General features: G+C 66.0%; 99 protein-coding genes, 3 tRNA genes and 2 pseudogenes (2 of these 104 running past the window's edge). 58 read left to right on the top strand and 46 right to left on the bottom strand.

What is annotated here, in order from left to right; translation table 11 throughout:
* From mprF to IB261_RS21900, 4 genes are all read right to left on the bottom strand, one after another.
* Positions 1-910, bottom strand: partial view of a bifunctional lysylphosphatidylglycerol flippase/synthetase MprF gene (gene mprF, locus IB261_RS21915; RefSeq protein WP_192381157.1) — the start only. Its footprint begins 1,724 nt before the window's first position; only the first 910 of its 2,634 coding nucleotides appear in the window; the start codon lies at positions 908-910; its stop codon lies beyond the left edge, outside the window.
* A 163-nt stretch (positions 911-1,073) separates the two neighbouring features.
* Positions 1,074-1,150 (bottom strand) — tRNA-Met (locus IB261_RS21910).
* Positions 1,151-1,267: 117 nt separating this feature from the next.
* Positions 1,268-1,344: transfer RNA gene (locus IB261_RS21905), tRNA-Met, on the bottom strand.
* A 117-nt stretch (positions 1,345-1,461) separates the two neighbouring features.
* Positions 1,462-1,538 (bottom strand) — tRNA-Met (locus IB261_RS21900).
* 279 nt (positions 1,539-1,817) lie between these two features.
* On the opposite strand from IB261_RS21900, the gene dinB reads away from it, so the two are divergent.
* Positions 1,818-2,816 (top strand): DNA polymerase IV, encoded by a 999-nt coding sequence (dinB, locus tag IB261_RS21895; RefSeq protein WP_225605952.1) that lies wholly within the window; start codon positions 1,818-1,820, stop codon positions 2,814-2,816.
* A 17-nt stretch (positions 2,817-2,833) separates the two neighbouring features.
* On the opposite strand, the gene IB261_RS21890 is transcribed toward dinB, so the two are convergent.
* The 4 genes from IB261_RS21890 to IB261_RS21875 form a co-directional block, all read right to left on the bottom strand.
* A complete protein-coding gene (locus IB261_RS21890) occupies positions 2,834-3,232 on the bottom strand; it encodes an META domain-containing protein (RefSeq protein ID WP_081520285.1) in 399 nt (132 codons plus the stop codon).
* Positions 3,229-3,669 (bottom strand): hypothetical protein, encoded by a 441-nt coding sequence (locus IB261_RS21885; protein ID WP_192381159.1) that lies wholly within the window; start codon positions 3,667-3,669, stop codon positions 3,229-3,231. The genes IB261_RS21890 and IB261_RS21885 overlap by 4 nt, the downstream gene beginning before the upstream one ends.
* Before the next feature lie 62 nt (positions 3,670-3,731).
* Positions 3,732-4,721, bottom strand: a complete 990-nt coding sequence (locus IB261_RS21880) for a 2-hydroxyacid dehydrogenase (RefSeq protein WP_081520287.1) — start codon at positions 4,719-4,721, stop codon at positions 3,732-3,734.
* 16 nt (positions 4,722-4,737) lie between these two features.
* Positions 4,738-7,509, bottom strand: a complete 2,772-nt coding sequence (locus IB261_RS21875; protein ID WP_081520288.1) for an ATP-binding protein — start codon at positions 7,507-7,509, stop codon at positions 4,738-4,740.
* A 127-nt stretch (positions 7,510-7,636) separates the two neighbouring features.
* On the opposite strand from IB261_RS21875, the gene IB261_RS21870 reads away from it, so the two are divergent.
* The 6 genes from IB261_RS21870 (at position 7,637) to mazG (ending at position 15,252) form a co-directional block, all read left to right on the top strand.
* Positions 7,637-8,353 (top strand): response regulator transcription factor, encoded by a 717-nt coding sequence (locus IB261_RS21870; protein WP_081520289.1) that lies wholly within the window; start codon positions 7,637-7,639, stop codon positions 8,351-8,353.
* 1 nt (position 8,354) lies between these two features.
* Positions 8,355-9,701, top strand: coding sequence for a HAMP domain-containing sensor histidine kinase (locus IB261_RS21865; protein WP_192381160.1), 1,347 nt, complete (start codon positions 8,355-8,357; stop codon positions 9,699-9,701).
* 102 nt (positions 9,702-9,803) lie between these two features.
* Entirely contained in the window at positions 9,804-10,703 is a 900-nt protein-coding gene (gene cysM / locus IB261_RS21860) for a cysteine synthase CysM (protein WP_192381161.1), read from the top strand.
* A gap of 1 nt (position 10,704) precedes the next feature.
* On the top strand, positions 10,705-12,075 hold the full coding sequence (rlmD, locus tag IB261_RS21855) for a 23S rRNA (uracil(1939)-C(5))-methyltransferase RlmD (protein ID WP_081520292.1): 1,371 nt from the start codon (positions 10,705-10,707) through the stop codon (positions 12,073-12,075).
* A gap of 89 nt (positions 12,076-12,164) precedes the next feature.
* On the top strand, positions 12,165-14,426 hold the full coding sequence (relA, locus tag IB261_RS21850; protein ID WP_081520293.1) for a GTP diphosphokinase: 2,262 nt from the start codon (positions 12,165-12,167) through the stop codon (positions 14,424-14,426).
* Entirely contained in the window at positions 14,419-15,252 is an 834-nt protein-coding gene (gene mazG, locus IB261_RS21845) for a nucleoside triphosphate pyrophosphohydrolase (protein ID WP_192381162.1), read from the top strand. The genes relA and mazG overlap by 8 nt, the downstream gene beginning before the upstream one ends.
* Before the next feature lie 82 nt (positions 15,253-15,334).
* Here the strand turns inward: mazG and IB261_RS21840 are convergent, their stop codons facing one another.
* The gene (locus IB261_RS21840; protein WP_192381163.1) at positions 15,335-16,267 is read right to left on the bottom strand and encodes an aspartyl/asparaginyl beta-hydroxylase domain-containing protein; all 933 of its coding nucleotides are present in this window, start codon (positions 16,265-16,267) and stop codon (positions 15,335-15,337) included.
* A 162-nt stretch (positions 16,268-16,429) separates the two neighbouring features.
* Between IB261_RS21840 and IB261_RS21835 the strand changes: the two genes are divergently transcribed.
* The gene (locus IB261_RS21835; RefSeq protein ID WP_151187915.1) at positions 16,430-16,969 is read left to right on the top strand and encodes a DUF2058 domain-containing protein; all 540 of its coding nucleotides are present in this window, start codon (positions 16,430-16,432) and stop codon (positions 16,967-16,969) included.
* A 15-nt stretch (positions 16,970-16,984) separates the two neighbouring features.
* On the opposite strand, the gene IB261_RS21830 is transcribed toward IB261_RS21835, so the two are convergent.
* Both IB261_RS21830 and IB261_RS21825 read right to left on the bottom strand, forming a co-directional pair.
* On the bottom strand, positions 16,985-17,266 hold the full coding sequence (locus tag IB261_RS21830; RefSeq protein WP_081520297.1) for a Rho-binding antiterminator: 282 nt from the start codon (positions 17,264-17,266) through the stop codon (positions 16,985-16,987).
* A gap of 11 nt (positions 17,267-17,277) precedes the next feature.
* Positions 17,278-17,502 carry a thioredoxin domain-containing protein gene (locus tag IB261_RS21825; RefSeq protein WP_081520298.1) on the bottom strand — a complete coding sequence of 75 codons (225 nt, stop codon included), beginning with the start codon at positions 17,500-17,502 and terminating at the stop codon, positions 17,278-17,280.
* Between the two features lie 114 nt (positions 17,503-17,616).
* Between IB261_RS21825 and IB261_RS21820 the strand changes: the two genes are divergently transcribed.
* Complete coding sequence (locus IB261_RS21820) at positions 17,617-18,186, top strand: MarR family winged helix-turn-helix transcriptional regulator (RefSeq protein ID WP_081520299.1); 570 nt, start codon at positions 17,617-17,619, stop codon at positions 18,184-18,186.
* Between the two features lie 74 nt (positions 18,187-18,260).
* On the opposite strand, the gene IB261_RS21815 is transcribed toward IB261_RS21820, so the two are convergent.
* The 4 genes from IB261_RS21815 to IB261_RS21800 all read right to left on the bottom strand — a co-directional run bounded on the left by IB261_RS21815 (position 18,261) and on the right by IB261_RS21800 (position 22,021).
* Complete coding sequence (locus tag IB261_RS21815) at positions 18,261-19,550, bottom strand: outer membrane protein transport protein (protein WP_081520300.1); 1,290 nt, start codon at positions 19,548-19,550, stop codon at positions 18,261-18,263.
* A gap of 185 nt (positions 19,551-19,735) precedes the next feature.
* The gene (locus tag IB261_RS21810) at positions 19,736-20,215 is read right to left on the bottom strand and encodes a hypothetical protein (protein ID WP_045212402.1); all 480 of its coding nucleotides are present in this window, start codon (positions 20,213-20,215) and stop codon (positions 19,736-19,738) included.
* A gap of 182 nt (positions 20,216-20,397) precedes the next feature.
* On the bottom strand, positions 20,398-21,051 hold the full coding sequence (locus tag IB261_RS21805) for a tetratricopeptide repeat protein (protein ID WP_081520301.1): 654 nt from the start codon (positions 21,049-21,051) through the stop codon (positions 20,398-20,400).
* A gap of 115 nt (positions 21,052-21,166) precedes the next feature.
* Complete coding sequence (locus tag IB261_RS21800; protein ID WP_151187914.1) at positions 21,167-22,021, bottom strand: sulfurtransferase; 855 nt, start codon at positions 22,019-22,021, stop codon at positions 21,167-21,169.
* Between the two features lie 79 nt (positions 22,022-22,100).
* Between IB261_RS21800 and IB261_RS21795 the strand changes: the two genes are divergently transcribed.
* On the top strand, positions 22,101-22,895 hold the full coding sequence (locus tag IB261_RS21795; protein WP_151187913.1) for a lysophospholipid acyltransferase family protein: 795 nt from the start codon (positions 22,101-22,103) through the stop codon (positions 22,893-22,895).
* Positions 22,896-22,899: 4 nt separating this feature from the next.
* Here the strand turns inward: IB261_RS21795 and IB261_RS21790 are convergent, their stop codons facing one another.
* Positions 22,900-23,961, bottom strand: a complete 1,062-nt coding sequence (locus IB261_RS21790) for an SMP-30/gluconolactonase/LRE family protein (RefSeq protein WP_151187912.1) — start codon at positions 23,959-23,961, stop codon at positions 22,900-22,902.
* A 134-nt stretch (positions 23,962-24,095) separates the two neighbouring features.
* Here IB261_RS21790 and rnd point away from each other — a divergent pair, with 134 nt between their 5' ends.
* From rnd to IB261_RS21775, 3 genes are all read left to right on the top strand, one after another.
* Positions 24,096-25,235 carry a ribonuclease D gene (gene rnd / locus IB261_RS21785; RefSeq protein WP_081520305.1) on the top strand — a complete coding sequence of 380 codons (1,140 nt, stop codon included), beginning with the start codon at positions 24,096-24,098 and terminating at the stop codon, positions 25,233-25,235.
* Between the two features lie 16 nt (positions 25,236-25,251).
* Positions 25,252-25,545, top strand: a complete 294-nt coding sequence (locus IB261_RS21780) for a YcgL domain-containing protein (protein WP_045212389.1) — start codon at positions 25,252-25,254, stop codon at positions 25,543-25,545.
* 249 nt (positions 25,546-25,794) lie between these two features.
* On the top strand, positions 25,795-26,727 hold the full coding sequence (locus IB261_RS21775) for a D-2-hydroxyacid dehydrogenase (RefSeq protein ID WP_151187911.1): 933 nt from the start codon (positions 25,795-25,797) through the stop codon (positions 26,725-26,727).
* Between the two features lie 175 nt (positions 26,728-26,902).
* Here the strand turns inward: IB261_RS21775 and IB261_RS21770 are convergent, their stop codons facing one another.
* Positions 26,903-27,496, bottom strand: a complete 594-nt coding sequence (locus IB261_RS21770) for a nitroreductase family protein (RefSeq protein ID WP_081520307.1) — start codon at positions 27,494-27,496, stop codon at positions 26,903-26,905.
* Positions 27,497-27,743: 247 nt separating this feature from the next.
* Here IB261_RS21770 and IB261_RS21765 point away from each other — a divergent pair, with 247 nt between their 5' ends.
* Entirely contained in the window at positions 27,744-28,193 is a 450-nt protein-coding gene (locus IB261_RS21765; protein ID WP_081520308.1) for a YcgN family cysteine cluster protein, read from the top strand.
* Positions 28,194-28,253: 60 nt separating this feature from the next.
* Positions 28,254-28,883: a LysE family translocator gene (locus tag IB261_RS21760; RefSeq protein ID WP_081520309.1), complete on the top strand. Its 630-nt coding sequence runs from the start codon at positions 28,254-28,256 to the stop codon at positions 28,881-28,883.
* A 7-nt stretch (positions 28,884-28,890) separates the two neighbouring features.
* Here IB261_RS21760 and IB261_RS21755 read toward each other — a convergent pair whose 3' ends face one another.
* Together IB261_RS21755 and IB261_RS21750 are read right to left on the bottom strand one after the other, a co-directional pair.
* Positions 28,891-29,232: a CPCC family cysteine-rich protein gene (locus IB261_RS21755; protein ID WP_081520310.1), complete on the bottom strand. Its 342-nt coding sequence runs from the start codon at positions 29,230-29,232 to the stop codon at positions 28,891-28,893.
* A complete protein-coding gene (locus IB261_RS21750; RefSeq protein WP_192381164.1) occupies positions 29,232-31,292 on the bottom strand; it encodes a S9 family peptidase in 2,061 nt (686 codons plus the stop codon). The genes IB261_RS21755 and IB261_RS21750 overlap by 1 nt, the downstream gene beginning before the upstream one ends.
* A gap of 103 nt (positions 31,293-31,395) precedes the next feature.
* Here IB261_RS21750 and IB261_RS21745 point away from each other — a divergent pair, with 103 nt between their 5' ends.
* The 4 genes from IB261_RS21745 (at position 31,396) to IB261_RS21730 (ending at position 33,769) form a co-directional block, all read left to right on the top strand.
* Positions 31,396-31,866, top strand: a complete 471-nt coding sequence (locus tag IB261_RS21745) for an MFS transporter (RefSeq protein ID WP_081520312.1) — start codon at positions 31,396-31,398, stop codon at positions 31,864-31,866.
* A 64-nt stretch (positions 31,867-31,930) separates the two neighbouring features.
* Positions 31,931-32,377 carry an HIT family protein gene (locus IB261_RS21740; RefSeq protein WP_081520313.1) on the top strand — a complete coding sequence of 149 codons (447 nt, stop codon included), beginning with the start codon at positions 31,931-31,933 and terminating at the stop codon, positions 32,375-32,377.
* Positions 32,378-32,380: 3 nt separating this feature from the next.
* Positions 32,381-33,154 carry a class II glutamine amidotransferase gene (locus tag IB261_RS21735; RefSeq protein ID WP_151187906.1) on the top strand — a complete coding sequence of 258 codons (774 nt, stop codon included), beginning with the start codon at positions 32,381-32,383 and terminating at the stop codon, positions 33,152-33,154.
* 90 nt (positions 33,155-33,244) lie between these two features.
* Positions 33,245-33,769, top strand: a complete 525-nt coding sequence (locus IB261_RS21730) for a DUF2937 family protein (protein WP_192381165.1) — start codon at positions 33,245-33,247, stop codon at positions 33,767-33,769.
* Positions 33,770-33,816: 47 nt separating this feature from the next.
* Here IB261_RS21730 and aceK read toward each other — a convergent pair whose 3' ends face one another.
* Positions 33,817-35,553: a bifunctional isocitrate dehydrogenase kinase/phosphatase gene (aceK, locus tag IB261_RS21725; protein ID WP_151187905.1), complete on the bottom strand. Its 1,737-nt coding sequence runs from the start codon at positions 35,551-35,553 to the stop codon at positions 33,817-33,819.
* Positions 35,554-35,717: 164 nt separating this feature from the next.
* Here aceK and IB261_RS21720 point away from each other — a divergent pair, with 164 nt between their 5' ends.
* Both IB261_RS21720 and IB261_RS21715 read left to right on the top strand, forming a co-directional pair.
* Positions 35,718-36,215: a GNAT family N-acetyltransferase gene (locus tag IB261_RS21720; protein ID WP_081520316.1), complete on the top strand. Its 498-nt coding sequence runs from the start codon at positions 35,718-35,720 to the stop codon at positions 36,213-36,215.
* Positions 36,216-36,300: 85 nt separating this feature from the next.
* Positions 36,301-37,207 (top strand): annotated as a pseudogene (locus tag IB261_RS21715) (DMT family transporter).
* A gap of 48 nt (positions 37,208-37,255) precedes the next feature.
* Here IB261_RS21715 and IB261_RS21710 read toward each other — a convergent pair.
* From IB261_RS21710 to IB261_RS21690, 5 genes are all read right to left on the bottom strand, one after another.
* Positions 37,256-38,161, bottom strand: a complete 906-nt coding sequence (locus IB261_RS21710; RefSeq protein WP_192381166.1) for a DMT family transporter — start codon at positions 38,159-38,161, stop codon at positions 37,256-37,258.
* 441 nt (positions 38,162-38,602) lie between these two features.
* Entirely contained in the window at positions 38,603-39,697 is a 1,095-nt protein-coding gene (locus IB261_RS21705; RefSeq protein WP_081520319.1) for a polyamine ABC transporter substrate-binding protein, read from the bottom strand.
* A gap of 211 nt (positions 39,698-39,908) precedes the next feature.
* The gene (gene cysK, locus IB261_RS21700; RefSeq protein WP_081520320.1) at positions 39,909-40,883 is read right to left on the bottom strand and encodes a cysteine synthase A; all 975 of its coding nucleotides are present in this window, start codon (positions 40,881-40,883) and stop codon (positions 39,909-39,911) included.
* Positions 40,884-40,964: 81 nt separating this feature from the next.
* Positions 40,965-41,165 carry a helix-turn-helix transcriptional regulator gene (locus tag IB261_RS21695; protein ID WP_192381167.1) on the bottom strand — a complete coding sequence of 67 codons (201 nt, stop codon included), beginning with the start codon at positions 41,163-41,165 and terminating at the stop codon, positions 40,965-40,967.
* A 22-nt stretch (positions 41,166-41,187) separates the two neighbouring features.
* Entirely contained in the window at positions 41,188-41,577 is a 390-nt protein-coding gene (locus IB261_RS21690) for a hypothetical protein (protein ID WP_081520322.1), read from the bottom strand.
* Positions 41,578-41,807: 230 nt separating this feature from the next.
* On the opposite strand from IB261_RS21690, the gene IB261_RS21685 reads away from it, so the two are divergent.
* From IB261_RS21685 to IB261_RS21670, 4 genes are all read left to right on the top strand, one after another.
* A complete protein-coding gene (locus IB261_RS21685; RefSeq protein WP_151187902.1) occupies positions 41,808-42,653 on the top strand; it encodes an AAA family ATPase in 846 nt (281 codons plus the stop codon).
* 134 nt (positions 42,654-42,787) lie between these two features.
* Positions 42,788-43,969, top strand: coding sequence for a vWA domain-containing protein (locus IB261_RS21680; RefSeq protein WP_192381168.1), 1,182 nt, complete (start codon positions 42,788-42,790; stop codon positions 43,967-43,969).
* A gap of 224 nt (positions 43,970-44,193) precedes the next feature.
* On the top strand, positions 44,194-45,213 hold the full coding sequence (locus tag IB261_RS21675; protein WP_151187901.1) for an AraC family transcriptional regulator: 1,020 nt from the start codon (positions 44,194-44,196) through the stop codon (positions 45,211-45,213).
* Positions 45,214-45,318: 105 nt separating this feature from the next.
* A complete protein-coding gene (locus IB261_RS21670) occupies positions 45,319-45,534 on the top strand; it encodes a DUF3079 domain-containing protein (RefSeq protein WP_081520326.1) in 216 nt (71 codons plus the stop codon).
* Between the two features lie 75 nt (positions 45,535-45,609).
* Here the strand turns inward: IB261_RS21670 and IB261_RS21665 are convergent, their stop codons facing one another.
* The 3 genes from IB261_RS21665 to IB261_RS21655 form a co-directional block, all read right to left on the bottom strand.
* Positions 45,610-46,179, bottom strand: coding sequence for a hypothetical protein (locus IB261_RS21665; RefSeq protein WP_192381169.1), 570 nt, complete (start codon positions 46,177-46,179; stop codon positions 45,610-45,612).
* 132 nt (positions 46,180-46,311) lie between these two features.
* On the bottom strand, positions 46,312-47,358 hold the full coding sequence (locus tag IB261_RS21660; RefSeq protein WP_192381170.1) for a class I SAM-dependent methyltransferase: 1,047 nt from the start codon (positions 47,356-47,358) through the stop codon (positions 46,312-46,314).
* A 199-nt stretch (positions 47,359-47,557) separates the two neighbouring features.
* Positions 47,558-50,017, bottom strand: a complete 2,460-nt coding sequence (locus tag IB261_RS21655; protein ID WP_192381171.1) for a DUF3772 domain-containing protein — start codon at positions 50,015-50,017, stop codon at positions 47,558-47,560.
* Positions 50,018-50,268: 251 nt separating this feature from the next.
* Here IB261_RS21655 and IB261_RS21650 point away from each other — a divergent pair, with 251 nt between their 5' ends.
* From IB261_RS21650 to IB261_RS21635, 4 genes are all read left to right on the top strand, one after another.
* Entirely contained in the window at positions 50,269-51,309 is a 1,041-nt protein-coding gene (locus IB261_RS21650) for a histone deacetylase family protein (RefSeq protein WP_081520330.1), read from the top strand.
* 87 nt (positions 51,310-51,396) lie between these two features.
* Positions 51,397-52,494, top strand: coding sequence for an extracellular solute-binding protein (locus tag IB261_RS21645; protein ID WP_081520354.1), 1,098 nt, complete (start codon positions 51,397-51,399; stop codon positions 52,492-52,494).
* A gap of 155 nt (positions 52,495-52,649) precedes the next feature.
* Positions 52,650-53,588: a DMT family transporter gene (locus IB261_RS21640; protein ID WP_192381172.1), complete on the top strand. Its 939-nt coding sequence runs from the start codon at positions 52,650-52,652 to the stop codon at positions 53,586-53,588.
* A gap of 175 nt (positions 53,589-53,763) precedes the next feature.
* A complete protein-coding gene (locus IB261_RS21635; RefSeq protein ID WP_263866012.1) occupies positions 53,764-53,898 on the top strand; it encodes a PA1414 family protein in 135 nt (44 codons plus the stop codon).
* Between the two features lie 75 nt (positions 53,899-53,973).
* On the opposite strand, the gene IB261_RS21630 is transcribed toward IB261_RS21635, so the two are convergent.
* The 6 genes from IB261_RS21630 to speB all read right to left on the bottom strand — a co-directional run bounded on the left by IB261_RS21630 (position 53,974) and on the right by speB (position 61,064).
* On the bottom strand, positions 53,974-54,699 hold the full coding sequence (locus tag IB261_RS21630; protein WP_192381173.1) for an MBL fold metallo-hydrolase: 726 nt from the start codon (positions 54,697-54,699) through the stop codon (positions 53,974-53,976).
* A 234-nt stretch (positions 54,700-54,933) separates the two neighbouring features.
* A complete protein-coding gene (locus IB261_RS21625; RefSeq protein ID WP_081520333.1) occupies positions 54,934-56,535 on the bottom strand; it encodes a 5-guanidino-2-oxopentanoate decarboxylase in 1,602 nt (533 codons plus the stop codon).
* Positions 56,536-56,625: 90 nt separating this feature from the next.
* Positions 56,626-58,005 (bottom strand): sodium:solute symporter family protein, encoded by a 1,380-nt coding sequence (locus IB261_RS21620; protein ID WP_081520334.1) that lies wholly within the window; start codon positions 58,003-58,005, stop codon positions 56,626-56,628.
* Between the two features lie 132 nt (positions 58,006-58,137).
* Positions 58,138-59,652, bottom strand: a complete 1,515-nt coding sequence (locus tag IB261_RS21615; protein WP_192381174.1) for a purine-cytosine permease family protein — start codon at positions 59,650-59,652, stop codon at positions 58,138-58,140.
* A 25-nt stretch (positions 59,653-59,677) separates the two neighbouring features.
* Positions 59,678-60,088 (bottom strand): YybH family protein, encoded by a 411-nt coding sequence (locus tag IB261_RS21610; protein WP_192224155.1) that lies wholly within the window; start codon positions 60,086-60,088, stop codon positions 59,678-59,680.
* A 16-nt stretch (positions 60,089-60,104) separates the two neighbouring features.
* Entirely contained in the window at positions 60,105-61,064 is a 960-nt protein-coding gene (speB, locus tag IB261_RS21605; RefSeq protein WP_192381175.1) for an agmatinase, read from the bottom strand.
* Between the two features lie 289 nt (positions 61,065-61,353).
* Between speB and IB261_RS21600 the strand changes: the two genes are divergently transcribed.
* Positions 61,354-62,250, top strand: coding sequence for a LysR family transcriptional regulator (locus IB261_RS21600; protein WP_024765259.1), 897 nt, complete (start codon positions 61,354-61,356; stop codon positions 62,248-62,250).
* A complete protein-coding gene (locus IB261_RS21595) occupies positions 62,247-62,843 on the top strand; it encodes a tRNA-uridine aminocarboxypropyltransferase (protein WP_192381176.1) in 597 nt (198 codons plus the stop codon). Before IB261_RS21600 ends, IB261_RS21595 begins: the two co-directional genes overlap by 4 nt.
* A 182-nt stretch (positions 62,844-63,025) precedes the next feature.
* Here the strand turns inward: IB261_RS21595 and IB261_RS21590 are convergent, their stop codons facing one another.
* Positions 63,026-63,349 (bottom strand): hypothetical protein, encoded by a 324-nt coding sequence (locus IB261_RS21590; protein WP_081520339.1) that lies wholly within the window; start codon positions 63,347-63,349, stop codon positions 63,026-63,028.
* Between the two features lie 264 nt (positions 63,350-63,613).
* On the opposite strand from IB261_RS21590, the gene IB261_RS21585 reads away from it, so the two are divergent.
* Positions 63,614-65,224 carry an ATP-binding cassette domain-containing protein gene (locus IB261_RS21585; RefSeq protein WP_151187891.1) on the top strand — a complete coding sequence of 537 codons (1,611 nt, stop codon included), beginning with the start codon at positions 63,614-63,616 and terminating at the stop codon, positions 65,222-65,224.
* A gap of 178 nt (positions 65,225-65,402) precedes the next feature.
* Positions 65,403-65,846, top strand: coding sequence for an acetyltransferase (locus tag IB261_RS21580; protein WP_081520341.1), 444 nt, complete (start codon positions 65,403-65,405; stop codon positions 65,844-65,846).
* A gap of 164 nt (positions 65,847-66,010) precedes the next feature.
* On the opposite strand, the gene IB261_RS21575 is transcribed toward IB261_RS21580, so the two are convergent.
* Positions 66,011-66,358: an antibiotic biosynthesis monooxygenase gene (locus IB261_RS21575; RefSeq protein ID WP_151187890.1), complete on the bottom strand. Its 348-nt coding sequence runs from the start codon at positions 66,356-66,358 to the stop codon at positions 66,011-66,013.
* A gap of 74 nt (positions 66,359-66,432) precedes the next feature.
* On the opposite strand from IB261_RS21575, the gene soxR reads away from it, so the two are divergent.
* The gene (gene soxR / locus IB261_RS21570) at positions 66,433-66,897 is read left to right on the top strand and encodes a redox-sensitive transcriptional activator SoxR (protein ID WP_081520343.1); all 465 of its coding nucleotides are present in this window, start codon (positions 66,433-66,435) and stop codon (positions 66,895-66,897) included.
* Positions 66,898-66,961: 64 nt separating this feature from the next.
* Here the strand turns inward: soxR and IB261_RS21565 are convergent, their stop codons facing one another.
* The 3 genes from IB261_RS21565 to IB261_RS21555 form a co-directional block, all read right to left on the bottom strand.
* Positions 66,962-68,314 (bottom strand): HlyD family type I secretion periplasmic adaptor subunit, encoded by a 1,353-nt coding sequence (locus tag IB261_RS21565; protein ID WP_192381177.1) that lies wholly within the window; start codon positions 68,312-68,314, stop codon positions 66,962-66,964.
* A 5-nt stretch (positions 68,315-68,319) separates the two neighbouring features.
* Positions 68,320-70,482, bottom strand: coding sequence for a type I secretion system permease/ATPase (locus IB261_RS21560; protein WP_192381443.1), 2,163 nt, complete (start codon positions 70,480-70,482; stop codon positions 68,320-68,322).
* Between the two features lie 178 nt (positions 70,483-70,660).
* A complete protein-coding gene (locus tag IB261_RS21555; protein WP_412548105.1) occupies positions 70,661-71,950 on the bottom strand; it encodes a TolC family outer membrane protein in 1,290 nt (429 codons plus the stop codon).
* 67 nt (positions 71,951-72,017) lie between these two features.
* On the opposite strand from IB261_RS21555, the gene IB261_RS21550 reads away from it, so the two are divergent.
* From IB261_RS21550 to IB261_RS21540, 3 genes are all read left to right on the top strand, one after another.
* Complete coding sequence (locus IB261_RS21550) at positions 72,018-72,338, top strand: hypothetical protein (protein WP_139791612.1); 321 nt, start codon at positions 72,018-72,020, stop codon at positions 72,336-72,338.
* 162 nt (positions 72,339-72,500) lie between these two features.
* A complete protein-coding gene (locus IB261_RS21545) occupies positions 72,501-81,644 on the top strand; it encodes a retention module-containing protein (protein ID WP_192381178.1) in 9,144 nt (3,047 codons plus the stop codon).
* Between the two features lie 179 nt (positions 81,645-81,823).
* Complete coding sequence (locus IB261_RS21540) at positions 81,824-83,008, top strand: thiolase family protein (protein WP_081519196.1); 1,185 nt, start codon at positions 81,824-81,826, stop codon at positions 83,006-83,008.
* Between the two features lie 159 nt (positions 83,009-83,167).
* Here IB261_RS21540 and IB261_RS21535 read toward each other — a convergent pair whose 3' ends face one another.
* Positions 83,168-83,377 carry a DUF6316 family protein gene (locus IB261_RS21535; RefSeq protein ID WP_081519197.1) on the bottom strand — a complete coding sequence of 70 codons (210 nt, stop codon included), beginning with the start codon at positions 83,375-83,377 and terminating at the stop codon, positions 83,168-83,170.
* Between the two features lie 292 nt (positions 83,378-83,669).
* Here IB261_RS21535 and IB261_RS21530 point away from each other — a divergent pair, with 292 nt between their 5' ends.
* The 15 genes from IB261_RS21530 to IB261_RS21460 all read left to right on the top strand — a co-directional run bounded on the left by IB261_RS21530 (position 83,670) and on the right by IB261_RS21460 (position 98,955).
* The gene (locus tag IB261_RS21530) at positions 83,670-84,308 is read left to right on the top strand and encodes a peroxiredoxin (RefSeq protein WP_045212297.1); all 639 of its coding nucleotides are present in this window, start codon (positions 83,670-83,672) and stop codon (positions 84,306-84,308) included.
* A 296-nt stretch (positions 84,309-84,604) separates the two neighbouring features.
* A complete protein-coding gene (locus IB261_RS21525; RefSeq protein ID WP_192381179.1) occupies positions 84,605-85,618 on the top strand; it encodes an aliphatic sulfonate ABC transporter substrate-binding protein in 1,014 nt (337 codons plus the stop codon).
* Between the two features lie 3 nt (positions 85,619-85,621).
* Entirely contained in the window at positions 85,622-86,446 is an 825-nt protein-coding gene (locus IB261_RS21520) for an ABC transporter permease (protein ID WP_192381180.1), read from the top strand.
* Positions 86,443-87,195, top strand: a complete 753-nt coding sequence (locus IB261_RS21515) for an ABC transporter ATP-binding protein (protein ID WP_192381181.1) — start codon at positions 86,443-86,445, stop codon at positions 87,193-87,195. The genes IB261_RS21520 and IB261_RS21515 overlap by 4 nt, the downstream gene beginning before the upstream one ends.
* A 332-nt stretch (positions 87,196-87,527) precedes the next feature.
* Positions 87,528-88,121 (top strand): NADPH-dependent FMN reductase, encoded by a 594-nt coding sequence (gene ssuE, locus IB261_RS21510; protein ID WP_081519200.1) that lies wholly within the window; start codon positions 87,528-87,530, stop codon positions 88,119-88,121.
* 133 nt (positions 88,122-88,254) lie between these two features.
* Positions 88,255-89,220 (top strand): sulfonate ABC transporter substrate-binding protein, encoded by a 966-nt coding sequence (locus IB261_RS21505; protein ID WP_081519201.1) that lies wholly within the window; start codon positions 88,255-88,257, stop codon positions 89,218-89,220.
* 157 nt (positions 89,221-89,377) lie between these two features.
* Positions 89,378-90,541, top strand: coding sequence for an FMNH2-dependent alkanesulfonate monooxygenase (gene ssuD / locus IB261_RS21500; protein WP_081519202.1), 1,164 nt, complete (start codon positions 89,378-89,380; stop codon positions 90,539-90,541).
* A gap of 107 nt (positions 90,542-90,648) precedes the next feature.
* A complete protein-coding gene (gene ssuC / locus IB261_RS21495; RefSeq protein ID WP_081519203.1) occupies positions 90,649-91,437 on the top strand; it encodes an aliphatic sulfonate ABC transporter permease SsuC in 789 nt (262 codons plus the stop codon).
* Positions 91,434-92,261 carry an aliphatic sulfonates ABC transporter ATP-binding protein gene (gene ssuB, locus IB261_RS21490; protein WP_081519204.1) on the top strand — a complete coding sequence of 276 codons (828 nt, stop codon included), beginning with the start codon at positions 91,434-91,436 and terminating at the stop codon, positions 92,259-92,261. Before ssuC ends, ssuB begins: the two co-directional genes overlap by 4 nt.
* Positions 92,262-92,300: 39 nt before the next feature.
* Positions 92,301-92,516, top strand: coding sequence for a TOBE domain-containing protein (locus tag IB261_RS21485; RefSeq protein WP_017517652.1), 216 nt, complete (start codon positions 92,301-92,303; stop codon positions 92,514-92,516).
* A 395-nt stretch (positions 92,517-92,911) separates the two neighbouring features.
* Entirely contained in the window at positions 92,912-93,331 is a 420-nt protein-coding gene (locus IB261_RS21480; protein WP_081519205.1) for an MAPEG family protein, read from the top strand.
* Between the two features lie 93 nt (positions 93,332-93,424).
* Positions 93,425-94,384: a DMT family transporter gene (locus IB261_RS21475; protein WP_081519206.1), complete on the top strand. Its 960-nt coding sequence runs from the start codon at positions 93,425-93,427 to the stop codon at positions 94,382-94,384.
* Between the two features lie 203 nt (positions 94,385-94,587).
* Positions 94,588-95,109, top strand: a complete 522-nt coding sequence (locus IB261_RS21470) for a sigma-70 family RNA polymerase sigma factor (protein WP_192224165.1) — start codon at positions 94,588-94,590, stop codon at positions 95,107-95,109.
* Entirely contained in the window at positions 95,106-96,056 is a 951-nt protein-coding gene (locus IB261_RS21465) for a FecR family protein (RefSeq protein WP_192381182.1), read from the top strand. Before IB261_RS21470 ends, IB261_RS21465 begins: the two co-directional genes overlap by 4 nt.
* Before the next feature lie 340 nt (positions 96,057-96,396).
* Positions 96,397-98,955, top strand: a complete 2,559-nt coding sequence (locus tag IB261_RS21460; RefSeq protein ID WP_192381183.1) for a TonB-dependent receptor — start codon at positions 96,397-96,399, stop codon at positions 98,953-98,955.
* A 162-nt stretch (positions 98,956-99,117) separates the two neighbouring features.
* Here IB261_RS21460 and aqpZ read toward each other — a convergent pair whose 3' ends face one another.
* The 4 genes from aqpZ to IB261_RS21440 form a co-directional block, all read right to left on the bottom strand.
* On the bottom strand, positions 99,118-99,801 hold the full coding sequence (aqpZ, locus tag IB261_RS21455; RefSeq protein ID WP_081519210.1) for an aquaporin Z: 684 nt from the start codon (positions 99,799-99,801) through the stop codon (positions 99,118-99,120).
* Positions 99,802-99,960: 159 nt separating this feature from the next.
* Positions 99,961-100,584 (bottom strand): NAD(P)H-dependent oxidoreductase, encoded by a 624-nt coding sequence (locus tag IB261_RS21450; protein WP_192224168.1) that lies wholly within the window; start codon positions 100,582-100,584, stop codon positions 99,961-99,963.
* On the bottom strand, positions 100,577-101,971 hold the full coding sequence (locus IB261_RS21445) for a class II fumarate hydratase (RefSeq protein ID WP_192381184.1): 1,395 nt from the start codon (positions 101,969-101,971) through the stop codon (positions 100,577-100,579). Before IB261_RS21445 ends, IB261_RS21450 begins: the two co-directional genes overlap by 8 nt.
* 135 nt (positions 101,972-102,106) lie before the next feature.
* Complete coding sequence (locus tag IB261_RS21440) at positions 102,107-103,120, bottom strand: DUF2804 domain-containing protein (protein ID WP_081519213.1); 1,014 nt, start codon at positions 103,118-103,120, stop codon at positions 102,107-102,109.
* A gap of 121 nt (positions 103,121-103,241) precedes the next feature.
* Here IB261_RS21440 and IB261_RS21435 point away from each other — a divergent pair.
* The 5 genes and pseudogenes from IB261_RS21435 (at position 103,242) to IB261_RS21415 (ending at position 107,692) form a co-directional block, all read left to right on the top strand.
* Positions 103,242-103,800, top strand: a pseudogene (locus IB261_RS21435) (DUF2059 domain-containing protein).
* Between the two features lie 60 nt (positions 103,801-103,860).
* A complete protein-coding gene (locus IB261_RS21430; protein WP_081519214.1) occupies positions 103,861-104,169 on the top strand; it encodes a BolA family protein in 309 nt (102 codons plus the stop codon).
* Between the two features lie 162 nt (positions 104,170-104,331).
* Positions 104,332-105,267, top strand: a complete 936-nt coding sequence (gene trhO, locus IB261_RS21425; protein ID WP_192381185.1) for an oxygen-dependent tRNA uridine(34) hydroxylase TrhO — start codon at positions 104,332-104,334, stop codon at positions 105,265-105,267.
* A 36-nt stretch (positions 105,268-105,303) separates the two neighbouring features.
* Positions 105,304-105,906: a DsbA family protein gene (locus IB261_RS21420; protein WP_174824625.1), complete on the top strand. Its 603-nt coding sequence runs from the start codon at positions 105,304-105,306 to the stop codon at positions 105,904-105,906.
* On the top strand, positions 105,899-107,692 hold the full coding sequence (locus IB261_RS21415; protein ID WP_192381186.1) for an ABC transporter ATP-binding protein: 1,794 nt from the start codon (positions 105,899-105,901) through the stop codon (positions 107,690-107,692). Before IB261_RS21420 ends, IB261_RS21415 begins: the two co-directional genes overlap by 8 nt.
* Here the strand turns inward: IB261_RS21415 and IB261_RS21410 are convergent, their stop codons facing one another.
* Positions 107,693-108,580: a methyltransferase domain-containing protein gene (locus IB261_RS21410; RefSeq protein ID WP_192381187.1), complete on the bottom strand. Its 888-nt coding sequence runs from the start codon at positions 108,578-108,580 to the stop codon at positions 107,693-107,695.
* 124 nt (positions 108,581-108,704) lie between these two features.
* A complete protein-coding gene (locus tag IB261_RS21405; protein ID WP_427871407.1) occupies positions 108,705-109,775 on the bottom strand; it encodes a helix-turn-helix transcriptional regulator in 1,071 nt (356 codons plus the stop codon).
* 420 nt (positions 109,776-110,195) lie between these two features.
* On the opposite strand from IB261_RS21405, the gene IB261_RS21400 reads away from it, so the two are divergent.
* A protein-coding gene (locus IB261_RS21400; protein ID WP_192381445.1) for an EAL domain-containing protein crosses the window boundary here: on the top strand, positions 110,196-112,223 show its 5' portion. The gene runs 423 nt beyond the window's last position; only the first 2,028 of its 2,451 coding nucleotides appear in the window; its start codon is at positions 110,196-110,198; the stop codon falls past the right edge of the window.

Raw genomic sequence — 112,223 nt, 5'->3', positions numbered from 1 at the left:
CGCCCAGCTGGTTGGCGAAGGCCGCCAGCAGCACGGCTTCGAACACGCCGACGCCGCCCGGCACGTGGCTGAGCACGCCAGCGGCCAGGGCAATCAGGTAGACCAGCAGGAAAGCGCCGAAGGGCGGGGCTTCGGGCAGCAGCAGATAGAGCACGGTGGCGGCAGCGGCCACGTCCAGCGCGGTGATCAGCAGTTGCAGCAGCGACAGGCGCAGGCCCGGCAGGCGCAGGGTGCGGCGGCCGAAGCGGACCAGGTGGCTGTCGGGCGAAGGCTGTTCCGGCAGGCGACGGCGTTCGACGGCAACCACCAGCAACAGGCAGAGGGCGATGATGCCCAGCGCCAGCACTGCCACCAGCCATTCCGGCAGGTGCAGGGCCAGGGATGCGTCGGAAAGGTCGCTCAGCGCGGCGAGCGCGGCCAGCACCGGCAGCGCGCAGCCCAGCGACAGGCTGGCGAACAGCGTCATCAATGCGACGTCGCCAGCCCCCAGCCCCTGGCGGGCATAAAGGCGATAGCGCACCGAGCCGCCGGAGAGCATCGACAGGCCCACGGCGTTGCCGATGGCGAAGGCGGAGAAACCGCCGGTCAGCAGCGCCGGGACGGGCAGCTTCACGCCGGCGAAGCGGCTGGCCGACCATTCATAGCCGAGCAGGAAGATGAAACCGACCACGGTGGCGGCGAAGGCGCCGAGCAGCGAGGTAGTGGGTACGTCGAGCAGGGCGTCGTGCAGGGAGTAGGCGTCGATGTCGCGCAGCAGGTGATAGCAGGCGATCAGTGCGAGGCTGAACAGCACCAGGGTCACGCCCAGGCCGAGTGCCTGGCGGTTGGCGTTCACCCAGTTGAGCCAGGTCGCTCGGGCAGGAGCTTCCTCGGCGGCAGGGGTATCGGGTGTGGTGGGGTTGGCGCTCATCGGGCACCTCAATCGATTTAGCGCGACAGAGTAGGGGCACTGACGCGAATTCCCAAGTCCCCGGAAGAGTATTTTCCTGATCCGTGAGACGCCACCCGTGGGCGATCCTTTTTTGCGCACAACGAAAAAAGCCACTCCTAAGAGTGGCTTTCTTCTTGATGTCTGGTTGCGGGAGCAGGATTTGAACCTACGACCTTCGGGTTATGAGCCCGACGAGCTACCAGACTGCTCCATCCCGCGGCGGCCATTCTACGGATGTGAAAGGTCTTGTCAATCGATATTTCGCTTTCGATCAATAATTTAAATCGCGCGCAAACGAAAAAGGGCCACTCCGAAGAGTGACCCTTTTTCTGTGTCTGGTTGCGGGAGCAGGATTTGAACCTACGACCTTCGGGTTATGAGCCCGACGAGCTACCAGACTGCTCCATCCCGCGGCGGCCATTCTACGGATGTGAAAGGTCTTGTCAATCGATATTTCGCTTTCGATCAATAATTTAAATCGCGCGCAAACGAAAAAGGGCCACTCCGAAGAGTGACCCTTTTTCTGTGTCTGGTTGCGGGAGCAGGATTTGAACCTACGACCTTCGGGTTATGAGCCCGACGAGCTACCAGACTGCTCCATCCCGCGGCAGCCATTCTACGCCGATGGGCCTGTGTGTCAACGAAAAATAGGGAAAAGTGATTTTCTATCAGATATTTAGCTGCGGCGAACGGCAGCGGGGCAGTTGTCCGCCGGCGGAGTTTTCCTGGCTGTGGATAACCGAAGCGGCGACGTTTTGCATTACCATGGCCGGGTTTTCCGCCGCCTTTTGGGGCGGCTTCCGATGGTGATGCAGGCGTCTTCTTCGTGACTCGGCAACGAAAGATCATCCACATCGATTGCGACTGCTTCTATGCCGCCATCGAGATGCGCGACGACCCCAGCCTGGCGGGCAAGCCGCTGGCGGTGGGTGGGTCGCCGGACAAGCGTGGCGTGGTCGCGACCTGCAACTACGAGGCGCGCGCCTATGGGCTGCATTCGGCCATGGCCATGCGCACGGCGGTGAAGCTGTGCCCGGACCTCACCATCGTGCGGCCGCGCATGGATGTCTATCGCGAGACTTCGCGGGAAATCCACGCGATCTTTCGCGACTACACCGACCAGATCGAACCGCTCTCCCTGGACGAGGCCTATCTCGACGTCAGCGACAGCGAGCGCTGCGGCGGCAGCGCCACGCGCATTGCCCGGGAGATTCGCCAGCGGGTCTGGGAAACCCTGCACATCACGGTGTCCGCCGGGGTGGCGCCGAACAAGTTCATCGCCAAGATCGCCAGTGACTGGCGCAAGCCCAACGGGCTGTTCGTGGTCACGCCCGACGAGGTGGACGGTTTCGTCGCCGAACTGCCGGTAAAAAAGCTGCATGGCGTAGGCAAGGTTACCGCCGAGAAGCTGGCGCGCCTGGGGATTCGCACCTGCGCGGACCTGCGCGACTGGTCGCGTATCCAACTGGCCAAGGAATTCGGCAGTTTCGGTGAACGGCTCTGGGGCTTGTCGCGGGGCGTCGATGACCGTCCGGTGCAGGTGGACAGCCGCCGCCAGTCGATCAGCGTGGAGAACACCTTCGACCAGGACCTGCCGGACCTGGCGGCTTGCCAGGAGGAATTGCCGTCGTTGCTGGGTGAGCTGGAGCGGCGCATGACGCGCCTGGACACCAGCTACCGGCCGGGCAAGCCGTTCATCAAGCTGAAGTTCCACGACTTCACTCAGACCACCCTGGAACAGGCAGGCGCCGCGCGGGACCTGGAAAGCTATCGGCTATTGCTGGGGCAGGCGTTCCAACGCGGCAACAAGGCGGTGCGGCTGATCGGCGTGGGCGTGCGCCTGATCGATCTGCGCGGCGCCCACGAGCAGCTCACGCTCTTCTAGCTCGGGCGAAAAACGCCTCAGCCTTCGGGCCACATGCGCATGGCGCGGCCGGAGACCGGCCACAGGCGCAGCTCGCCTTCTTCGGTGATATCCCAGCGCTGCACTTCGCCAAGCATCTTGAGGAACTGCTGTTCCTGCTCCATCACCAGGTCGGCGCAGAGCTTGCGGGTGGCGCCGGGCTGGCCGAAGGTCAGCTGGTCGCCCTCGAGCTTGTAGCTGGCGAACCAGTGGTTGCAGCCGGCGCTGCCGTAGGCGCGGCCATTGCCGTCCAGGGTCAGGCTGATGTGCGTGTAGTCGATCAGCGGGTGCTCACCGACCCACTCCACGCGGTAGGTCTGCTCTGCTTCGGGAACCGGCTTGCTGGCGCAACCGGCCAGGGCCAGCGCGGTGCAGGCGCTGGCGATCAGGGCTTTCATGCAGTCTCCTTGCTCTGGCAATCCGGGCAGAGGTGGCGGTTGCCGACCTTGGCCCATCCCAGTTCGGCGATGCGCTGCTCGGCGGCGGGCTGCTGGGCAGTCTTGCCGAGGGTGGCATCGACGGCGAATTCGAAGTCCAGTGTAGCCTCGCAGCCGTCGCAGTTGACCTTCCACTCGTGGATACCCAGTTCACGGAACACCGGCCCCTTGGCCACGGCCATCCACTGCCCCGGCGGGTTGATCAGGTGGCGGACCTTTTCCACTTCCAGCGTCATGCTCAGGCTTTTGCTGCCCTTGAGGCTGACCAGCAGGGTGTCGCCGGCCTTGATCGAGCCACCGATGCCGGTGACCTGGTAGCGGCCCGGAGTCAGCGCGCGGCACTCGTTGAGGGTGAATTGCGGGTTGAGCAGGGTGTAGCGGAAATCGTGCTGGGCCATGGGTCCTCCGGGAAAGCGCGGCATTCTAGGGCGCGTGGCGTGCGGATGCGAGCGCCTTCTGCTCAGTTTTTCACCAGGTTGACCGGATTGCCGGCCCGCCAGGCGGCGATGTTGGCCAGCGTGGTCTGGGCGATCCCGGCCAGCGCCTCGCGGGTCAGGAAGGCCTGGTGCGCGGTGATGATCACGTTGGGGAAGGTCAGCAGGCGCGCCAGTACGTCGTCCTGCAGCGGCTGGTCGGAGCGGTCGGCGAAGAAGATGTCGGCTTCCTCTTCATAGACGTCCAGGCCCAGGTAGCCGAGCTGGCCGCTTTTCAGCGCCTCGATCAGCGCCGGTGTATCGACCAGCGCGCCGCGGCCGGTGTTGATCAGCATGGCGCCGCGCTTCATGCGTTCCAGGCTGTCGGCGTTGATCAGGTGCCGGGTGGCCTCGTTGAGCGGGCAGTGCAGGCTGATGATGTCGGACTGCGCGAGCAGCTCGTCCAGCTCGACGAAGCGGCCGCCCAGGGCCTCGATGGCGCGATTGGGATAAGGGTCGTAGGCCAGGATGTGGCAGCCGAAACCGCTCATGATGCGGGCGAAGACTTCGCCGATCTGCCCGCTGCCGATGATCCCGACAGTGCGCCCGTACAGGTCGAAGCCGGTCAGGCCGTGCAGGGAAAAATCACCTTCGCGGGTGCGGTTGTAGGCGCGGTGCAGGTGCCGGCACAGCGCCAGGACCAGCCCTGCGCCATGTTCGGCCACCGCGTGGGGCGAATAGGCCGGTACGCGGACCACGGCCAGCCCCAGCGCCTGGGCGGCAGCCAGGTCGACGTGGTTGTAGCCGGCCGAGCGCAGGGCGATCAGTTTCGTGCCGCCAGCTGCCAGGTGCTCCAGCACCGGGCGCGACAGGTCGTCGTTGACGAAGGGGCAGACCACTTCGAAGCCCATGGCCAGGGCGACCGTGTCCTCGCGCAGCTGCGCCTGCTGGAAATGCAGCTCGAAGCCGAGGCCGTGGTTGGCGGCGAGGAAGCTGTCGCGGTCGTAGGTCTGGTTGCTGAACAGGATGATGCGCATCGATTGAATTCCGTCTTCAGTGCGTCTGGCCGGCTTCGATTTCCAGGCGGCCCTCGGTCGCCTGTGCCAGCTCGGCCATGGCCTTGTCCAGCTCGTCCAGCGCGGCGGGACCGTCCGGATCGTTCTGCTTGAGCAGCGTCTCGGCGCGCTGGCAGGCCGCGCGCAGCATCGGTACGCCGCAGTAGCGGGTGGCACCGTGCAGGCGGTGGATGCGTTCGAGCAGGGTGTTGCGATCGTTGCGCTCGCGGGCCTGGCGGATCACCTGGCGGTCGGCGGACAGCGAGGCGAGCAGCATGCCGAGCATGTCGGCAGCCAGCTCCGGTTTGCCGGCGGCCAGCCGCAAGCCTTCCTCCGGGTCCAGCACGCTGAGGCCTTCCAGGGATGATTGGGCCTGGCGCGGACGCTCGTCGCGCGGCTCGCCCAGCGCCAGGCCGGTCCACTTGAGGATCACCTGGACCAGTTGGCGCTCGTCGATCGGCTTGGTCAGGTAGTCGTCCATGCCGCCCTGCAGCAGGGCGCGCTTCTCGTTGGCCAGGGCATGGGCGGTGAGGGCAATGATCGGCACCGGGCTTACCTCGCGGTCGCCTTCCCAGAGGCGGATCGCCTCGGTGGCCTGGCGGCCGTCCATGATCGGCATCTGCACGTCCATGAAGACCAGGTCGAAGCGCTCGCGCTGCACCGCTTCGACGGCGGCGAGGCCGCTGTCGACGGCTGTCACCTCGGCGCCCATGTCGGTCAGCAGGGTCTTCACCAGCAACAGGTTGGCCGGGTTGTCGTCGACGCAGAGCAGGCGTGGAATGCGCTCGAGCTTGCCGTTGACGTTCTTGTCCTTGCGGGTCGGCCGCAGGTGCAGCAGTTCATTCAGTGCCTGCTGCAGCTTGCGCGTGCAGGCGGGTTTGCTCTGCACCTGGGCGTCTGGCAGCACGTCGTTGTAGTGCGCCTGTTCGATGGTCGGGCACAGCACCAGGCTCTTGCAGCCGTGCTGTTCGAGTTCACGGATGGACTGGCGCAGCGCCTCGGGCGGGTGGTCGGCGGCGGTCACGCCGAGCAGCGCCAGGGTTATCGGCGCCTTGTCCGACGGCCCGGCCAGCAGGGTCTTCTCCAGCGTGACGAGGTCAGGGAACTCGGTGACTTCCAGGCCGCAGTCCTCCAGCTGGTGGTGCAGCGCGGTGCGCGTCAGTTCGTGGGGCTCGTACAGCGCCACGCGCAGGCCACCGGCCAGGGCGTGCGGCAGGTCGTCGCCGTCGTCGCGGGCCTTGGGCAGGTTGAGGCTGATCCAGAACTCCGAGCCATCGCCGGCGCTGCTTTCCACGCCGATCTCGCCGCCCATCTGCTCGATCAGGCGCTTGGAAATGACCAGCCCCAGGCCGGTGCCGCCGGCCTGGCGCGAGAGGGAATTGTCTGCCTGGCTGAAGGCCTGGAACAGCGCGCGCAGGTCGGCGTCGGTCAGACCCACGCCGGTGTCCTGCACGCTGATGCGCAGCTGCGCGCGGTCGTCGCTCTCGTCTTCGAGCATGGCGCGTACGGCGATGCTGCCGTCGTGGGTGAACTTGATGGCGTTGCTCACCAGGTTGGTCAGCACCTGCTTCAGCCGCTGCGGGTCGCCCACCAGTTGCAGCGGAGTGTCGCGGTAGATCAGGCTGACCAGCTCCAGGTGCTTTTCGTGGGCGGCAGGGGCGAGGATGGTCAGGGTGTCCTGGATCAGCTCGCGCAGGTTGAAGGGGATGTTCTCCAGCACCAGCTTGCCGGCTTCGATCTTCGAGAAGTCGAGGATCTCGTTGATGATCCCTAGCAGGCTTTCGGCGGACTTGTGGATGGTGCCCAGGTAGTCCTGCTGGCGGCTGGTCATCTCGCTCTTCTGCAGCAGGTTGGTGAAGCCGAGGATGCCGTTGAGCGGGGTGCGGATCTCGTGGCTCATGTTGGCGAGGAACTCGGACTTGATCCGGCTCGCCTCCAGGGCCTCCTTGCGTGCAAGGTCCAGTTCGATGTTCTGGATCTCGATGGTCTCCAGGTTCTGCCGCACGTCCTCGGTGGCCTGGTCGATGTTGTGCTGCATCTCTTCCTGGGCGCTCTGCAACGCCTCGGCCATGCGGTTGATGCCGCCGGCCAGCTCGTCCAGCTCGTGGCTGCCCAGCGCCGGCAGTCGGGTTTCCAGGCGGCCTTCCTTGAGCTGGGCGACGCCCTGGGCGATCTGCCCCAGCGGCGCGTTGATCGCGCGGCTCATGCGCAGGGCGAGGAGGGCGGTGACAGCGAGGCCCGCGCCGATCAGCAGCAGGCTGGTGAACAGGCTGCGGTAGCCGCGCAGCAGGGTGCCGTGGTGCGACAGTTCCAGTTCGACCCAGCCCAGCAGCTTCTCGGCGTCGTCGTCGGGGTCGCCGGACAGGCTGCGGTGCTTGCCCAGCACCGGCAGGAGGAAGTGGGTGGTGTCCAGGTTGCTCGCCATGCTCAGGTGCGAGCCGTCTCCACTGGGCATTGGCGTCAGTATGCTGGGGCCGGCATGGACGAGTTTTTCCCGGTCCGGGTCGAGGAAGGTCACGGCGCGCACGTCGGGTTGGTCCAGCGCTTCGTTGGCGATGCGCTCGAGCAGCTCGTTGTTGTGGTTGGCCATGGCCGGGGCGGACAGCGGCGCCAGTTGCTCGGCGATCAGTTGCCCGCGCTCGATCAACTGGGCGTGCATGTCCGACAGCTGCACCCAGGTGAAATAGCCGCCCAGCACCAGCGCCAGCAGGCTGGTGGGCAGCAGGGTGAGCAGCAGTACCCGTCCCTTGATGCCGAGATCCTTGAACACGCGCTTCCTCCGATGCGTTTATCCCCGGCAGTGTAGCGGTTCAGACCTTCGTCGGAAGCCCTTTGCCTTGCCGGGAGCGCGTGGAATCGTGAATACTTCACGCAATTGCTAATCACTCTTATTTGATATGAATGCCATAGCTTCGTCCGGCCTGCGCCTGCTGACCATCGAGGACGACCCGACCCTAGGCGCCCACCTGTCTTCCCATTTGAGCGAACGCGGCTTCGCGGTCACCTGGTGCCAGGACGGCGACGAAGGCCTGGCCCAGGCGCGTGGCGGCGACTACGACCTGGTGCTGATGGATATCATGCTGCCCGGCACCGGTGGCCTGGACATCCTCCGCACCCTGCGCCGTGAGCGCGCGGTGCCGGTCATCCTGATGTCCGCCCTGGGCGCCGAGCAGGACCGTATAGCCGGCTTCTCCCAGGGCGCCGACGATTACCTGCCCAAGCCTTTCAGCCTTGCCGAACTCAGCGTGCGCGTGGACGCCGTGCTGCGCCGCGTGGCGCTGGAGCGCGGCAGCCAGTCGCTGAACAGCACGCCTGCGCCGACCGGGCTGCAGATGGACCCGCAGAAGGACGACGTCGGCCTTGATGGCCAATGGGCCGGCCTGACCGGCACCGAGTACCGCCTGCTGGAAACCTTCCTCGGCAGCCAGGGCGAGACCCTGAGCAAGCCCTTCCTTTACCAGCACGTGCTGCATCGCGCCTTCACCGCCCACGACCGCAGCCTGGACATGCACGTCAGCCACCTGCGCCGCAAGCTACAGGCCATCGGCTATATCCGCCACACGCTGCATACCGTGTGGGGCAAGGGCTACGTCTTCGCCGAGGCCGAGGACTGACATGCCCGGCCGCCACTCGCTGTTCTGGAAGCTCGCCGTCGCCCTCGTGGTGCTGTGCCTGTCGGTGATCTGGCTGTCCTGGAACTGGGGCAAGCAGATGGAGCGCGACAGCTACTTCCTGTCCGAGGCGGCTCGGCAGGTGCTCGCCGGCTACGCCGACGAGGCCCAGCAAGCCTGGCGTACCGGCGGGGCGGCGGGCGTCGATGCGTGGCTGGCGCAGATGAAACAGCGCGAGCCGGTATGGATGGTCGTGGTCGATGCTCGTCTGCAGTCGCTGGGCACGCAGCCGCTGCCCATGGAGGACGTGGCGCACCTGACATTCCAGCGCGGGCTGGACTGGCCGGTAAGCTCGCGCTCGGTGAACCTGCCGTATATCGGTATTCCCTTCCCGGACGAACCGGGCGCTGGCCGGCTGGTGGTGCAACTGCCGCAGCGCTACCTGCCGGGCGGCCTGAGCTTCCTGCGCCAATCCATCAGTCATGCGCTGGTGCCGACGATCCTTGCCCTGATGCTCTGCGGGCTGATCTATCGCCGGCTGGTACGCCCGCTCGGGCGGCTGCGCGAACACGCCAACGCCTTGCAGGCGGATGACCTCGGTTCGGTCGCCGGCCCGGAACTGATCGCCCGCCGCGACGAACTCGGCGAACTCGGCCGCGCGCTGGATCACATGGCCGAGCGCCTGCGCGGCCACGTCGGCCTGCAGCGCCAGTTATTGCGCGACCTGTCCCACGAACTGCGCACGCCGCTCAGCCGCCTGCGGGTGGCCGGCGACAGCCCGATCAGCGAAGCTGCGCTGCGCCAGCGGGTCGAGCGGGAAGTGGAGGTGATGCAGCGCCTGGTCGCCGACACCCTGGAACTGGCCTGGCTGGACACCGAGCGCCCGCGCGTGGAACTGGAAGAAATCGACCTGCGCTCGCTGTGGGACCTGCTGGTGGACGACGCGCGCTTCGAGGCAGGCTGGAGTACCGAGCGCTTCCTTTATCAGGTACCGGCGGACTGCCGCGTGCGCGGCCATCTCAACGGCCTGGCCCAGGCGCTGGAAAACCTGCTGCGCAACGCCATCCGTCATTCGCCGGAACACGGTCGCATCCGCCTGAGCGGCCGGCGCGAGTCCGGTGGCTGGCACCTGTGGCTGGAAGACGATGGTCCCGGCGTGGCGGAAAGTGACCTGGAGCGCATCTTCCTGCCTTTCACCCGGCTCTCCGATGCGCGTACCGGCGAAGGCTTCGGCCTGGGCCTGAGTATCGCCCGCAGCTCGCTGCGCATGCAGGGCGGCGAACTCTGGGCGGACTGCGCCGAGGCGGGGCTGCGCGTGCACCTGCGCCTGCCCGACGCGGCGGCAGCCTGAGGCCGACGCCGGCCCCTGTACACGGCTTGTTAGGAAGTTTCGTATGGCGGGGCGGCTTTTGCCGGTATCATAGAGCGCCCTGTTCCAGATCCGAGTGCTTCCATGACCGTGCAGTACCCGACTATCGCCGATTGCGTCGGCCATACCCCGCTGGTGCGCCTGCAGCGCCTGGCCGGGGAAACTTCCAACACCCTGCTGGTGAAACTCGAGGGTAACAACCCCGCGGGTTCGGTGAAGGATCGCCCGGCGCTGTCGATGATCACCCGTGCCGAACTGCGCGGCGACATCAAGCCCGGCGACACGCTGATCGAAGCCACTTCCGGCAACACTGGCATCGCCCTGGCGATGGCGGCGGCGATCAAGGGTTACCGCATGATCCTGATCATGCCCGACAACTCCACCGCCGAGCGCAAGGCCGCCATGACCGCCTACGGCGCCGAGCTGATCCTGGTGACCAAGGAGCAGGGCATGGAAGGTGCCCGTGACCTCGCCGACCAGATGGCGCGCGAAGGCCTGGGCAAGGTGCTCGACCAGTTCGCCAATGGCGACAACCCGATCGCCCACTACCATTCCACCGGCCCGGAAATCTGGCAGCAGACCGGCGGTGAGATCACCCATTTCGTCAGCTCCATGGGCACCACCGGCACCATCATGGGCGTGTCGCGCTACCTCAAGGAGCAGAATCCCAACGTACAGATCGTCGGCCTGCAGCCGATGGAAGGCTCGGCCATCCCCGGCATCCGCCGCTGGCCGCAGGAATACCTGCCGAAGATCTTCGATGCCACCCGCGTCGACCGCGTCGTCGACATGCAGCAGAACGAAGCCGAGGACGTGATGCGCCGCCTGGCCCGCGAAGAGGGCATCTTCTGCGGCGTGTCTTCCGGTGGTGCGGTGGCGGCCATGCTGCGTCTGTCGCGCGAACTGGAAAACGCGACCCTGGTGGCGATCATCTGCGACCGTGGCGACCGTTACCTGTCCTCGGGCGTGTTCGACTCCAACTGACATGGCCAAGCAGAGATCCGGCCTGCGCTTCCAGCCCAGCGGCGGAGCGCGCAGCCCTGCGGTACCGGTGGGCAAGAAACAGCGCCTGAACATCGAGCGCCTGGCCCACGACGGTCGCGGCATCGCCCACATCGACGGGCGCACCTGGTTCGTCGACAACGCCCTGCCGGGCGAGTCGGTGGAAGCCCGTGTGCTGTCCGCCCGCGCTCAAATCGTCGACGCCCGTAGCGAACGTATCTTCACCGCTGCCGCCAACCGCCGCGCCGAGCCTTGCCCGGTGGCCGGCACCTGTGGCGGCTGCAGCCTGCAGCACCTGTCCCATGCCGATCAGCTGGCGCTCAAGCAGCGCACCTTGGCGGAGCAGCTGGAGCGCTTCTCCGGTCTGGTGCCGCAAGAGTGGGCCGCACCGCTGATCGGGCCGGAGTTCGGCTACCGCCGCCGCGCACGCCTCGCCGTGCGCTGGGACGTCAAGGCCAAGCGCCTGGAGGTCGGCTTCCGCGCTGCTGCCAGCCAGGCCATCGTCGCCTTCGACGACTGCCTGGTGCTGGTGCCCGAACTGCAAGGTCTCGCCCGCGAGCTGCCGGAGCTGCTGCGCGGCTTCGCCAAGCCACAGTCTCTTGGCCATGTCGAACTGTTCCACGGTACTTCCAGCGCGCTGCTGCTGCGGCATATCGAACCTTTGTCCGATAGCGACCGCGCGCGACTGCTGGAATTCTGTTCGGCACGGGATGTGCAGCTGTGGTTGCAGGGTGACGGCGAACCGACGCTTTGCTCCGATGCTGCAGAAAACAGTGGGAACCGCGACCTCGGCTTCCGGCTCGAAGCCTGGAATCTGACCCTGGCCTACCGCCCCGGCGACTTCGTTCAGGTGAACGAGCCGGTGAACGAGGCGATGGTCGCCCAGGCGCTGGACTGGCTGAAGCCGGGCAGCGACGAGCGTGTTCTGGACTTGTTCTGTGGCCTGGGAAACTTCGCCCTGCCGCTGGCGCGCCAGGTGCGCGAGGTGGTGGGCGTGGAAGGTGTGCAGACCATGGTCGAGCGCGCCGCCGCCAACGCCCGGGCCAACGGCCTGGTCAATACCCGGTTCCATCAGGCGGACCTGACGAAACCGCTTGCCGACGCCCCCTGGGCGGCGGAGGATTTCACCGCCGTGCTGCTCGACCCTCCGCGTGACGGAGCCTTCGAGCCGGCACGGCAGATGCGTTCACTGGGCGCGGAGCGGGTACTCTATGTGTCCTGCAACCCGGCGACCCTGGCGCGTGACGCTGGCGAGCTGGCCCGACAGGGCTATCGTCTGAAGCGCGCCGGCATTCTCGACATGTTCCCGCAGACGGCCCATGTCGAGGCCATGGCTTTGTTCGAGGCGAGCTAGGAAGGCTCGCGCAATCCGACCGGCTCAAGCAAGAAAGGCCGGCGCAGTGAGCGGTGTGTTGTGGCGCACCGTGGGGAAGGGTAGACACGATGGTACAGGTGAGAGCGCACCAGCCGGTCAACACCGACGGCAGCATCAATCTCGAGGCTTGGCTGGACCATGTCCAGACCCTGGTCCCGGGCCTGGATCGCAAGGTCCTGCTGGAAGCCTGCGAGTTCGCTCGCGAGGTGGAAGACAGGGCTGTCAGCACGGCTGACAACTCCTGGGCGGACGGCACCTCCAGCTTCCAGACGGGCCTGGAGATCGCCGAGATCCTGGCGGACCTCAAGCTCGACCAGGAATCGCTGGTCGCCGCGGTGATCTACCGTGGCGTGCGCGAGGGCAAGGTCAAGCTCGAGGACGTGGCGCAGCGCTTCGGCCCTGTCGTCGCCAAGCTGATCGAAGGCGTGCTGCGCATGGCGGCGATCAGCACCAGCCTCAGCCCGCGGCAGTCCCTGGTGCTCGGCACCCAGGCGCAGATCGAGAACCTGCGCAAGATGCTGGTGGCCATGGTCGACGACGTGCGCGTCGCGCTGATCAAGCTGGCCGAGCGCACCTGCGCGATCCGCGCGGTGAAGAACGCCGACGAAGAAAAGCGCATGCGTGTCGCCCGCGAGGTGTTCGACATCTACGCACCGCTCGCCCACCGTCTGGGGATCGGCCACATCAAGTGGGAGCTGGAGGACCTGTCCTTCCGCTACCTCGAACCCGACCAGTACAAGCAGATCGCCAAGCTGCTGCACGAGCGCCGGCTGGACCGCGAGCAGTACATCGCCACCGTGATGCAGCAGCTCAAGGACGCCCTGGCCGCCACCGGCATCAAGGCCGACCTCTCCGGCCGCGCGAAACACATCTATTCCATCTGGCGGAAGATGCAGCGCAAGGGCCTGGACTTCAGCCAGATCTACGACGTGCGCGCCGTGCGCGTGCTGGTGCCGGAAATGCGCGACTGCTACACCGCGCTGGGCATCGTGCACACGCTGTGGCGGCACATCCCCAAGGAATTCGACGACTACATCGCCAACCCCAAGGAAAACGGCTACCGCTCGCTGCACACCGCAGTGATCGGCCCCGAGGGCAAGGTGCTGGAAGTGCAGATCCGCACCCACGCCATGCACGAGGAAGCCGAGCTGGGCGTCTGCGCGCACTGGCGCTACAAGGGCACCGACGTCAAGGCCAGCTCCAATCACTACGAAGAGAAGATTTCCTGGCTGCGCCAGGTGCTCGAGTGGCACGAGGAGCTGGGCGACATCGGCGGCCTGGCCGAACAATTGCGGGTGGATATCGAGCCCGACCGGGTCTACGTCTTCACCCCCGACGGCCATGCCATCGACCTGCCCAAGGGCTCCACGCCGCTGGACTTCGCCTATCGCGTGCATACCGAGGTCGGGCACAACTGCCGGGGCGCCAAGATCAACGGCCGCATCGTGCCGCTGAACTACAGCCTGCAGACCGGCGAGCAGGTGGAAATCATCACCGGCAAGCAAAGCGGGCCGAGCCGTGACTGGCTGAACCAGAACCTGGGCTACGTCTCCACCTCGCGAGCGCGGGCGAAGATCGTCCACTGGTTCAAGCTGCAGGCGCGCGACCAGAACGTCGCCGCCGGCAAGGCCATGCTCGAACGCGAGCTGGGCCGCCTGGCGCTGCCGCCTGTGGACTTCGAGAAGCTCGCCGAGAAGGCCAACTACAAGACCGGCGAAGACCTGTTCGCCGCCCTGGGCGCCGGCGACCTGCGCCTGGCCCATGTGGTCAATTACGCGCAGCAGCTGGTCGAGCCCGAGCGCGGCACCGAGCAGCTTGAACTCATCCCGCGCAAGCCGAGCAAGATCGGCCACGGCAAGCGCGGCGACATCCAGATCCAGGGCGTCGGCAACCTGCTCACGCAGATGGCCGGCTGCTGCCAGCCGCTGCCGGGCGATCCGATCGTCGGCTACATCACCCTCGGCCGCGGCGTCACCATCCACCGTCAGGACTGCGCCACCGCGCTGCAACTGGCCGGGCGCGAGCCGGAGCGGATCATCCAGGTCAGCTGGGGGCCGGTGCCGGTCAGCACCTACCCGGTGGATATCGTCATCCGTGCCTACGACCGCTCCGGCCTGCTGCGCGACGTCTCGCAGATGCTGCTCAACGAGCGCATCAACGTGCTGGCGGTGAACACCCGTTCGGACAAGGAAGACAACACCGCGATCATGCGTCTGACCATCGAGATCCCCGGTCTCGATTCGCTGGGACGCCTGCTGGCGCGCATCTCGCAGCTGCCCAACATCATCGAGGCGCGGCGCGACCGCGGCGCGGGTGCCAAGGATGCATAAGCTCGACGACCTGCTGCACCTGATGGCCCGGCTGCGCGACCCGCAGCACGGCTGCCCCTGGGACCTGAAGCAGAGCTACGCGACGATCGTTCCGTACACCCTCGAGGAAGCCTACGAGGTGGCCGATGCCATCGAGCGCGGCGACTTCGACCACCTGCGCGAGGAGCTGGGCGACCTGCTCTTCCAGGTCGTCTACTACGCACAGCTGGCGCGGGAAGAGGGGCGCTTCGAGTTCGACGCGGTGGTGGATGGCATCACCACCAAGCTGATCCGCCGCCACCCCCATGTGTTCCCCGACGGCGACCTGTATGGCGAGTCCGACCCGGCGAAGCTGGCGGAAGCGGCGGTCAAGCAGCGTTGGGAGGAGCTCAAGGCCGAGGAGCGCGCCGCCAAGGCCGCCGAGCCGGTGCAACTGTCCCTGCTGGACGACGTACCCAACGCCCTGCCGGCGCTGAGTCGCGCCGCCAAGCTGCAGAAGCGCGCTTCCCAGGTCGGCTTCGACTGGGCCGACGCCTTGCCGGTGGTGGATAAGGTCCGCGAGGAACTGGACGAGGTGCTCGAGGCCATGGCTGGCGGCGATACCGAGGCCCAGGCCGAGGAAGTGGGCGACCTGCTGTTCGTGGTGGTCAACCTGGCGCGCAAGCTCAAGGTCGACCCGGAAACCGCGCTGCGCGCCGCCAACGCCAAGTTCGAACGCCGCTTCCGCTACATCGAAACCGCTCTGCGCGACCAGGGCCGCACCCTGGAAGACAGCAACCTGGAAGAGATGGACGAGCTGTGGGGCGCTGCCAAACGTGACGAGAAGAACCCGCTCAGCTGTGGGTAAGTGCTACCACCGTTGAATTGGCGCCCATGAAAAAGCCCCGCGATTGCGGGGCTTTTTGCTTTGGGTCGGAGCGAGCCGGGAATCAGCCAAACAGCCAGCGCAGCACCAGTACCAGCACCAGCACCGCCAGCACCGGGCGGCCGATGCGGTAGGCCTTGGGATAGGCACGTTTGAACACCTTCACCTTGCTGCCCACGGCATCGCCCAGGCGAATCAGCACCGAGTAGGCCTGGTTGATCCCGCCGACGCGCTCGCCCTCGACGTTCTGCGGCGCGGTGGCGCGCCCGAGGAAGGCGCTGACGCGGCGGTTGATGCGGGTCAGCAGCGGCGACTTGAGCGGCCGTTCGATATCGCAGAAGAGGATCAGGCGCGATTCATCGGTTTCGTTCTTCACCCAGTGGACGAAGGTCTCGTCGAACATCACGTCCTGGCCGTCGCGCCAGGCGTAGGGCTGGCCATCGACGAAGATGCGGCACTCGTCGGAGTTCGGCGTGGCCAGGCCGAGGTGATAGCGCAGCGAGCCGCCGTAGGGGTCGCGGTGCTTGTTCAGGTGGCTGCGCGGCGGCAGGCGGGTGAACATCGCGCCCTTGACGTTGGGGATGCTGCTCACCAGTTCCACGGTCTTGGGGCACAACTGCTGCGCCGAGGGCAGGGGGCCGTCGTACCAGGTCAGGTAGAAGCGGGTCCAGCCCTTCTTGAAGAAGGAGCCGAAGCCGGCCTCGTTGTTGTTCAGGGCGTCGCGGATGTAGCCCTCGTCGAACAGCTGCTCGGCTTCCTCGCGGATCATCTGCCAGTTGTCGCGCAGCTTGTCGAGTTCGGGGAAGCGCTCGCGGTCCAGGTAGGGCTTGGACGGCACGCTGGAGTTCAGGTACATCAGCGAGTTGTAGGGCGCGAACCAGGCGGAGTGGTTCACGACCTGGCGCAGGAAGGGCAGCCGCACCTTGCCGCGCAGGTGCACGTAGAGAATGGCGACGAGGAAGATGGCCAGTACCGCGAGAACGATGAGCTTCAGCATGGAGGTTACGAGTCCGCTCCAGATGAGTGATTTCGAGCCAGGCACTTGCGCTGCGCTGGCACAGGCCCGAGGATTATACCCCCTGAGGACGATCCCGCCGCACCTATGCGTTGGTCTGGGATTTGTCCTGCATCACTATGGGCTGTTGGAGAGCCTTGATTCATGAGCATGTCATTGCGTGATCAGTTGCTGAAAGCCGGGCTGGTCAACGAGAAGCAGGCCAAGCAGGCCGGCAAGCAGAAACAGAAGCAGCAGCGCCTGGAGCACAAGAACCAGGTTGCCAAGGACGACAGCCAGCGTCAGGCGGCCCTGCAGGCCCAGGCCGAGAAGCAGGCCCGCGACGCCGAGCTGAACCGTCAGCAGCAGGAAAAGGCCGACAAGAAGGCCAAGACCGCACAGATCAAGCAACTGATCGAAGGTACGCGCCTGCCGAAACTGGAGTCGGACGACTACTACAACTTCGTCGACAACAAGAAGGTCAAGCGCATCGCGGTCAACGACATGGTCCGCGACAAGCTCAGCCGCGGCAGCCTGGCCATCGTCAGCTACGACGGCCGCTACGAGATCGTGCCGCGCGATGCCGCGCTGCGCATCCAGGAGCGCGACGAGCGTCGCATCATCGTCCTCAGCGAACCCAGCGGCGAGCCGGACGAGGACGATCCGTACAAGGATTACGTGGTGCCCGACGACCTCATGTGGTGAGGGCGTGGCGGCTGCTCAGCCGGCCGCCTGCAGCTCCACCCTTCCGAACAGCGCCTGCGCCGACAAAGGCGTAATGGCGTGCAGACGGTCCAGCCGGAACTCCCGGCTGGCGTCGTCCACCCGCACCTCGAGAAACTCCTCCAGCACTCCGCCCGCGGTCCTTCGCGTGTGCGTGGTGAAGGCCTGGGCGTCGAACGCCAGGCCGTCACGCAGCTCGATACGCAGCCAGTAGCGGTAGAGGCAGGCGATCTCCAGATAGTCATGGAGATCGCAGTGCAACGGCTGGTAGTCGCTCATACCGCCCGGCCTTATTTCAGGTCGGCCAGGGAGGCGCCGAAGTTCAGGTGCAGCACCTGCCCATCGACCACCAGCGCCGGTACGGATTTCACCCCGGCAGCCTCGGCTTCGGCCACGCGCGGCGACTGCTCGCCCAGGTGCACCACTTCGACCTCGCGGTTCAGCAACGGCAGCAGTGCGCGCTCGGCTTCGACGCAGACGGGGCAACCGGCATGGTAGTAAACAGCTTTGCTCATGATCCTTCTCCTGATTGATTATGTATCGATTCGATACCAGTTCAGTCTGCGTGCGAAAAGAACCTTCTGTCAAACTGGTTTTTGATCGATACTATCTATCGGAGGGATCAGCCCATGACCGATACGACCCTGTACGACTACCTCGAACGCATCGCCAGCCTGATGCGTGCCTGGGCCCGCGAGCAGCCGCTGATGGCTGATCTGCAGCCGATCCAGCTGAGCGCACTGAACTACCTGGCGCGCTGTAACCGCTATTCGAATACGCCGCTGGGGGTGACGGACTTCCTTGGGCTGACCAAGGGCACGGTGTCCCAGTCGTTGAAGGCACTGGAGGCCAAGGGGCTGATCGCGAAGCGTCCGGATGCGCAGGACCGTCGCAGTGTGCACCTGGAGCTGACGCCGGAGGGCAGGGGGCTGATCGATGCGCTGGTGCCGCCTGCTTTTCTGCGCCGCGCCGAAGAGTCGCTGGGGGAGCGCAGTGAGTTGCTGGTCGAGTTGCTGCGCGAACTGCTGGCGACCGTGCAGCGCCAGGAGAACGTGCCGGGGTTCGGTCTGTGCCGTACCTGTCGCTTCCACCAGAAGCTGGATGACGGCGCGCTTTGCGGGCTGACGGGGGAAAGACTGGAAGCGCGTGAGGGCGAACTGATCTGCCGCGAGCACGCAGCGCCTGACGAGGCGGCCTGAGCGGCCTTCTCCGGAAAATTCACGGCCATGAAAAAGCCGGGCATCTGCCCGGCTTTTTCATGGCACAGAAGTTATCAGAAGCGATAGGTCATCTGCGCGGTCAGGCCGTGGGCGCTGTTGTCGTACTTGGCGCTGTAGGCCGGCTGCAGTTGCATACCTGCCAGTTCCTGACCGTCCGGCTGGTTTACGCCGGCGGTGGATTCCCACAGGTAGGCGTAGGCCACGTCGAAGGTCATGTCGGCGTTAGGCGAGTAGCCGGCGCCCAGGGTGAAGATCTTGCGATCGCCCACCGGGATACGCACGGTACGGTGCTCGTTGGTGGTCGGCGACGGATCGTAGGCGAAGCCGGTACGCAGGACCCACTGGTCGTTGAACTGGTAGGAGGTACCGATCGCGGCGGACCAGGTGTCGTGCCAGCTCAGGTCTTCGCCGATGGTGTCGAAAGCGGCCAGCGGGGCGCCGGTGTTCTGTACCTCGATGGACTTCAGACGGCTCCAGCGCGTCCAGGTGGTGCCACCGTAGACGGTCCAGCGGTCATCCAGCTTCTGGGTGATGGACAGGTCCAGGGACTCGGGCAGGGTGATGTCCAGGCTGGCGTCCATGCGCGAGTCGAACAGGCCGGCAGGCGAGTTGGACACGGTGGTGTGGCCTTCGAGCTCGTACTTCACCTTGGAGTGGTAGGTGGCGCCGATGGAGGTGCTGTCAGTCGGGGTGATCAGCAGGCCGACGTTGAAACCGGTGGCAGTGTCGTCGCCCTTGATGCTGATCTTGGTGTCGCCGCCGTTGCCACCCAGGGCGCCGTTCAGCGCGCCGGTGTTCAGGTAGTTCTCCAGCTTGCCGTCGATGCGGTTGATGGTCGGACCGAAGCCGACCGCCACCACGTCGTTGAACTTGTAGCTGATGGTCGGCTGGACGGTGATCACCTGGACCTTGCTGTAGGAACCGTGGGAACGGCCCTGGAAGCCACTTTCGTAGTCGTTGATGATGCCGTAGGGCACATAGACGCCCAGGCCGATGCTGACCTTGTCGTCCAGCGGGGTGGAGAAGTAGCCGAAGGGAACGGCAGCAACCGGGACGGAGTCACCCTTGTTGGAGCCCGAGGCAGAGCTGTGGGCGTCGCTGATGTCGTCCTTGGCGGACACCACGGCCAGACCGCCGCTGACTTCAGTTCGCTTGAGCTTGGAAATGCCGGCAGGGTTGCCGTAGATGGTGCTGGCGTCCAATGCCGAGGAAGCGCGGCCCGCGTAGGCGGTACCGGCGCCGCTGGCGCTCTGCTCGTTGATGGCGATGCCGTTGGCAAGCACCTGAGCGGAGGCAGCGCTAATGGTCAGTGCGAGGGTGGTCTTGAGCCATGTTGTTTTCATTGTAAGAGCAACTCCTGTGTTTATCGGCGCGCAAGCTACCAAGATTCCCGGGTCTTGGGTAGTGGTCGGCAGGCGCTCTACCTTGGGCTTCGGGGCTCAAACGAGCGTTCCATCTGAATGATGTCCGTTCGTCGCTGTATGTAAATAATTTCTGACCGATCGGTCACCATCTGGATGAGGGATGTTCAGGCGACCCGACTGAAATTTCCGACGTAGCTGTGCCAGGCGTCGACGAAGTCGTGGAGGCGTCCGTGAGGGTGGAAAACCTGGCGCCACACGCGTGCCAGCTCCATGGGGTCGTCCGTCAGCGGCAGGGGCAGGTGCTCCGCCTCAACCAGCATCCAGGCGATGGCGGTGCTGTAGCGCAGGTTGACCGTGAGTTCGAGGTGCGGTGCGTCGAGGAAGGCATGCTGGCTGGCCAGCCCTCGCACGCGGCTGGCCAGCTCGGGGTCCAGCGCCAGGAATCCATCCCAGAGCGTCTGGTGCCGTTGTTCACCAATGCGATACAGCCCGTGGCCATGGCTGTCATCGAGGGCGCTCCCCAGCGCCGACTGACAGGCCGCTGCCCCCAGCAGCAGCGATTCGGCCGCGACACTGTGACGCCCCAGATAATGCAGGGTGGGGCGAATCACATACTGGCAAAGATCGTTCGCGGCGATTCCCATGACATCCTCGTCATCAATGACCGGCGGGGCTGGGCGTCTTGGCAGCTTCTGATGATTATCCTCGGCCCCGCCGGAAGCGGACTTAGCCGCTCGAATTGAAGTGTAGTGCGATGAAGATGATGTAAAGGCCTGTTTTTAAACTGTTTGGTCGGCGCAGCTTTCCTTCATATTCCTTCTGGCGATTAGATGCTCGGTGGTAACTCCGGCATCGCAGAGAGCTTTTCCTCGGCCTCTTCGTGGCCCTGGTCCGCCGCCTTCTGGTACCAGGCGCGGGCCTGTGCGGGGTTCTTCGCCACGCCGCGACCCTTGGCGTAGCTTTCGCCCACCTCGTACTCGGCGTCCACGTCGCCCTGTTCGGCGGACAGCAGATAGAGGGCGAAGGCCTTCTTGTAGCTGCGGGTCACGCCGGTGCCGTTCTCGTACATGATCGCGAGGTTGTACTGGGCATCCTTGTCGCCCTGGTCGACGGCCTTCTGGTACCAGTACACCGCCTTGGTCGAGTCCTGCTCTACGCCATCGCCATTGTCGTAGGCGTTGCCGAGGTTGTACTGGGCGCAGGCGTGGCCCTGCCTGGCGGCTTTTTCGTACCAGTAGGCGGCTTTCTCGTAGTCCTGGTCGTACTCGTCACTGCCGGAGTCGTACTCCAGACCCAGGGTGTACTGGGCGCTGGCGTGGCCGGCCTTGGCCGCTTTCACCAGGTCCTCGCCGTAGAGGTCGGACCACTGGTCCTGGATGGCGCAGGGCGTTGCTTCCAGCGCGACGGCATAGAGCGGGGTGGTGCTGCACAGGCCCAACAGCAGGCTGGCGAGCAGGGTTTGGCGGATGCGCGAAGGCATGGGATCACTCCTTTGAAGAATGGGCACGAGTCTGACCGATGCCCTGACACCTATCCATAGGAACGGGAGGCGCCGGTGTGAAGCGCCTTCCGTTTTTTCCGCCAGAGCGGGGAGGTCAGTCGCCTTTTGCCACCGGGCGGCGGGCATCGGTGATCCATTCGCTCCAGGAACCGGCATACAGGCGACCCAGCGGGTAGCCTGCCAGGCTCAGGGCGAACAGGTTGTGGCAGGCGGTGACGCCGGAGCCGCAGTAGGCCACCAGGTCTTCGGCCGGGCGTCCGCGCAGCAGGCCGGCGAAGCGCTGGTGCAGATGTTCCGGGCGCAGGAAGCGGCCGTCGTTGCCAAGATTGTCGGTGAAGGCGGCGCATTGGGCGCCGGGAATGTGCCCGGCGACCGGGTCGATGGGTTCGACCTCGCCACGGAAACGCGGCAGGCCGCGGGCATCGATCAGCGGCAGTTCGGCCCCGCCGAGTTTCGCGGCCAGTTCGCCGGCGCTGATCAGCAGGCTGTTGTCCGGCTCACCCTTGAAGTCGCCGGGGCGCAGCGGTGTTTCGGCGGTCGTCAGGCGCAGGCCGGCGTTGCGCCAGGCGGTTAGGCCGCCGTCGAGCAGGTACACGCCCTCGCTCTTGCCCAGCCACAGCAGCAGCCACCAGGCGCGGGCGGCGAAGGCGCCGGGGCCGTCGTCATACAGCACCACTTCACTGTCGGCGTTCAGGCCCCAGGCACGCAGGTGTTCCTGCAGATGCTGCGGATCGGGCAGCGGATGGCGCCCCGTGACGCCCGGAATCACCGGGGAGGAAAGGTCCCGGTTGAGGTCGGCGAAGTGCGCGCCGGGGATGTGGTTCTCCAGGTAGCTGCGAGCGCCGTAGGCCGGGTCTTCGAGGGCGAAACGGCAGTCGAGCAGGACGAGATTCGGGTCATCGAGGCGGGCGGCCAGTTGCTCGGGCGTGAGCAGGCGGGCTTGGGTCATGGGCGCGTTCCTGTGTCGTGACGGGGCTTGGGCGCATCATAAGGCTTGTACGATGAAAAGTTGGTGGGAGTTGGCGAACATGCACGACCAGCAATCGGCACCGCGCAAGGCGGGCCCGCTGCGCGTCGCCCTGGTGGGACTGGCGACCGTTCTGATTACCCTGGGCTACAGCGTCCGGGTCCTGACACTGGGAGCCATCGGCCGGTTGCGCCGCGCCAAGGTCGACGGTTTTACCCGCGACTGGTCCGGTAGCCTGCTGCGCCTGACCGGCGCGCGCATGAGTCGCCATGGGGAGGTGCCGGACTTCGGCGATGGTCGTCGCTATATGATCCTCTGCACCCATTCCAGCTTCTACGACATCCCGGCGATCTTCGTGACCATGCCCGGATCGATCCGCATGCTCGCCAAGCGCGAGCTGTTCGCCGTGCCGGTCTGGGGCGCGGCGATGCGCGCGGCGGAGTTCCCGTCCATCGACCGGCACAACCGCCACCAGGCCATGGCTGACCTGGCGAAGGCGCGGGAAATGATGGAGAGCGGCATCGTCCTCTGGGCCGCGCCCGAGGGCACGCGCTCCAAGGATGGCAAGCTGCAGCCGTTCAAGAAGGGCTGCTTCCGCCTGGCTCAGCAGACCGACGCGATCATCGTCCCGGTGGCGATCCGAGGCATCCAGCAACTGCTGCCGGCGGGCGGCCTCAAGCTGAACCTCGGCATGCCGGTGGAGGTGCATGTCGGCGCGCCGATCGATTCCACCCGGTTCACCGAACACGGCGTCGATGCGCTGATGGGCGAGGTGCGCGAGCGCATGCTGGAGCTGCTGGAACCCGCTGCCGCGCCTGCACCGGCGCCTGCCCTGAAGGAGCAGACGCCGGCCTGAGCCGTTACTGAATCCGCAGCCGGCCGATGCGGTCGTTCTCCAGGCTGCCCAGGTAGAGCACGCCGTTCACCGGCTTGGCCGAAGTCACCATGCGCAGGTGCTGGCCGCTGGTGTCATGCAGGCTGCGCACGATCTGGCCTTTCTCGTTCACCTGGATCACCAGGCCGTAGGGCACCGGCTTGGGCAGCACGGCGCGCGGCAGCTTGGTGAGCTGGCGTTTCAGCCAGGGCATCTGCTGGATCATGTCGGCGTCGGCCTTGCGCGGCGAGGGCAGAGCAACCCAGAAGGTGCCGCTGCGGTCGCTGGCAAGGTTGTCCGGCAGGCCCGGCAGGTTGTCGATGAAGACCTCGTGCTGCCCGGCCTTCTCGCCCTTGAGCCAGTAACGGGTGATGCGGTAGCGGTAGGTCTCGTTGACCAGCACGAAGTCCTCGTTCTGCGACAGCGCCACGCCATTGGCGAAGTACAGGTCCTTGAGCAGCGTTTCGGTCTTGCCGGTGGCCGGGTCGTAACGCAGCAGGCGACCGTGAGGGCGGGCTTCGAGCAGGTCGAGGATGTAGTCGGGCTGGTGGAAGCGGCTGGACGCGTCGCTGAAATAGATGCGGCCATCGCTGGCGATGTCCAGGTCGTCGGTGAAGGCGAAGGGAACGCCGTCGGCCGAATCGGTCAGCACGCGGATCTTGCCCTGCGGGTCGATCTCCAGCAGTCCCTTCCAGGCGTCGGCGACGATCAGCTTGCCGCTCTTGTCGAACGCCAGGCCCAGGGGGCGGCCGCCGGTCTCGACGAAGGTCTCGGCCTTGCCGTCGGCGCCGATGCGCACGATGCGCCCGTCATCCAGCCCGGCGAAAACCCGGCCCTGGCTATCCACGGCGGTGTCCTCCGGGCCGACGATCTGGCCCTGGGCGAGCAGTTCGGCTTTCATCAGGGTGTCGTTGGGTTCCATCACGCCGGTCATCGGTGGCGCCTTGGGCGGCGTCCAGGCCAGCGGGTCGATGGGGCTGGGCGTGAGCGCCAGGTAGACCGCGACGGCTACGGCCAGCAGGACGACCAGTCCGAGAAGCTTTTTCATGCGCAAGCTGCCTTCTTGTTGTTGTGGGCGGGGCAAAGCGTAGAGATTGCCATGCAGTTGTCACAGACCGATGGCCGAGTGGAATGCTCGCACATCATGCATCTCTATATACTGCGCGCACCGAAACGAAGGAGATGTTCGTGACTGTCCTCGACATTCAGTGGATTCGCGACGATGCCACCCTGGAGCGCAAGTGCCAGGACTGGAAAGAACTGCCTTACCTCGCGCTCGATACCGAGTTCATGCGTGTCGATACCTTCTACCCGGCTGCCGGGCTGGTGCAGGTGGGCGACGGCAGCGGCGTGTGGCTGATCGACCCGCTGCTGATCCGCGACTGGTCGCCGTTCGCTGCCGTGCTGGAGTCGCCGGTGGTGGTCAAGGTGTTCCATGCCTGCGGCGAGGACCTGGAAGTCTTCCAGCGCCTGACCGGCAGCCTGCCGCAGCCGCTGTTCGACACCCAGCTGGCCGCCGCCTACCTGGGCATGCCGCATTCCATGGGGTATTCCAAGCTGGTGCTGGAAATCCTCGGCCTCGACCTGCCCAAGGACGAAACCCGCTCCGACTGGCTGCAGCGTCCGCTGACCGACATGCAGGTGCGCTATGCGGCCGAGGACGTGCAGCACCTGGCCGAGGTCTACGTGAAGCTCGCCCCGCGCCTGAGCGACGAGAAGCTGCAGTGGCTGCTGGCCGACGGCACCGACCTGACCAGCAACCAGAGCCGCGTCAGTGACCCGCAGGAGGCCTACCTCGACGTCAAGCTGGCGTGGAAGCTGGGTCGCCAGCAACTGGCCGTCCTGCGCGAGCTGTGCGTCTGGCGCGAGGAGCAGGCGCGGTTGCGCAACAAGCCGCGCAACCACATTCTGCGCGAGCACACGCTGTGGCCATTGGCGCGCTTCCAGCCGGCCGACAAGGTCGCCCTGGCGCGTATCGACGACATGCACCCGCGCACCGTGCGCCAGGACGGCGACACCCTGATCGCACTGATGGCCCACGCGGCGAAGCTGCCCGAAGCCGTCTGGCCGCAGACCCTGCCCGAGCCGCTGCCGCGGGAGATCACCCCGGTGCTGAAGAAGCTGCGCGAAGTCGGCCAGAAGGAAGCCGAGCGCCTGGAGATGGCGCCCGAGCTGATGCTGCGCAAGAAAATTCTCGAAGCCCTGCTCAAGACCGGTTGGCCCAACGGCCCCTACCAACTGCCCGATTCGCTGCAAGGCTGGCGCCGCGAGCTGATGGGGCAGGCCCTACTGGACAGCCTGGCTGCCCCTACTGCCGAATAACGCGGAAAGCACCGATATGAAACGCATCTGCTCCATCTACAAGAGTCCGCGCAAGAACGAGATGTACCTGTACGTCGACAAGCGCGAAGCCCTCAGCCGCGTGCCCGAGGCGCTGCTGGTCGCCTTCGGCGCGCCGCAGCACGCCTTCGATCTGGTGCTGAGCCCCGAGCGCCAGCTCGCCCGGGAAGACATCAACGTGGTGCTGGAAAACATCGAGAAACAAGGTTTCCACCTGCAGATGCCGCCGGCGGAGGAGGAGTACATCCAGCATCTCCCTGAGGAATTGCTGCGCCGGAACGACCCGGTCTGATCCGGACCGCATCGTCACTCCCTTCAGGCCGCGTATTCGCCCAGTGCTGGCACTGTGCAAATATGCGGCCTGAGCGCATTATGCAGGGGTAAAAAGGGTTCAACGGAGCGGAACGCTTGGTCTCTGGCTGTGTCTATAGCCGCCTGACTTCCCTAGAACTGACGACGATTTCCCCAGGGAAGCTCCCTTGAAGCGAGTCCAGATGCGCCAGCCGGAAATACTCCACCGTTCGAAGCGAAAGGCCTGACCATGCGCCTGCTCGTACTCGATCGCGAACACGCCCTCTACGCCGCCCTGCTGATGGCGGCCGAGCCCCGGTTGACGGTGATCTCCGGCAACAACCCCGACACCCTGGTGGAAGCGGCGGCCGAATGCCCCGTGTGGCTCGGCGAGCCCACCCTGGCGGCGCAACTGTTGCGCCAGGGCGTGCACCCGGTATGGATCCAGTCCAGCTGGGCGGGCATCACCCCGCTGCTGGCCGACGACCTCCCCAAGGATTACGCCCTGACCCGCGCCGTCGGCATCTTCGGCCAGGTCATGACCGAATACCTGCTCACCTACATGCTCGCCCACGAACGTCAGTTCCTCGGCCGCCTGGCCAGCCAGGTCGGTGTACAGTGGGACGACCGCGCGCCCGGCAGCCTGAGTGGCCGGCAGATCCTCATCGTCGGCACCGGCGAGATCGGCCAGGCCGTGGCGCACATGCTGGCGCCCTTCGGCGTGGAACTGGTTGGCGTGGCGAAGACCCCGCGTTCGCTGGTGCCGTTCGGGCGCATGGGCGGGCTGGATGACCTGCCGCGCCTGGCCGAGACCGCCGACTACGTGATCAACCTGCTGCCCGACACGCCGGAAACCGCGGATATCTTCAACCTCGCGCTGTTCCAGCGGATGAAGCCCACCGCGCTGTTCCTCAACGCCGGGCGTGGCACTTCGGTGGTGGACGAGGACCTGGTAGCGGCGCTGGAAGCCAACCAACTGGCCGGTGCGGTGATCGATGTCTGCCGCCAGGAGCCGCTGCCGACTTCGCACCCGTTCTGGCACACGCCGCGCCTGCTGCTGACCGGTCATACCGCTGCGCCGACGCTGCCGAGCCTGCTGATCGACCTGTTTCGCGACAACCTCACGCGCTTCTGGGCGGGGCAGGCCATGCGCGGCGAGGTGGACTTCTCCCGCGGTTACTGACCGCTGCGGACATGAAAAAGGCCCCATTCGGGGCCTTTTTCTTTGGGCTTTTCTGTTGGAGCGAGGGGGACGCCTAGTTACTGCTCGCGAACCGGGGCACTCCGCAGTCAACCTGTAGGAGCGCGCCATGCCCGCGATCGCGCGCATGGCGCGCTCCTACAAGGGGTATTGCCCGTCAGAGCGAGAAATCACCCTCGGCCACGATTTCCGCCAGCGGACGGCGTGCATTGGGCACTTCGCGGGCCTGCAGGCTCTCGGCGAGGATCGACTTGTCGCCCAGCTTGCCGATGGCGATCACCGCGTGGATTTCATGGTCCGCCGGGACCTTCAGCTCCGTGCGCGCCAGTTCGCGGTCGAAGCCGGCCATGCCGTGGGTGTGCCAGCCCGCCAGGCTCGCCTGCAGGGCGAGGAAGCCCCAGGCGGAGCCCGTGTCGAAGCTGTGCCACAGGGCGGGCTTCTCCTCGCTGGAGCCGGGCGGGGCGAAGGTGGTCTTGGACAGCACCACCACCAGCGCCGAGGCGTGCTGCGCCCAGCCGCGGTTGAACTCGCCCAGCAGGTTCAGGTAACGCTGCCAGTTCGGCGTGTCGCGCAGGGCGAAGAGGAAGCGCCAGGGCTGCGAGTTGAAGGAGGACGGCGCCCAGCGCGCGGCCTCGATGAAGCTCAGCAGGGTCGCTTCGGGAATGGCTTCGCCGCTGAAGGCGCGGGGCGACCAGCGATTGATGAACTGCGGGTCGATCGGGTGCTCGGAAACGCGAGGGTTGGCGCTCATGGTGGCTCCTTGAAGGGCGTGGAATCTGCCGATGGTGCCGTGGTCGGCCGGGCATCGCGGTGGGGTCGGGCGGTTGGCGGGTCTCGCGGCGCTGGCAGAAGGCAGGCGGAGCGGGCCCGTGGGGCGATCAAACTAACCAGCGCGGCCCGCTCTGGCAAGCGCTGCGCGGTCAATGGTCGCCTGCGCTTGGCCTGCGCGCACGACGGGCTTAGACTTTGCGCCCCGTGAAATTGCCCCTGACTAAAAAATGGCCGCCAAAGTCGAACCCTTCTGGAAACGCAAGACCCTCGACCAGCTCGATCAGGAAGAGTGGGAGTCGCTGTGCGACGGCTGCGGCCTGTGCTGTCTGCAGAAGCTGGAAGACGAGGACGACGGCACCGTCTACTACACGCGCATCGCCTGCAAGCTGCTGGACCTGAAGACCTGCCGCTGCACCGACTACGCCAACCGCCGCGCCAGCGTCCCGGACTGCATCCAGCTCACCCCGGCCCAGGCCGACGAGTTCCAGTGGCTGCCGCCGACCTGCGGCTACCGCCTGGTGTCCGAGGGCAAGGACCTGCCGCTGTGGCACCACCTCGTCTGCGGCGATCCGGACGCGGTGCACCATGAACGCATCTCCCAGTCCGGGCGCATGCTCGCCGAGGGTTCGGTGCCCGAGGACGACTGGGAAGAGCACCTGATCTTCCGCGCTGGCTGATCCTTCCGTCAGCAGCGGCCCCCGTGGCATGCTGCGCGTCTGCCGTCCCGGAGCCGCGCCATGCCCAGCCTCGAAAGCCTCAGCCTGTTCTTCATCGCCACCCTCGCGCTCAACCTCACGCCCGGGCCGGACATGCTCTATGTCGCCTCGCGTTCGGCTGCACAAGGCACGGCGGCGGGCCTGATGTCGACCCTCGGGATCGGTGCCGGCTGCGTGGTGCACATGCTGGCCGCGGCGTTCGGCCTTTCGGCGCTGCTGATGATGTCCAGCGTGGCTTTCGGTGTGCTCAAGTGGCTGGGCGCGCTCTACCTGGTCTGGCTCGGCGTGCAGCTGGTCCGTGGCGCCTGGCGCGAGCAGAAACGCACCGAGCTCGAGCCCGCGCGCCTGAGCCGGGTGTTCCTGCAGGGCATGCTGGTCAACGTGTTCAACCCCAAGGTGGCGCTGTTCTTCCTCGCCTTCCTGCCGCAGTTCGTGCCCGCTGGCAGCCCGAACTTCGTGCTGCAGATTCTCTGCCTCGGTCTGCTGTTCAACCTCGGTGGTTGCCTGGTGAACGCCGTGGTCTCGGTGGTCGCCGGACGGGTCGGTCATCGCGTGGGCAGCAACCCGACCTGGCGGCGCTGGCAGCAGACGGCTTCGGGCGGGCTGATCGTCGCCATGGGCGTCGGCCTGGCTGTCAGCAGCCGACGCTGAGGGGTATTCAGGCCGGCGTGCGTAGCCAGTAGCAGGCTTCCTCGCCGGTCAGCGGAGCTTCTTCGTCCGGTAGCTCCACGCGCTTCTCCCACAGCGGGAACCAGCGGTCGTCCTTCACGTCATCGATAGTGGCCGGGCGCACCTTGGCGCGGAAGCGCCTTTCGCAGGCGCCCCACTGCACGTAGTTGACCTGCGCCTCGATCAGGCTCACGGCGTTGGCGCCACCGCGCGCGTCGGGGAAGCAGAGCTGCAGGTGGTCGTCTTCCCAGAAGCAGATCTCGCAGATTTCGTACGACCCCGGAGGGTCGCCGAAACTGAAGTAGCCGCAGCAGGGGCAGGTGTAGAGCATCAGGCGTTGCCTTCGATGCCCAGTACCTTGAACAGGAAGGCGTATTCCAGCGCCACGTCCTTCAGGCCCTGGTAGCGGCCACTCATGCCGCCGTGGCCGGCGCCCAGGTCGGTCTTGAGCAGCAGCAGGTGCTCGTCGGTCTTGCTGACGCGCAGCTTGGCAACCCACTTGGCGGCTTCCCAGTACTGCACGCGGCTGTCGTTGTAGCCGGCGACCACCAGCAGGGCGGGGTAGTCCTGCGCGCTGACGTTCTCGTAGGGCGCATAGGCGCGGATGCGGGCGTAGACCTCCGGCTCCTGCGGGTTGCCCCACTCGTCGTACTCGGTGACGGTCAGCGGCAGGTCGGGGTTGAGCATGCTGTTGAGTACATCGACGAAGGGCACTTCGGCGATGGCCGCGGCGAACAGCTGCGGGCGCTGGTTGAGCACCGCGCCGATCAGCAGGCCGCCGGCGCTGCCGCCGCTGATCGCCAGCTGCGCCGGGGTACTGTAGCCGTGGCGGAGCAGGTGTTCGGCACAGGCGATGAAGTCGCTGAAGGTGTTCTGCTTGTGCTCCAGCTTGCCGGCGCGGTACCAGGCTTCGCCCAGTTCGCCGCCGCCACGCACGTGGGCGATGGCGAAGACGAAGCCGCGCTCCAGCAGGCTCAGGCGGGCATGGGAAAACCAGGGGTCGAGGCTCTCGCCGTAGGCGCCGTAGCCATAGAGGTAGAGCGGCGCCGGCTTGCCGCGGGCGATGTCTTCCAGCACCTCGCGGCGGCCTACCAGGCTGATCGGCACCTGCACGCCGTCGGCAGCGTCGGCCCAGAGGCGGCGGCTTTCGTAGGCGTCGGCGTCGAACGGACCTTCCACCGGGGTCTGCTTGAGGACTTTCTGTTCGCCGCTGGCGAGGTCCAGCTGGCGGATCTGCGCCGGGCGGTTGAGCGCCTCGTAGCGCAGGCGGATCACCGCGCTGTCGAACTCCAGGCTGTCCTGCACGTAGAGGTTGTAGGCGGCGTCCGGCAAATCGACGCGGTGCGCTGGCCGGCCGTGTGGGTGGACTTCGACGATCGGCAGGCCGCCTTCGCGCAGGCTCAGGGTGAGCGCGCTGGCGCTCAGGGTCAGGCCTTCGAGCATCACGTCGTCGCGGTGCGCCACCAGCTCGATCCAGTGCGCGCGGGTCGGCTGCGCTTCGCTGGCGTGGTAAAGGGCGAAGTTGATGCCGGTCTGGTTGCTGCGGATCAGCCAGGCCCAGTCATCCTCAAGACGGCCGTGGTCCGGGTAGTACTCGTGGCCTTCCTCGCGCGGCGCCAGGCAGACGAACTCGCCCTCGGGCGTACTGGCGTCCAGCACCCAGGCTTCGCTAGTGGTCTTGCTGTTCAGCAGCAGAATCAGCTGGCGCTCGGAGCTGGCGCGGTAGCAGTTGAGGAAGAAGCGCCCGTCGGGCTCCTCGAAGATCAGCTGTGCGCCGCTCTCGCCCAGGCAGTGGCGATAGAGCTTGTGCGGGCGGTGGGTATCGTCCAGCTCGCCGAAGAACAGGGTGCGGTTGTCGTTGGCCCAGGTGAGGCTGCCATCGCAGTCGTCGAAGGGCAGGGTGGTGACGCTGCCGTCAGCCAGATCCTTCACATAGAGGGTGTATATCTCGTCGCCGCTGGTATCCAGGCTGTAGGCCAGCTTCGAATGATCGGGGCTGATGCTGAAAGCGCCGACCGACAGGAAGCCGTCGCCGGCCAGCTCGTTCGGGTCGAGCAGCAACTGCTCGGCGCTCTCCTCGACGGTCAGCGAACCATCGGCCGGGCGCGGGCTGCGGTAGTGGCGCGGGTACTCGTCGCCGGCGGTGGTGCGCTGGTAGTAGAGCCAGGGGCCCCAGGGCGTGGGCAGCGACAGGTCGGTCTCGCGGATGCGGCCCTTGATCTCCTGGAACAGGGTTTCGCGCAATTTCGTCTGAGGAAGAAGTCGATCTTCCAGGTAGGCATTTTCTGCTTTCAGGTAGTCGAGGACGTCCTCGGCATCGCGGTTTTCCAGCCAGGCATAGGGATCGGCGGCGGCTTCGCGGCGGGCGATGGGGGGCTGACGGTCGGTCATGGCGGCTCCTCGGGGACGGCATGGATGACGCCCGGCTGCGCACCCATGGGGAAAAGCAGCTATCATACGCACCCCTCTGTCGACACCGCACGTACGCACGCGCATGAACGAACACGATTACACGCTTGCCTGGGGCGCTTATATTGCCGCCGGCCTTGGCCTGACCCTGGTCTGGTTCCTGATGACCGGCTGGATGTGGCGCTGGCTGCGCGAACCCCTGCGGGTGATCGTCATCGTCCTGTTGTTCACCCCGACCCCGGTGGACCCGGCGAACAACCTGTACGCCCCGGCGATCGCCATTACCGCGCTGGACGTGGTGTTCAAGGTTGGCAACAACGCCTGGCGCGCCGTCTCCGACCTCGCCCTGGTGCTGCTCGCCGCGTTCGGCCTGTACCTGCTGTTCGTGCTGATCCGCTGGCCACTGGAGCGTTCGCTGAAGAAGCGCCGCCAGGACAAGGAAGCGGAAGACGAGCCGACCCTGCGCCAGCTGATGCAGCCTGAACTGGTGGAAGGCGTGAACTCCCACCCCAGTGAGCGGCACGACAATCGTGCGCGGATCGAACCGCGCCTGTAGACCGACCTTGCGTCCTGCCCCGCACGCGTCCAGCATGAACTGAACGGCCTTTCGAGGAGTTCCCATGGACTGCGTGTTCTGCGCCATCGCGGCCGGTCGCGTGCCGGCCCGTATCCTCTACGAAGACGACCATTTCATCGTGCTGCTGGACATCTACCCGCTGCGCCCCGCGCACCTGCTGCTGGTGGCCCGCGAGCACGCGACCTTCCTGCACCAACTATCCGAAGCGGCGCAGCAGGACCTGATCCCGCTGGCCGAGCGCATGGAGCGCGTGCTGCGTCGTGCCGGCTACGGGCGGGTCGGCATCAATCTGCTGGTGAACGATGGCCCCGCGGCCAACCAGCACGTCGAACATTTTCATCTGCACCTTATCCCGCGTGAGCTGAACGACCTGCCGGCCCTGCTGCTGCGCGTGCTCACGCGGTTCCTGCCGCTGGGGCGGAAAAGGATGCAGAATCGCCTGGAACGCGAGCTGCATCAGCTGCGCGAGGCACTGATGGAGGAGAACTGATTCATGTGCGAGTTGCTCGGCATGAGCGCCAACGTCCCGACGGACATCGTCTTCAGCTTCACCGGGCTGATGCAGCGCGGCGGCGGCACCGGCCCGCACCGCGACGGCTGGGGCATCGCCTTCTATGAAGGGCGCGGTGTGCGGCTGTTCCAGGACCCGTCCGCCAGCGTCGATTCGGAAGTCGCGCGGCTGGTGCAGCGCTACCCGATCAAGAGCGAGGCGGTGATCGGCCATATCCGCCAGGCCAACGTCGGCAAGGTCTGCCTGTCCAACACCCACCCGTTCGTGCGCGAAATGGGCGGGCGCTACTGGACCTTCGCCCACAACGGCCAGCTCGCCGACTTCCATCCCGAGCCCGGTCTCTACCGCGCGGTGGGCGACACCGACAGCGAAGCAGCCTTCTGCGATCTGCTCAACCGCGTGCGCCGTGCCTTCCCCGAGCCAGTGCCGGTGGAGGTGTTGCTGCCCACCCTGGTCACCGCCTGCGCCTCCTACCGCGAGAAGGGCGTGTTCAACTGCCTGCTCAGTGACGGCGACTGGCTGTTTACCTTCTGCAGCACCAAGCTGGCCTGGATCACCCGCCGCGCGCCATTCGGGCCGGCACGCCTGCGCGATGCCGACGTCACGGTGGACTTCCAGTCGGAAACCACACCCAACGATGTGGTCACGGTGATCGCCACCGAACCGTTGACCGACAACGAAAGCTGGACCCTGATGCAGGGCGGCGAATGGATGCTCTGGTGGCGTGGCGAGATCGTCACCCAGGGCCGCATCTGATCGGGACGTGAAGCATTCCCGGAATGCCGGTGCGGCAAGCGGGAGAATCCGGCGTCGCCTTGCACATCCATAAGAACGAAGGGGGAAAGAATGCTGCGCAGCTACGTACGCATGGTGCTGTTTGCACTGGGGCTGATGGTCGCGGTCCAGGTGCCGGGCTTCATCAAGGATTACGCGCAACGCGTCGACGCCCATCGCATCGAGGCGACCCAGGCGCTGCAGGGCTTCAAGGACACATCGGGGCAGTTCTTCAAGGGTGACCTGAGTGCCCTGGTGGCGCATTACCGCGGGAGTGCCGACCCGGTCTTCCAGCGTGACGCCGACAACATCGAGCGCCTGATGCGCCGTGCCCAGCTGTTCGAGAATGAATGGCTGGCCCTGCAGGGCCCCTGGTACCAGCGCGCCCTGCACATGGTGACGGCGCCAAACCATGAATTGCTGCAGGAAACCTACGAGAACTACCGCTACCAGGTGGTGCTGGAGCCCGAGGCCATTGGCTGGGCGCTGGCCGGCGGGCTGCTGCTGGCGTGGATCGCCGAGGTGCTGATGGCTTCGCTGGCAGCCCTGGTTGGCCTGGGGGACAACCGTCGCGCCTCGCGGCGGCACTGGAACTGACGGTTTTTCATAAGGGCGCGCTCCAGCAGGAGCGCGCCTGACTTGGCCTAGCGCGCCAGCGCTTCCTCCGGCGATTCGTGGCGGCGGTAGGGGAACACGTCGATCACTTTCCCCGCGCGAATCTGCTCCTGCAGTCCCTTCCAGTAATCCGCGTCGAACAGGTTGCCGTGCAGCTTGGCGAATTGCCGGCGCAGCTTCAGGTCGACGAACAGGAAGCGCGGGAACTCTTCCGGGAACACATCCATCGGCCCCACCGAATACCAGGGCTCGGAGGACATCTCGTCTTCCTCGTAGCGCGCTGGCGGGATGTGGCGGAAATGGACTTCGGTGAGGTAGCAGATCTCGTCGTAGTCGTAGAACACCACGCGGCCATGGCGGGTGACGCCGAAGTTCTTCAGCAGCATGTCGCCGGGGAAGATGTTCGCCGCCGCCAGTTGCTTGATCGCCAGGCCGTAGTCTTTCAGCGCTTCTTCCACCTGCGCCGGCGTGGCGTGCTCCAGGTAGATGTTCAGCGGGGTCATGCGGCGCTCGGTCCAGCAGTGACGGATCAGCACCACGTCGCCTTCGAGCATCACGGTGGAGGGCGCGACGTCCAGCAGTTCGGCGAGGCAGTCGGGGTCGAACTTGCGTACCGGGAAGCGGAAGTCGGCGAACTGCTGGGTATCGGCCAGGCGCCCGACGCGGTCATGATTCTTCACCAGCTGGTACTTCTGGATCACCGTGGCGTGGTCCACGGTCTTGGCCGGGTTGAAGTTGTCCTTGATGATCTTGAACACGGTGTTGAAGCCGGGCAGGGTGAACACGCTCATCACCATGCCGCGCACGCCGGGAGCCATGACGAAGCGGTCGTCGGTGGTCGCCAGGTGGTTGATCAGTGCGCGGTAGAACTCGCTCTTGCCCTGCTTGTAGAAGCCGATGGAGGTGTACAGCTCGGCGATGTGCTTGCCCGGCAGCAGGCGCTTGAGGAAGGCGACCATCTCCGCCGGCACCGGCGCGTCGACCATGAAGTAGGAGCGGGTGAAGGAGAAGATGATCGAGACTTCCGCCTCGTCGGTGATCACCGTGTCGAACTGGATGCCGCGCCCTTCGTGGTGCACCAGCGGGAACACCAGCGGCCACTGTTCTTCCGGGGTGAACAGGCGGCCGACCAGGTAGGCGCCCTTGTTGCGGTAGAACACCGAGCCGATCAGTTCGATGGTCAGAGTCGGGTCCTTGCACACCCAGTCCGGCAGGTTGGCGTGCAGCAGGCTGTCCAGGCGCTGCAGGTCGCGTTCGCGGTCATCGTAGTCCACGGCGAAACGGTAGTCGTCGAAGATGCTTTCCAGCGCCTGGCGCAGCTGGCCGCCGGGGCGGTAGATGCGGGTGTGCGGATCACGCGAATGGGCGCGCAGCGAGGGCCGGGTCGTGTGCACGAACATCGTGCCGTCGCTGATGTTGTCGTGGCTGAACAGGCCGCAGAAGATCGAGTTGAACCAGGTTTCCGCCAACTCATCGTCCAGGCGCGGGTCGATCAGGGTGATGTAGGCACTCTTGGCGATGGGCCAGCGCTCCACGTCCACCAGGTCGATGCCGGCCATGGCGCGGGTCAGTCTGCCCACGGTCTCGGCGACCATTTCCTCGTAAAGTTCGATGCGTTCGGCGGAGGCGCGCTGGGCTTCCTGCCACTGTGCCTGCTCGAAACGCGCGGGCGCCCCGGCGGTGATCTGGTGGAACTTCGCGCGGTAGTCGTCGAAGCCTTCGAGGATCAGGGTCGCAATCTCGGTCGCCGGCCAGTGATGAGCCATGGGAGCGCCTCTGCTGGGTTCTGGTGCAGCGAGCTTAGCCATGAGGAATCGGTTGGGAAAGGGCGGATTCGTCGGCATTTGACGCCGCTTTCCTGCAGATTTCGCGCGTATGCTGGTCAGCCCGTTCCCTCGAGCAATCGTTTTCGGCAAGGAGCTGATACCCGATGAGTGAGATTCACATCGAGCGCTGTACCGAACAGCACATCGACGCGTTGACTGCCCTTTACAACGACCCCGCCGTGGCTCGCCAGGTGCTGCAGATGCCGTATCAGGCTCCCGCCCTGTGGCGCAAGCGCATGTGCCTGGATGACGAGAGTCTGGTGACACTGGCGGCTGTGCATCAGGGTGAATTGGTAGGAACTGCCACCTTGGACAAGTGTTCGCGCGTGCGTCGTGGCCATTGCGGCAGCATCGGCATGGGCGTCGCGGTGGCTTGGCAGGGACGCGGCATTGGCACGCGGCTGCTGGCCGAACTGATGGACGTCGCCGACAACTGGATGGGCCTGCGTCGCGTCGAGCTGACCGTCTACACCGACAATGCGCCGGCCATCGCGCTGTACCGCAAGTTCGGTTTCGAGGTGGAAGGAACGCTGCGCGAATTCGCCCTGCGCGACGGCGTTTACGCCGACGTGCTGAGCATGGCTCGCCTGCGTCGTATCTGACAGTGGACTTTGAAAGTCAGCTATGGATGGATGGTGTCTGCCGCCGGCGTAGGCTGATGGCTTACCTGCCCTGGAGCTTTTCGCGATGAATCCCGCTGCTCTGCTGAATATGTTCGGGCTGGCCGCCATCTGGGGCGCCAGCTTCCTGTTCATGCGCCAACTGGGTGCCTGCCATCGGCGTGATGCCGACGGCGTTCTTCCGTGTGCTGCTGTCGGCCATCGGGCTGGTGGTGATCATGCTGGCCCTGCGCACGCGCTGGGATTTCCGCGGCAAGCTGGTGCGTCTTCTGCTGATCGGCGTGATCGCCTCTGGCATCCCGGTGCTGATGTACAGCCTGGCGGCGCAGTTCCTGCCGGCGGGGTATTCGGCGATCTTCAACGCCACCACGCCGCTGATGGGCGTGCTGATCGGTTCGCTGTTCTTCGGTGAGGCGCTCACCGGCGGCAAGGCGCTCGGCGTGCTGCTGGGGTTGGCGGGCGTAGCGGTGCTGACCCGCGCCGGCCCGGTCCCCTTCGATGTCCAGGTGCTCTGGGGCGCCGCCGCCTGCCTGGTGGCGACGACCTGCTACGGCTTCGCCGGGTATTTCACCAAGCGCTGGATCAACGACCAGGGCGGCCTGGACTTCGCCGTCTCTGCCCTGGGCAGCCAGATGGGCGCAACCCTGTGCCTGCTGCCGTTCTTCCTCGGTACCAGCCTCGACATGCCGCTGGCGCCGCTGGCCGACCCGAAGATCCTGCTGGCGCTGGCCGGGCTGGGCTTCCTCTGCACGTCCTTCGCCTACGTCCTGTACTTCCGCCTGCTGGCCAGCATCGGCCCGCTGAAGACCATGACGGTGACCTTCCTGATTCCGCCGTTCGGTGTGTTCTGGGGCGTGCTGCTGCTGGATGAGTCGCTTTCCTGGGCACACCTGCAGGGTGGTGTGCTGATTGCCCTGGCGCTGTGGCTGGCACTGCGCCCGGCGCCGCAGCCGAAGGCCGAGGCAGCCAACTGAGCGAAGCGCAGGCGAGGAGCGATCCTCGCCTGCGTCTTTCGGGGCCGGCTAGCGGTTATCCACAGCCTGTGTCGACTTGGATTCACTGGCCGGGGCTGCCGGGCGGAAGACCAGCATCAAGCCCAGCACGATCAGCCCCATGCCCAGCAGGCCAAGGGCGGACAGGCGATTGCCGAACACCGCGTAATCCATCAGCGCCGTGACCGCCGGCACCAGGTAGAACAGGCTGGTGACGTTGACCAGGTTGCCCGCCGCGATCATCCGGTAGAGCAGCACGGTGGCCAGCACCGAGACCATCAGGCCCATCCACAGCGCACTGAGAATGAACGCGGCGTTCCACTCCACATGCAGCGGCTGGAAGGGCGCGACGCCAATGCACAGCGCGAGCCCGGCCATGTACTGCAGGGGCAGTGTGCCCAGCGGGTTCTCGCGGATGCTCTTCTGCAGGATCGAGCCGCCGGTGATCGACAGCAGCGCCAGCAGGCAGCAGGCCAGGCCGGCGAAGGTCAGGCCTGACAGTCCGATGCTCTGGTAGACCACCATCACCAGCCCGATCAGACCCAGCGCGAGGCCGCCCAGTCGCGGGGCCGAATGCCGGCGTTCGAGCAGAAAGCTGGTCAGCATCGGCTGCACGCCCAGAACGGTGGCGATGACGCCGGGGGTGACGTGCAGGTCCAGCGCCATCAGGTAGAAGATCGGGTAGATGCCCAGCATCACCAGGCCGGTGAGCACGGCGTGGCGCACCTGCTTGCGCTCGCGCGGCCAGCGCAGGCCGATCAGCGGCGAGAGGATCAGCAGAGCCACCAGCGCGGTGCCGAAGCGGGCGATGAGGAAGACCATCGGCGAAGCATGGGCCAGGCCCCACTTGCTGATGATGGCGGCGCTGCTCCACAGCAGCACGAACAGGGAGGTGCTGGCCAGGGCGGCCAGGGAGGAACGGTTGAGCGAAATCATGCAATGCACCTGTCGTCAGGCAGATCACGACCGGCCATCAATAGGCCGGACACAGACCGGGCGCCGCGTCAGTTGAGCGCGGAAAACCAGGCGATGGAAAACGCGTGTGGCGTCAGAAGCTCACGCCGGGTGGCGGGTAGGCCGCACCGGGAGGCGGAGGCGACGCGACAGCGACGACAGGGGGCGGGGGAGGGCAGGCCGCGCCCGCACCCGCGCCGCAGGCCGGGGAGGCTGCAACGGTGATTGCCGGATCGGGCAATGGGTATCGGGACATGGAAGGCGAACCTGTTCAGTGGGGCAGCATCTGTGCTGCGTGGGCTGACTATAGCGGCCCGGATCGCCGCTGGCGAGCCCTGTGCGAGTTGCGCGGCAAAGCGCGACTTGCGCGACGAAAACGACAACGCGCGGCCGGGGCCGCGCGTTGTCAGGCAAGGGTGACGCTTACTTGCCGGTCTTGATGGTGTTCCAGGTGCGGGTACGCACGCGGTCGATCTTCATCGGCATGGATTCGAGGGCGAACAGCTTGGCCATCTTGTCCTGCGGCGGGTAGATCGCAGGGTCTGCCTTGATCGCCTTGTCCACCAGCGGGTCGGCAGCCAGGTTGCCGTTGGCGTAGTGCACGTAGTTGCTCACGCCAGCCATTACTTCGGGGCGCAGCAGGTAGTTCATGAAGGCGTAGGCGGCCTTCTCATCCGGCGCGTCGTTGGGCATGGCGACCATGTCGAACCACAGCGGCGAGCCTTCCTTCGGCGTGGAGTACTGGATTTCCACGCCGTTCTTGGCTTCCTTGGCGCGGGTGGCGGCCTGCAGGATGTCGCCGGAGAAGCCGACGGCTACGCAGATCTCGCCGTTGGCCAGGTCGCTGACGTACTTGGAGGAGTGGAAGTAGCGGATGTACGGACGCACCTTGAGCAGCGCTTCCTCGGCCTTCTTGTAGTCATCCAGTTTCTGGCTGTGATGCGGCAGGCCCAGGTAGTTCAGGGTGATCGGCAGCAGCTCCGGGCCGTTGTCCAGCACCGCTACGCCGCACTTGGCCAGCTTCTCCATGTACTCGGGCTTGAAGAAGATGTCCCAGGAGTCGATCGGCGCGTTGTCGCCCAGCACTTCCTTGATCTTGGCCGGGTTGTAGCCGATGCCGGTGGTGCCCCACAGGTAGGGGAAGCCGTGCTCGTTGCCCGGATCGTTCACTTCCAGTGCCTTCATCAGCACCGGGTTGAGGTTCTTCCAGTTCGGCAGCTGGCTCTTGTCCAGCTTCTTCAGCGCGCCGGCCTGGATCTGCTTGGCCATGAAGTGGTTCGACGGCACCACGATGTCGTAACCGGATTTGCCGGTCATCAGCTTGCCATCGAGGGTCTCGTTGCTGTCGTAGACGTCGTAGGTCGCCTGGATGCCGGTTTCCTTGGTGAAGGTCGGCACGGTGTCCGGGGCGATGTAGTCGGACCAGTTGTAGATCTTCACGTTATCGGCCTGGGCGGCGCCGGCGGCAACGGAGAGGGAGAGTGCAAGGGTGGAGAGCAACGGGGCGGAAATTTTCATTCTTGTGTTCCTGACAACGGTGCGGAAAGCCCGGGCCATCCGCGAAAGATGGGCGACGCTTCGTCGCGGGCTGCGCAAGAATTAACCATTTTGCCGGAACATGGCGAGGGGCCATGGCTGCCTGCGGGTCCGCAGACAGCGCATGTGACCCGAGCCGCACCGATTCGGAACGGCAGGTAGGAATCCGCCCCGCAGAGGGGCGGAATAGAGCTTACTGGACCAGTTCCTGGTCCTCGAACAGGCCGTCGAAGAGCATGGTGGAGAGGTAGCGCTCGCCCGAGTCCGGCAGCACCACGACAATGGTCTTGCCCTGCATGTTCGGCTCTTCGGCGAGCTTCACCGCGGCGGCCATGGCGGCGCCACTGGAGATGCCGCAGAGGATGCCTTCTTCCTGCATCAGGCGCAGGGCCATGTTCTTGGCGTCTTCGTCGGCGATGGTGGCGACGCGGTCGACCAGCGACAGGTCGAGGTTCTTCGGCACGAAGCCGGCGCCGATGCCCTGGATCTTGTGCGGGCTGGGCTTGATCTCTTCGCCGGCCAGGGCCTGGCTGATCACCGGCGAGGTGACCGGCTCGACAGCCACCGAGAGGATCGGCTTGCCCTTGGTGTTCTTGATGAAGCGCGACACACCGGTGAGGGTGCCGCCGGTGCCGACGCCGGCCACCAGCACGTCGACCGCGCCATCGGTGTCGTTCCAGATTTCCGGGCCGGTGGTCTTTTCGTGGATCGCCGGGTTGGCCGGGTTGTCGAACTGCGCCGGCATGAAGTACTTGGCCGGGTCGCTGGCGAGGATTTCCTCGGCCTTGGCGATCGCGCCCTTCATGCCCTTGGCCGGCTCGGTCAGGACGATCTCGGCGCCCAGGGCCTTGAGCACCTTGCGGCGTTCCAGGCTCATGGAGGAGGGCATGGTGAGGATCAGCTTGTAGCCACGGGCGGCGGCGACGAAGGCGAGGCCGATGCCGGTGTTGCCGGAGGTCGGCTCGACGATGGTCATGCCCGACTTCAGGCGGCCGCCGGACTCGGCATCCCAGATCATGTTGGCGCCGATCCGGCACTTCACCGAGTAGCCCGGGTTGCGCCCTTCGATCTTGGCCAGGATGGTGACGCCGCGCGGGGCGATGCGGTTGATCTGGACCAGCGGCGTGTTGCCGATGGACTGCGCGTTGTCGGCGAAAATGCGGCTCATGATGCGTTCCTTAGGTTCGGAGCTGTGCAGACCCAGCAGCCTATGCCCGGCGGGCTTCGTAGTCCAGTCGGCGGACCCGCCTCACTCGGGCTGCGCGTCGCTGAAGATGACCTCGATGGGCAGGCCGAAGACCCGGGCTATACGAAAGGCCAGCGGCAGGCTGGGGTCGAACTTGCCACTCTCGATGGCGATCACGCTCTGCCGCGAAACCTGCAGTTGCAGGGCCAGGTCCTGCTGGCTCCAGCCGCGTTCGGCGCGCAGTGCCTTGAGGCGATTGTGCATGGTTGCTCCTTTCTCGGATCGGTCAGGCGAAGCGCCGGCGCAGCAGCACCACGGCCACGCCGTAGGCGGCCCAGAACAACGGGAAGGCGAGGATCACCGGGAAACGCGGCCAGGCGGCGTACTGCTCGAGGAAGCCCCAGGCGCTGAACAGACCGACCACCACGCCGCCGGCCAGCATGGCGGCGCGGGACAGCAGGAAACGCAGGAATTCGTCCGGCTCGCTGCGCAGGTAGCGGTCGAATACATAGAGCATCGCCAGCAGTGGCAGCGCCGGAGAAGCGGCGGCCAGGACGCGCAGGGCATAAGGCAGCTTCTGCAGGTCCAGCCCCCAGCTGATCAGTGCGACCAGGGCGGAGTAAATGAACATGAGGGCGGCGCAGGACAGGGTGTAGCGGCGCAGGGCGGGATTCATCGCGGTCTCCTTGTGATGTAAAGCGAACTTAACATCGGGGTTTCTTCGATGTAAAGTAAACTTGTCATCGACAGGCCATTTGCGATCAGTCATCCCCTGACCCGCCATTCAATGACTGAATGCCGCGTCTGCGTTCACACTCGCCTTGGCTGCGCGGTATAGTCGCAGCTTGTCCGACCATTCGCCCGGCCCGGCAGAGCGCCCGGCCCGCATCGTTCGAGGATTCACCGATGAAGTTCGAAGGCACCCAGTCCTACGTCGCCACCGACGACCTCAAGCTGGCGGTCAACGCCGCCATCACCCTGCAGCGCCCGCTGCTGGTGAAAGGCGAGCCGGGCACCGGCAAGACCATGCTCGCCGAACAGCTGGCGGAGTCCTTCGGCGCCAAGCTGATCACCTGGCACATCAAGTCCACCACCAAGGCCCACCAGGGGCTCTACGAGTACGACGCGGTCAGCCGCCTGCGCGACTCGCAGTTGGGCGTGGACAAGGTCCACGACGTGCGCAACTACATCAAGAAGGGCAAGCTCTGGGAGGCCTTCGAGGCCGAAGAGCGCGTGATCCTGCTGATCGACGAGATCGACAAGGCCGACATCGAGTTCCCCAACGACCTGTTGCAGGAACTCGACAAGATGGAGTTCTACGTTTACGAGACCAACGAGACGATCAAGGCGAAACAGCGCCCGATCATCATCATCACCTCGAACAACGAGAAGGAACTGCCGGACGCCTTCCTGCGCCGCTGCTTCTTCCACTACATCGCCTTCCCCGACCGCGAGACCCTGCAGAAGATCGTCGATGTGCACTACCCGAAGATCAGCGGCACGCTGGTCAGCGAGGCGCTGGACATCTTCTTCGACGTGCGCAAGGTGCCAGGCCTGAAGAAGAAGCCCTCCACCTCCGAACTGGTGGACTGGCTGAAGCTGCTGATGGCCGACAACATCGGCGAAGCCGTGCTGCGCGAGCGCGATCCCACCAAGGCCATCCCGCCGCTGGCTGGCGCCCTGGTGAAGAACGAGCAGGATGTGCAGCTGCTGGAACGCCTGGCGTTCATGAGCCGTCGCGCCAGTCGCTGATGTTCTGGCTTTTCCCCCTCTCCCTCTGGGAGAGGGCAGGGGTGAGGGCATGGCCACCGCGCCGTGTTTCCCCCTCACCCTGACCCTCTCCCAATGGGCGAGGGGACTGTCCGATTTTCTGTGAGGGCATATCCATGCTGCTCAACCTGTTCAACGAAATGCGCGCGGCCAAGGTGCCGGTGTCGGTACGCGAGCTGCTCGACCTGATCGACGCGCTCAAGCACCGCGTCGTGTTCGCCGACATGGACGAGTTCTACTACCTCGCCCGCACCATCATGGTGAAGGACGAGCGCCATTTCGATAAGTTCGACCGGGCCTTCGGCGCCTACTTCAAGGGCCTGGAAAAGCTCGACGACCACCTCAAGGCGCTGATCCCCGAAGAGTGGCTGCGCAAGGAGTTCGAGCGCCTGCTCACCGACGAGGAGCGCGCGCAGATCCAGTCCCTGGGTGGCCTGGACAAGCTCATCGAGGAGTTCAAGAAGCGCCTGGAAGAGCAGAAGGAACGCCATGCCGGCGGCAACAAGTGGATCGGCACCGGCGGCACCAGCCCGTTCGGTTCCGGCGGCTTCAACCCCGAGGGCATCCGCGTCGGCGACGCCGGCAAGCGCCAGGGCAAGGCCGCCAAGGTGTGGGACCAGCGCGAGTACAAGAACCTCGACGACCAGGTCGAACTGGGTACGCGCAACATCAAGATCGCCCTGCGCCGCCTGCGCAAGTTCGCCCGCGAGGGCGCGGCGGAAGAGCTGGACATCGACGGCACCATCGACCACACCGCCAAGGATGCCGGGCTGCTCAACATCCAGATGCGTCCCGAGCGCCGCAACACCGTGAAGCTCCTGCTGCTGCTGGATATCGGCGGTTCCATGGATGCCCACGTGAAGGTCTGCGAGGAGCTGTTCTCGGCCTGCAAGACCGAGTTCAAGCACCTGGAGTACTTCTACTTCCACAACTTCATCTACGAGTCGGTGTGGAAGAACAACCTGCGCCGCTCCAGCGAGCGCACCGCCACCTTCGACCTGCTGCATAAATACGGGCCGGACTACAAGGTGGTGTTCGTCGGCGACGCCGCCATGGCGCCCTATGAGATCACCCAGGCCGGCGGCAGCGTCGAGCACTGGAACGAGGAAGCCGGCTACGTGTGGATGCAGCGCTTCATGGAGAAATACAAGAAGCTCATCTGGATCAACCCGTACCCGAAGGACGCCTGGAACTACACCGCCTCCACCGGTCTGGTGCGCGATCTGGTGAAGGAACAGATGTTCCCGCTGACCCTGAGCGGTCTGGAAGAGGGCATGCGCTTCCTCTCCCGTGGTTGAGTTCCTCCACGTTTGAGCGCCAGGACGGTGCACCCGCACCGTCCCGGTGTCCGCAAAGGTAACCCTGCAGTCGGGCGGGAATTGTCCCGCCCGGCGTCGAAACCCCGCCCCGTGGGGATCGATACGGCCACGCTGGGTGGCCGGCACGCAACTTGCCTCACCCTGACCTGCGCCGGCCACGGTAACATCCGCTGGCGCGCCGTAGCGTCTACGATGGGCATCGAATGAATCCTCTGACCTTCTCCCGCTCCACCTGGCTCAACTCCCTGCACATGACCTCGCTGACCGTCGCGCTGATGGAGTCCGAGGGGCACAGCCGCGAGTCCATCCTCGAGGGCAGCGGCATCACCGGCGATGACCTGCTCGACCTGCGCCGGCTGGTCAGCCCCTGGCAGGAGCAGCAGGTCTTTGGCAATGTGCAGAGCCTCGCTGGCGAGCCGGCCCTTGGCCTGCGCCTGGGCGTGCGCACGCGGATCACCGCCTACGGTCTGCTGGGGTATGCGCTGATCTCCGCGCCGACCCTGGGCGAAGCATTGCGCATCGGCCTGAGCTACCCGGTGCTGCTGGGCACCTACTTCCACCTCGCGCTGGAAGTGGACGGCGACATGGCCTGGTTGGTCGCCACCGGCTACGGCGAAGAAGAAGAGCTGCGCCCGTTCAACACCGAGCTGTGCCTGGGCTCGCTGAAGGTGGCCTGCGCCGACCTGCTTGGCCAGCCGTTGCCGCTGGTGCGCGCTGAATTCGATTACGCCGGCCCGGCCGATCGCCGCGCGGCCTACGCCACGCTGTTCGGCTGCCAGCTGGAATTTGATTGCGCGCGCAGCGCCATCGGCTTCCCGGCAAGCTGGCTGAACATGCGCCTGCCGCTGGCCGACGCAGTGACCCACCGCGAGATGCTCGAACAGTGCCGCCGGCAGAACATCGACCTGGCGGCGCGCCGCGCCTGGCTCGACAAGGTCCGCGCGATCCTCGGCGAACGCCTGCAGGAACCGCCGGGCCTGGAAGAACTGGCGCGCCGCCTGAACTGCTCCTCGCGCAGCCTGCGTCGCCACCTGCAACAGCAGCAGACCAGCTACCAGCAATTGCTCGACGAACTGCGCTTCGCCCGCGCCAAGGAACTGCTGCAGGACGGCGACATGCCGATCTACCGCATCGCCGAGGAGCTGGGCTTCAGCGAGACCGCCAGCCTGCGCCACGCCTTCCAGCGCTGGAGCGGCCAGCCGCCTAGCCACTTCCGTGCATAAAGATGCGCATGAATTCCGCTCGAAATTGTCGCAGATCAAGGATCAGCTCGGTCAGACAGGCATAGCCTTCAGGGATCCCACAAGGAAACCCTCGAGGGCCTGATCATGGCCAAGAAATTCCCGCTCAATCCTCCACATCCCGAGCGCATCTGCTGGGGCTGCGACCGCTATTGCCCGGCGACCAACCTGGCCTGCGGCAACGGCGCGGATCGCACCATGCACCCGGCCGAGATGCTCGGCGATGACTGGTACCAGTTCGGTGACTGGGGCATAGAAGCGCCCAACACGATTCCCACTGTGCAGCTGGAGCCCGCCAGCTAGCGCGCTCCCGCGCCGTTGCGGCGCCGGAATGAAGAAAGCGCGCACTCCCTCCCCGGAGCGCGCGCTTTCGCGTCATCAGCCCTTGGCGGGAGTGATGCCGTAGATCTTCTGGAAGCGGGCGATCAGGCTGACCGGCTTCTTCTCTTCCTTCTGCATCAGGTAGACCACACGCTCGCCGTTGGGGCCGCTGGCGATTTCGGTGTGGCGGAAGATCGGTTCACCCAGGCCGTTCATGTCGACCATGTCGCCGTAGCGCTGGGCCACGTAGATCACGCCTTCCTGGCGAATTTCGCCGTAGAAGCCGGCCGCCGGCGGCAGGCTCTGCTTGTAGAACTGGTAGGAGGCGATCTTCTTCGCGTCCTTGTCCTTGTCTTCGGCACGCACGACCAGCACGACGTTCTGGCCGAACTTGTCCTTCTCGCCGATTTCCTTGGTGTAGGTGGTCTTGCCGGTCACGATGTAGTCCCGGTAGACGGTGGCGTCATCGAACAGGTAGAGGGTCTCGTCGGTGCGGACCAGGTACCAGTCGTCGTTGTTGGGGGTGGCTTCCTTGCTGGCGACCGGAGCCTGAGCGGCGCAGCCGGCGAGGGCGGCGACGAGCAGGGCGAGAGATGCAGCTTTGTTGGCAGTCTTTTTATTGAACATCTTGGGGGCTTCCCTGGGTTGAAAGCCTGCGAGTTTCAACGGGCCACATAACGGATTGATGACGGCAAAATGACGAATTGTTTCCGTGCTACAGCGCCCGTATTCCGGGCGCTGTAGCTGATCGGGGAGGTGTTACGGGCGGGCTTCGAGGATCAGGTTGAACGGCGTTTGCGCCGCGCGGCGGAAGCGGCTGAAACCGGCTTCCTCGAACACCTTGCGCAGGCGTGCTTCGCCGGCCTGAGCACCCAGCCCCAGCCCGACTTCCTGGGACAGCGAATTGGGTGTGCAGATGAAGGTCGAGGCGGCATAGAACAGCCGGCCGACCGGGTTCTGGTTGTCATCCAGGTGGTCATTGGCGAAGGGTTCCACCAGCAGCACCGTGCCGTCCGCCTTCAGCGCCTGGCGTGCGTGCTGCGCGGCGCCCACCGGGTCACCCATGTCGTGCAGGCAGTCGAAGAAGCAGATCAGGTCGTAGTCGTTGCCGGGGTAATCCTTGGCGCTGGCGCGCTGGAAACTGGTGCGTTCGGCGACTTTGGCCTGCCCGGCGCGCTGGTTGGCCACGTCGATGGAAGGCTGGTGGTAGTCGAAGCCGACGAAAGTCGACGCCGGGAAGGACTGCGCCATGACGATGGTGGAGGCGCCGTGGCCGCAACCGACGTCGGCCACCCGCGCGCCGCCTTCGAGCTTGCCGACCACTTCGTCCAGGGCCGGCAGCCACTCTGCAACAAGGTGCGCGCGGTAGCCGGGACGGAAAAACTTCTCGGTGCCGGAGAACATGCAGGGGTGGTGATCGCCCCAGGCCAGGCCGCCGTCCCCGCGCATGGCGGCGACCAGCTTGTCCTTGTCGTGGTAGAGCGCCGCAACCACGGAGGCACCACCGGCGACGTACACCGGCGAGTCCTCGATGGCCAGCGCCATGGCCTGTTCCTCGGGCAGGCGGAAGTTGCCGTCCTGGTGCTCCATGTAGCCGGAGGCGGCATGGGCGCTGAGCCATTCGCGCAGCAGGCGGGCATTGCAGCCGCTGCGTTCGGCCAGTTGTGCCGGGCTCAGCCACTGGCCGTCGGCCATGGCTTTGTAGAGGCCCAGTTCCTCGCCCAGGATGAGGTTGGCGAGCATCGCCGCGCCACCCATGTCGGTGACCAGTTTGCCCATGAATTCGTTGAGTCTGGCTTCGTCCATCGCGCGATCTCCCGTGCGTAGCCGCGGGGAGGCCCGGCGGCAACCGAGGAAGGAAGGCGGCAGGCGGCGGTGCCGGATGCCGCGACGGGCGCCGGCCAACGGCGGGCACGGGACGCTGCAGGCGCAACGACGGCTCCCGCGCGGGACTGTTGCGCAAAGGCCGGCGAGGCGGCTGCCCCGCCGGCGTAACCCCTTCATTCTACGGCGGCGGATTCGGCCCGGTATCGTCGCCGACTTGCGGTGTTGCCGCTTCGTCGGCAGGCTCCGGGCGCGCCAGTTGCGGCCGCTGCAGGATCAGGTTCTGCGGTGTGCTCAGGCTGATGCCGGCCTCGCGCAGGCCGCTGAAAATGGTGAACAGCAGGTCGCTCTTGGTCGAGTACACCGCTCGCGGGCTGCTGACGTTGCCCGAGGCAGCCAGGGTCAGGCCGGTGGCGCTCAGGTCCTTGAAAGTCACTGAAGGGGCCGGCGTCTCGACGATGTTCTCGTGTTCGCTGTAGGCCTTGAGCATCAGTTCGCGGACCTTCTGCACGTCGGTATCCAGCGGCAGGGTGAGGTTGATGCCGACCACGCCCAGCGCGCTGCCCATGGTCACGTTGCGCACGTTCTGCGAGATGAACTGGGAATTCGGCACGATCACCGTGGACTGGTCGGACATCTGGATTTCCGTGGCGCGCACGTTGATCCGCCGGATGTCGCCCTCCACGCCACCGGTCAGGCTGACCCAGTCGCCGACCTTCACCGGGCGCTCGGTGAGCAGGATCAGGCCGGAGATGAAGTTCTGCACGATGGCCTGCAGGCCGAAACCGATACCCACCGACAGGGCGCTGACCACCCAGGTCAGGCTGGTGAGGTTGATGCGCAGCGCCGAGAGCACCAGCAACACCAGGATGACCATGCCGATGTAGCCCACCAGTGTCACCAGCGAGGCGCGCATGCCTGCGTCCATGCGCGTTTCCGGCAGCAGCTCGTCGGCCAGCCAGCGCTTGAGCAGGCGCAGGCCGAATAGGCCGGCGGCCAGGGTGCCGAGGGCCAGCAGGATGTCCTGCGGGACGATGTTCAGGCGCCCCAGTGACTGGCCGCTTTCCACCAGTTGCACCAGGCCCTGGAGCAGTTCGCCGGGGCTGGTGCCGGAGGTGGAGAAGGCGATCAGCAGGGTGGACAGCACCAGCAACGTGCGCCCCGCGCCGGTCAGCAGGGTGGCGAATTGCGCCTGGTGGCGCGGATCGACGCCGAGGTTTTCCGCCAGCCGCTCGCCGATCGGCTGGCGCGGCGACAGCAGTACCTCGCAAAGGTCGACGAACAGGCTCGTCAGCAGGTAGCCGGTGGCGCACACCACGCTGGCCCAGAGCAGCTTGCCGGCAAAAAAGTACGCCAGTGACAGATAGCCGGTGGCCAGTGCCAGCACGATCAGCAGCACCGTGACCAGCATTGCGAACACCAGGATGCCGGCCAGCGGCGAGGTTTCGTGGCCTTCGGCTTCGCGGCGCGCAACGCGATAGCGATACAGCGCGCTGCCGTAGAGCAGGGCCGTCGCCAGGGCGGTGAGGCCGTTGACCGCCACGGTCAACGCGAGGCTGGCGCCGCTGGAGCTGTTGATGCGATCCAGCGTGCCCAGCACCAGCAGCATCCAGGCCATCAGCCAGGGGAAGGGCGAAAGGGCGGTGGCCACTGCGTCGGGCAGGTCGGGCAGTCGCCAGGACGGCCTCTGCACGGCCAGCAGCGCGCGGCCCAGGCCGGCGGTGAAGGTGCAGAAGATCACCAGCGAGAGCATCTGGTTGCCAAGGTTGTCCATGTTGCCGCTGAGCTGGCCGTGCCAGTTCATGCCTTCGTGGATCACCGTGGCGCCGCCACCGAGGGTGAGGATGGTGGCCAGGCCGACCGCCACCGCCAGGGCGCTGCGGCGCAGGCGGCCCACCGGAATCCAGCGGATCATCGCCTTGGTCAGCAACTGCTCCAGCAGGCGCCGGCCGGGAATCCACAGCAGCAGGGCGACGAGCAGGCTGGCGATGAAGGGGGAGCGGTGCTCGGGCCGCCAGACCGTGGCGAAGGCGTCGCCGATCTGCGCGCGCATGGATTGCAGGCGCGTCAGGTCGTCGTCGGTGGGGCGGATCAGGTTCGACCAGAAGCTGGGGCTCAGCGGCGGCGGGTAGCGCGTGGCGATCTGCGAGTTGAACTGGCTGCGGCGCAGGTTGACGATCTGCGCGGCGAGGTCCTGGGCGTTCTTGTCCAACTGGTTGGCGCGCTCCAGCTGTTTCTGCAGGTCCTTCTGGGCATCCGTCAGGTCGTTGCGCTGCCGGGTCAGGCTTTCGGCCTCGTTGGGCGTGACCGGGCCGAGCACCTTGAGCTGGTCTTCGGTGCGCGACAGCGCGGTGCCGATATCGGTGGCGTTCTGCTCCGCGCGGGCCTGAACGGCCAGAGCGGACTGCCGCAGGTTCGACAGCAGGCCATCGTCGCTGTCGGCGGAGACGCGCTGGCGGATCAGTTCGAGGCGAGCGCCCAACTGCTCGACGCCAGCATCCTCGGGCAGCTCCGGCAGCTGGATGGAATCGCCGGCCTGGACATCGGTCGGCTCGTCTGCCAGCACGGCGCCAACGCCCGCCAGCAACAAGGTCAGCATCAGCAGCGCACGGCTGCAGGCGCGTACGAAGGTTTCCCGCATCTTCCCCCATCCTGTGGTCAAAACGCTTGATGATGTTCGACCGGTTCAGCCCCCGGACAATTCCCTGAGCATAGCGCCGCTGCGGTGGGTCTTTGCCGGGCCAAAGCGGATAATCAACGCATGCAGATGGTTAAGGGTCATAAATTCTGGCCACATCGATCCCCTTTTGGCCGCTTCCGCTGTTCTGCGCGAGACGGTCGCTGGGCAGAATTCCGTCACCGGACAACAAGAATCCTTCAGAGGGTACTCCCATGCTTACCGTGTACAGCGATGATCACCGCCTGCATTTCGGCCAGTCCGAACTGGTCGACGGCAAACTCCAGCCCTGCTTCGAGATGCCCAGCCGCGCGGACACCGTGCTGGCCCGCGTGAAGTCGCAGAACCTGGGCGAAATCATCGAGCCCAAGGACTTCGGCATGGAGCCGATCCTGCGCGCGCACAACACCCGCTACGTCGAATTCCTCAAGGGCGCCTGGGCCCGCTGGGCGGCCGAAGGCCACACCGGCGACCTGGTCTCCACCACCTTCCCGGGGCGCCGCCTGCTGCGCGACGGTCCGATCCCGACTGCGCTGATGGGCGAAGTGGGCCACTACAGCTTCGACACCGAGGCACCGATCACCGCCGGCACCTGGCAGGCCGTGTACAGCTCGGCCCAGGTCGCGCTGACCGCCCAGGACCACATGCGCCAGGGCGCCAGCACCGCCTTCGCCCTGTGCCGTCCGCCGGGCCACCACGCCGGCAGCGACTTCATGGGCGGCTACTGCTTCCTGAACAACGCCGCCATCGTCAGCCAGGCGTTCCTCGACCAGGGCGCCAAGCGCGTGGCCATCCTCGACGTGGACTACCACCACGGCAACGGCACCCAGGACATCTTCTACCGCCGCAACGACGTGCTGTTCGCCTCGATCCACGGCGACCCGCTGGTGGAGTACCCGTACTTCCTCGGTCACGCCAACGAGCACGGCGAAGGCGCCGGCGAGGGCTACAACCACAACTACCCGCTGCCCCATGGCACCGGCTGGGACGGCTGGTTCGCCGCGCTGGAAGACGCTTGCCGGAAGATCGCGGACTACGCGCCTGACGCGGTGGTTGTATCGCTGGGCGTGGATACGTATAAGGACGACCCGATTTCCGAGTTCAAGCTGGACAGCCCGGACTACCTGAAGATGGGCGAACGCATCGCCGCACTGGGTATTCCGACCCTGTTCATCATGGAAGGCGGTTACGCGGTGGAGGCCATCGGCGTCAACGCGGTGAACGTGCTGCAGGGCTACGAAGGCGCTGCACGCTGATAAGACGAATCGGGCGGATGAGAATCCGCCCGTTTGCTTTTCATTGCTCGCAACCTTTTGCGCGAGCGCATCCAGCTGGGGAAGGACATGAACAAGAATACCGCGCTGCGCGGCCTGCTCGCCGCCGCCACCCTCGTCACGGCCAGCGCCGCCAGCGCTGCACCGGAAGTGCGCATCTACAACTGGTTCGACTACATCGGTCCGGACACCCTCAAGGGTTTCCAGGGCGAGACCGGCATCAAGCCGCAATACGACGTCTACGACAGCAACGAAGTGCTGGAAGCCAAGCTGCTTTCCGGGCACTCGGGCTATGACGTGGTCGTGCCCAGCGACAGCTTCCTCCCCAACTACCTCAAGGCCGGCGTGTTCCAGCCGCTGGACAAGAGCAAGCTGCCGAACTGGAAGAACCTCAATCCCGCACTGCTCAAGGTGCTGGAGAGCAAGGACCCGGGCAACCAGTACGTGATGCCCTACATGTGGGGCACCAACGGCATCGCCTACAACGTCGACAAGGTCAAGGCCGTGCTTGGCGACAACGCGCCGCTGGACTCCTGGGACCTGGTGTTCAAGCCGGAAAACCTCGCCAAGCTGAAATCCTGTGGCGTGGCCTTCCTCGACTCGCCCACCGAGGTGATCCCGCAGGTCCTGCATTACCTGGGCCTGTCGCCCAACAGCCACAACCCGGACGACTACAAGAAGGCCGAGGCACTGCTGGCGAAGCTGCGCCCGAACATCACCTACTTCAGTTCCTCGAAGTTCGTCACTGACCTCGCCAACGGCGACGTCTGCGTGGCCCTGGCCTGGTCCGGCGGCGCGATGCAGGCGGCCAACCGCGCCAAGGAAGCCGGCAACGGCATCCACATCGAGTACCGCATTCCCAAGGAAGGCGCCGCCGCCTGGTTCGACGTGCTGGCGATTCCGAAGGATTCGAAGAACGTCGAGCAGGCCCATGCCTTCCTCAACTACCTGCTGCGCCCGGAAGTGGTCGCGCCGATCTCCGATTACGTGGCCTACGCCAACCCCAATCAGGCGGCGGACGGGCTGATCTCCAGGGAGCTGCACGACAACCCCAACGTCTACCCGCCGGCGGACGTGCAGGCCAAGCTGTTCTCGGTGGAAATGCTGCCGCCGAAACTGGAGCGCATCCGCACCCGCACCTGGACCCAGGTGAAATCCGGGAAATAATGTCGCCTTCAGCTTCCTGAACAGCGGATTTCCGTTGGCGGCCGGCTGGCGCGAACTGGCATGATCGGCGGACTTTCTTCGAGGAAGTCCGCCGATCGTCCTTTTGGCTTCCCGCTTTTCTTCAATTGCCGTGCCTCTTGCTGCCGAGCCTTGCCATGAACTCCCAAGCCAATATCGTCGAACGCAAGGGCGCCGACGCCTTCGCCATCCAGGTCATGACCGGCCTGTGCGTGATCTGGGGTATCCAGGCAGTGATGGTGAAACTGGCCGCGCCGGACATCGCGCCGATCATGCAGGCCTTCGGGCGCAACCTGGTGGCTGCCGTGGCGGTGGGCCTGATCATGTGCTGGCGCGGCGGCTGGGACGGCTTCCTGCGCCAGGGCACGCTCAAGGGTGGGCTGCTGGCCGGGGTGCTGTTCGCCGCCGAGTTCTTCTTCATCGCCCAGGGGCTGGTCTATACGTCGGCCTCGCACATGGCGGTGTTCATCTACACGGCGCCGATCTTCTCGGCGCTGGCGCTGCATTTCCTGCTGCCCAGCGAGCGTCTGCGGCCGCTGCAGTGGCTGGGGATCGGCGTGTGCTTCGGCGGCATCGCGATGTGCTTCGGCGGTGGCTTCGACTTCGCCAACCTGGACAGCCGCATGCTGCTGGGCGATGCCTTCGGCGTACTTGCCGGGTTCGCCTGGGGCATGACCACGGTGGCGGTGCGCACCACGCGGCTGTCCGAGGCCAAACCGATCCTGACGCTGTTCTACCAGTTGCTGATAGCCGCACTGCTGCTGCCCTTCGCCGCACTGGCGCTGGGCAATACCCATGACGTCAGCTTCACCGCCATCGGCGTGGGTAGTGTGCTGTTCCAGGGGCTGGTGGTTTCGTTCTTCAGCTACTTCACCTGGTTCTGGCTGCTGCGCCGCTACCTGGCGTCGAACCTGGCAGTGTTTTCCTTCATGACGCCGATGTTCGGTATCGCTTTCGGCGTGCTGATTCTTGGCGAGCCGCTGACCCTGAATTTCATCGCGGGCGCCGTGCTGGTACTGGCGGGCATCACGCTGGTAAGCAGCGAGCAGTGGATTCGCCGGATGCTTCGCCGCTGAGTTGGGAAATGTCGTGCTCTTGATTCAGGTCAGGCGCTGCGGCGGGGGAAGACGATAGTCTTTGTTGCAAGGAGTGAGTGGCACGGGCGGAGAGTGGGACGCCGGGCTATTCTTCCTAGGGCGGCCCATGGTGGTAACGGGCCGCCCGACCTGAATTCGTACAAGGAGGCATTCCATGAAAGTCTGGCTGCAAAGCATTGCGTGGAAACTCGGTGTCGCGCTCGGCCTGATCGAGCCTCCACGTCTGCAACCCATCCCTGTCCGCCGCGACGAGCAACGTCGCCTGATGGAGCAGCGCCGGCGCTACTGATCGCGCCCTGCCCATCGCAAAAGGAAAACCCGCCAGCTGGCGGGTTTTTTGTTTTGGCTCTTCACGGATCGCCCGTTATTTGTGGGCGTTGAACCAGTCGTCGATCATCACCTTCAGCCGCTCCCCGGAGAAGCTGTCGAAGTGCCCGCCATGCACGGTACGCACCGGCAGCTCGCGCAGGCGCGCCAGGCTCGCGGCGTAGTCGTCGAGGTTGGAGTGGTAGGCGTCCTCGATGAGCGGGCCGTCGTAGATGATGTCGCCGGAGAACAGCGTCTGCGTCTTCTCCTCCCACAGGCTGATGCCGCCCGGCGAATGGCCGGGGGTGTGCAGCACCTGCAGGGTACGGTCACCAAGGTCGAGCACGTCGCCTTCATCGATGGTGCGGGTCGCCGGTGCGGCCTTGACGCGGTATTCGGCGTAGCACAGCGGGCAGTCCGGGTGCGCGTCGAACATCTCGTCGTCGACGAAGGCGGTGGCCAGGGTGCGTTCGCCGTCGGGGCTGGCCAGGATGTCCGCTTCGGCCGGGTGCACCAGGCGCTCGTCGAACTCGTGGTGGCCGGCGATGTGGTCGAAGTGGGTGTGGCTGGCCACGGCCAGCAGCGGGCGGTCGGTGAGCCAGGGCAGTTGTTCGCGCAGGCTGACCAGGCCGGAGCCACTGTCCACCAGCACGTCGCGCTCGCGTCCCTGGATGTGCCACATGTTGCAGCGATAGAAGGGGCGGACGTAAGGCTCGTGGATCAGGCTGACGCCGTCGTAGCAGTGACGGACCTCGAACCAGCGGTCACGGGTGACGATCTTCATGAGTCGGATTCCGGGTGGGATGCGCGACGCGTCCAGCGCGCGGATCGCGGGTGACTGTGCATTCACCCTAACCTCTCCCAGAGGGAGAGGGAACCGTTCGGAACCTGGGGGGGAGTGGCCGGCGCCGGTAGCTGCGCCAGACACCCGGCTCCGCGCGTTTCCCGCTCCCTCTGGGAGAGGGCAGGGCGGCGGGGCGGGTTGTGGATAACCCGCCCCGCCTGCGTGGACTTACGCTCAGGGCGCGAAGGGCGCCGCTTCCATCACTTCCACGATCAGCGGGCGATCGCTCGGCGCGGTGCGCAGCAGCTCCTGCAGGTGGTCGTGGTCGCGGGCGCGCTCGGCGGCGCAGCCGAAGCCCCTGGCGATGGCGAGGAAGTCCGGGGTGTAGATGTCCACGCCCAGCGGGGTGATGTCGCGGCGTTCCATGTAGCGCTTGATCTCGCCGTAGCCGTGGTTGTTCCACAGCAGCACAACGATGCCCACCTTCGCTTCCACGGCGCTGGCCAGTTCGGTCATGGTGAACTGCAGGCCACCGTCGCCCATCAGGCTGATCACCGGGCGGCCCGGCTCGCCGAGCTTGGCGCCGATGGCGGCCGGCAGGCCGTAGCCCAGGGTGCCGTAGCCGGTGGAGGCGTTGAACCAGCGGCGGCCGCCGTCCAGTTCCACCAGGTGGTTGCCGCTGTAGACGGTCTGGGTCGAGTCGCCGACGAAGCGCGCGTCGGGCAGCACTTCGAGGATCTTGTCGAACAGGGTGCGGTAGTGTGCCCAGCCGCTGAAGTCCTCGGCCAGTTGCGCGCGCACCTTGGCCGCGCGCTGGGCGCCGGGGCTGGCGGTGTCGGCCTCGCGGGCCGGCAGCAGTTCCAGCAGGGCGCGCATGGCGGTGCGGGCGTCGGCCTGGATGGCGATCTGCGGCGCGAAGTTGCGCATCAGCTGCTGCGGGTCGATGTCGATGCGGATCAGCTCGCCGCCGATCTTGAAGTTGCCGTCGAACACCACGTCGTAGTCGGTCTCGCCCAGCTCGGTGCCGATGGCCAGCACCACGTCGGCCTCCAGCGCCAGTTCACGGACCGGAATCAGCGACTGGTTGCTGCCGATCAGCAGCGGGTGGTCCGGCTGCAGCAGGCCCTTGGCGTTGATGGTCTGCGCGGTCGGCGCGTCCAGGGCTATAGCCAGCGCGCGGGCTTCGGCCTGGGCGGCGACGCAGCCGCCACCGAGCAGCAGCAGCGGCTTCTGCGCCTTGGCCAGTTTGGCGGCGGCCTCGTGCAGCGGCGAGCGTGCCGGAGCGGGGCGCGCCAGTTGCACACGCGGCAGCACCTGCATGTGGTCGGCCGGGGCGGTGATGATGTCCAGCGGCAGCTCGATGTGTACCGGGCGCGGGCGCTCGCTGTCGAATACGGCGAAGGCGCGGGCCAGCACGGCGGGCAGCTCGTCGACGCTCATCAGGGTGTGGCTGAAGGCGCTGACGCCGGCAACCATGGCGCGCTGGTTCGGCAGCTCGTGCAGGTAGCCGTTGCCGTGGGCCAGGCGCGCGCGCTCGTTGACGCTCGAGATCACCAGCATGGGGATGGAGTCGGCGTAGGCCTGGCCCATGGCGGTGAGGATGTTGGTCATGCCCGGGCCGGTGATGATGAAGCAGGTGCCCGGCTTGCCGGTGACGCGTGCGTAGCCGTCGGCCATGAAGCCGGCGCCCTGTTCGTGGCGCGGGGTGATGTGGCGGATGCCGCTATGGGGCAGGCCGCGGTACAGCTCGACGGTGTGGACGCCGGGGATACCGAAGACGGTATCGACGCCCCAGGCTTCGAGTTGCTTGACGAGGAATTCGCCGCAGGTGGTCATGGCAGTTCCTTACTATTCGTGGGTGAGGTCATCATGCAAAAGGGCGCGGAGATCAGCTCGCCGCGCCCTCTTGCCTAGCGCAAGTGCTTATCAGGCCGCGTCGGCTACCGGCGCCGGGCGGGGCGACAGCAGGCTGACGACGATGAAGCTGACCAGGCCGATGGCCAGGCTGTAGTAGATCGGGGTGTTGGCGTCGAGGCCATCCTTGAACATGAACACCAGGGCGGTGATGAAGCCCAGGGCCATGCTGGTGATGGCGCCGGCGGTGGTGGCGCGCTTCCAGTAGATCGCACCGATCAGCGGGATCAGCATGCCGCCCACCAGCAGGTTGTACGCCAGGGTCAGGGCGTTGAGCACGTCGTTCACCACCAGGGCGATGCCCAGTACCACGATACCGGTGAGCAGGGTGCAGATGCGGTTCAGGCTCAGGCGGGTGGAACGCTGGCCGGTGAAGATCGGCAGCAGGTCTTCGGTGATGGTGGTGGAAGCGGCGAGCAGGCCGGCGCTGGCGGTGGACATCATCGCGGCCAGGGCTGCGGCGATCACCAGGCCACGGATGCCGTCCGGCAGGGCGGCGCTGACGATGGCGGCGAAGGCGTTGTTGACGTTGTCCAGGTCAGGCAGCAGGACCTTGGCGCACATGCCGATCAGCGCGCCGACCAGGCCGTAGATCACGCAGTACACGCCAGCGGCGGTGCCGGCGTACTTGGTGACCTTGTCGTCGCGGGCGGTGAACACGCGCTGCCAGATGTCCTGGCCGATCAGGATGCCGAAGAAGTAGATCAGGAAGTAGGTGATGATCGTGTCGTAGCCGATGGTGTGGAAGCTGAAGGCGGTCGCCGGCAGCTTGGCCACCAGCTCGTCCCAACCGCCCACGCGGTACAGGCAGATCGGCAGCAGGATGAACATCAGGCCGACGGTCTTGATGATGAACTGCACGATGTCGGTGAGGGTCAGCGACCACATGCCGCCGATGGTGGAGTAGATCACCACGACGCCGCCGCCGAGCAGCACGGACACCCAGAACGGCAGGCCGAACAGGACCTGCATCACGGTGCCGATGGCCAGGGTGGAGACCACGCCGATCATCAGTGCGTAGGCGAACATGATCACCGCCGACGCCTGGCGAGCCATCGGGTTGTAGCGACGCTCCAGGACCTGGGTGACGGTGAAGATGCGCAGCTTGAGCAGCGGCTTGGCGAGGAACAGGTTCAGCGCGATGATGCCGGCGCCCAGGGCGGCGCACAGCCAGAAGCCGGAGATGCCATGGACGTAGCCCAGGCGCACGGTGCCCACGGTGGAGGCGCCGCCCAGTACGGTAGCGGCCATGGTGCCCATGTAGAACGCCGGGCCGAGGTTGCGGCCGGCCACGAGGTAGTCTTCGTGGGTCTTGGCGCGGCGCATGCCGTACCAGCCCAGCCACAACATGCCAGCGGCATATATCAGTACGACGATCAGATCTAACGCCATGGTCGGCTCCTCACACTTGCATTGTCATTGTTGCCGCGCGCTTGTGGCGTGCGGTAGGGCATCGGACCGGCGGCAACCGGTCCGATGGGGGCTTTCAGGTAGAGCGTTTCGCGTCAGGCCACGAAGCCTGGATCAGGCCGTCGGCTCGCTGATGCTGCGGACCGGGCGGTCATGGCTGCCGACCCAGCGCGGGCCCTTTGGGCCATAGACGCCAGCGGGTTCGGGGAAGGTGCGCAGCAGGGCGACGTAGAGCAGGGCGGCCATGCCGAGGGTCACCGGCAGGCTGATGTCGATACCGCCGGCCAGGTTGCCCAGCGGGCCGACGAACTGGCCCGGCAGGTTGACGAAGCACAGGCCCATGACCGCGCTCGGGATCCACGCACCCATGCCACGCCAGTTCCAGCCGTTGTGGAACCAGTAGGCGCCGCCTTCCTGGCCACGGGTGAACACCTGCAGGTCATCGGCGTGGTAGAAGCCACGGCGGATCACCAGGCCGAGGATCATGATCACCATCCAGGGGCTGGTACAGGTGATGATCAGCACGGCGAAGGTGGACACGCTCTGCACCAGGTTCGCGGCGAAGCGACCGATGAAGATGAAGGCGATGGACAGCAGGCCGATCAGCAGAGTGGCCTGCACGCGGTTGAGCAGGCGCGGGAACACGCTGGACATGTCCAGGCCGGTGCCATACAGCGAGGTGGTGCCGGTGGACATGCCGCCGATCACCGCGATCAGGCACACCGGCAGGAAGAACCAGCTCGGCGAAACGGCCAGCAGGCCGCCGACATAGTTGTTCTGCGCGATGTAGTCCGGCGCGTTGACCGCAACGATGGTGGCGGTGGCCAGGCCGAACAGGAACGGGATCAGGGTCGCCAGCTGGGCGCAGATCACCGCCAGCATGATGCGCTTCTGCGAAGTCTGGCGCGGGATGTAACGGGCCCAGTCACCGAGGAACGCGCCGAAGGATACCGGGTTGCTCATGGCCAGCAGGGCGGCGCCGATGAAGGCGGCCCAGAAACCTTCGCTGCCCATCTGCACGGTGCCGGCGTAGCCAGCGTCGAACGGGCCGGAGAAGGCGAACAGGCCGAGCAGGAACAGCAGGCTCGCGGCCCACACGGCGATCTTGTTGACCATCAGCATGAAGCGGAAGCCGTAGATGCAGACGATCAGCACCAGCACGGCGAACAGGCCGTAGGCCAGGCCCAGGGTCAGGTCGGTTTCCGGCAGGTCGAACAGGCGCTTGGCGCCGCCGATCAGCGCATCGCCCGAGCTCCATACGGAGAGGGAGAAGAAGGCCACGGCGGTGAGCAGCGACAGGAACGAGCCGACGATCCGCCCGTGCACGCCGAAGTGGGCGCCCGAGGAGACCGCGTTGTTGGTGCCGTTGAGCGGGCCGAACAGGCCCATGGGCGCGAGGATGATCGAACCGACCAGCACGCCGAGGACGATGGCCCAGACGCCGGCCTGGAACGACAGCCCGAAGAGCACCGGGAAGCTGCCGAGCACGGCGGTGGCGAAGGTGTTGGCGCCACCGAAGATCATGCGGAACAGGTCGGTGGGCGTGGCGTTGCGTTCGCTATCCGGGATCTGTTCGACCCCGAATGTCTCGATCGTTGTGATTGCGTGTGCTTTGTTCTTGTTATCCATGACTTCCTCCCGGGGAGCCCTGTCTTTATGGCGTCGGAGACGGTGACAGGTGCTCGTGTGTGGCCAGCCAGCGGCCCTGTTTCGGATCACGGCGGAAGACGATGGTCTCCCGTTCGTGGTTCAGGCTTTCCTCTCCCTGGATGCGCAGCCGCGTGGCGACGTCGTGGCAGAACACGGCCACGTCTTCGCCCTGCAGGCTCACAAAGGTGTTGCTCGAAAGGCAGTCAAGGACCTCGAAACCATCGTCACGCAGCCAGCTTTCCCACACCTCGCGGTAAGCCGCGCGCGAGAGCAGCGGCTGCGGCCAGGTGTGGAAGATGAAACTGGCGTCTTCGCTGAAGGCGGCGAAGTAGGCTTCGGTGTCGGTGCGCGCGAAGGCTGCCACGAGAACGCGGGCAGCCTCCAGCACCTGTGCTACGCAGGCGTCGTTATTCATGTGTGTGCTCGTGCGCTCAGCGGCGCTCTACGCCCGGGAGGATGCAGAGCATTTCGTACAGCAGGTTGGCGCCGAGCAACGAGGTGTTGCCGGTGGTGTCGTAGGGCGGGGAGACCTCGACCAGGTCGCAGCCGATGATGTCCAGGCCCTGGCAGCCACGGACGATCTCGATCGCCTGGATGGTGGTCAGGCCGCCGATTTCCGGGGTGCCGGTACCGGGCGCCCAGGCCGGGTCGATGCCGTCGATATCGAAGGACAGGTAGACCGGGCCGCCGCCGACTTTCTCGCGGACTTCGGCCATCAGCGGTTCCAGCGACTTGTGCCAGCACTCTTCGGCCTGCACCACGCGGAAGCCCTGCTTGCGGCTCCAGTTGAAGTCTTCGGCGGTGTAGCCCTGCGCACGCAGGCCGATCTGCACCACGCGGTCGCAGTCCAGCAGGCCTTCTTCCACCGCGCGGCGGAAGGTGGTGCCGTGGGCGATCCTCTCGCCGAACATGTGGTCGTTCACATCGGCGTGGGCGTCGATGTGAACCAGGCCGACCTTGCCGTGCTTCTTGTGGATGGCACGCAGGATCGGCAGGGTGATGGTGTGGTCGCCGCCCAGGGTCAGGGGCAGGATGCCGTGGTCGAGGATCTTGTCGTAGGACTCCTCGATGATGCGCACCGCTTCCATCAGGTTGAAGGTGTTGATCGCCACGTCACCGATGTCGGCGATGTTCAGCGAGTCGAACGGCGCGGCGCCGGTGGCCATGTTGTACGGACGGATCATCACCGACTCGGCGCGGATTTCGCGCGGCCCGAAACGAGTACCGGAGCGCAGGGAGGTGCCGATGTCCAGGGGTACGCCGACGAAGGCGGCGTCCAGCTCGTTGAGCTCTTCGGGGGACTGGATATGCGGCAGGCGCATCATGGTGGCGATGCCGCCGAAACGCGGCATTTCGTTACCGCCCAGGGGCTGGTGAAGTTTCTTGTCCATGGGGAGGGCCTCAGGCTGATCGCTGTCTTCGTGGAAACAGGCTTGTTGAATACGTCAGGGCCGATTCTGGTCACGGGCGGTAGTGAAAAAAATCGCTGGCTACAAATAATCACTTCAGAGTTTTCTAAACTAATGGCGGTCGCTAGACTGCGCCACCTTGCCGCAGTAGACGGCCCGCCGGGCTTGTGGCCTGCGGTTCCTGAATAGATAGCTGGCTTGCTATCATCTGTTTTTCAGGTACAGAAAGTACTGAACTAGAGCGGCCCGGCCGCGGTTTTGCGGAGTCTTCATGAGCGCGAGCGCACTGCCCGACGTCAAACTGCTGCGGATTTTCGCCTGCGTGGTGCGCAGCCAGGGCTTCGCCGCCGCCCAGCAGGAGCTGAACCTGTCGACCTCGGCAATCAGCACCTACATGAGCCAGCTGGAGAACCAGCTGGGCATCGTGCTCTGCCACCGCGGCCGGGGCGGCTTCGGGCTGACCAGCAAGGGCGAGCTGTTCCACCAGGAAACCCTGCGCATCCTCGGCGAGCTGGAAGGCTTCGAGCGCTACGCGGCGACGCTCAAGGGCGAGCTGCGCGGCACCCTGAACCTCGGCGTGCTGGATTCCACCGTGAGCGACCCGGCGCTGCCGCTGGCCGATGTGATCGGCTCCTTCAGCAGCCTGCACCCGGCGGTGCACCTGCATCTGCAGGTACAGAGCCCGTACGAGCTGCAACTGGCGGTACTGGACAACCGTCTCGACCTGGCCATCGGCTCGTTCTTCAGCCGGATGAACGGCCTGGTCTACCAGCCTTTATATAGAGAGCAGCACTGGCTGTACTGCAGCGACCGCCACCCGCTGTTCGACGGTCGGCGCATCCCCGCCGAGCTGATCACCCAGCAGCGCATGGTCGGCCGTGGCTACTGGAGCCAGGCGGAGCTGGCGCGGCATGGCTTCAAGCACAGCGCCGGCACTGTGGAGAGTATGGAGGCGCAGCTGATCCTGATCCTCTCCGGCGGCTACATCGGCTACCTGCCCGAGCACTACGCACACCCCTGGGTGGAGCAGGGGCGCCTGCGCGCGCTGCTGCCGGCGACCTTTGGCTACCAGGCTCCGTTCTCGCTGATCCTGCGCCGTGGCCGCTCCCGCGAGCCACTGATCCAGAACTTCCGCGACCTGCTGCGCACCCAGCCGAGCCAGTCATGAGCCGCGCCCGCTGCCCGCGCTGCGAGCGCCCACTGAACCACTGCCTGTGCGCGCTGATCCCGCACCTGGACAACCGCACCCGCGTGCTGCTGCTGCAGCACCCGAGCGAGGTTGGGCATGCGTTGAACACCGCGCGCATGGCGGCGCTTGGCCTGGCCAATGCAGAGCTGCGGGTCGGCGAGGATTTCAGTGGCCTCGACCTGTCCGCCTGGGATGCCTGGCTGCTGTTTCCCGGTGAGTCCGCCGTGGCGCTGGCCGAGCTGGCCGCGCAGCCTGTGGATAAACCACGCCTGCTGGTGGTGCCCGACGGCACCTGGCGCAAGGCGCGCAAGCTGCTGCACCTCAACCCGAATCTCGCGGCGCTGCCGAGAGTCGTGCTGCCGGAAGGGCTGACCTCGCGTTACCGCCTGCGCAAGGCGCCGGCCGAGGGTGCGCTGTCGACCATCGAGGCGGTAGTCCATGCACTCGATGCGCTGGATGCGCCGCAGTCCCACGCGGGCCTGCTGCGTCCGTTCGATGCACTGATCGAAGGGCAGATCGCGGCGATGGGGGAGGAAACCTTCTTGCGCAACCACGGGCCGCGTAGCTCATAGCGGATGGCGGACCTTGTCCGCCATCGCGTGCATGGCACGCTCCTACAGTCGGGTGTCGTGCAGGAGCGTGCCATGCACGCGATCCGCTGGCCGGGCCGGTGGATGCCCTGCGGTCCGCGCGCGGAATCGATGGGTATCGCTGCGCTCCACACCATCCTACGTCGTGATTGTCCTGTGGATATCTACGCTTGCGGGGACAAGGTGCGGTAGCGCTCCACCAGCAGGGGAATGGCTCGCTCGCGCCAGAAAGTGCTGCTGACCATCCCGCTGGACATGCCGCCGTGGGCATGTCGCGGCAGGTGCACGTGGCTGGGATGACCCAGGCCGATGCCGGCCAGTTGCTCGAAAAGCCGCGTGAGCAGCTGCGTCAGCTCCGTCTCGCTGGCGGGCCAGGGCGTGGCGGTGAGGTGCTCGGCCATTTCCCGCCACAGGTACGGGTCGCCGCGCAGGCCCCACTGGATGGGTTCTTCGTGGAAGAGGTCGGCCACTGAGGTGAGACGGGACATGGGGGACTTCCTTGTGGAGTGTTGCTGGGGCCGCGTTGGCGGGGAGTGCAGTGTCACCGCTCTCGAGGGAGTCTGGAAAGGTCGTCCGCGCATCGATTTCTGCCCGACGGGCATCCCCGTGCCAGCACCGCCGTTATACTGCGCCCCTCATTCCCCTTCGCGAGGTGTTCGTCCGATGCGCAATTGATGCCGCCGTGGTTTCACGGCCCGTTTCCTTCCCTGGCCCGTTCCCGGGGGATTTCCGGCATCAATCTGGTATTGCGCATGACGAGCCCGTTCACCCTGGCGCTGCAAGGCGTCTCTTTCCAATTGCCCAGCGGCGAGCCGCTGCTGAGCGACCTCAATGAAACCTTCGACGAGCGCCGCACCGCGCTGGTCGGGCGCAATGGCGTGGGCAAGTCCGTGCTGGCGCGGATCATGGCCGGCGAGCTGCCTGCCAGCGCTGGCCGCTGCCTGGCGTCCGGGCCGGTGCATTACCTGCCGCAGCGTATCGAGCCGCAGGCGTTCCGCAGCGTTGCCGAGCTGGCCGGTGTGCAACTCCTGCTGGATGCGCTGACGCGAGTCGAGGCCGGTGGAGTCGATCCCGCTGACTTCGAGCGCCTCGACGGCCACTGGGATGTCCGCGCGCGCCTGGAGGCCGAGCTGGCTGCTGCCGGGCTCGCCCATCTGCTGCCGGACACGCCCGCCTCGCGTCTCAGCGGCGGCGAATGCACGCGGGTAGCGCTGCTTGGCGCGTGGCTCAGCGGGGCGGACTGGCTGCTCCTCGACGAGCCGAGCAATCACCTCGACCGCGCCGGCCGCGAGGCTCTGCGTGAGCAGCTGCAACGCTGGCGCGGCGGCCTGATCCTGATCAGCCATGACCCTCTGCTGCTGGACGACATGCAGCGCATCGTCGAGTTGTCGCCCTCGGGCCTGCGCAGTTACTCCGGCGGCCATGCCTTCTACCGCGAGGTACGCCAGCAGGAGCAGGACATCGCCCAGCGCGAGTTGCAGCGGCGCAAGCTGGAGCGCGATCGCCAGCACCACGCCATGCAGGAACAGCGCGAGCGCCAGGAACACCGGCAGGCGAAGGGGCGCAAGGAGGCGAAGCAAGCCAACCAGGCGAAGATCCTCGTCGACCGGCAGAAGGAGCGCAGCCAGACCAGCATTGCGCGTCTGGCCACACAACAGGAAGAGCGTCGGGAGCGGCTGGCGCGGGACGTTCACGAGGCTTTCGGGCAGTTGCGCGAAGACGCCATGGTGGTCCTGAACGCACCGGACTGCGAGCTGCCCGAGTCCCGTGGCGTGTTGCTGCTGGAGGCGCTGCGCCTGCCGTTCGGCAATGCCGCGCCACTGGACTTGCAGTTGAGCGGCCCGCGCCGCGTAGCGGTCAGCGGGCGCAACGGCAGCGGCAAGTCGACCCTGCTCAAGGTGCTCGCGGGCGTGCTCGACCCTGCGGCGGGCTCGTGCGAAGTGCGGGTGCGCAGTGCCTATCTGGATCAGCATCTGGCCGCGCTGTCGCCAGAGCGCTCGGTGCTGGACCTGCTGCAGGAGCGCAATCGCGTGGCGGACCCTTCGGTGTTGCGCACCCGGCTGGCGCAACTGGGATTGCCGGCGGCACGGGTCGAGCTGCCCAGTGGCCTGCTCAGCGGCGGTGAGCGGCTGAAGGCGGCGCTGGCCTGCGAGCTCTATGCCGAGCATCCGGCGCAGCTGCTGCTCCTGGATGAGCCGGACAACCACCTCGACCTGCCATCGCGCGAAGCGCTGGAAAACCTGCTGCGGCAATACCGCGGCGCGCTGCTGGTGGTGTCGCACGACGAGGCACTGCTTGCCCGGCTGGAGCTGGAGGCGCGGCTGGAATGTGCGGAGGACGGTTGGCGCTGGCTGGTCGGCTGAGGCTTTACCGACCGGGAGGGGCTGGGTAGGATTGACCTCCCTCTCTTTCCGGCTGCCTCTGCCGTGTTCCGCCCAGGCGTTGATTCGCGAAGCGGGCATTCATGCTGCCGACGCTCCAACGGCCGTCACCTTGCGTGGCGCGCTATCCCTTTGTGATCTGCTGAATCAGGATGCATTCATGCTCATTCGCCAACGCATCGCTGCGGATAATCCGCGGCTGCTCGATATCTGGCTGGGCGCCGTGCGCGCGACCCACCACTTCCTCCAGGCGTCGGACATCGACGCACTGCTGCCCCAGGTCCGTGACCTCTACCTGCCCGCCGTCGAGGTCTGGGTGGCGGTGGACGACGATGACCGTCCGCTGGGTTTCATCGGGCTCAACGACAGCCATGTGGAAATGCTCTTCATCGACCCGGAACGACGTGGCCAGGGCATCGGCCGCGCACTGCTCGATTTCACCCGCGAGTTGCGCGGCACGCTGAGTGTCGATGTCAATGAACAGAATCCTCAGGCAGTCGGGTTCTACCTGCACTATGGCTTCGTCCAGACCGGGCGCTCGCCCCTTGATGGCGAAGGCCGGCCCTTCCCGTTGCTGCACATGAGCCTGCCGGCCGGGGCGTAAACGACCCGCTTTTGTAGGATGGCGTGGAGCGAAGCGATACCCATCACAAGGCTGTCAAGCAAAGCTGATGGGTATCGCAAGCTCCACCCATCCTACTGCCTGCTTACTGGCTGCCTGGAAAGAGCCTCGCAATGTCGCCGTACAGCCTCAGACGGTTGCGCGGCTTACGCCGTCTCGCCGCTGCCGAAGCGAATGCTCCGCGCGCCGAGCTTGAGCAGGCTGTCGGCGAACAGGTCGCTGGCGGTCTGGCGGCAATCCCAGGCGGCTTCCCAGTCTTCCTGGCGGCGCCAGTGCAGGCGGCCGACCAGGCGCTGCGGTTCGCCTTCGGCGTGCAGTTCGCTGGCGAGATAGCCGGGGCGCAGGTAGAACAGCGCCTGCAGGTGCGACAGGTAATCGCACAGGCGCGCGGCGATGTGCGGGCGTTGCTGGGGTGTTACGTCGATCTCGATCTGCAGGATGAAATGCGGATTGTCCACGCAGGCATGGGCGGTGATCGGGGCGGGTTGCGTCATGTTCCTTGGCTCCCTGGCTTGAACCGAATGCCTGGCGAGGGTAAAACCTCAACTTAAGTTGAGGTCAATAGCCCATGAAAAATACTTCTTCCTGCTCCAAGCACCGCGAGCTGAGTGTCGGCGAGCTGGCCAAACGCGCCGGCGTGGCCGTTTCCGCACTGCACTTCTACGAGGCCAGGGGCCTGATCAGCAGTTCGCGCAATGCCGGCAACCAGCGCCGCTATTCACGCGACACGCTGCGCCGGGTGGCGGTGATCAAGGTCGCGCAACGGGTGGGCATTCCCCTGGGGGAGATCGCCGAGGCGCTGGGTTCGCTACCGAGCGGGCACAACCCGACGGCGGCGGACTGGGCGCGATTGTCGGCACGCTGGCGGGATGACTTGAACGAGCGGATCGAGAAGTTGCTGCTGCTGCGCGATCAGCTCGATGGCTGCATCGGTTGCGGCTGCCTGTCGATGGAGGCCTGTCCGCTGCGCAATCCGGGGGACCGGTTGGCGGAGGAGGGGCCGGGGGCGCATTGGCAGGGGGAGCTGGAGTGAATGAGGGGGGGCTGAGAGCTGGGGAGAGGGTGGTAATCCTCAGCTCCGAAGCCCGCCGAAAAACTCACCGCTCCCGCAAAGCCTCCCACCGCGCCTTGAGCACTGGCTTCAAGATGTAGTCCAGCACGCTCTTCTCGCCGGTGATGATATCCACCGTCGCCACCATGCCGGGGATGATCAGCAGGGGCTTGGCATCGGTGCCCAGGTGGTTCTTGTCGGTGCGCACCTGGATCATGTAGAAGCTGTTGCCCTTGTCGTCGGTGATGGTGTCGGCGCTGATCACTTCCAGCTTGGCCTTGAGTCCGCCGTAGATGGTGTAGTCGTAGGCGGTGAACTTCACCGTGGCCGGTTGGCCGGGATGGAGGAAGGCGATGTCCTGCGGGCGCACCCTCGCTTCCACCAGCAGGTTGTCCTCCAGCGGAACGATTTCCACCATGTCGTTGCCCGGCTGCACCACACCGCCGATGGTGTTGACCTTGAGCTGCTTGACGATGCCGCGCAGGGGGGCGACCACCAGGGTGCGGTTGACCTTGTCGTCGATGGCGCGGCTGGTAGCGGTCAGCTTGTTGAGGTCGGTGCGGACGTCGTTGAGCTCCTTCAGCGCGTCGCTGCGAAAGCCCAGTTTCGACTCTTCCACCTTGCGCTGGATCTCGTTCACCGCCGCCTCGGCGCGGGGGATGGCGAGGTTGGTAGCGTTCAGGTCGCCGCTGATTTCCACCGCACTGCGACGCAGGCGCAGCAGTTCCACCGGGGACACCGCGCCGGCCTTCACCAGCGGCTCGGACATGTTGATCTCCTGCTGCACCAGCCCGAGGCTCGAGCGGTACTGCTGGACCTTGGCGCGGAACTCCTGCAGCTCCTGAGCCTTTTGCCGCAGCTGTTCCTGAAGGATGTTCAGCTCGCTGTTCTGCCGCTGCATGCGCGTCTGGTAAAGCGCCAGCTGGTCTTCCACCACTTGCGGTGCATCTTTCTTCAGGGCGTCGGTGAAGGCCGGTTCGCGCCCTTCGGCTTCCGCGCTCAGGCGTTCGACGCGGGCTTCGAGGGAGTTGCGGTCGGCCTCGGTCTCGCCCTTGTTGGAGGAGAAACGGGTGTCGTCCAGGCGTAGCAGCGGCTGGCCCTTGTTCACCACCTGCCCCTCGCGGACGAAGATTTCCGAGACGATGCCGCCCTCCAGGTTCTGGATGGTCTGCACCTTGGAGGAGGGGATGGCCTTGCCTTCGCCCTTGGTCACTTCCTCGATATCGGCGAAGTAGGCCCAGGTGATGGCCGCCACCAGCAGCCCGAGCGCCGCCCAGAGGGTGATGCGGGTGGCGTTGGGCGAGTCTTCCAGCAGGGTGCCCTGGACCTCGGGCATGAATTCGGTGTCGCGGGCGCCATTGCCGCCCAGGTAACCGCGGATCGATTGCGAAAAGTGCATGGCCATTACCCCGCTGCCGGGCCGACGTGGCCCTTGCGCAATGCTTCGATGACCGCGTCTTTCGGGCCGTCGGCGACTATGCGGCCGCTGTCGAGCACCAGCAGGCGGTCGACCAGGCTGAGCATCGAGGTGCGGTGGGTGACCAGCAGCAGGGTCTTGTCGCGGCAGGCCTCGTGCAGGCGCTTGCGCAGGATTTCCTCGCTGCTGTTGTCCATGGCGCTGGTGGGTTCGTCGAGCAGCAGGATCGGCGGGTCGAGCAGCATCGCGCGGGCCATCAGCACGGCCTGGCGCTGGCCGCCGGAGAGCAGCTGGCCGCGCTCACCCACCGGGCGGTCGAAGCCGGCCGGGTGTTGCCGGGCCAGTTCGCTGACGCCGGTCAGTTCGGCTACTTCGAGCATCCGCGCATCGCTGACGTAGCGCGCGCCGAGGGTCAGGTTGTCGCGCAGGCTGCCGGCCAGCAGCGGCAGGTCGTGGGCCACGTAGCCGATCTGCTGGCGCAGGTCGGAGACATCGAGCTGGCGCAGGTCCAGGCCGTCGAGCAGGATCTGCCCTTCGTCCGGGTGATAGAAGCCCATCAGCAGACGGCCGAAGGTGCTCTTGCCCGAACCGCTCTTGCCGATGATGCCGATCTTCTCGCCGGGGGCCATGCGCAGGCTGACGTGGTTCAGCGCCGGGGTGGTCTGCTCCGGGTAGCTGAAGCTCAGCTGGCGGACTTCCAGCGCGCCGTGCAGCTGGGTGCGCTCCAGCGGACGCTGGCGGGCCTGACGCTCCTGCGGCAGCTCCATCAGCGCGTCGGTGCTCTTCATGGTCAGGCGCGCCTGCTGGTAGCGGGTGATCAGCCCGGCGATCTGTCCCAGCGGGGCGAGTACGCGGCTGTTGAGCATGTAGCTGGCGACCAGTGCGCCGACGCTGAGGTTGCCGTCGAGGATGCTGTAGACCCCGGCGCAGATCATCGCAAGGCCGGCGAACTGCTGGAGGAACAGGGTGCCGTTGGTGGCCAGCGCGCTGAGGAAGCGCGCGTGATTGTCCAGCCGCGCCAGGGCGCCGTGGGTGGACTCCCAGCGGTACTGCCGCTCGCTTTCGGCGCCGCAGGCCTTGAGGGTTTCCAGGCCGCCGAGGGTCTCGATCAGCAGGGCCTGGCGTTCGGCGCCCAGGGTCAGGCTCTTCTGCACGGTATCGCGCAGGCGGCTCTGGATGATCAGGGCGAACACGATGGTGATGGGGAAGGCCAGCAGCGGCACGGCCACCAGCCAGCCGCCGAGCAGGCCGATGACCAGGATCATCAGGAGCGAGAAGGGCAGGTCGATCAGGCTGGTCAGGGTCAGCGCGGTGAGGAATTCGCGCAGGCCCTGGAAGTCATGGATGCTCTGCGCGAAGCCGCCGACGGTCTCGGGCTTGGCCTTGAGCGACATGCCGGTGATGCGTTCGAACAGGGTGGCGGAGAGGACCACGTCGGTCTTCTTGCCGGCCATGTCCAGCAGGTTGGAGCGCAGCACCCGCAGCAGCAGTTCGAACAGCGTGCCGATCAGCAGGCCGGCGGCGAGCACCCAGAGGGTCGACAGCGCCTGGTTGGGCACCACGCGGTCGTAGGTCTGCATGACGAACAACGGCACCAGCATGCCCAGCAGGTTGATCAGCAGGCTGGCGACCAGGGCGTCCGTATAGAGCCAGCGCGACAGCCGCAGGGTGTCGCGGAACCAGGCTTCGACGCGCGGTACCAGCGGTTTGCGCGCCGCTTCCAGTTCGTGACGCGGGCGGGCGAAGAGGGCCTGGCCGCTGTACTGGGTGGCCAGCTCGTCGGCGCCGACGGCCTGTTCGCCGCCTTCGGTCTCGCAGGGCAGGATCAGCGCCTGGCCGTCTTCGCGCCACTGGCGCAGCACGGCGCTGCGGCCGTCGTTGAGCAGCAGCAGGACCGGCAGGTTCAGGTTGGAGATGCTGCGCAGTTCGCGGCGCAGCAAGCGGCCCTGCAGGCCGGCACGGGCGGCGGCCCGCGGCAGCAGGGCGGCGGAGAGCCGTTGGTCGCGCAGCGGCAGGCCGGCGGACAGGCTGTTGCGGCTCACTGCGCAGCCATGCAGGCGGCAGAGGATCAGCAGTCCGTCGAGCAGGGGATCGTCATGGCTCAGGCGCGGATCGCCCGGTGCGGGTGTGCCGCGCTCCTGGATGATCATGGTCACGCTACTTCCTCCCGGGCCGGGACGACCCGCGCCGGCGGCACCCGGCGAACACTTGCAGGTGTTCGCCGGGTGTGGCCGGTCGCCGGGTTTTCCGTGCCCCTTCGTATCGCTTCACGGCCGTCGCCCCGACGCCGGGCGGCGCGGGGCAGAGTGACGAGCGCGTGCGATTTTCTTATTTCAGATCAGGCAGGCGTGCCTCGTTCTTCACATCCGACAGGGCCACGGCCTCGTGCGGCGCGACGACATGCTGCGAGCGCAGCAGGGCGCCCATGCTGCCGAGCACGCGGTACATCGAGTATTCCTCGGTGTAGCGCACGTCGACGTAACGGCGATTGGCGGTGAACAGTTCGTTCTCGCTGTCCAGCAGGTCGAGCAGGGTGCGCTGGCCAAGGGTGAACTGCTGCTGGTATGCCTCGCGCACCTTGCGGGTGTAGTCGGCGTATTCGCGGGCGGGCTGGGTCTGCTTCTTGGAGTTCTCCATCGCGTCCCAGGCCAGCGAGAGGTTTTCGTTGAGCAGCCGCAGCGCGTTGTTGCGGATGTCCTGGGCTTCGTTGATCTGGTGCGAGGTGGCGTTCAGGTGGGCCTTGTCGCGCATCCCGTTGAACAGGTTGTAGCGCATCACCACCTGGGCTTCCCAGCTGTTGTAGTGGCCTTCGTCGCCGTCGACGTTGTTGTTGGCGGCCTTGGCCAGCTCGGCGTCGAAGCGCGGGTAGAAGGGCGCCTTGGCGGCCTCGTACTGGGCTTCGGCGGCGTTGACGTCGGCCTGGGCCGATTTCAGCAGCGGGTTTTCATTGAGCATGCCCTGGCGCGCGGCGAGCAGGTCCGCCGGGACTTCCGCCTTCACGGTGGAGGGGGCTTCGAGCTGGTCCGGCATGCGGCCGGTGGCGCTATAGAAGCTGGCCTCGGCATCGGCCAGGTTCACCTCTTCGGTGTAGAGGTTGTTCTGCGCCAGGGCCAGACGGGCGATGGCCTGGTCGTTGTCGGCGGTACTGCCGACACCACGCTCGCTGCGCAGGCGGATCTGGTCGCCGATGCGTTCGTGGGCCTGCAGGTTGTTCTTGGCCAGCGTCACCATCTCGCGGCGCTTGAGCACATCGAGGTAGACCTCGACGGTGCGCAGGGCAGCGGTTTCCGAGGTGCCGAGAATACGGAAGGCCTTGGCATTGACGTTGGACTCGTTGCGCTTGACCTCGTTGGGGGTGCCGAAGCCGTCGAACAACATCTGCCGCAGACGGATTTCCGCATCGCCGCGGGTCAGGGTCTCGTCGTTGTGGTTACCCGCTGCGCGGGTGCTGGGGCTGTCGGTGTTCTCGCGGCCATAGCCCGCGACAAGATCGACGGTTGGCAGGTAGCCGCCCCTGGCGAATTTGAGCTCTTCATCCGCGGTGAGGCGGCTGTTTACGCTCTGGCTGATTTCCGGGTGGTATTGCAGCGTGCTTTGTATAGCTTCGGTCAGCGTCATGGCTTGCCCATGAGTCCCCGACACCGCCAAAAATACACCGCTCCATAGTGCCGCGTTACGACTGCGCATGGCTTTGCTCCTGGTGTTCTTGTACTTCGATGCTCTTTGGTCGCCAATTTATTGGCTTTTTTCTCTTATCAAGCGTTTCACGCCTGTAACATCAGAGCTAAGAACAACTTTTCGAAAACCTCAGAAGAATTTTTCACAAGGGTTATTCGGAAAAAATCTTATGAGTCATGTGAAAAACCGCACATTGTTTGAACGTGCAAGCCCTCGTGTTTCCTGGGTATGGGCTGGAGCAGGCGCTTGCAAAAGAAGCCAGGTACGGTTTGTAGCAGTTAGGGCGGGGACCACCGCAGAAGGACAAGAAAACGCGTGGCCAGCATGACAAAAAATTGTCGCTGGCTTTTTGATGCAAAAGCGCTAGCAGTCCTTTTCGCACCCTTCGCAACTTTCTTCGCAGCATCCGGATACAAGCGTGCCATGGCCTGTTTCGGTCAATCGTGCGTCGGTGGAACCGGCCACGGGATGTGCAGCGGAGGAAGGACTCATGGCTACTTTGATGGGTGTCGTCAGCAAGGTAATCGGCGAAGTGTTTGCGGTAGCCGCCGATGGATCGCGTCGTCCTTTGGAACAGGGAGACAAGGTTTTTGTCGGTGAGCAGCTGGTCACCGGCGCCAATGGCGCAGTTGCGCTGAAGGTCGCCGGCGGCGGCGAGATCACGTTGGGCCGCGACAGCGCCCTGCCGCTGACCTCGCAGATGCTCTCCGCCGCGCACCAGTCAGAGCAGGGTGACCAGGCGGTTGCCCAGCAGCAGCCGGCGACGCCGACCCAGCAGGACGTCACCGACGTCAAGGCCCTGCAGGCCGCAATCGCCGCGGGCGTGGACCCGACCCAGGCTGCCGAAGCCACCGCCGCCGGCCCGAGCGCCGCGGGCGCCGCCAACGGCAAACCCGGCGGCGGGCACTCCTTCGTGCTGCTGACCGAAGTGGGCGGGCATATCGACCCGACCATCGGCTTCCCGACCGGGCCCATCGGCTCCGGGCCCTTGCCCCTGCGTGAGTTCGACGGCACCCCGGATGTACGCCTCGAGGCCGAACCGCCCGTAATCCCGCCGGATGGCGTGCCGAGCGCCGGCCCCAGTGGCCCTGGTGGCGCCAATGTGTTCGAGGCCGGCCTGCCCGGCGGTATTCCCGATGGTGTGGGGGAGGGGGCGACCCACTCCGGTACCCTGGGCTACAGCTTCGGGCCAGATGGCGTTGGCAGCTTCTCCTGGGGCACCGCAGGGCTGCCCAGCCTGACCTCCGGTGGCGTCGCCATCACCTATAGCGTCAGCCCCGATGGTCATGTGCTTACCGGCAGCGCCAATGGCACGCCGGTCTTCACCGTGACCCTCACCGATATCAACACCGGTGCCTTCGAGGTCACCCTGCTGCAGCCGGTGGATCACCCGGTCAAGGGTTCCGAAGACACCCTGAACTTCGATATCCCCTACACCATCACCGACGGCAACGGCACCCCGGCCAACGGCACGCTGACCGTGGGCATCGTCGACGATGCGCCGCAGGCCAGCCTGTCCGCCGACATTGGCGTGGACGTCCTGCTGCAGACCCATGACGCCAACACCGCTGGCGCTGCGTTCGACACCTCCACCGCTGATTACAGCTCGGCCTTCCAGGTGACCGCCAACTACGGCGGCGACGGCGCCGGCACCACCCAGCTCAGCTACAACCTGAACCTGGTGAGCGGCAACGGCAGCGACTCGGGCCTGACCAGCGGCGGCGCGACCATCTACCTGTACAGCGTGGGCGGCGCCATCGTCGCTTCCACCTCCGCCAGCGCCGCTGGCATCACCGGCGAGAACACCATCTTCAGCCTGTCGGTGAACGGCGATACCGGTGTGGTCACCCTGACCCAGTTCAGCGCCGTGGACCACGGGCTGCCGGGCAGCGACGGCAACTACGCCAGCCAGAATGCCGTGCTCGATTCCGGCCTGGTGCAACTGCAGGGCAACCTGACGGTAACCGACCGTGATGGCGACAGCGTTTCCTCCAGCAGCTCGCTGGACCTCGGCGGTCGTGTCAGCTTCACCGACGACGGCCCGAGCATTGCCGTGGGCAACACCGAAGGCCTGCACCTGACGGTGGACGAGTCCGCCCTGGGGACCGACGCCACCAGCAGCGTGGCGGCAGGCGACCTGTTCAACGCGCAGTTCGGCGCGGACGGCGCCGGCTCGATCACATACAAGGTCGAGACCCAGGACAACACCGACAGCGGCCTGAAAGACACCGCCACCGGCAGCCAGATATTCCTGTTCAACACCGCCAGCGGCGTGGAAGGCCGCGTGGGCGGCGTGAACGGTGAAGTTGCGTTCCGCGTGACCCTCGGGCAGGACGGCAAGATCACCCTCGACCAGGTCCGTGCCCTGGTGCACCCGGACAACACCGACTCCAACGACCCGCTCAGCATCGGTGCCGGCAAGATCAGCCTGACCGCCACCGTGACCGACGCCGATGGCGACCATCAGAGCGCCGGGCTCGACCTGGGCAGCAAGCTGACTTTCCTCGACGACGGCCCGAGCATTTCCGTGGGTAGCACCGAAGGCCTGCACCTGACGGTGGACGAGTCCGACCTCGGTCAGAACGCCACCAGCACCGGTTCGGTGGCCGATCTGTTCAACGCCCAGTTCGGCGCGGACGGCGCCGGCTCGGTCACCTACAAGGTCGAGACCCAGGACAACACCGACAGCGGCCTGAAAGACACCGCCACTGGCAGCCAGATCTTCCTGTTCAACACCGCCACCGGTGTCGAAGGCCGCGTGGGCGGCGTGAATGGCGAAGTCGCCTTCCGCGTGACCCTCGGGCAGGACGGCAAGATCACCCTGGACCAGGTCCGTGCGCTGGTGCACCCGGACAACACCGACTCCAATGATCCGCTGAGCCTGGGTGCCGGCAAGATCAGCCTGACCGCTACCGTGACCGACGCCGATGGCGACTATCAGAGCGCCGGGCTCGACCTGGGCAGCAAGCTGACCTTCCTCGACGACGGCCCGCGCATCGCGCCCATCGAAGGCGGCGACCTGCACCTGAGCGTGGACGAAACCACCCTGGGCCAACCGGCAACCAGCACTGGCTCGGTGGCCGAGCTGTTCAACGGCCAGTTCGGCGCCGATGGCGAAGGGTCGATCACCTACAAGATCGAAGCCGCCAACAACACTGACAGCGGCCTGACCGATACCGCCAGTGGCCAGCGGGTAATCCTCTTCAACACCGCCAATGGAGTGGAAGGGCGCCTGGAAACCAGCGGCGAAACCGCCTTCCGCGTGACCCTCGGGCCGGACGGCAAGGTCACCCTGGAGCAACTGCGCGCGCTGGTGCATTCCGACACCAGTGATCCCAATGATTCGCTGAACCTGGCCGGCAAGATCGCCCTCAGCGCGATCATCACCGACAAGGACGGCGACAGCGCGACCACCTCGATCGACCTGGGCGGTAAGCTGACCTTCCTCGACGATGGTCCGAGCATCACGCCGAACACTGCTCATGACCTCCAGCTGAGCGTGGATGAATCCACCCTGAACCTGGATGCCACCAGCACCGCCAGTGTTTCCGACCTGTTCACCGCGCACTTCGGTGCCGATGGTCCGGGGCAGATCACCTACAAGATCGAGACCGAGGACAACACCGATAGCGGCCTGAAGGACACGGCCAGCGGTGACCAGATATTCCTGTTCAACACCGCCAGCGGTGTAGAAGGCCGGGTCGGCGGCGAGAACGGCGCGGTCGCCTTCCGCGTGACCCTGGGCCAGGACGGCAAGATCACCCTCGACCAGGTGCGCGCCGTCGTGCATCCGACTCCGGGTGACAACAACGAAGGGGTCAGCCTCGATGCGAACACCCTGACCCTGACCGCCACCATCACCGACAAGGACGGCGACAGCTCCTCGGCGAAAATCGACCTGGGCAGCAAGCTGACTTTCCTCGACGACGGTCCGAGCATCGCGCCGTGCGAGGACGTAGACATCAAGCTGACGGTGGATGAGACCCACCTGAACGTCGATGCCACCAGTTCTGCCACGGTGTCCGACCTGTTCACCGCGCACTTCGGCAACGACGGCGCGGGCGCGATCAGCTACAAGGTCGCGACCAACGACAACACCGACAGCGGCCTGAAGGACACGGCGACCGGCAGCAAGATATTCCTGTTCAACACCGCCAACGGTGTGGAAGGTCGCGTGGGTGGGGAAGACGGCACCGTCGCCTTCCGCGTGACCCTGGGGCAGGACGGCAAGATCACCCTCGACCAGGTGCGCGCTGTCGTGCACCCGACTCCTGGCGACAATAACGAAGGCGTCAGCCTCGCCACTGGCAGCGTGACCCTCACCGCGACCATCACCGACAAGGACGGCGACAGCGCCCAGGCTCACATCGACCTGAGCGGCAAACTGACCTTCCTCGACGATGGCCCGAGCATCGAGCCCTGCAACGATGCGGACATCAAGCTGACCGTGGACGAGACCCACCTCGGCGTGCCCGACACCAGCAGCGCTTCGGTGGCCGACCTGTTCACCACCCACTTCGGTGCCGATGGCGCCGGTACCATTACCTACAAGCTGGCCGGGGCCGACAATAGCGACAGCGGGTTCAAGGACACCGAGACCGGGCAGAAGGTCTATCTGTACAACACCGCCAACGGCATCGAAGGCCGCCTGCAGGGCACCGATACCGTGGCCTTCCGCGTATCCGTGGATGGCGACGGCAAGGTCACCCTGGAACAGCTGCGCGCGATGGTGCATCCGGATACCAGCGATGCCGATGATGCACTGAGCCTGAGCGGCCAGGTCACCCTCACCGCCACCATTACCGACAAGGATGGCGATAGCGCCAGCGCCCATATCGATCTGGGCAGCAGCCTGACCTTCCTCGACGACGGCCCCAGCATCGCCCCGTCGAGCATCTACGACATCAGCCTGGAAGTGGACGAGTCCAACCTCGACAACGACGCACGCGTCGAGTCCAGCCTGGTTTCGCTGCTGTTCGAGTCGCACTTCGGCGCCGACGGCGCTGGTGGCATCACCTACAAGGTCAGCACTGTGGATGGAACTGACAGTGGCCTGAAGACCACTCAGGGCGATGCCATTCTGCTTTACAACGTTAACGGCACCGTGGAAGGCCGCGTACAGGGCAGTGGTGCGGTCGCCTTCGTGGTCAGCGAGGACAACGGCGCGCTCATGCTCGACCAGCGCCTGGCGCTCAAGCACCCCGACACCAGCGACTCCGATGATCCGTTGCGCCTGGACAGCGGCAAGATCACCCTCACCGCCACGATCGTCGATGGCGACGGCGACAAGGCCTCGGCCCAGGTCGACCTGGGTAGCAAGATGGTGTTCTACGACGATGGCCCGCACATCGAACCGTGCACCGACGCGGATATCCGCCTGACGGTGGATGAGACGAAACTGGCGGTCGACGACAAGGCTTCGGCGAACGACGTCGCGGCGCTGTTCACCAGCCACTTCGGTAATGACGGTGCCGGCGCGATCACCTACAAGATCACCACCACCGACGGCACCGACAGCGGCCTGAAGGACACTGCTACCGGTAACAAGATCTTCCTCTTCAACACCGCCAACGGCGTCGAAGGCCGCGTGGACGGCAGCGGTCAGGTGGCGTTCAGCGTGACCGTCAACAACGGCGCAATCACCCTCGATCAGCAACGCGCGCTGGTGCATCCGGTGACCAGCGATGCCAATGATCCGCTGGGTATCGGTACCGGCAAGATCGCCCTCACTGCCACGATCGTCGATGGCGACGGCGACCACGAGTCGGCCAGCGTGGACCTGGGCAGCAAGCTGACCTTCCTCGACGACGGCCCGCACATCGAGCCGTGCACCGACGCCGATATCCGCCTGGAAGTGGACGAGTCCAACCTCGCCAGCGACGCGCGCGTCGAAGCGCCCCTGGTGGCCAACCTGTTTACCGCGGACTTCGGCGCTGACGGGGCCGGCTCGATCACCTATAAGGTCACCACCGTGGACGGTACCGACAGCGGCCTGCGCGAAACCGCCAGCGGCGCGCGCATCCTGCTGTTCAACGACGGCAATGGCGTGGTCGGCAAGGTCGAAGGCAGCGGCGCCATCGCCTTCGTGGTTCGTCCCGATGGGGGGGCGCTGACCCTCGATCAGCGCATGGCGTTCGTCCATCCTGACAGCAGCAACGACGATGAAACGCTGAGCATCGCCAGCGGCAAGATCAGCCTGACCGGCACCATCACCGACAAGGACGGTGACAGCCAGAGCGCCTCTATCGACCTGGGCAGCAAACTGGTATTCCACGACGATGCCCCGAGCATCAGCGCCAATGTCGGCAAAGCGCCGACGCTGACGGTGGATGAAACGGCGCTGGCCACCGACGTCACCGGCAACTTCAGCGGTGCCTTCACCTCCAGTACAGGCGCCGACGGCGGCAGCGTCAGCTACAAGCTCTCCGCCACCACCGGTACTGTCAGTGGGCTGCAGACCACCGGCGGGCAGAGCATCGTGCTGGTCAAGGTCAGCGACACCGTGGTCGAGGGGCGCGTGGGCAACAGTGGCGGCGCGGTCGCCTTCAGCCTGACCCTCGACAGCGCTACCGGCGAACTCAAGCTCGACCAGCAAATGGCGCTCAAGCATGCCGACACCACCAACCCCGATGACCCGGTGAGCCTGTCGGGTAACAAGATATCCCTGGTGGCGACCATCACCGATGGCGACGGCGACCCTAAGTCCGCCAGCATCGACCTGGGCGGCAAGCTGGTGTTCAAGGACGACGGCCCCGCGCTCATCGCCGGTGGCAACGTGACCGGCCAGGTCATGGAGGATGCGCTGCCCGGCGGCAACCCCGATGGCGCCAGCGACACCACGACTGCCAAGGGCTCGCTCACCAGCCTGGTGAACTTCGGTGTGGACGGCCCCGGCGCCTTCTCGCTGACCGGCGACTACTCCTCGCTGACCTCGCAGCACCTGACCTCCGGCGGCGTGGCACTGGTCTACAGCGTGGTCGGCAACCTGCTGACTGCCATGGCCGGCGCCAAGACCATCTTCACCCTGTCGGTGGATACGGCGGGCAACTACGAGTTCAAGCTCGTCGGGCCGCTGGATCATCCGCTGCACAATGGCAGTGATGCGGAGCAACTGGCGCTCAACCTCGGCGGCCTGATCAAGGCCACCGACGGTGACGGCGATCCGGTCAGCCTGGGCAGTGGCTCGCTGGTGATCAACGTGCAGGACGACCTGCCGGTGGTGCACAGCGAACCGCCGTGCCAGGACGTTTCCGAAACCCCCGGCTTCGTGCTCAACGGCACGCTCGATGTGAGCTTCGGCGGCGACGGCCGGGGTGCCTTCGACCTCATCGGCAATACCGCGCCGGATGGGCTGACCTACGTGGTCACCCAACTGCCGGGTGGCGGCTCGCAACTGACGGCCTATGACGGCTCCAACGAGGCGTTCTTCGTTCTCAAGGTCAATGCTGACGGCACCTACAGCTTCGAAGTGCTCAACTCGCGGCCGATCTCGACCGTGGAATATGACCTGACCCAGGTCTCCGCTGGTGGCCCGCGGCCTTCCGTCACCCTGTCCGCCGATGGCCTTTCGGTGGTCTTCACCAGCCCCAACGGCAACGTGAACCCCTCCGACAACGGCATGGGTGTGGGCGGCAACAACCTCATCACCCCCGGCGAGAACCTCAACATCGCCTTCAGCGAGAAGATCTACGACGTCAGCTTCGACGTGCAGAAACTCTCCACCAGCGATGTGCTCAGCTGGAAGGTGCTTGGCGAAGGTGGTGTGGTGCTGGCGACCGGCACCTACTCGCCGCCGGCCGGCAATGGTGAGAACAGCTCGGTCTCCTTCAACCTGCTGACCGATGGCCACTTCACCAGCGGTTCGGCCTTCCAGCTGTCCGAAGGCGGCTTCAACTCGGTGGTGCTGAGCAGCAGCAGCGGCGACTATCGTCTGGTCACCGTGTCTGCCGGGCAGTCGGTCCTGCCGGAGAACCTGGACCTCAACTTCCACGTCGGCCTTACCGATGGCGACGGCGACAGCACCGGGTTGAACCTGTGCCTGGACCTGAGCTCCCCGCAGTCGGTCCTGGTGGTTGGCAGCAACAGCAGCGACCTCGACGGGTCCAGCACCCAGCACACCCTGCCCAACCCGCAGGATGTGGACAAGTCCGGGACCATCAGTGGCGGTGCTGGCAACGATGTGCTGGTGGGCGATCCGGGTGGGGTGTCGGTCTATACCCAGCCGGGCAAGAACTACAACATCTCGCTGATCGTCGACACCTCCGGCAGCATGAAGGACCCCTCCGGTACCGGCAGCCTGTCGCGCATGGACCTGGCGAAGAACGCGCTGGTGAACCTGGTCAACGCCATCAAGGGCCACGACGGGGTCATCAACGTCAGCCTGGTGTCGTTCGGTGACAGCGCCACCCGCGTCAGCTACAACGGCCTGACGGCAGCCAACGTGGCCTTGCTGATCTCCGCGATCAACGCGCTCAGCGCCAACGGTGCGACCAACTATGACGATGCCATGCAGAAGGCTTCGGCATGGTTCAACACTCAGGTCGGCACCAACCACGCCGATGCGGCCCACGGCTACGTCAACCTGGCGTTCTTCCTCACCGACGGCAACCCGACCGTCTACAACGGCAACTCCGGCAGTGGGAACAGCACCAGCTACAACGACATGAACGTCGCGATCACCTCGGGCAACGACATGCTGCACCATGCCGGCACCCTCGTCGGCGACAACTCGGTGGCGGTCAATGCCATCGGCATCGGCGACGGCATCAACAGCAACTACCTGCGCTACTTCGACAATACCAACACCACCGGCACCGTGGTGACCAATGTCGATGGCACCAACCTGTCCAACACGGTCGGCCAGCCGCAGATCATCAACACCGCCGAGCAGTTGCAGGCGGCGCTGCAGGAAGGCTTCAGCACCAGCACACCGGTGAGCGTGGGCAACGACCACCTGGTCGGCGGCGCGGGCAATGACATCATGTTCGGCGATGTCATCAACACCGACCAGCTGGCCTGGGCCGGGCATGCCGCCGGCACGCACAACGGCCAGGGCTTCCAGGGACTGGTGGACTACCTGACCGCCACCAATGGCACCGCGCCGACGGCGGCCACGATCAGCAACTACATCATCCAGCACGCGGATCAGCTCAACGTCGCCGGTGACATGCGCGGTGGCGACGACACCCTCGAAGGCGGCGCCGGCAATGATCTGATGTTCGGCCAGGGCGGCAACGACAAGCTGATCGGCGGGCCCGGCGACGACATCATGTACGGCGGCACCGGCGCGGATGAGTTCATCTGGAAGTCCGGCGATACCGGCCACGATGTGATCAAGGACTTCAACATCGCCGAGCACGACGTGCTGAACTTCGCCGACCTGTTGCAAGGGGAGGCCGCCACGGCTTCGTCGCTGGCGCATTACCTGACCTTCTCGGTCAACGCCGGCACCACCACCATTGGCGTCAGCCCGATCAGCAATGGCACCGTCACCCAGACCGTCGACCTGGCCAACGTCGACCTCGCCGCCAAGTACGCGGGCCATGCCGGCAACGGCGTGCTCTCGGCGGGGGATACCCAGACCGTGCTCAACGGCCTGCTGGGCGATCACGCGATCAAGACCGACACCGTCTGACCCGTGTGAAACCCCTCGAAACCGCCGCCTCCGGGCGGCGGTTTGTTTTCCACCCCGCTCAACGAGGGTGGGGGCAGGCTTATACGGCTGGTGAATGATCGTCGCCCTGTGTCCTCACTGGCGCCTATGCTCGGGGCCACACCATCCTCCCCAACGAACAACAAGCAACGAGGTTTCCCATGCGCGAAGTGGTGATCGTCGACAGCGTCCGTACCGGCCTGGCCAAGTCCTTCCGTGGCAAATTCAACATGACCCGTCCGGACGACATGGTCGCCCATTGCATCGACGCGCTGCTGGCGCGCAACAACCTCGACCCGCTGCTGGTGGACGACTGCGTGGTCGGCGCGGGCTCCAACGAAGGCGCCCAGGGCCACAACATCGGCCGCAACGCCGCCGTACTGTCGCGCCTGGGCACCCATGTCGCCGGCATGACCCTGAACCGCTACTGCTCCTCGGGTCTGCAGGCCATCGCCATTGCTGCCAACCAGGTAGCCTCGGGCTGCAGCGACATCCTCGTGGCCGGCGGCGTCGAGTCCATCACCCTGACCATGGGCAAGCAGAACCTCGACAACTTCGTGAACCCGCGCCTGAAGGACGAGTTCCCCGGCATCTACTACCCCATGGGGCAGACCGCCGAGATCGTCGCCCGCCGCTACAACGTCACCCGCGAGCAGCAGGACCTGTACTCCCTGCAGAGCCAGCAGCGCACCGCCCGCGCGCAGGCCGAAGGCCTGTTCGACGATGAAATCGTGCCGATGAGCGTGAAGTACCTGGTGGAAGACAAGGCCACCGGCGAGAAGAAAGTGCTCGACGGCGTGGTCGACCGTGACGACTGCAACCGCCCGGAAACCACCCTCGAAGGCCTGAACTCCCTCAAGCCGGTGTTCGCCGAGGACGGTTCGGTCACCGCCGGGAACGCCTCGCAGCTCTCCGACGGCGCCTCGATGACCCTGATCATGAGCCTGGAGAAAGCCCTGGAACTGGGTCTCAAGCCCAAGGCCTTCTTCCGCGGCTTCACCGTCGCCGGCTGTGAGCCGGACGAGATGGGCATCGGCCCGGTGTTCTCGGTGCCCAAGCTGCTCAAGGCCAAGGGCCTGCAGATCGCCGACATCGACCTCTGGGAGCTCAACGAAGCCTTCGCCTCGCAGTGCCTGTACGCCCGCGATCACCTGGGCATCGACAACGAGAAGTACAACGTCAACGGCGGCTCCATCTCCATCGGTCACCCCTTCGGCATGACCGGCTCGCGCCAGGTCGGCCACCTGGTGCGCGAACTGCAGCGCCGCAACCTGCGCTACGGCATCGTCACCATGTGCGTAGGCGGCGGCATGGGCGCCACCGGCCTGTTCGAGGCCGTTCGCTGAGGCACCCGGCTCTTCCCACGCAGGAGAGCCGAACGCAAAAAGCCCCGGCAGCGATGCCGGGGCTTTTTCTTTGCCCAGTGTTGGAGCCGGGGGTATCTGCAGGCAAAAGAAAACCCCGGCTGGCAGGCCGGGGTTCGTGTGGCCAGGAGCTGAAGGAGATCAGCGTCCGACGCGGGCGAACAGGTCGGAGGCCTGCTGCATGCGGGTGATGTACAGCATCACCTCGCGCTCAGCATCGAAGCGCGTGAAGTAAGGGCCTTCCAGCGTTCCCTCGCGGGTGGAGAAGAAGTACTGACCATTGACCGCGCTGATGCGGTCGCTGCGGTAATGGGTGGCCGCCTGGCCGTCGCCGACGCGTTGTCCCAACATGAGCTGACCTCCCGAACTAAAGGATTAATTGAATCGAGTGTATGTCGCAAAGCCCCGCCGTGCCTGGGCTACGCAGGAATGGCGACGAACGGCAGGCAATCGTTTCAGCGATGAAACACTCACCGGCATGGGCTTCACGTTCCCTTGACTATGCTCAGTGTCCGGCGACGGTCGTCGTCGGGCAGGGTCGAGAAAAGTAGATTGTTTTGGTTATAAGAAAATCAAAATATATTCTTTTTAATGCGTAAAGACCTTGTGCATAGTGGTGACCAACACGAACAAGGAGAGACCCATGAGCTTGCGACTCGGCGACATCGCCCCCGACTTCGAACAGGAATCCAGCGAAGGCCGCATCCGTTTCCATGAATGGCTCGGCAACAGCTGGGGCGTGCTGTTCTCCCACCCGGCCGACTTCACCCCGGTATGCACCACCGAGCTGGGTCTGACCGCCAAGCTCAAGGACCAGTTTGCCGCCAAGGGCGTTAAGGTGATCGCCCTGTCCGTCGACCCGGTGGACTCCCACGTGAAGTGGATCGAAGACATCAACGAGACCCAGAACACCGTGGTCAACTTCCCGATCATCGCCGACGCCGACCGCAAGGTCTCCGAGCTGTACGACCTGATCCACCCGAACGCCAACGACACCCTCACCGTGCGTTCGCTGTTCGTCATCGACCCGAACAAGAAGGTGCGCCTGACCATCACCTACCCGGCGAGCACCGGGCGCAACTTCAACGAGATCCTGCGCGTCATCGACTCGCTGCAGCTCACCGACAACCACAAGGTCGCAACGCCCGGCAACTGGCAGGACGGCGACGACGTGGTGATCGTGCCCTCGCTCAAGGACGAGGAAGAGATCAAGCAGCGCTTCCCCAAGGGCTACCGCGCCATCAAGCCGTACCTGCGCCTGACGCCGCAACCGAACAAGTGATCCGAAGCGGCTGCGCGTCGGCCAGCCTGCGTCGCCAGCGACAGCGAGATGCTCATGTGCTCTGGCACACTCCGCTCTCACTGCCGCTGGTGCCTTGCCTGACTCTGGCTCGCGCGCTCCGGAGGCCGAAGTCTCAACCTCGAGCGGAAATCGGGCCGGTTCGCCGGCCCATTTTTATCCTTCATGCGCGGACCACGCCGCGCTTTTTTATTCAAGCTCTGCTTTCTGTTCGATCTATTCGATCTGACTTGCCCGCCAAACGGGAAGAAGACGCAAGCCACGCCAAGGAGAAGACCATGGGTCATTCCACCTGGCGCCGCAGCCTGGCCGTCGCTCTTCTCGCGAGCCTGCCGATCGGCGCCTACAACAGCCCCGCCCAAGCCGCCGACGCCCCGAAAGAGGTGCGCCTGGACTACGCCTACTACGCGCCCACCAGCCTGGTGCTCAAGCACTTCGGCTGGCTGGAGAAATCCCTCAAGCCGCAAGGCACCGAGGTGCGCTGGGTGTTCAGCCAGGGCAGCAACCGTTCGCTGGAGTACCTCAACGCCGGCAGCACTGACTTCGCCTCCACGGCGGGGTTGGCTGCCGTCCTCAGCCGCGCCAACGGCAGCCCGCTGAAGACCGTCTACATTGCCAGCCGTCCGGAGTGGACCGCACTGGTGGTGCCCAAGGATTCGCCGCTCAAGTCGGTGGCCGATCTCCGGGGCAAGAAGATCGCCGCCACCAAGGGCACCGACCCCTACCTGTTCCTGTTGCGCAGCCTGCAGCAGGCCGGGCTGGACAAGAGCGACGTGGAGATCGTCCACCTGCAGCACCCGGACGGCCGCGCCGCGCTGGAGCAGGGCAGGGTGGACGCCTGGGCCGGCCTCGATCCGCACATGGCCGCCAGCGAGCTGCAGGCCGGGTCACGACTGCTGTACCGCAACGTCGACTTCAACAGCTACGGCGTGCTCAGCGTCACCGAGAAATTCGAGAAGGAGCAGCCGGAGCTGATCAAGCAGGTCATCGCCGCCTATGAAGAAGCGCGTCAGTGGGCCGTGGCGCACCCGGAAGAGACCGCGAAGCTGCTCGCCGAGGAAGCCAAGCTGCCGCTGGAAGTGGCGAAGCTGCAACTCTCTCGCACCGATTTCAGCAAGCCGCTGCCGGGTGCCGAACAGGTGGCCGCGCTGAAGGCCGCCGCACCGATCCTGCTGGACGAGCAACTGGTGCGTCCGGGGACCGACGTCACTGCCGTGGTGGATCAACTGATCGCGCCGCAACTGGCCGGTGAAGTGATCGGCAAGCCCGCCGTCGCCAGGGCGGAGCAGTAAGTCATGCCGTCCCAGAGCCTGCGCCTGGCCCGCCAGCGTCGCGCACTGAAACTGCGTTGGCCGCGGCTGAGCTGGCGCGCCTGGCTGGTGCCACTGCTGCTGTGTGCGGCGCTGGAGCTGTCGGTGCGCGTCGGCTGGTTGGCCGAGCACCAGATGCCGGCGCCCAGCAGCATTGCGCTGACGCTCTGGCAACTGGCCCAGGGCGAACTCTGGAAGCATGTCGCGGCCAGCCTGGCACGGGTCGCGGCCGGTTTCTTCATCGGTGCGGCGGCGGCCGTGCTGATCGGTACCTGGGTAGGGCTTAGCCAGCGCGCCGAGGCCTACCTGGAGCCCACCTTCCAGGCGCTGCGGGCCATCCCCAGCTTGGCCTGGGTGCCCTTGCTGCTGCTCTGGCTGGGTATCGATGAAACCCCGAAGATCGTGCTGATCGCCCTCGGCGCCTTCTTCCCCGTCTATCTCTCGCTGGTGGCCGGCGTGCGCAACGTCGACCGCAAGTGGGTGGAGCTGGGCCGGCTTTATCACCTGTCGCCCTTCGCCCTGGTGCGGCGCATTCTCCTGCCGGCGGCGCTGCCGAGCCTGTTCACCGGACTGCGTGGCGCGCTGAGCCTGAGCTGGATGTTCCTCGTCGCCGCCGAACTGATTGCCGCCACCCGCGGCCTGGGCTACCTGCTCAGCGACGGCCGGGAAACCTCGCGGCCGGACATCGTCATCGCCGCCATTCTGGTGCTGGCGGTGCTCGGCAAGCTCAGTGACAGCCTGCTCAAGGCGCTGGAACAGCGTGCGCTGGCCTGGCGCGATACCTTCCTTGGCAATGGAGTGAGCGGATGAGCGCGTTGCTGGAACTGCGGGACATCCGCAAGAGCTTCTCCGGCGTGCGGGTGCTGGACGATGTCAGCCTGAGCCTGGCTCCGGGCGAAGTGGTCAGCCTGCTCGGCCCCAGCGGTTGTGGAAAAAGTACGCTGCTGCGCATCGCCGCCGGGCTGGACGACGAGTTCGCCGGCTCGCTGGTGCGCAACCCGCTGCTGGGCTTCGGCCCGGATGGCGGTAGCGGCCGTGGCGGTGGCGGCGTCGGTGTGGTGTTCCAGGAGCCGCGCCTGCTGCCCTGGCTCACGGTGGCGCAGAACATCGGCTTCGCCGACGGCTGGCTGGCCGACGCTCAGCGCATCGGGCATCTGCTGCGCGACGTGGGGCTGGAAGGCAAGGGCGAGCTGTTGCCCAAGCAGCTCTCCGGTGGCATGGCGCAGCGCGCGGCCATCGCCCGTGGCCTCTATGGCCGGCCGCAGGTGCTGCTGCTGGACGAGCCTTTCAGCGCGGTGGACGCCTTCACCCGCATCCGTCTGCAGGACCTGATCCAGCAGTTGGCGCTGGAGTACGACATCAGCATCCTGCTGGTCACCCACGACCTCGATGAGGCCTTCTACCTCAGCGACCGCGTCCTGCTGCTGGGCGGTACGCCCAGTCGCCTGCGCCGCGAATTCCCCGTGCCGCTGCCGCGTCCGCGCGATCGTCGCGCCGTGGAACTGGCCTTCCTGCGCGGCGAAGCGCTGACCGAGCTGCACCTGTCCCACGTCATCTGACGTTCCGCCCCTACGGGATGCTGCTGTGCTCGGATCGGCCCTCACCCTAGCCCTCTCCCGGAGGGAGAGGGGACCGTTCGGTGCAGGATGAAACCACAGCATCAGCCGGCACGGCCTGCCCCCTCTCCCTAAGGGAGAGGGTTGGGGTGAGGGGGAAATGCAGGCGCGGAATTATCCAGGAGAAGACAATTGCTCCTGCGTATAAATCGAAATCGCATAACTAAATGAATAAATACCATTTATTGGAATATGAGAAGGACTGTTAAGGTCTATGCACATTGGTTAGCAGGGCGGCATTTGTACCGCTCTGATCGTTATAAGGAAGCGTGCAGATGTATGTAGTCACCCTTGCCGGCAGCCCCAGCCAGCGTTCCCGATCCGGTGTCCTCCTGGACATCGCGCGGAACTGGCTGCACGCCCACGGCGCCGAGGTGCGCTCCTACAGCGTGCGCGACTTCCCGGCCGAGGACCTGCTGCATGCACGCTTCGACAGCCCACGGGTGGTCGAGCTGATCGAACAGGTGCTGCGCGCCGACGGCCTGGTTATTTCCACCCCGGTGTACAAGGCGTCCATCGCCGGTGCGCTGAAGGTGATTCTCGACCTGCTGCCGGAGCGGGCGCTGGCACACAAGGTGGTGCTGCCCCTGGCTACTGGCGGCAGCAATGCCCACATGCTGGCGGTGGACTACGCGCTCAAGCCGGTCCTCGCCGCATTGAAGGCCCAGGAAACCCTGCACGGCGTGTTCGCCGAGGAGAGCCAGGTGCAATACCCCGAGGGCAATACCCCGGCGCGCCTGGAATCGACCCTGGAACATCGACTGCTGGAATCCCTGGAACAGTTCCACGGCGCCCTGGCGCGCCGGCCGAAACCCATCGACCCGAACCTGCTCAACGAACGGCTGATCAACGCCCGCTGGAGCATCTGACCGACCCATTCAACGCAGGCGAACGCCCAGCCCCAACCCGGCAAGCGTCTCCGCGTCAAATAAGAAAAGGCCCTCACCGTCCCGACAACGGGACCGCAGGTCCGGCAAGCACACTCGATAAAGGAGCACTCCCATGCGGACCCTCACTTTGCGTAGTGGACTGGCGGCCCTGCTGATCGCAGCCCTGTCCTACAACGCCCAGGCAGACGAACAACCCGGTACCGTGCGTATCGGTTACCAGAAGTACGGCACCCTGGTGCTGCTCAAGGCCCGTGGCACGCTGGAGAAGCGCCTGGCCGAGCAGGGCGTCAAGGTGCAATGGACCGAATTCCCCGGCGGCCCGCAGCTGCTGGAAGGGCTGAACGTCGGCAGCATCGACTTCGGCGTCACCGGCGAAACCCCGCCGGTGTTCGCCCAGGCTGCTGGCGCCGATCTCGTCTACGTCGCCCATGAGCCGCCGGCGCCGACCAGCGAAGCGATCCTGCTGCCCAAGGATTCGCCGATCAAATCCGTCGCCGAGCTCAAGGGCAAGAAGGTCGCCCTGAACAAGGGCTCCAACGTGCACTACCTGCTGGTGCGCGCCCTGGAAAAGGCCGGCCTGAAGTACAGCGACATCCAGCCCGTGTACCTGCCGCCGGCAGACGCCCGCGCCGCCTTCGAGCGCGGCAGCGTGGATGCCTGGGTGATCTGGGACCCGTACCAGGCCGCCGCCGAGAAGCAGCTCTCCGCCCGCACCCTGGTGGACGGCACCGGCCTTGTGGATAACCACCAGTTCTACCTGGCGACCCGCCCCTACGCGAACAACCACCCGCAGGTCATCACCACCCTGATCGACGAAGTGCGTTCGGTCGGCGAGTGGTCGCAGCAGAACCCGCAGCAGGTCACCGACCAGGTCGCGCCGCTGCTCGGCCTGCCGGCGGACATCACCTTCACCGCGGTGAAACGCCAGGGCTACGGCGCCCAGCCGATCACCCCGGAAGTCACCGCCGCGCAACAGAAGATCGCCGACACCTTCACCCAGCTGAAGCTGATCCCGAAGGCGCTGAGCATCAAGGACGTGGTCTGGACGGCGCCGGCCAAGGTGGCCGCCGCCCAGTGACACACCTGTAGGAGCGGGCCATGCCCGCGACCGGCCTGACGCCAGGCGCGACGCGGTTTGCGGGCATGGCCCGCTCCTGCACAAAGCAACACGAAATACCCCAATCCCATCATCGCGCGGCTACGCCACGCCGGCGCGCTTATCTGGAGTTACTGCGATGAGTCTCAACATCTTCTGGTTCCTGCCGACCCACGGCGACGGCCACTACCTGGGCACCGCCGAAGGGGCCCGCGCCGTGGACCATGGTTATCTGCAACAGGTCGCCCAGGCCGCCGACCGCCTCGGTTTCGGCGGCGTGCTGATCCCCACCGGCCGCTCCTGCGAGGACTCCTGGCTGGTCGCTGCCTCGCTGATCCCGGTGACCCAGCGCCTGAAATTCCTGGTCGCCCTGCGCCCGGGCATCATTTCCCCGACCGTGGCCGCCCGCCAGGCCGCAACCCTCGACCGGCTCTCCGGCGGGCGCGCGCTGTTCAACCTGGTGACCGGCGGCGACCCGGACGAACTGGCCGGTGACGGCCTGCACCTGAGCCACGCCGAACGCTACGAAGCCTCGGTCGAGTTCACCCGCATCTGGCGCCGCGTGCTGGAAGGCGAGACTGTCGACTACGACGGCAAGCACCTGCAGGTGAAGGGCGCCAAGCTGCTCTATCCGCCGATCCAGCAGCCGCGTCCGCCGCTGTATTTCGGTGGCTCTTCCGATGCCGCCCAGGACCTCGCCGCTGAGCAGGTCGAGCTGTACCTGACCTGGGGTGAGCCGCCCGCCGCCGTCGCCGAGAAGATCGCCCAGGTGCGCGAGAAGGCCGCCAGGCAGGGCCGCAGCGTGCGCTTCGGCATCCGCCTGCACGTGATCGTCCGCGAGACCAACGAGGAAGCCTGGCAGGCCGCCGATCGCCTGATCTCCCACCTGGACGACGAGACCATCGCCCGCGCTCAGGCCTCGCTGGCGCGCTTCGATTCCGTCGGCCAGCAGCGCATGGCTGCCCTGCACGGCGGCAACAGGGACAACCTGGAAGTCAGCCCCAACCTCTGGGCCGGTGTCGGCCTGGTGCGTGGCGGCGCCGGCACCGCGCTGGTCGGCGACGGCCCGACGGTCGCGGCGCGCGTGAAGGAATACGCGGAGCTGGGCATCGACACCTTCATCTTCTCCGGCTACCCGCACCTGGAAGAGTCCTACCGGGTCGCCGAACTGCTCTTCCCGCATCTGGAACTGGCTCAGGCACAGGCACCGCAGGCGCGTGGCTACGTCAGCCCGTTCGGCGAGATGGTGGCAAACGATTCTCTACCTCCTAGAAAGCTGCCCAAGGCGGCTGCAGCGAGCTGAGCAAACGTAGGGCGAATAACGCGCAGCGTTATCCGCCGTCGATCCCGAACGGCGGATGAAGCGTTCCGCTTCATCCGCCCTACGATCGAAGAATCCGGAGAGATGAGATGAGCGTTACCAACAACCTTGCCCAGCGCCTCGCGCCCTGGGCCCTGCCGGTGGGCCTGGTGGTCATCTGGCAGCTGGCGGTGGAATTCGGCTGGCTGTCCAGCCGCATCCTCCCCGCGCCCAGCGCCGTGGCCGAGGCCGGCTACCACCTGGTGGTCAGCGGCGAGCTCTGGCAGCACCTGGCGATCAGCACCTGGCGCGCCGCCGTCGGCTTCGTCATCGGCGGCAGCATCGGTCTGGTGCTGGGGCTGATCACCGGCCTGTCGCAATGGGGCGAGCGCTTCCTCGACAGCTCGGTGCAGATGATCCGCAACGTGCCGCACCTGGCGCTGATCCCGCTGGTGATCCTGTGGTTCGGCATCGACGAGTCGGCGAAGATCTTCCTGGTCGCCCTGGGCACGCTGTTCCCGATCTACCTCAACACCTACCACGGCATCCGCAACATCGATCCGGGGCTGCTGGAAATGTCGCGCAGCTACGGGCTGTCCGGCTTCGCGCTGTTCCGCCAGGTGATCCTGCCGGGCGCGCTGCCCTCGATCCTGGTGGGTGTGCGCTTCGCCCTGGGCTTCATGTGGCTGACCCTGATCGTCGCCGAGACCATCTCCGCCAACTCCGGTATCGGCTACCTGGCGATGAACGCCCGGGAGTTCCTGCAGACCGACGTGGTGGTACTGGCGATCCTGCTCTATGCCGTGCTCGGCAAGCTCGCCGACCTCGCCGCCCGCGGCCTGGAACGCGTCTGGTTGCGCTGGCACCCGGCCTATCAGGTCAAGGGAGGTGCGGCATGAACGCAGTCAACCCTCTGTCTCAAAAGCAGCTGCCGCAGCAACTCAAGAAAGGCATCCCGCTGGCGCTGGAGAATGTGCGCAAGCGCTTCGGCGACCGCGAGGTGCTCAAGGGCATCGACCTGCGGATTCCGGCTGGCCAGTTCGTCGCCATCGTCGGCCGCAGCGGCTGCGGCAAGAGCACCCTGCTGCGCCTGCTGGCCGGGCTCGATGAGGCCAGTGACGGCCAGTTGCTGGCCGGCTCCGCGCCGCTGGAAAGCGCCCGCGAAGAGACTCGCCTGATGTTCCAGGACTCGCGCCTGCTGCCCTGGAAGCGGGTGATCGACAACGTCGGCCTGGGCCTGAAGGGCGACTGGCGTCCGAAGGCGCTGGATGCGCTGGCGGCGGTGGGGCTGTCCGACCGCGCCAACGAGTGGCCGGCGGGCTTGTCCGGCGGCCAGAAGCAGCGCGTGGCCCTGGCCCGCGCGCTGATTCACCAGCCGCGCCTGCTGCTGCTCGATGAGCCGCTGGGTGCGCTGGATGCCCTGACCCGCATCGAGATGCAGCAGCTGATCGAGAACCTCTGGCAGCAGCATGGCTTCACCGTGCTGCTGGTCACCCACGACGTCAGCGAGGCCGTGGCCATCGCCGACCGGGTGATCCTCATCGAGGACGGCGAGATCGGCCTGGACCTCAACGTCGAGCTGCACCGGCCGCGTGCCCGTGGCTCGGCGAGGCTCGCCGCGCTGGAAGCCGAAGTGCTCGAACGCGTGCTGTCGCTGCCGGCCCAGCCGCCCGAACCGGAACCCGTTTCCCCACTGCCCACGCAACTGCGCTGGGCGCTTTGAACCCACAGTGAAATCCCTATTCTCCCAAGGAGCTACGCCATGACCATCAAAGCCATCAACGTCCGCAACCAGTTCAAGGGCACCATCAAGGAAATCGTCGAAGGCGATGTGCTGTCGGAAATCGACGTGCAGACCGCTGCCGGCATCGTCACTTCGGTGATCACCACCCGTTCCGTGAAGGAGCTGGAACTGGCCATCGGCAGCGAAGTGATCGCCTTCGTGAAATCCACCGAGGTCTCCATCGCCAAGCTGTGAGTGCGGCGCTGGAAGAGGCGGGCAGTCCGGCGACGGGCTGCCCGTTTTCTTTTGTGCCGACCGACGATCTGTCCGGCGTGCGTAGGAGCGGACTCCGTCCGCGATCGATTCCCGGCAGCTCCGAGCCGGCCGGTGGCACTTGCCCTCTCCCTAACCCTCTCCCTGAAGGGAGAGGGGACCGTTCGGTGCAGGATGAAACTGCAGCTCCAGCCGGCACGATCTACCCCCTCTCCCTCAGGGAGAGGGCTGGGGTGAGGGGGAATGCACTTGCACGGATTTTCCGGCGAAACACGGTTGCTCCTGCAAGACCCTGCGCGGCGCGGCGGCAAACATATAGAGCAATTACTCTACTTCCCTTAGACTCCGCTCAAACCAACAAGAGAAAGGAGTCCCGCATGTCCCTGAGTCCCTCTGCCTTCGCGTTGCTCGGCCTGGTTGCCTGGACCGTGCTGCTGGTCCTGCTGCTGGTCAACCAGCGCGGCCTGCTGGTGATGTCCGGCCGCATGAAGGTCAACGTCTTCGCCGCCGACGGCAGCAACACCCCCGGCACCTTCGGCCAGCGCCTGGTGCGCGCACACGCCAACTGCGTGGAAAACGTGCCACTGTTCTGCGCCGTGCTGCTCTACGCCATGGTCACCCAGCAGACAGTGATCACCGACCCGCTGGCGCCGGCCCTGCTGGTGGCGCGCATCGTCCAGTCGGTGGTGCATCTGCTCAGCACCTCGGTGCTGGCGGTATGGGTGCGCTTTGCCGCGTTCCTCGTCCAGCTGATCATCCTCATCTGGTGGCTGCTGCGCCTCTCGACCCTGATCTGACCGGCGACCGGAACAGTTGCACCACGCAACTGTTCCTATGGGGCGATACCGCCATGACTTAGCATGGCGGACCGCATACGCGTCGAGGCACTCATGCACGTTTCATCCGGCCGCTGGCAGTTCGGCCTGTTCCTGGCCCTGGTCACCGCCGTCCTCTGGGGCATCCTGCCGATCAAGCTCAAGGAAGTCCTGAAGGTCATGGACCCGATCACCGTCACCTGGTTTCGCCTGGTGGTGTCCGGTGGCCTGCTGCTCATCTACCTGGGCTTCACCCGCCAGTTGCCGCGCTTCTCGCCGCTGGGCAAGCGCGGCAAGGGGCTGGTGCTGATCGCCATCCTCGGCCTGACCGGCAACTACGTCTGTTACCTGATCGGCCTGCGCCTGCTCACGCCGGGGACCACGCAGCTGGTGATCCAGATCGCGCCGATCCTCCTGCTGCTGGGCAGCCTGTTCGTCTTCAAGGAGAGCTTCAGCGTCGGCCAGGCGCTCGGTCTGGCAGTGCTGATCTTCGGCTTCGGGCTGTTCTTCAACCAGCGCCTGGCCGAGCTGTTCGGTTCGCTCGGCGAGTACACCACCGGCGTGCTGATCGTGGTCTTCGCCGCCTTCATCTGGACCTTCTATGGGCTCGCGCAGAAACAGCTGCTGACCCAGTGGACCTCGGTTCAGGTGATGATGGTGATCTACCTGGGCTGCGGCGCGCTGCTCACGCCCTGGGCGCATCCGCTGGAGGCCCTGGACCTGTCCCCGCTGCAGGGCTGGCTGCTGCTGGCCTGCTGCCTGAACACCCTGGTGGCCTACGGCGCCTTCGCCGAGGCGCTGGCGCACTGGGAAGCCTCGCGGGTCAGCGCGACCCTGGCGATCACGCCGCTGGTGACCTTCGCCTCGGTGGCGCTGGCTGCTTCGCTGTGGCCGGAGTTCGTGCGGCCCGAGGACCTCAACGGCCTGGCCTATGTCGGTGCGCTGCTGGTGGTCAGTGGCTCGGCGCTCACCGCGCTGGCGCCTTCGCTACTGCGCAGCTACCGGGCGCGAAAGGCGCGCATCGCCAACGTCTGAGTTCCCGAAGGGCCGCCGTGAGGCGGCCTTTTGCTTTCCATCGTTTTCGCCCGATCGTTCTCGTCTGGCTTCAATTCTGCAAATGATATGTATTATCATTTGTGTAATTCGATAGTTGCCGGTGGCCAAGCGCCCCGGTTCTGGGGGCGACGTGGTAGCGGGCAAGTGTGGGGCAGGGCGGCGACGCCGGGAGGCGTGCGTCGATGGATGAGCGTTTCTCCCGTTCGGTGTCCCAGGCCTATCGCTCCTTCCACGGCGAGTTGCTGCGCTTCCTGCGCAAGCAGCTGGGCAGCTCGGCGGACGCCGCCGACCTTGCCCAGGACGCCTTTGCCCAATGGCTCAAGTCTTCCTCGCGGCATCAGGTGGAGCAGCCGCGCGCCTTCCTGTTCCAGGTCGCGCGCAATCTGCTGCGCGATCACTGGCAGCGCTCCCGGCGCTTCGCCAGCGAGCCGGAAGAGGCCACGGATACTGACCAGCAACCGGCCGCCGAAGGGGGCGAACCCGTGGTGCAGTTCGAGCGACAACGATACCTGCGGCAGCTTTCCCAGGCGCTGGACAGCTTGCCGCCACGCCGCCGCGAGGCCTTCATCCTGCACAAGTTCGACGGCCTGTCGCAGCCCGAGGTGGCGCGGCGCATGGGGATCTCGCTGAGCATGGTGGAGAAGCACGTCGCCAGTGCGCTGTTGCACTGCAAGCGGCACGTTCAGGGAGAGGGCGAAGCATGACGCCGCAAGAGGAGCGCCAGCAGGTGATCGACGAACTGGCCGCCAAGTGGTTCAGCCACCAGCGCTCGGGCGCCTGTGATGCCCGCGAGCGCCAGGCCTTCGCCGACTGGCTGGCGGAAGACCCGGCCCATGCATCGGCCTACCGCGAGATCGAGCAGCTGTGGAGTGATCTCGACCAGCTTCGCAGGCCCGCCATCGCGCCGCGTCGCGGCTTCAGCCTGCCCTGGCGCGGGCTGGCCGCTGCCAGCGTGTTCTGCGCGGCGTTGCTGCTGGCCAACGACTTCAGTGGCGGCCGCCTGGCCGATCCGCAGCGGGTGCAGTCCACCGCGCCGGGCGAGCAGCGCGAGGTCACGCTGGTCGATGGCACGCGGGTGTTCCTGGCGGCGGATTCCACACTGCGGGTGGACTACTCCGAGGGCTGGCGCGATGTGCGATTGCTGCGCGGCGAAGCCTATTTCGAAGTGACCCATGACGCCGACCGGCCCTTCCGCGTGACCGCCGGCGAAAGCCGGGTGCGGGTGCTCGGCACCGGCTTCGATGTCCACCGCGAGGGCGATGGCCTGACCGTCGCCGTGCGTCACGGCAAAGTGGCGTTGCAGGCGCAGCTCGCTGCGCCGGGCGAGCAGACGCTGACCGCGGGTGATCGTGCCCGGTTGTCGAGTGGAGCAGGGGAGGCGCAGGTCGACCGCGTGCCGGTTGCCGCCATCGCTGCGTGGCGTGACGGCATGCTCGCCTTCCGCAACCAGCCGCTGGGTGCGCTGGTGGATGAGCTGTCGCAGTACCGTGCCGCGCCAATCCGTCTGGGTGACCAGCGCCTGGCGGACAAGCCCATTTCCGGCAACGTGCGCCTGGCCCGTCCGGACGATTTCCTCGCGGCCTTGCCGGTGCTGCTGGATGTGCGCGTACAGCGCAAGGCCGACGGCAGCGCGGTCATCCTGCCGCGCTGATTTCCCCGCCCCCGCGCCCGGCCTGAAGGTAGGGCGCATAACGCGCCAGCGTTATCCGCCGCAAAGGGAACGGCGAATAACCTGTTCCAGGTTAATCGCCCTACAGCGCTGGCCCATTACGTAGGAACGGACTGCGTCCGCGATCGATTTCCGGCGGCTTCCAGCTGGCCGGTTGCACATCGCGGACGGAGTCCGCTCCGACAAAAACAGCAACGACCCAGATTCGATTCTTTTTTGAGAAATATTTTTATTTGCAGGTGTGGGTTTTTCTCGAATGAGGGTCTTCCCCGTCATTCGCTGCGAAACGCGCAGCGCTTTTCGACCCTGGGGAGGGCCTTGCATGCAGTCTCGTTTCAACTTCCCGTTCGCGCGCCCGCTGGGCTGCGCCGTGCTGCTCGGCAGCCTGATGATGGCCGAGTACAGCCGCGCCGCCGACTGGCAGGTCGACCTGCCGGCACAGGCGCTGAGCGAATCCATCGGCAGCCTGTCGCAGCAGGCCGGCGTACAGGTGCTCTACGACGCCTCCCAGCTGGACGGCCTCAAGGCGCCGGCGGTAAGTGGTCGCTACAGCATGCGCGAGGCGCTCGAGCAGTTGCTCAAGGGCTCGTCGCTGGAACTGGTGGAGGCCGGCGACGGCTTCGTCGTGCGCCGCGCGGGCAAGGTCGACAAGTTCAGCGACAACGCCATCGAACTGGACTCGCAGACCATCGTCGGCAGCGGCCTGTCGGTGGACTCCAGCAGCGTCGGTCGCTCGACCCTGACCCGCAAGGACATCGAGCGCATCCAGGCCGACAACATTCCCACCCTGCTGCAGACCCTGCCCGGCGTGACCATGGGCGGCTCGCCCAAGCCGGGCGGGCAGACCGTCAATATCTGGGGCCTGGGCGATGCCGAGGACGTGCCCTTCACCCTCGACGGCGCGACCAAGAGCGGCTTCGAGCGCTACCAGCAAGGCACCGTGTTCATCGAACCGGAACTGATCAAGCGCATCGAGGTGGAGAAGGGCCCGCACTCGGTCTACAACGGCAACGGCGGCTTCGGCGGAACCGTACACATGGAGACCAAGGACGCGCCGGACATGCTGCGTGACGACCAGAACGTCGGCGCCATGCTCAAGTACGGCTACCACTCCAACGACCAGCAGAAAATCTACAGCGGCGCCGTCTATGGCCGAACCGAGGACCGCAAGGTCGATGCCCTGGCCTACCTGACCGCCCGTGACGGCCGCGACATCAAGCTCGCCGGGCACATCCCCGACCCGAACAACAACTACCCGATCAACCCCAGCCGCCTGCCCAACAGCGCCCAGGACCTGGACGCCGGGTTGTTCAAGCTGAACCTGCACCCCAACCTCGACAACGACATCAGTCTCGCCTACAGCCGCTCGCACAGCACCCGCTGGACGCCGTTCTCCTCGGCGTCCTATCCGACACCGCCGACCCAGTCGAGCATCGACCGCTACGGCTACGAGGCCGCGCTCAAGCGCCTGCTGGCGCACCGCGACACCACCGACACCACCTGGTCCGGCAAGTACGAATACCACCCCATCGACAACCCGCTGATCGACCTGATGGTGCAGTACTCCGAGTCGCACATCGACCAGACCGACGAGCGCAACCCGGACGCCTTCTTCCAGGTCTCCACCGGGGGCCGCAAGATGGACACCGACTACAAGGACAAGGTGCTTGAGCTGCGCAACACCAGCCTGTTCGCCACCGGCCCGGTGCAGCACGCGTTCACCATCGGCACGCAGTTCCACCGCCACACCCGCACCACCGACATGTACATCCCCGGCTCCACCTACGATACCGCGCGCTACAACTACGGCCACTTCCAGCCGACCTTCATGCCCAGCGGCAAGCAGAACACCAACAGCGCCTACATCCAGGACGCGCTGACCCTGGGCAGCGTGACCATCACCCCGTCGCTGCGCTTCGACCACGTGCGCAACCAGGGCAAGGACAACGACGCGCCGCTCTACAACAACGCCGCGCAGGGCCATGACTACAGCTCGCAGACCTACAGCGGCTGGTCGCCGCGCCTGTCGCTGTTCTGGACCGCCACCGAGCGCCTGGGCTTCTTCGCCGACTACAGCCGCACCTGGCGCGCGCCGGTGATCGACGAAATGTACGAGGTGCAGAACAGCAGCACGGTCAGCGCCACCAGCCGCGACCTGGACCCCGAGCGCATCCACGCGCTGCGCTTCGGTTCGCTGGTCAACCTGCCGGACCTGTTCATCAACGGCGACAACCTGCAGGTGCGCACCACGCTGTTCCAGAACAAGATCAAGGACGAGATCTTCCGCACCCGCAGCGTCGGCTGCGAGCAGCAGGCCATCGACAACGGCACCATCTCCGGCAGCTGCGGCGACTACCTGCCGCTGTCCAACTACCGCAACCTGCCGGGCGTGACCTACAAGGGCTTCGAGGTCGAGAGCTTCTACGACAGCCCCTGGCTGTTCGGCGGGCTGTCGTATTCGTGGGTGACCGGCAAGCACGACGGCGCCTACAGCAATCCCTGGGGGCCGAACGTGTGGGCGCGCGATGTGCCGCCGGCCAAGTGGGTCGCCACCCTGGGCACCAAGATTCCGTCATGGGACGCGCAGATCGGCTGGCAGGGCGAGTTCGTCCGCAAGACCGACCGCCTGCCCAGCGACAAGTATTCCGGCGGCATGGGCACCAGCGTCGGCGACATCTTCTGGGACCAGACGGTCAACGACAGCTACGACACTCACCGCGTGTTCGCCAGTTGGAAGCCGCGCCGCCTGGGCCTGGAGAACACCGAGCTGAACTTCACCGTGGACAACCTGTTCAACCGCGATTACCACCCCGCGCTGGCCGGCGACAGCGTGTACAGCCAGGGCCGCAACGCCAAGTTCAGCCTCACCCAGTACTTCTGAAGTCGCCCTCGCGGGACACCTGTAGGGCGCATAAAACGGAACGCTTACTACGCCGGCTGCGACGATGGCGGATAACGCTGGGGGGCGTTATGCGCCCTACCTGCATACCAACGAAAACGGGCACCCGAAGGCGCCCGTTTCGTAACGGCAATGCAGGGTGAATCAGGCAGAGGTCGGACGCACCACGCGATAGACCAGTGCACCGATCACACCGCCCACCAGCGGGCCGACCCAGAACAACCACAGCTGCTTCATGAACAGCGGGTCGGCGAACAGCGCCACGCCCAGGCTGCGCGCCGGGTTCACCGAGGTGTTGTCGATCGGGATGCTGATCAGGTGGATCAGGGTCAGCGTCAGGCCGATGGCGATCGGCGCGAAACCGGCCGGGGCCAGCTTGCTGTCGGTGGCGCCCATGATCACGAACAGGAAGAACGCGGTCAGCAGCACTTCGATGGCCAGCGCGGACTGCATGCTGTAGCCGGTGGGCGAGCCTTCACCGAAGCCGTTGGCGGCAAAGCCCGCCAGTGCGTCGAAGCCCGGCTTGCCGGAAGCGATGTAGAACAGCACGGCACCGGCGAGCACGCCGCCAATGACCTGGGCGACGATGTACGGCACGACGTCCAGGGTACGGACGCGGCCGCCGGCCCACAGGCCGAGGGTGACGGCAGGGTTGAGGTGGCAGCCGGAGATCGGGCCGATGGCATAGGCCATGGTCACGACCGTCAGGCCGAAGGCCAGGGCAACACCCAGCACGCCAATGGCGTGGGCCGCGAAGATGGCGCTGCCGCAACCACCGAACACCAGCCAGAAAGTGCCGATCATTTCGGCGGAAAGTTTGCGAAGCATGCTGCCTCCAGAGGCAAAGAGAAGCCCGGAATTCGGGCTTGCGCATGCTAGGGAAATGGGAGGTTGGCGCGGTGTAGGGGATTTCCCAAGGTGTAGGGAATACCTTCTGAAGGGGCAGCGGTGGGGCGGATAGCGCGCCATCCGCCCTCCGCCGGCCGTTCAGACCTGCGTGCCCAGCTGTTCCGCCCGGCGCAGCCAGCCTTGCCGCTGCTCCTCGCCGGAGCCGCGCACCGGGCTGAACTCCTCCAGGTGGTGCAGGGCGATGCCACAGGGCGCGAGGATGCAGCGGGTCATCTGCCGGTGGGCCGGGGCGCCCTGGCGCAGGCGGTAGTGCCAGTGGGTCTGGTCGTGGCTGACCAGCAGGTCGGCGCTGCGCCCGCCCAGCAGCGGCTCGAACTCGCGGGATTCCAGCGAGCGGTAGCGGAAGGCGAAGCCCGGCTGCAGCACGCGGTCGAAGAAGCCCTGCAGGAGCGCCGGCAGGCCGCCCCACCAGATCGGGTAGACGAAGGCGATGTGCTGCGCCCAGTGAATCTGCCGCTGGGCTTCGAGCACGTCCGGCTCCAGGTTCTGGCTCTGTTCGTAGCCGCCGCGCAGCACCGGGTCGAAGTTCAGCTCGCCGAGCCTGAGCGTGTGCACCACGTGGCCCTTGGCGCGGGCGCCATGGGCGTAGGCGTCGGCCACCGCGTGGCAGAAGCCGCCGGGCTTGGGCGAACCCAGCACCAGCAGCACGCGCTTGCCGTCGCCCTCGATCGGGGTGGCGCCGGAGCGGGTCGGTTCAACCATTCTGCCCGGCCTCCAGCATGGTCTCCGGGCGCACCCACTGGTCGAACTCGGCGTCGGTCAGGTAGCCCAGTTCCAGTGCGGCTTCGCGCAGGGTCTTGCCTTCTGCGTAGGCCTTCTTGGCGATCTCGGCGGCCTTGTCGTAGCCGATGTGCGGGTTCAGCGCGGTCACCAGCATCAGGCCGCGGTCGAGGTGCTCGCGCATCTTCGCCGCGTCCGGCTCCATGCCGGCGACGCAGTGGGTGTTGAAGTTGCGGCAGCCGTCGGCCAGCAGGCGCGCGGATTCGAGCAGGTTGTGGATGATCACCGGCTTGTAGACGTTGAGCTGCAGGTGGCCCTGGCTGGCGGCGAAGGTGATCGCGGCGTCGTTGCCGAACACCTGGCAGGCGAGCATCGACAGTGCCTCGCACTGGGTCGGGTTGACCTTGCCGGGCATGATCGAGGAGCCCGGCTCGTTGGCTGGCAACTTCACCTCGGCAAACCCCGCGCGCGGGCCGGAGCCGAGCAGACGCAGGTCGTTGGCGATCTTCATCAGCGCCACGGCGAGGGTCTTCATGGCGCCGGCCAGGGTCACCAGGGGTTCATGGCCGGCGAGGGCGGCGAACTTGTTCGGCGCGGAGACGAAGGGCAGGCCGGAGAGGTCGGCCAGCTCGGCGGCGATGGCGTCGGCGAACTCCTTGGGGGCGTTCAGCCCGGTGCCGACGGCGGTGCCGCCCTGGGCCAGCTCGTAGACCGCCGGCAGTGCCGCGCGCAGGGCGCGTTCGGCGTAGTCCAGCTGGGCGACGAAGGCGGAAAGCTCCTGGCCGAAGGTGACTGGTGTTGCGTCCATCAGGTGGGTGCGCCCGGTCTTCACCAGATTGGCGTGGCGCGCGGCCTGTTGGGCGAGGCCGCCACTGAGTTCGGCGATGGCCGGCAGCAGGTCGTTCTGCACCGCTTGCGCGGCGGCGATGTGCATGGCGGTGGGGAAGCTGTCGTTGGAGCTCTGTGCGCGGTTCACGTGGTCGTTGGGGTGCACCGGCTTCTTGCCGCCGCGGCCGTTGCCGGCGATCTCGTTGGCACGCCCGGCGATGACCTCGTTGACGTTCATGTTGCTCTGGGTGCCGCTACCGGTCTGCCAGACGACGAGGGGGAACTGGTCATCGTGCTCGCCCGCCAGCACTTCGTCGGCGGCTTCCTCGATCAGGCTGGTGATGTTCTCCGGCAATTCGCCCAGTTGCGCATTCACGCGGGCGGCGGCCTTCTTGATCAGCGCCAGGGCGTGCACCACGGGCAGCGGCATGCGCTGCCCGCCGATGGCGAAGTTCTGCAACGAGCGCTGGGTCTGCGCACCCCAATAGGCGTCGTCGGGGACCTCGATGGGACCGAGGCTGTCGGTTTCGGTGCGGCTCATGGTGCTTCTCCGGAAAAGGGTCTCGGCCAGTTTAGGCCGCTGTGGGGCTTCCGGGTTCCACTCCGGCTAAATGGCCGTGATAGAGCGGTTTGGCTGGCGTGCGAGACTCGGCGACAGGCAGGCGCCAGCGGGCAGTCACCAACGAGCGTGCGTGGAGCCGACCCAGCCCAGCGCGCCATTGACCGGCACCAGGTCGCCCTCGTCGCTGCGCAGCGAGCCGTCGAAGCGGCCGAACCACTGGCAGGTCTCGGCGAACAGCGGGCCCAGGCGCGGGCAGGCACGGTGCAGCTTGCGCGGGGTGAAGGTGAGGTCGACACGTTCATCGCTGCCGCGCAGCTGCCAGGGCGACAGCGGGTCGTGCGGCACCTGGCGGATATCCACAGGGCCGTCCAGCGCTTGCAGTTCGCCGCCGAACCACAGGGCGTTCTCGCTCAGGTGGCTGTTTTCCGTCCAGCCGGCGCCGAAGTTGCCGGCGATGCCGCCGGGCGCGGCGAAGGCGGCACGGGTCCATTGGGTATTGAACGGCCAGACGCCCCGGCCGAAATCCAGCGCAGCGAAGCTCTGGCCGTCAGTGCAGCGATAGGTCTTGTGGCCGAGGGTGAGGCTGCCGCTGATCGGCAGGCCCATCTGCCGGCTGCAGGCATGGAAGCACTTGCCGCCCATGGGCACCACCAGGTTGACCGACTCCAGGTGCGCCGGGCGCTGCACTTCCAGCGAGAGGTTCAGCGGCTGGCCGCCCAGGTTCGGCGCGCAGGCGGTGATGCGCAGCTGGCCGGGCTGTTCGTCGAAGCCCAGGCACAGCTGGCCGTGCTCGAAGCGATGGCTCTGGTTGGGCGTGTCCGGCAGGTGGCAGCCCAGGCCGAAGGGGCTGAACTGGGTGCGGTGCACCGACTGTCCGGTTTCCAGGTCGAGGAAGTACACGGCGCCGTAGCCCAGGTAGTCGAGGTCGGCGATGGTGATCGAGAGCATCCAGCCCGGTGCGTTGATGCACCAGTGGTTCCAGCGCTTGCGCCGGCCGGCGTTGCCGGACAGCTGGCAGAGCGTCTGTGGCCGCGACGACCAGCCCACGGCCGCGCTGTTCAGGCGGCCGCGCGCATCGCACAGGGGCGGCGCGGCGACGAGCGTCGGCGGGTGGGTGAGGGTGTTCATCGGTCACATCCATGTGGCAACGCGCCGCAGCATGCCGTTTCGGGAACTGTACGACAAGAGAAGCCGGTCACTTCCAGGGCATTTGGCACTCTCTTGAGCACATTCCGAACTTAGGCGCAGAATGGCGGGTCCCACCCGGACACCCTTCAGACTCACAGGACTGCCCCATGACCGTTCTTCGTTCCCTCTGCACCGCAGCACTTCTGGTTGGCTTCAGTTCCGTGGCACTGGCTGACGCCAACGCCGAGGCGGAGAAGTTTCTCAAGCAGGTCCATGCCGACAAGCTGACCGTGCCGGTCTACGCGCAAGTCCAGCAGATGCTCGCCCAGCGCTTCGCCCAGGCCAAGGCGCCGGACAGCAAGAAGGCGGTGCTCGACCGCTACCAGGCCAAGGCCAACGCCGAACTGGACCGCGCGGTGGGTTGGGACAAGCTCAAGCCTGAGCTGGTCAAGCTCTACACCAGCAACTTCAGCGAATCCGAGCTCAAGCAGCTGAACGATTTCTACGCCTCGCCCCTGGGCCGCAAGGTGCTGGAGAAGATGCCGCGCCTGACCGCCGAATCCGCCCAGCTGACCCAGGCCAAACTGCAGACCGCCGTAGAGCCGGTGAACAAGCTGATGGCCGACATGGACAAGGAGCTGGGCGTGAAGGCCCCGGCCGCTCCGGCCAAGAAGCCCTGATCCAGAGCCTGTATCATTGCCCCAACCGTATTGACTGCCTGATTGCCAGCGAGACCCGACATGAGCATGCGTGACCGTATCCAGACTGCCCTGAGCGCCCTCGAACCCCAGCACCTCGAGGTGCTCGACGAGAGCCACATGCACAGCCGCGGACAGGAAACGCACTACAAGGCCGTGATCGTCAGCCCGGCGTTCGCCGGGCTGAACGCGGTGAAGCGGCATCAGAAGGTCTACGCCACGCTCGGCGAGCTGATGAGCCAGTTCCACGCCCTGGCGATGCACACCTACACCCCCGAGGAGTGGGCGCAGCAGGGCGCGGCACCGGATTCGCCGACCTGCCGTGGCGGCAGCAAGCACGATCATCACTGATTGGCGAGCTGACCAAGCGCGTGCGGGCCTGGCCCCGCTCCGTGTAGAATGCGACACCCAGCGCCGGCCTTTGGCCGGCGCTGTCATTTTCAGCTGTCGATCAGCTTTAGATTCCAAAGAAGCCCGGTCCGCCCTTTACGCGGGCGACCACTGGAGTGATGCATGACCACCGAAAGAATCGTCGTCGCGGCGTTGTACAAGTTCGTCTCCCTGCCCGACTACGTCGCCCTGCGCGAACCGCTGCTGCAGACCCTGCTGGACAACGGCGTGAAGGGCACCCTGCTGCTCGCCGAGGAAGGCATCAACGGCACCGTTTCCGGCACCCGCGCCGGCATCGACGGCCTGCTCGCCTGGCTGCGCACCGATGCGCGCCTGGCCGATGTCGACCACAAGGAGTCCTACTGCGACGAGCAGCCGTTCTACCGCACCAAGGTCAAGCTGAAGAAGGAAATCGTCACCCTCGGCGTGCCCGGCGTGGACCCGAACACCAAGGTCGGCACCTACGTCGAACCCCAGGACTGGAACGCGCTGATCTCCGACCCGGAAGTGCTGCTGATCGACACCCGCAACGACTACGAAGTGGCCATCGGCACCTTCGAGGGCGCCATCGACCCGAAGACCAAGTCGTTCCGCGAATTCCCCGACTACATCCGCGAGCATTACGACCCGGCGAAACACAAGAAGGTCGCGATGTTCTGCACCGGCGGCATCCGTTGCGAGAAGGCGTCGAGTTACATGCTCAGCGAAGGTTTCGAAGAGGTGTTCCATCTCAAGGGCGGCATCCTCAAGTACCTGGAGGAAGTACCCGAGGCCGAGACCCTCTGGCGTGGTGACTGCTTCGTGTTCGACAACCGCGTGACCGTGCGCCATGACCTGACCGAAGGCGACTACGACCAGTGCCATGCCTGCCGCAACCCGATCTCGGCCCTCGATCGTGCCTCCGAGCACTACGCTCCCGGCATCAGCTGCCCGCACTGCTGGGACACGCTGTCGGAGAAAACCCGAGCCAGCGCCCGCGAGCGGCAGAAGCAGATCGAACTGGCACGCGAGCGCAACCAGCCGCACCCCATTGGCCGTGATCCCCGCGCGGAGAACTGATCCATGACCAGCCGCCTGCTCTACGTGATGGACCCGATGTGCTCCTGGTGCTGGGGCTTCGCCCCGGTGGCCGGGCAGCTGGTGGAGCAGGCGCGCGCCGCGGGCGTGCCGCTGGCGCTGGTGATGGGCGGGCTGCGCACGGGGCAGGGCGCCGCGCTGGAGCCGACCACCAAGCGCTACATCCTCGAACACTGGCACGCGGTGCATGAAGCCACCGGCCAGCCGTTCCGCTTCGAAGATGCCTTGCCCGACGGCTTCGTCTACGACACCGAGCCCGCCTGCCGCGCGGTGGTCACCGCGCGCCGCCTGGACGAGGACTGCGCCTGGGCGCTGGTCGGCGAAATCCAAAAGGCGTTCTACGCCGAAGGCCGCGATGTCACCCAGGCCGGCGTGCTCGCCGAACTGGCCGAGCAGGTCGGCCTGCCGCGCATCGAGTTCGCCGAAGCCTTCGACAGCCAGGACAACCACCTGGCCACCCTGGCCGACTTTTCCTGGGCCCGCGACCTGGGCATCGCCGGCTTCCCCACGCTGCTGGCCGAGCGCGACGGCCAGCTGGCCCTGCTGACCAACGGCTACCAGCCACTGGGCGAGCTCGCTCCGCTGCTGGAGCGCTGGCTGGAGCGCGGGCGGCATGCCTGAGTTGTCCGCTGACCGCCTGAGCTGGGCGGAGATTCGCCGGCTCGCTTTCCGTCATCGCAAGGCCCTGCTGCTGGCCAACCTGGTCGCCGTGCTGGCGACCGCCTGCAGCGTGCCGATCCCGCTGCTGTTGCCGCTGCTGGTGGACGAAGTGCTGCTGGGCAAGGGCGACGCCGCCCTGCAGGTGATGAAACACTGGCTGCCCGCGGGCTGGCACAAGCCGGTCGGCTACATCGGCCTGATGCTGCTGGTGACCCTGGTGCTGCGCAGCTGCGCGCTGGTGTTCAACGTGCTGCAGGCCAAGTTGTTCGCGCGGTTGTCCAAGGACGTGGTGTACCGCATCCGTCTGCGCCTGATCGAACGCCTGAAACGCATCGCCCTGGGCGAGTACGAGACCCTCGGCGGCGGCTCGGTCAGCGCGCACCTGGTGACCGATCTCGACACCCTCGACAAGTTCGTCGGCGACACCCTGAGCCGCTTCCTGGTTGCACTGCTGACGCTCTGCGGCACCGCCGGCATCCTGATCTGGATGCACTGGAAGCTGGCGCTGCTGATCCTGCTGTTCAACCCGCTGGTGATCTTCGCCACGGTGCAGTTGGGCAAGCGCGTTAAGCACCTGAAGAAGCTGGAGAACGACAGCACCTCGCGCTTCACCCAGGCGCTGACCGAAACCCTCGAAGCCATCCAGGAAGTGCGCGCCGGCAATCGCCAGGGCTTCTTCCTCGGACGTCTCGGCGTGCGCGCTCGAGAAGTGCGCGACTACGCCGTCGCCTCGCAGTGGAAGAGCGACGCCGCCGGGCGCGCCAGCGGGCTGCTGTTCCAGTTCGGCATCGACCTGTTCCGCGCCGCGGCTATGCTCACCGTGCTGTTCTCCGACCTGTCCATCGGCCAGATGCTCGCAGTGTTCAGCTACCTCTGGTTCATGATCGGCCCGGTGGAACAGCTGCTCAGCCTGCAATACGCCTTCTACGCCGCCGGCGGCGCGCTGACCCGCATCAACGAGCTGCTGGCGCGCTCCGATGAGCCGCATTACCAGCACCGCCGCGATCCGTTTGCCGGGCAGACCAGCGTCGGCATCCAGGTGCGCGACCTGAGCTTCGCCTACCGCGACGAACTCGTGCTGGACGGCCTCGACCTGGATATCGCTCCCGGCGAGAAAGTCGCCATCGTCGGTGCCAGTGGCGGCGGCAAGAGCACCCTGGTGCAACTGCTGCTGGGCCTCTACCAGCCGCAGTCCGGCAGCATCCGCTACGGCGGTGCCGCGCTGGAGGAGATCGGCCTGGATTGCGTGCGCGAGCATGTCGCGGTCGTGCTGCAACATCCCGCGCTGTTCAACGACACCGTGCGCGCCAACCTGACCATGGGCCGCGAACGCGGTGACGAAGCCTGCTGGCGCGCGCTGGAAGTAGCGCAGTTGGCGGACACCATCCGTGCCCTGCCGCAGGGCCTGGACAGCGTGGTCGGGCGCTCCGGCGTGCGTCTCTCCGGTGGCCAGCGGCAACGCCTGGCAATTGCCCGCATGGTGCTCGCCGAACCGAGGGTGGTGATCCTCGACGAAGCCACTTCCGCCCTGGACGCCGCCACCGAGTACGCCCTGCACCAGGCGCTGGAGCGCTTCCTCGAAGGGCGCACCACGCTGATCATCGCCCACCGCCTGTCCGCGGTGAAACAGGCCGACCGCGTGCTGGTGTTCGACGGCGGGCGCATCGCAGAAGACGGCGACCACCAGCAACTCATCGCTGAAGGCGGGCTCTATGCGCGCCTGTACGGACACCTGCAGCAGGGCTGATCAGCCGTAGCGGGTGACTTCGAGGAAGGCCACGCAGTTGCCCATGTCATGGAAGACCCGCGCGCTGCCGATGTCGTTGTAGGGAATGCCCAGCAGCAGGTCGAGCAGGCAGGCATCGCTGCGGTAGTGCGGGCGCCAGTCCAGCAGGCCTTCAAGGTAGGCGATGTCCGGCACGCCGGGGAGGAAGTTGCCCATCAGCAGGCGCCCGCCGGGGAGCAGGCGGGCGAACAGGTTGCGGGTCAGGTCGCGGGCGTCGTGGTCGTCCAGCACCTCGTAGAGGCCCGGCGAGTAGATCAGGTCGAAATGGCAGAGGTCCTGGCGCCCGTAGAACAGGTCGTCCAGGTTACATTGCTGCGTCTGCACGCCGAGCGCGGCATAGCTGGCCTCCACCGTCTGCAGGGACAGCGCCTGCGTATCCAGCGCGGTGAACTGGCGGAACTGGCCATGGCGCAGCGAGCGTGCCAACTCGGCCTCGCGCAGGTGTCCGCAGCCCACACAGAGAATGCGCGCCTGGCCGCTGAGCTGTTGGCAGCAGCGGTCGATCTCGCGTGCCAGCAACTGGCGGCGCGAGCGCAGTGCGCGGGAGGCGGGAGCGGAACTGGCGTAGCGGAACAACTCTTCGGTCGGCCCATCGGGCAGCAGTGAGCGCAGGGTGCTGTCGATGCCGTAGAGGTAGTCCATCAGCACCGCGTTGCCGGCGCCTTCACCCATCGGCCGTTCGCGGCGCCGGGGGAAGGGCACCACGCGCGGGGCCTCGGCCGGCGGCGCGCTGCCGGTGGCGAGCGCCAGCAGGTCGGTCTCGTCGTCCCTGAGGTGACGCAGCTGCTGTTCGAGTTGCTCGATGGCTTCGGTTAGCGAGTTCGGATTCTGCTGGGTGCCGTTGTCCATGCCGTCCACCTGGGATACCGCTCAGTGATGAGAAAGCGCCACCGGCCTTGCCGGTGATCCGTCCAACACCTTAGGGGGCACTTGGCCCCGGGCCATCATCTGAATGAATGACGGCCGCGAAAATTCAGCGCTGCCCGAGCCGCACCAGCAGGCTGACCAGTTCGGCCTGGCGGCTGGTGTGGGTCTTGCGGAACAACGCACGCAGTTGGCTGCGCACCGTATTGATCGAAGTGCCGAGCTGGTCGGCGCACTGTTCGGGCGCCAGCCCGCGGACCAGCAGGTCGCCCAGGCGCTGCTCGGCCGGGGTGAGGCCGAACAGTTCGCCCAGCAGGCGGCTCTGGCGGTGTGCGTCGAGCAGCGCCAACAGCACCAGGGGGCGCTGGAAGGGCTGGTTGAAGCTGGCCTCGGCGGGCACCGGGGTGACCAGCAGTTCCTGCCCGCTGCCATCGCCCAGCGGCAGCCAGCCGGCCTTGCCCTTGCCCTTGCCGGCGCGGGGCGCGGCCTGGCGTACCAGGGCCTGAAGTTTCGCGTCGTGCTGGCGGCAGTGCAGGCGGCCGAATACCTCATGGAACAGCCCGCCGCGCAGACCGAGTCGCTGCTGAGCGGCCTGGTTGGCGTACAGCACGCGGGCGTTGCCTTCGAGCAGCCAGAGCGGCGTGGGGTGCTGGTCCAGCAGCAGGTCGCGGTGGGCCAGTTGCTGGCGCATCTCGTCGATACGCCCGAACATCCGCGCGGCGCGGGTCAGGTGCTCGCTCAGGCGGGTCAGCAGGGTCTGCTCCTGCGGGGTGGGGTAGCGCGCGCCGAGGCTGGTCAGCACCGACAGGTAGACGCCGGAGTTGGCCTGCTCGTTGAGTTTCAGGCACGACACGTTGTGCATGCCGTTGGGGCGCTGGAATTCCTGGTAGTACGGGTCGCGGGCCATGCGCTGCGGGCCGTATTCCTCGCGGTCGTGGTACCACTGGCCGACCGGGCGGTGGAGCATGAAGCCCTTGGACGGATCGATGGTGCAGAACTCGCGGTTGTAGGTCTCTATGGCGCCGGGGTCGCAGAGGTTGATCTCGCTGGCCAGCGCGCCGCTCTCGGTCTGGTCCCAGAACAACAGGGCACCCTGCTGGCGGCCGCTGGCTGAGATCAGCTCGGTGAGCAGCGGCAGCCAGTTGGCTTCGTCGAGTACGCACTCGTAGGTCAGTCCCACCAGCCGGTCGTACCGCCTGTCCATATCCCGCCGTGGCATGGCCGCTCCATCCGTTGCTTGCGGATCGCACTGTTCGCCGTGCGCTTTCAACGTGCTCGCTAACCGTGCAGATTGCACTTTGCAGATTGCACGATCGAGGTATGGCACATGGCCTTGAGTGTCGCAAGGCCACTAATCGGCCGGCTTCGGATGAATCGTGGGATGGCGACGGAAGGCATTTCACACAACGAATTGGCACTTTTCCGCCGGACGGCTGGAATCCGGACCACCAAGCTCATGCAGACAGTTTGAGGATTTCCCGCGATCGGCTAGAAGTTAAGAAAAGGGGCGGCCTGACAGAAAAGTCCCGGGGTGAGCCGTCACTACCCCTGCGGCCTGCCAGGAATTGAAAGAAGGAAGTCGAAACTGGTTATGGATGCAATGGGACTGTTGCCGACCCGGCGTACGACGCGTCTGCTCAAGCTGGTCTGGCCGTTCATGGTCGTGGTCCTGCTACAGACGCTGATCGGCAGCGGCAGCTTCTTTATCCTTTCGGGGGTGCGCGCCTATGTGGGTGGCGAGAGTCTCTGGTCCAAGGGCCAGAAGGACGCCATCCATTACCTGCAACTCTACGGCCAGAGCCGTGACACGGCGGATTACGAGCGCTACCGCACCGCCATTGCGATTCCCCAGGGTGACCGGACCTTCCGCGCCGCCCTCGACCTCAGCCAACCCGACCTCGAACTGGCCCGCGCCGGCGCGCTGCAGGGCGGCATCCATCCCGACGATGTCGGCGCGCTGATCTGGCTGTACCGCTATTTCCACGAATACAGCTATTTCGACCAGGCCGTGAAGATGTGGATCATCGGCGACGCCTACCTTGACCAGCTGGAGCAGCTGTCTGACGAGATGAGCGCGAAGATCCGTGCCAATGACGTCCGCCCCGGCGACCTGAGCTACTGGAACAGCCGTATCCAGGCGATCAACGACGGCGTCACGCCGGCAGCCATGGCCTTCTCCGCCGCACTGGGGCAGGGCTCGCGGATGATCATGTGGGTGCTGCTGGGGGTCAACGGGCTGACCGGTCTGGCGCTGATCCTCCTGGCGGTCTGGCGCACCCGCAAGCTGCTGCACCAGCAGCGTGCCTTCGAAAGCGCCCTGGATACCGAGCGGGAACGCGCGCAGACCACCCTGGCGGCCATCGGCGACGGCGTGGTCAGCCTCGACGAACACGAGTGCATTGCCTACTTCAACCCGGCGGCGGAACGCCTGATCGGCTGGGACAATTCCATGGCCGTCGGCCTGCCGCTGCGTTCGCTCCTGCGGGTGCTCGACGAGAACTCCCAGGCCGAGGGACTGCCGCTGGTGGGGCAGATCCTGCGCGGCGAGGTGGACGGCGGCAGCGAGACCAGCAAGCTGATCCAGCGCCTGGACGGCACCAGTGTGGCGGTGACCCTGGTGGCCACGCCCATCCATGCGGACGGCCGGGTAGTCGGCGTGGTGCTGGTGCTGCACGACATGACCCGCGAACGCCAGTACATGGCCAGCCTGTCCTGGCAGGCGACCCACGATGCGCTGACCGGCCTGACCAACCGCCGCGAGTTCGAGTTCCGCCTCAAGCAGGCCCTGGAAAGCTCGGCGGACTCCCATGACCAGCATTCGCTCATGTACCTGGACCTGGACCAGTTCAAGCTGGTCAACGACACCTGCGGCCACGCCGCTGGCGACGAACTGCTGCGCCAGGTCTGCTCCGTGCTGCAGCAGTGCCTGCGCGATGGCGACACCCTGGCGCGCCTGGGTGGCGATGAGTTCGGTATCCTTCTGGAAAACTGCCCGCCGGACATGGCGGTGCAGATATCCGAGCGCATCCGCCTGACCGTGCAGGCGTTGCACTTCATGTGGGAAGGCCGTGGCTTCAACATCACCGTGAGCATCGGCGTGGTGCACATCTCCGCCATGCTGGTGTCGGTGGAGGAGGCGCTGCGCTGCGCCGACATGGCCTGCTACATGGCCAAGGAAAAGGGCCGCAACCGCGCCCAGGTGTTTCGCCCGGACGATACCGAACTGTCCAACCGCGTCGGCGAGATGGCCTGGGTACAGCGCATCCGCCTGGGGCTGGAGGAGGAGCGCTTCTGCCTCTATGCGCAGTCGATCTTCCCGGTCGATGACCGCGTGATGGAAGGTGCGCACGTCGAATTGCTGCTGCGCCTGAACGACGAGTGCGGCCGGCTGGTCGCGCCGATCAACTTCATCCCTGCCGCCGAACGTTACGGGCTGATGCCGGACATCGACCGCTGGGTGGTCGAGAATGCCTTCCGGACCCTGGCCGAGCGCAACGCCGAGGGCGGTTACGAACCGATCCATACCTGCGCCATCAACCTCTCCGGCGCCACCATCGGTGACGAAACCTTCCTCGATTTTCTTCGCGACGTGCAGCCGCGCTACGGCATCGAGCCTGCCAGCGTGTGC

The organism is Pseudomonas sp. PDM20 (assembly GCF_014852575.3).
In the GTDB taxonomy this organism is placed as follows: Bacteria; Pseudomonadota; Gammaproteobacteria; order Pseudomonadales; family Pseudomonadaceae; genus Pseudomonas.
This window is presented reverse-complemented; position numbering and strand designations above follow the sequence as displayed.

Excerpts from the sequence above, each read along its gene's own strand:
- dinB (WP_225605952.1), top strand. The coding sequence starts at position 1,818 with ATGCGCGACGACCCCAGCCTGGCGGGCAAGCCGCTGGCGGTGGGTGGG.
- IB261_RS21890 (WP_081520285.1), bottom strand. The coding sequence starts at position 3,232 with ATGAAAGCCCTGATCGCCAGCGCCTGCACCGCGCTGGCCCTGGCCGGT.
- IB261_RS21885 (WP_192381159.1), bottom strand. The coding sequence starts at position 3,669 with ATGGCCCAGCACGATTTCCGCTACACCCTGCTCAACCCGCAATTCACC.
- IB261_RS21880 (WP_081520287.1), bottom strand. The coding sequence starts at position 4,721 with ATGCGCATCATCCTGTTCAGCAACCAGACCTACGACCGCGACAGCTTC.
- IB261_RS21870 (WP_081520289.1), top strand. The coding sequence starts at position 7,637 with ATGAATGCCATAGCTTCGTCCGGCCTGCGCCTGCTGACCATCGAGGAC.
- IB261_RS21865 (WP_192381160.1), top strand. The coding sequence starts at position 8,355 with ATGCCCGGCCGCCACTCGCTGTTCTGGAAGCTCGCCGTCGCCCTCGTG.
- cysM (WP_192381161.1), top strand. The coding sequence starts at position 9,804 with ATGACCGTGCAGTACCCGACTATCGCCGATTGCGTCGGCCATACCCCG.
- rlmD (WP_081520292.1), top strand. The coding sequence starts at position 10,705 with ATGGCCAAGCAGAGATCCGGCCTGCGCTTCCAGCCCAGCGGCGGAGCG.
- relA (WP_081520293.1), top strand. The coding sequence starts at position 12,165 with ATGGTACAGGTGAGAGCGCACCAGCCGGTCAACACCGACGGCAGCATC.
- mazG (WP_192381162.1), top strand. The coding sequence starts at position 14,419 with ATGCATAAGCTCGACGACCTGCTGCACCTGATGGCCCGGCTGCGCGAC.
- IB261_RS21840 (WP_192381163.1), bottom strand. The coding sequence starts at position 16,267 with ATGCTGAAGCTCATCGTTCTCGCGGTACTGGCCATCTTCCTCGTCGCC.
- IB261_RS21835 (WP_151187915.1), top strand. The coding sequence starts at position 16,430 with ATGAGCATGTCATTGCGTGATCAGTTGCTGAAAGCCGGGCTGGTCAAC.
- IB261_RS21830 (WP_081520297.1), bottom strand. The coding sequence starts at position 17,266 with ATGAGCGACTACCAGCCGTTGCACTGCGATCTCCATGACTATCTGGAG.
- IB261_RS21825 (WP_081520298.1), bottom strand. The coding sequence starts at position 17,502 with ATGAGCAAAGCTGTTTACTACCATGCCGGTTGCCCCGTCTGCGTCGAA.
- IB261_RS21820 (WP_081520299.1), top strand. The coding sequence starts at position 17,617 with ATGACCGATACGACCCTGTACGACTACCTCGAACGCATCGCCAGCCTG.
- IB261_RS21815 (WP_081520300.1), bottom strand. The coding sequence starts at position 19,550 with ATGAAAACAACATGGCTCAAGACCACCCTCGCACTGACCATTAGCGCT.
- IB261_RS21810 (WP_045212402.1), bottom strand. The coding sequence starts at position 20,215 with ATGGGAATCGCCGCGAACGATCTTTGCCAGTATGTGATTCGCCCCACC.
- IB261_RS21805 (WP_081520301.1), bottom strand. The coding sequence starts at position 21,051 with ATGCCTTCGCGCATCCGCCAAACCCTGCTCGCCAGCCTGCTGTTGGGC.
- IB261_RS21800 (WP_151187914.1), bottom strand. The coding sequence starts at position 22,021 with ATGACCCAAGCCCGCCTGCTCACGCCCGAGCAACTGGCCGCCCGCCTC.
- IB261_RS21795 (WP_151187913.1), top strand. The coding sequence starts at position 22,101 with ATGCACGACCAGCAATCGGCACCGCGCAAGGCGGGCCCGCTGCGCGTC.
- IB261_RS21790 (WP_151187912.1), bottom strand. The coding sequence starts at position 23,961 with ATGAAAAAGCTTCTCGGACTGGTCGTCCTGCTGGCCGTAGCCGTCGCG.
- rnd (WP_081520305.1), top strand. The coding sequence starts at position 24,096 with ATGTTCGTGACTGTCCTCGACATTCAGTGGATTCGCGACGATGCCACC.
- IB261_RS21780 (WP_045212389.1), top strand. The coding sequence starts at position 25,252 with ATGAAACGCATCTGCTCCATCTACAAGAGTCCGCGCAAGAACGAGATG.
- IB261_RS21775 (WP_151187911.1), top strand. The coding sequence starts at position 25,795 with ATGCGCCTGCTCGTACTCGATCGCGAACACGCCCTCTACGCCGCCCTG.
- IB261_RS21770 (WP_081520307.1), bottom strand. The coding sequence starts at position 27,496 with ATGAGCGCCAACCCTCGCGTTTCCGAGCACCCGATCGACCCGCAGTTC.
- IB261_RS21765 (WP_081520308.1), top strand. The coding sequence starts at position 27,744 with ATGGCCGCCAAAGTCGAACCCTTCTGGAAACGCAAGACCCTCGACCAG.
- IB261_RS21760 (WP_081520309.1), top strand. The coding sequence starts at position 28,254 with ATGCCCAGCCTCGAAAGCCTCAGCCTGTTCTTCATCGCCACCCTCGCG.
- IB261_RS21755 (WP_081520310.1), bottom strand. The coding sequence starts at position 29,232 with ATGCTCTACACCTGCCCCTGCTGCGGCTACTTCAGTTTCGGCGACCCT.
- IB261_RS21750 (WP_192381164.1), bottom strand. The coding sequence starts at position 31,292 with ATGACCGACCGTCAGCCCCCCATCGCCCGCCGCGAAGCCGCCGCCGAT.
- IB261_RS21745 (WP_081520312.1), top strand. The coding sequence starts at position 31,396 with ATGAACGAACACGATTACACGCTTGCCTGGGGCGCTTATATTGCCGCC.
- IB261_RS21740 (WP_081520313.1), top strand. The coding sequence starts at position 31,931 with ATGGACTGCGTGTTCTGCGCCATCGCGGCCGGTCGCGTGCCGGCCCGT.
- IB261_RS21735 (WP_151187906.1), top strand. The coding sequence starts at position 32,381 with ATGTGCGAGTTGCTCGGCATGAGCGCCAACGTCCCGACGGACATCGTC.
- IB261_RS21730 (WP_192381165.1), top strand. The coding sequence starts at position 33,245 with ATGCTGCGCAGCTACGTACGCATGGTGCTGTTTGCACTGGGGCTGATG.
- aceK (WP_151187905.1), bottom strand. The coding sequence starts at position 35,553 with ATGGCTCATCACTGGCCGGCGACCGAGATTGCGACCCTGATCCTCGAA.
- IB261_RS21720 (WP_081520316.1), top strand. The coding sequence starts at position 35,718 with ATGAGTGAGATTCACATCGAGCGCTGTACCGAACAGCACATCGACGCG.
- IB261_RS21710 (WP_192381166.1), bottom strand. The coding sequence starts at position 38,161 with ATGATTTCGCTCAACCGTTCCTCCCTGGCCGCCCTGGCCAGCACCTCC.
- IB261_RS21705 (WP_081520319.1), bottom strand. The coding sequence starts at position 39,697 with ATGAAAATTTCCGCCCCGTTGCTCTCCACCCTTGCACTCTCCCTCTCC.
- cysK (WP_081520320.1), bottom strand. The coding sequence starts at position 40,883 with ATGAGCCGCATTTTCGCCGACAACGCGCAGTCCATCGGCAACACGCCG.
- IB261_RS21695 (WP_192381167.1), bottom strand. The coding sequence starts at position 41,165 with ATGCACAATCGCCTCAAGGCACTGCGCGCCGAACGCGGCTGGAGCCAG.
- IB261_RS21690 (WP_081520322.1), bottom strand. The coding sequence starts at position 41,577 with ATGAATCCCGCCCTGCGCCGCTACACCCTGTCCTGCGCCGCCCTCATG.
- IB261_RS21685 (WP_151187902.1), top strand. The coding sequence starts at position 41,808 with ATGAAGTTCGAAGGCACCCAGTCCTACGTCGCCACCGACGACCTCAAG.
- IB261_RS21680 (WP_192381168.1), top strand. The coding sequence starts at position 42,788 with ATGCTGCTCAACCTGTTCAACGAAATGCGCGCGGCCAAGGTGCCGGTG.
- IB261_RS21675 (WP_151187901.1), top strand. The coding sequence starts at position 44,194 with ATGAATCCTCTGACCTTCTCCCGCTCCACCTGGCTCAACTCCCTGCAC.
- IB261_RS21670 (WP_081520326.1), top strand. The coding sequence starts at position 45,319 with ATGGCCAAGAAATTCCCGCTCAATCCTCCACATCCCGAGCGCATCTGC.
- IB261_RS21665 (WP_192381169.1), bottom strand. The coding sequence starts at position 46,179 with ATGTTCAATAAAAAGACTGCCAACAAAGCTGCATCTCTCGCCCTGCTC.
- IB261_RS21660 (WP_192381170.1), bottom strand. The coding sequence starts at position 47,358 with ATGGACGAAGCCAGACTCAACGAATTCATGGGCAAACTGGTCACCGAC.
- IB261_RS21655 (WP_192381171.1), bottom strand. The coding sequence starts at position 50,017 with ATGCGGGAAACCTTCGTACGCGCCTGCAGCCGTGCGCTGCTGATGCTG.
- IB261_RS21650 (WP_081520330.1), top strand. The coding sequence starts at position 50,269 with ATGCTTACCGTGTACAGCGATGATCACCGCCTGCATTTCGGCCAGTCC.
- IB261_RS21645 (WP_081520354.1), top strand. The coding sequence starts at position 51,397 with ATGAACAAGAATACCGCGCTGCGCGGCCTGCTCGCCGCCGCCACCCTC.
- IB261_RS21640 (WP_192381172.1), top strand. The coding sequence starts at position 52,650 with ATGAACTCCCAAGCCAATATCGTCGAACGCAAGGGCGCCGACGCCTTC.
- IB261_RS21635 (WP_263866012.1), top strand. The coding sequence starts at position 53,764 with ATGAAAGTCTGGCTGCAAAGCATTGCGTGGAAACTCGGTGTCGCGCTC.
- IB261_RS21630 (WP_192381173.1), bottom strand. The coding sequence starts at position 54,699 with ATGAAGATCGTCACCCGTGACCGCTGGTTCGAGGTCCGTCACTGCTAC.
- IB261_RS21625 (WP_081520333.1), bottom strand. The coding sequence starts at position 56,535 with ATGACCACCTGCGGCGAATTCCTCGTCAAGCAACTCGAAGCCTGGGGC.
- IB261_RS21620 (WP_081520334.1), bottom strand. The coding sequence starts at position 58,005 with ATGGCGTTAGATCTGATCGTCGTACTGATATATGCCGCTGGCATGTTG.
- IB261_RS21615 (WP_192381174.1), bottom strand. The coding sequence starts at position 59,652 with ATGGATAACAAGAACAAAGCACACGCAATCACAACGATCGAGACATTC.
- IB261_RS21610 (WP_192224155.1), bottom strand. The coding sequence starts at position 60,088 with ATGAATAACGACGCCTGCGTAGCACAGGTGCTGGAGGCTGCCCGCGTT.
- speB (WP_192381175.1), bottom strand. The coding sequence starts at position 61,064 with ATGGACAAGAAACTTCACCAGCCCCTGGGCGGTAACGAAATGCCGCGT.
- IB261_RS21600 (WP_024765259.1), top strand. The coding sequence starts at position 61,354 with ATGAGCGCGAGCGCACTGCCCGACGTCAAACTGCTGCGGATTTTCGCC.
- IB261_RS21595 (WP_192381176.1), top strand. The coding sequence starts at position 62,247 with ATGAGCCGCGCCCGCTGCCCGCGCTGCGAGCGCCCACTGAACCACTGC.
- IB261_RS21590 (WP_081520339.1), bottom strand. The coding sequence starts at position 63,349 with ATGTCCCGTCTCACCTCAGTGGCCGACCTCTTCCACGAAGAACCCATC.
- IB261_RS21585 (WP_151187891.1), top strand. The coding sequence starts at position 63,614 with ATGACGAGCCCGTTCACCCTGGCGCTGCAAGGCGTCTCTTTCCAATTG.
- IB261_RS21580 (WP_081520341.1), top strand. The coding sequence starts at position 65,403 with ATGCTCATTCGCCAACGCATCGCTGCGGATAATCCGCGGCTGCTCGAT.
- IB261_RS21575 (WP_151187890.1), bottom strand. The coding sequence starts at position 66,358 with ATGACGCAACCCGCCCCGATCACCGCCCATGCCTGCGTGGACAATCCG.
- soxR (WP_081520343.1), top strand. The coding sequence starts at position 66,433 with ATGAAAAATACTTCTTCCTGCTCCAAGCACCGCGAGCTGAGTGTCGGC.
- IB261_RS21565 (WP_192381177.1), bottom strand. The coding sequence starts at position 68,314 with ATGCACTTTTCGCAATCGATCCGCGGTTACCTGGGCGGCAATGGCGCC.
- IB261_RS21560 (WP_192381443.1), bottom strand. The coding sequence starts at position 70,482 with ATGATCATCCAGGAGCGCGGCACACCCGCACCGGGCGATCCGCGCCTG.
- IB261_RS21555 (WP_412548105.1), bottom strand. The coding sequence starts at position 71,950 with ATGACGCTGACCGAAGCTATACAAAGCACGCTGCAATACCACCCGGAA.
- IB261_RS21550 (WP_139791612.1), top strand. The coding sequence starts at position 72,018 with ATGGCTTTGCTCCTGGTGTTCTTGTACTTCGATGCTCTTTGGTCGCCA.
- IB261_RS21545 (WP_192381178.1), top strand. The coding sequence starts at position 72,501 with ATGGCTACTTTGATGGGTGTCGTCAGCAAGGTAATCGGCGAAGTGTTT.
- IB261_RS21540 (WP_081519196.1), top strand. The coding sequence starts at position 81,824 with ATGCGCGAAGTGGTGATCGTCGACAGCGTCCGTACCGGCCTGGCCAAG.
- IB261_RS21535 (WP_081519197.1), bottom strand. The coding sequence starts at position 83,377 with ATGTTGGGACAACGCGTCGGCGACGGCCAGGCGGCCACCCATTACCGC.
- IB261_RS21530 (WP_045212297.1), top strand. The coding sequence starts at position 83,670 with ATGAGCTTGCGACTCGGCGACATCGCCCCCGACTTCGAACAGGAATCC.
- IB261_RS21525 (WP_192381179.1), top strand. The coding sequence starts at position 84,605 with ATGGGTCATTCCACCTGGCGCCGCAGCCTGGCCGTCGCTCTTCTCGCG.
- IB261_RS21520 (WP_192381180.1), top strand. The coding sequence starts at position 85,622 with ATGCCGTCCCAGAGCCTGCGCCTGGCCCGCCAGCGTCGCGCACTGAAA.
- IB261_RS21515 (WP_192381181.1), top strand. The coding sequence starts at position 86,443 with ATGAGCGCGTTGCTGGAACTGCGGGACATCCGCAAGAGCTTCTCCGGC.
- ssuE (WP_081519200.1), top strand. The coding sequence starts at position 87,528 with ATGTATGTAGTCACCCTTGCCGGCAGCCCCAGCCAGCGTTCCCGATCC.
- IB261_RS21505 (WP_081519201.1), top strand. The coding sequence starts at position 88,255 with ATGCGGACCCTCACTTTGCGTAGTGGACTGGCGGCCCTGCTGATCGCA.
- ssuD (WP_081519202.1), top strand. The coding sequence starts at position 89,378 with ATGAGTCTCAACATCTTCTGGTTCCTGCCGACCCACGGCGACGGCCAC.
- ssuC (WP_081519203.1), top strand. The coding sequence starts at position 90,649 with ATGAGCGTTACCAACAACCTTGCCCAGCGCCTCGCGCCCTGGGCCCTG.
- ssuB (WP_081519204.1), top strand. The coding sequence starts at position 91,434 with ATGAACGCAGTCAACCCTCTGTCTCAAAAGCAGCTGCCGCAGCAACTC.
- IB261_RS21485 (WP_017517652.1), top strand. The coding sequence starts at position 92,301 with ATGACCATCAAAGCCATCAACGTCCGCAACCAGTTCAAGGGCACCATC.
- IB261_RS21480 (WP_081519205.1), top strand. The coding sequence starts at position 92,912 with ATGTCCCTGAGTCCCTCTGCCTTCGCGTTGCTCGGCCTGGTTGCCTGG.
- IB261_RS21475 (WP_081519206.1), top strand. The coding sequence starts at position 93,425 with ATGCACGTTTCATCCGGCCGCTGGCAGTTCGGCCTGTTCCTGGCCCTG.
- IB261_RS21470 (WP_192224165.1), top strand. The coding sequence starts at position 94,588 with ATGGATGAGCGTTTCTCCCGTTCGGTGTCCCAGGCCTATCGCTCCTTC.
- IB261_RS21465 (WP_192381182.1), top strand. The coding sequence starts at position 95,106 with ATGACGCCGCAAGAGGAGCGCCAGCAGGTGATCGACGAACTGGCCGCC.
- IB261_RS21460 (WP_192381183.1), top strand. The coding sequence starts at position 96,397 with ATGCAGTCTCGTTTCAACTTCCCGTTCGCGCGCCCGCTGGGCTGCGCC.
- aqpZ (WP_081519210.1), bottom strand. The coding sequence starts at position 99,801 with ATGCTTCGCAAACTTTCCGCCGAAATGATCGGCACTTTCTGGCTGGTG.
- IB261_RS21450 (WP_192224168.1), bottom strand. The coding sequence starts at position 100,584 with ATGGTTGAACCGACCCGCTCCGGCGCCACCCCGATCGAGGGCGACGGC.
- IB261_RS21445 (WP_192381184.1), bottom strand. The coding sequence starts at position 101,971 with ATGAGCCGCACCGAAACCGACAGCCTCGGTCCCATCGAGGTCCCCGAC.
- IB261_RS21440 (WP_081519213.1), bottom strand. The coding sequence starts at position 103,120 with ATGAACACCCTCACCCACCCGCCGACGCTCGTCGCCGCGCCGCCCCTG.
- IB261_RS21430 (WP_081519214.1), top strand. The coding sequence starts at position 103,861 with ATGAGCATGCGTGACCGTATCCAGACTGCCCTGAGCGCCCTCGAACCC.
- trhO (WP_192381185.1), top strand. The coding sequence starts at position 104,332 with ATGACCACCGAAAGAATCGTCGTCGCGGCGTTGTACAAGTTCGTCTCC.
- IB261_RS21420 (WP_174824625.1), top strand. The coding sequence starts at position 105,304 with ATGTGCTCCTGGTGCTGGGGCTTCGCCCCGGTGGCCGGGCAGCTGGTG.
- IB261_RS21415 (WP_192381186.1), top strand. The coding sequence starts at position 105,899 with ATGCCTGAGTTGTCCGCTGACCGCCTGAGCTGGGCGGAGATTCGCCGG.
- IB261_RS21410 (WP_192381187.1), bottom strand. The coding sequence starts at position 108,580 with ATGGACAACGGCACCCAGCAGAATCCGAACTCGCTAACCGAAGCCATC.